Raw genomic sequence first — 115,343 nt, 5'->3', positions numbered from 1 at the left:
CATGGCCTGCTGGGCCTCGGTGAGTTGGTCGGCGAGGACGGTCAGGCGGGCCTCCACGGTGCGCAGTTGCTCGGCGCACGTGGCTCGTTCGCCGTCGACCCGGTCCAGTTCGAGGGACCATCGGGAGCTGTCGGCCTCCCCGGAGCCCGCCCCCTCCCCGACGTCCCGCAGCAGATCCGCCACGAGGCGTCCGAGGACGTCCCGGCGCGCCTGCAGCCGGTCCCGCCGGTGCCCCAGGTCGAGCTGTTCCGCTTCGAACGCGACGATTCGCCGGCGCAGCTCGGAGTCGTCGGCATGCGGCAGAGGACCGCGCGGCGTCCAGCTACGGGTGATCCGTACGTCGAGCACGGCCGCCGGGTGATCGGCGGTCAGCTCGGCATGCAGGGTGCGGTCGACGGCGAGAGCGCTGACGGGTCCGAGGCGCAGACGCCGGACCCCCGCCTCCAGATCGAGTACGAGGGCACGCTCGACGTGGGCGCGGTCCTCCAGACAGGTGACGGCGGTGACCGGAAGGGCGATCGGCTCCGGGGCTGTTGTCATGGTGTGTGTCAGCTCCTGCGGTTGCCACCGACGAGGGCCTTGCCGGCCGGGATTCGGATTTCGTAGCCGCCGTCGAGCACGGCGGTGCCGCCCGCGGGCAGCTCGACCCGCCAGACACGGGTGCCCGGTGCCCGGAGACCGGCATCGGCGCCTTCGTCCTCGGGTGCGGTCCAGTCGGCCCGCTCCTCGATCCGGACATCCGGGTCGGAGGTGACGGGCACCCGCTCGCGGACCTCGACGGTCACGGGAAGCGCGAGGCGGTTGGCGAGCTCCACGTGGACGCGGTGGTCGAGGACGGTGGTGTTGTTGCGCAAGCCGGCCGTGGACTCGAGCAGATTCGTCCGGCGGGTGACCTGGAGGCCCTCGGCCCGTCCGAGCCCGAGCCGCCGGACACCGCCGGGGGCGAGCGTGGGCAACGCCGCGGTCAGCAGGAAGTCGTCGTCGACCGTGACGTCCACCGGGCCGGCGAGCAGGGCCTGGTCGGTTTCGTTGGATATCACCAACGTCGCGTACACGGTCTGTTCCACGGACGGGATGCAGAGGTACTCGGTGTTCGTGCCGACCGGGATCTCCCCGATGGTGACGGTGTGCCAGGTGCCGTCGGACGGGATGTCGGCGCGGGCCGCGGTGTCGAAGCGGTGGTCGAAGGAACCGGCCGACTCACGGGGCCGCACCGCGTGCCCCGGCAGCGGAAGCGCCGCCACCGCTTCGGCGCGCCGGCGGAACTCGGCCGCCACCGCGTCGACGGGGGAGCCGGGGAACAGGCGCCCTCTGCGCGCCGAGCGCTCCTCGGGGCCGCAGAGCACGAGGGCGGCGTAATCGAGCTCCGCGCCGCTGGGCTGCGGCGGACCGGTCACCGCAGCCGCGGGCGGCGGCGGGGGCGAGCCAGGCGCGGCCGGGGCGGGAGCCGCCAGGGGAGCGCCCCCGTACGCGGGCCCGCCGCCCGTACGAGACCTCCGGGCCTGCGCGGGCGCGGGCATGCCGACGGCGAACTGTTCGGGGGAGGCACTGCCCGGCATCGGTGGGGGAGGGGGAGGCCCGCCGTACGCCGCCGGAGGTGCGGGCGGCGGTGGCGGAACGGCCCCGGCGGCCACGGGCACGGCGGCCGGGGCAGGACGAGGGCCGGCCGCGTCGTACCCGGTGAAAAGGTCGGTGAGCCCCGCCGGGGGCTCCCGCCAGCCGGTCGGCGCCGAAGGGGGCTGCCGGCGCCCGATCCTGACCGAGCGGAGCTTCGGCAGCCCGGTGCCGCGTCGCAGGTCCGCCGTGGCCAGCGCGAGGGACACCCCGGACCAGTCCTCCCCGGTGCGCTGGGCCACCGAGGCCCGCAGCACCAGACGGCCGCTGCTGTCGCCCTGACGGTGGGTGAGACGGTACGTCGGCACCCAGACGGCGCCAGGAACCCCGTACTCCAGTTCAATGAGGACCTCGGCCGCAGCGTCACCGGTGCCCGAGGCATCGACGATCAGCAGGGCCGACACCGTCGTGTCCACGTGCGCCGACGGTACGTCGGTGGACGCGCGGGCGAGCCTGTCCACGGCGATGTCGAGCTCGTGCTCTGCACGGAGCAGTGCTTCCTCCAGCTCGACGAGGCGCGTGTGCAGTCCCGTCAGCCGGTCATCCACGAAGTCGGCCAGCTGGAGCCAGGAGCCGACCGGGGTGCTACGGTGCCCGTCCTCGCGCCTGCGGGGCGGGGGCACCGGGCGCAGCCCACCGATCTCACCGATCAGGGTCAGCTGGTGGTCGCGGCGAACCTGCGCCGCCCCGTACTCGTCCCGCAGCCGCTCGACCTCGTGCCGCAACTCGCCGGGCGTGGAAACGGCCCGCGGTTCGGCCTCGACCTCCACCCGGGCCTCCCTGACTCGCACCCCGGGGGTGCCCAGAACCCGGGCCCGCAGCGAGCCCGGGTCAATGGCCCGGGGCAGCCCCGTCACGCGCACCCTGCCGTCCGGTGGCACGCTGCCCCGAGCCAGACGGCGGCAGACCGCGCCCCGCTCGTACACGACCACAGAATCGAGGGTCGATCCCCACCTCTGTGCTGCCTCGACCGTCATGTCTTCCGCCCCCCTGTCCAACGCCGAGGGAAGCCTACGCCAGGACGTTCGGCGCGCGTCAGGGCCAACGGCGTACGCCTGGCGGGGAACGGTGCCGTTCACCAGCACTTGCCGTAGAGCGCGGTCCAGCACCTAGCTTGGCCGCCATGACCACACCTCAGCACAAGATCGGATCGGGCCTCGGCGCCCGGAGCACCGCGGACGACGTCCTGCGCGGCATCGATCTGTCCGGCAGCACCGCCATCGTCACCGGCGGCTACTCGGGACTCGGCCTGGAGACGACTCGCGCCCTGGCGCGTGCCGGAGCGCACGTCGTGGTCCCCGCCCGCCGACGGGAGGCCGCCCAGGAGGCGGTGCAGGGCATCGACGGTGTCGAGACCGAGGACCTCGACCTCGCGGACCTCGACAGCGTCCGGGGTTTCGCCGACCGCTTCCTCGCCTCCGGCCGCGAGGTCGACCTCGTGATCAACAACGCTGGAATCATGGCCTGCCCCGAGACACGGGTCGGGCCGGGCTGGGAGGCCCAGTTCGCCACGAACCACCTGGGTCACTACGCGCTGGTCAACCACCTCTGGCCGGCGATCGCGCAGGGTGGCGGGCGCGTGGTCGCCGTGTCCTCCGGCGCCCACGGCATCACCGGAGTGCGCTGGGACGACGTTCAGTTCGAGAGCGCGTACGACCGGTGGGAGGCGTACGGCCAGGCGAAGGCGGCGAACGTGCTGTTCGCCGTGCAACTCGACGCGCTCGGCCGCGACGCCGGAGTCAGAGCGTTCGCGGTGCATCCGGGCAGCATCCTCACCCCGCTGCAGCGCCACCTGGCGAAGGCGGAGATGGTCGACGCGGGCTGGATCGACGAGAGCGGCAACCCGGCCGATCCCACCTTCAAGACGCCTGAGCAGGGCGCGGCGACGCAGGTATGGGCGGTGACCTCTCCCCAACTGGCCGGTATGGGAGGTGTGTACTGCGAGGACTGCGACGTCGCCGAGCCGGCCGTCGACGGTTCGGAAGGAGGCGTGCACGCACACGCGACCGACCCCGAGCAGGCCGCGCGGCTGTGGGCGCTGTCCGCCGGACTCACAGGCGTCGACGCTTTCGCGGCGACGGCCTGAGGGCTGCTGCCGGAAACGGTCGAGGGTGGCGGCATCCGCCGAGGGATGCGCCACCCTCCGGGGCCACAGCGCGGTCCTGCGAGGGGCAGCGGTTGGTGGAGCGATGGCTGCCGCGGAGGGAACGGAGGGACCACGGACGCCGGCCGCAGTACTGAGACGGGCTCGCGGCGGAGTCCGGATCGTCGGCCGGAGCGCCCTCATCCGCCTCGTCAAGGCGTGCGTGGCATGGGCGCACGCCTGGGCCGACCTGAGCGGACGTCCGCCAGGGACCCGGGGCAGAGACGATCGCGCCGGAGCGGACGGCCCGCCCCGGGCGTCGATGCCAAGCAGGAGGTACTGCCTGTGCGGGCGGTCGCGCTGCCCTCAGGTGCCTACGGCCGGGTGAACGTCAGGTGCGTGACGCCGCTGGGGGTTGTCACGGACTCGGTCCGGAAGCGCCCGTCGAGTCCTTCGAGTCCGTCCCACAGGCGCTCACCGCGGCCCAGGATGATCGGGACGACGGCGACGTGGAGATGATCGACCAGGTCTTCTGCGAGGAACTCGCGGACCGTGGTCGGCCCGCCGCCGATCCTCACGTCCAGGCCGCCCGCGGCTTCTCGCGCCTGACGGAGCGCCTCCTGCGGTGTGGCGTCGATGAAATGGAAGGTGGTACCGCCCTCCATCTCCACCGCGGGGCGGGGGTGGTGGGTCAGGACGAACACCGGCGTGTGGAAAGGCGGGTTGGGCCCCCACCAGCCCTTCCAGTCTTCGTTCTCCCACGGCCCGCGCTGAGGGGCGAACTTGTTGCGGCCCATGATTTCCGCTCCGATGCCGGCGTTCCAGGTGCCGGCGACGGCGTCATCGGCCCCGGTGCTTCCGTCCGCCTTGCCCAGCATCTGCTGGAAGGTCCTGGTCGGGAAGAACCACTCATGGAGCCGTGTGCCGGCGTGACCGAACGGGGCATCGAGGCTCTGCCCTTCACCGGTGGCGAATCCATCGATGGAGACGGAGAAGTTGTGGACTCTCACGCGGGACATGGCACGGACTCCTGCCCTCGAAGCGATGTGTTGCGAATTGCATTCACTGAGCGTGGGCGAGCCTAGACTCGCTGATAGCGGTATGCAATCACTGGAGGTCGGCACACGAGACCGACCGCGGTCCCGATCACCGAGCAGGGTGAGGACGGCGGGGACGATCGCCATCCGCGACCTCCGGATCGTGGGCCGACGGGGTCCAGGTCAACCCCTGGTCGAGCAGATTGACGAAGTAGTCGGTGGTCAGGCTTCCGGGATTGTCGGTGGGGACGCCCATGGCCGATTCCGGTAAGTGGCCCCGAGTGCGCGCAGCCCTCCTACCAAGGCGTCGACACAGGCGACTCCGCCCTCGATGGTCTCGGTCAGGCCATCTGCCAGAAGGCGTCCTTGGTCACGGTCCAGGAGGTCCGCGGTCGAACCGGCGCCCTCGGGCTCATCGCGCCGGTGCACTCGGAGTCATTCGCAGACGTACACGCGCCGTCCGGGGAACTCCGCACGCCCTACCGCCCCGCGCGGGCAGCGGAAATGATGAGAACACCGCACATGAACCAGGTGATCCGCGGTTTCCCGTGCCCCGGCCGGGCGGACTCGCGGCGGAAGGAGTTCACGGTGTTGCTTCTCATCTCCCCGGACGGCGTCGAGGAAGCGCGCGCTTGCGCGAAGGCGGCGGAACACCTCGACATCGTCGACGTCAAGAAGCCTGACGAAGGCTCTCTCGGCGCCAACTTTCCCTGGGTCATCCGGGAGATCCGCGACGCGGTTCCGGCGGACAAACCGGTGTCCGCCACAGTCGGCGACGTGCCGTACAAGCCGGGCACCGTGGCACAGGCCGCGCTCGGCGCGGCCGTCTCCGGTGCCACGTACATCAAGGTGGGGCTGTACGGATGTACCACTCCTGAGCAAGGCGTCGAGGTCATGCGGGCGGTTGTCCGGGCGGTGAAGGACCACCGACCGGACGCGCTGGTCGTCGCCTCGGGCTATGCCGACGCCCACCGCGTGGGCTGCGTCAATCCGCTCGCCCTGCCCGACATCGCAGCCCGCGCCGGTGCCGACGCGGCCATGCTGGACACCGCGATCAAGGACGGGACGCGGCTGTTCGACCACGTTCCGCCGGACGTCTGCGGCGAGTTCGTCCGTCGCGCCCACGCAGCCGGTCTGCTCGCCGCCCTCGCAGGCAGCGTCAAGCAGGCCGACCTCGGTCCGCTGACCCGTATCGGCACGGACATCGTGGGCGTGCGCGGAGCGGTCTGCTCGGGCGGTGACCGCAATGCCGGAAGGATCCAGCCGCACTTGGTCGCGGCATTCCGGGCGGAAATGGACCGGCAGGCCCGGGAGCACGCCGCCGACGTCCCGGCCCTGAACTGAACGCCGGGATGCCGACACCCGAAGTGGACCGCGCCCTCGAACACCGCGCCTCACGCCTCGCCGTCATCGACCCGGCCACCGGGGAGACCTTCGACGAGACACCTGACCAGCGGCCGGACGAGCTGGACGACGCGATCGACCGGGCCCGGCGCGCCTGGACCGGATGGCGCGCCGATCCGGCCGCCCGCGCCACCGGACTGAACGCCGCCGCCGACGCCGTGGAGACCGCCCGGGACGACCTCGCTCCGCTGCTTACCCGGGAACAGGGCAAACCCCTCGCCGAGTCGTACGCCGAGGTCGCCCGTACGGCGGCCCGGCTGCGGTACTTCGCCGATCTGGCCCCCCGTACCCGCCGGATCGACGACGGCCGGCCCGTGCACAGCGAGATCCGCTGGCGCCCTCTCGGCCCTGTTGCCGCGATCGTGCCGTGGAACTTTCCCCTTCAGCTCGCGTCGGCCAAGTTCGCTCCCGCACTCGCGGCCGGCAACACCGTGGTTCTCAAACCGTCCCCCTACACGCCCCTCGCCACCCGACTGCTCGGTGCCGTCCTCGCCACGGCTCTCCCTGAGGACGTCCTGACCGTCGTCACCGGGCGGGAACCCCTCGGTGCCCACCTCGCCTCCCATCCGGCTTTCCGCCACGTCACCTTCACCGGCTCGGTGCCGACCGGACGGGCCGTCGCCGGTGCCGCGGCGGCCTCCCTCGCCCGTGTCACCCTCGAACTGGGCGGCAACGATGCGGCCGTCCTCCTGGACGACGTCGACGTGGACCGGATCGCGGATCGGCTGTTCTGGGCCGCCTTCCGCAACTGCGGGCAGGTCTGCATGGCGGTCAAACGCGTCTATGCGCCGGCCCGCCTCCACGCCGAGGTCGTCGAGGCCCTCGCGCACCGCGCGAAGACCGTCGTCGTCGGACCCGGCCTGGACCCGGACACCCGGCTCGGGCCGGTCAACAACGCCCCCCAGCTGGCCCGGGTCGAGCGGGTCACACAACAGGCCCTGGCCGCCGGCGCCCGGGCGGCGACCGGCGGTCACCGGCTCGACGGGCCGGGCTACTTCTTCGCACCCACGATCCTCACGGACGTCCCGCGCGACACCCCGGTGGTGACCGAGGAGCAGTTCGGACCGGTTCTGCCGGTACTGCCGTACCGAGACCTCGACCAGGCCGTCGAGGAGGCCAACAGCACCGGCTTCGGGCTGGGCGGCTCCGTCTGGGGCACCGATCTCGACCGGGCGGCGGCGACAGCCGACCGGCTCGAATGCGGCACCGCCTGGATCAACCACCACGCCGAACTCTCCCTCGCCCAGCCCTTCGCAGGCGTCAAGGACAGCGGGGTCGGTGTCGCCGGCGGACCGTGGGGTCTCTACGGCAACCTCCGTCCGTTCGTCGTGCACCGGCCGCGGGAGGAAGAGCGATGAGGTTCCGAGCCGCCGTGCTGCGCTCCTACGGGTCCCCGTTCGCGGTCGAGGAGGTCGTCCTGAGGACAGGCCCGGCCGCAGGTGAGATCCTCGTGAAGATCGCGGGGTGCGGAGTGTGCCGGACCGATCTCGCGGTCCGGCGATCAGCCGGCCGCACCCCTCTGCCGGCCGTCCTCGGCCACGAGGGGACCGGAGTCGTGGTGGCGTCGGGCGACAGCCCCGACAGTGCGATCGGCGTCGGCGACCACGTCGTGCTGAGCTTCGATTCCTGCGGAGGCTGCCGGAACTGCCGTGGCGCGGCCCCCGCCTACTGCGACTCCTTCGCCTCACTCAACCTCTTCGGGGGACGCGAGGCGGACGCTTCTCGGCTCACCGACGCCACCGGGGGAGCGGTGGCCTCCAGGTGGTTCGGCCAGTCCTCCTTCGCCGAGTACGCCCTCGTCCCGGCGCGCAACGCCGTCCGGGTCGACCCCGCCCTGCCGCTCGAACTGCTCGGTCCGCTCGGCTGCGGCGCCCTCACCGGCGCCGGAGCCGTACTGAACACCTTCCGTGCCGGTCCCGGTGACACCCTCGTCGTACTCGGCGCGGGAGCGGTGGGCCTGACCGCGGTCATGGCAGCCACCTCCGCCGGAGTACGGACCGTGGCCGTCGACCGGCATCAGGGGCGCCTGGACCTGGCCGAGCGGTACGGTGCGGTCCCGCTGTCCGCCGCGACGGCCGGACTGGCCGAACGCATCCGCCGGCACACCGACGGCGGCGCACAGTACGCCCTGGACACCACGGCCTCCGCCCCGCTCATCAACGACGCGCTCCGCGCGCTGCGCCCCACCGGCATCCTCGGGCTCGTGGCACGTCTGCACTCGGCCCTGCCGCTCGAACCGGGCACGCTCGACAGAGGCCGCAGCATCCGGCACATCTGCGAGGGGGATGCCGTACCCGAACTGCTCATACCCCGGCTGATCGGTCTGTGGCAGGCCGGCCGCTTCCCCTTCGACCAACTGATCCGCACCTACCCGCTGGCCGACATCAACGAGGCCGAACGCGACTGTGACGCCGGACGCGTGATCAAGCCCGTCCTGCTGCCGGAAAGAAGAGAACGATGAGTGAATCGTCCACCACCGAAGCCCCCCGCCACCCCAGCAGCGAACCCTCCCAGTTCTTCGCTCCCACCGAAGAGGACAGGACCGCCACAGAGACGCGGCCGAGCGGCGCGGAAGGCGTGGACGCAGGCGTGGGACTGACCGCCCTCCTGGTCGCCGCCGCACGGGCGATCGAGACCCGCCGCCCCGACAGCCTGGCCCAGGACGTGTACGCGGAACACTTCGTACGCGCGGCCCCCGCCTGCGCGGACTGGCCGGTGAGCATCCAGCAGGTACCGGACGGGGACGACAACCAGTTGTGGGGGAGGTTCGCCCGCTACTTCGGCCTGCGGACCGCAGTCCTCGACGATTTCCTCCAGCGATCGGTCGGTACGGGCGTCCGGCAAGTGGTCCTGCTGGGAGCGGGACTGGACACCCGGGCCTTCCGGCTGGACCTGCCGTCCGACTGCGCCGTCTTCGAGATCGACCAGGCGGGCGTGCTGGCCTTCAAGCAGCAGGTGCTCAATGACCTCTCGGCCGCCCCGAGGGCGAAGCGGGTCCAGGTACCGGTCGACCTCCGCGACGACTGGGTCACCGCGCTGACCTCCGCAGGCTTCGATCCGGCCGCACCGAGCTTCTGGCTGGCCGAAGGACTGCTCTTCTACCTGCCGGGACCCGCCGAGACGTATCTCATCGACACGGTTGACCGGCTCACCACCGGGGGCAGCGCCCTGGCCTTCGAGGCCAAGCTGGAGAAGGATCTGCTGGCATACCGCGACAGCCCGATCTACGTGGCGACGCGGGAACAGATCGGCATCGATCTGCTCGATCTCTTCGACAGAGGGCCGCGCCCCGACTCCGCGGGTGACCTGACGGCGAAGGGCTGGTCCACCTCGATGCACACGCCCTTCGAATTCACCACTCTGCGGGGACGTGGCCCCCTTCCCGAGCCGAACGACGCGCTGGAGGGGAACCGGTGGGTGTTCGCGCACAAGCCCCGCCCCTGACGTCCACCCGCGACGACGTCCGCACAGGCCCGGCGCCGCGGTGACCTCACCCGGGCCGACGCCCGCGCGCACGTGGGGGAGCCGGGTGTCGGTGTCGGCTTGCGGCGTTCAGTGACGGCTCGCGCCGCCACTGAACGCCGCATGTCCGGGCTGTGCCGGACGGCCAACCAGCCGGTCAGCCGGAATTTCGCCCATGACCGGGGCCCAGCAGTCCTCGATGCCCATGGCCCACGCGGTCACGGCGACGTTCCGATCCCCGTGAGCATCAGACAGGAGACCGGTCCCGCGCCCCCGGCCGAGATGCTGAAGTCCAGCAGGAAGAAGTACCACCTCGCCCTGGCGCTGCTGCCGGACGACATCGTCCGTTCTGACGGACCGGCAGGGGGACGGCGATGAGCCGCCGAGGCTTTCTGCCAGGGATCTGTGCGTCAACCATGGGAACGTCCCAACCGCGCCGCCAGGTCCGCATCGAGTTCGAGCTCGACGACGCCACCGCCGTCCAGCGGCTGTCCGGTCACGGCCGGCGCCGGGACCCGCTCGGTTTCGGGATGACCGAGATCGCGGTGCTCGTCACGCCGGTGGTCCGGCCGACCCTCGACCAAGCCGCCGGACACGCCACGGACCACCTCTGCTCACGAGCTGTCCGCTCAGGGGCAGTAGAACTGGACGGTGGTCAGTTTGTCGTTGGCGTACTGGCCGGCCCAGTCGCCCCTGGCGCCGTACTGGTGGGTCGGTGTGAAGTCCAGGTCCGAGTAGTGGGCCGGGTCGTCGACGAACTTCACCTGGCAGGTGGAGTTGTTCAGCCAGGAGGAAACCTGGTTGTTGGCCAGGTCCCCGTTCAGGAAGTGGACGCTGTAGAGGTTGACGTTGCCGGAGGCCGGAGTGATGACCGCCTTGGAGCCCGTACCCCCGCCGTGCTGGTAGAGACAGAGCGCCCAGCCCGGGCAGTCGGCGTACGGCGGGTTGGCCGCGGAGGCCGGGGCCGCAGCTGACAGGAGCGCGGCACCGACAGCGACGCCTGTCGCGAGAGCCGCCTTCAACGACTTCATTCCCACTGAACCCATCCCCATGGAACACCGCCTTCCGAGCCGCCGGCGCGGCCCGCTCACGACCACGCGGAACGACGCTCCGCGATCTTCACGAGAGATCCTAACCGTGTGTTCCGTATGCGCCCGACGCACCGTCAGTAATGCGCCAGTCTTGGGGTGTTGGGCTCACGCCCCAAGATCACCTTTGTAGTCTCTCGCTGTTGCCCACCGCATCCCATGGGCAGAAAGCCGCATCCTGCGGCTTCGGAGACGCCGCACCCAGCGGACCCAGAGAAGAGACCCCCGTGTCCCTGCAATCCCTTCACACACCGGACCGCGCCACCCGGCGCAGACCCGGTCCCAGACCCCGGCGCACGCTCGTGCAGCTGCTCTGCACCGCGTTGCTCGCCTCCCTTGTCACGCTGGTCGCACCCACCTCGGCGCAGGCAGCCGAAGACGTCACCGAGGCGTCCATCACGTTCAACACCCAGGGCGGCACGCGCTGGGACGTCGTCAGGTCGTCCCTGCTCAAGGCCGCCGACGTGATCGCTCTCCAGGAGACCGTGAAGCCACCGAGCGACTTCACGGGTGAGCAGGTGCTGCTCGACAACAGCACCGACACCACGCAGACCCCGACCGGACTGCCCAGCCTCAAGTACCGCGTCAGTGCGGCTCGCTGGGGCAAGCCCGGAACGCGTTCCGCCCCCGGCGTCCTGATCTACCTGAAGATCCTGGACAAGACGGCCTGGGGCCAGACCGACGGAACCGAAGACGACCCCGACACCGGTACCGAGGGCAACACCCAGAAGTCCATGGCGATCTGGCTGAAGGACGCCCCCGACGACCTCGGTACCCTCGCCCCGCGCATCCGCGTGCTGCCTGCCGCGGATCCCGGCAACAAGTGGATCAGGACCCGCCCCGCTTTCGGCGTACAGCTGGGCGCCACCTGGTACTTCAACATCCACGCCGCCTCGATCCGGTCCGGCGAGACCCCCAATCCGCACGCCGTCGCCCTGGTCAACACCATCTCCCAGACCATGGCCGGGCAGCGCTGGCGGGCCCTGGGCGACTTCAACAGTTCCGCAGCACCCACCCGCGGCCGGTTTCCGAACACCTACTACGCCACCCAGAACGGCCGCCCCGACGGCACTCCCGCCACCACCCAGCTCTCCGGCTTCGCACTGGACTACATGATCGCCAGTGACCGGTTGGAGAACCTCTCCGTGTCCCTCAACGGCCGCAACGGCACCTCCGACCACTGGCCGGTGAGGTTCGCCCCCGCCGGCGGGCCCACGTGCGGCGACAGCTGGGGCAGCGTCACCGTCTACAACCTGGCGGCCCGTGCCCTCCGCGCGGCGGGCGACGACACCTGCGGCCCGTCTCCAGCCGTGGTCTCCATGGGCGACAGCTACATCTCCGGCGAGGGCGGACGCTGGGCGGGAAACGCGGCCGCCTCGGCGGCAGGCTCGGCCTGGGGCACCGACCGGGCAGCGGTGAACTGCAATGCCGACGAGAGCGCGTGTGACCACGACGTGTCCCGGATCTACGGCGACACCGGGTACGACCGCGGCACCGACGCCTGCGACAGGTCCGACTCCGCCGAGATCCGGGGCCTCGAACTGGAGGGTGTACCGCTGGAGCGGCGCTTCAACATCTCCTGCTCGGGCGCCACCACCGACAACGTCACCACGACCGGGTTCAAGGGGCAGCGGCCCCAGGTCGACGACCTCCGCGACATCGCGCAGAACAACGAAGTGCGCATGGTGGTGCTGTCCGTCGGCGGCAACGACCTGAAGTTCTCCGACATCCTCCAGGACTGCGTCAAGGCCTACTTCTACCCGTCGTTGTTCAACAAGGGCTGCCGGGGCGCCAAGGAGAAGGAGTTCGCCGAGAGCCTCGACCCGGTACGGGCCAAGGTCGTACAGGCCGTCGAGGCGATCCGAACGGTCCTCCGCGAGGCGGGGCAGGACGACGGCACGTACCAGATCGTGCTCCAGTCCTACGCCAACCCGCTGCCCCTGGGCCGCAACTACCGCGACGCGGAGAACGCTCCCGTGCCGCCCGCCAACTACGGCCGCTACATCAACGGCGGCTGCCCCTTCCTGGACGCCGACAGCGACTGGGCGCACACCTCCGTGGTGCCCCGGATCAGCGCCATGCTGCGCGGTGCGGCCAACGAGGCGGCAGTCTCCTTCCTCGACCTGCAGAGTGCGTTCGCCGGGCATGAACTGTGCAGCACGACAACGCGGCAGGCCGACTCGAGTCACCGCCTGTCGGCCCCGCTGGGTGCCGAGCATGCCGAGTGGGTGCGCTGGGTCCCGTACCTGTTCGACGGGTTGAAGGACCTGCCGTGGCACTCCCAGGGCAACCAGCAGGAGGCGATCCACCCGAACCGCTACGGACAGCAGGCGCTCGCCGCCTGCCTGACGAAGATCGCCGCTCAGCTCGGCGACCAGCCGGTGGCCTCCTCCTGTGTCGGCCGGCCGTCCGCTCCGCCCGGCGCCGTGGAGGGTTCGGTGGGCGAGCCGGGCCAGGATCTCGGGCGTGGCAATCGCCGCGGGCCCGTGGCCGGGCTGCCCGACTGGAGCCGGGCCGGGTACCGCGGAGGTGAACTGCTGCCGTCCGCCGCCGCCCGCAACCCCGACGCGGCCTGCCACTTCGGCCCCTCCGCACTGGAGTCGCAGTTCCAGGTGAAGGCCGACGACGGGCAGGACGACACGGCGGGCCTCCAGAAGGCCATCGACCGGATCCGCGACGACTGCTCCGCGCATGCGAGTCCCGGCCGTCTGTCGGTGATCGAGCTGCCCAAGGGCGTGCTCAACGTCAGCAAGCAGCTCTCCGTGGACGCTTCCTACCTGCTCGTACGAGGCCAGGGCTCGGACCCGGCGAACGGGTCACGGATCGTCTTCCGTCCCGACGAGAACACGCGGTACGACGTCCTCACCGCCAAGGGCGAGCGCTGGGACCAGACCGGCACGGTGCACAAGTGCGAGTTCACCACCGGCAACAATGTCGGCACCGGCGGCTGGATCTGGCCTGGCCGCGGCCTCTTCCGGGTCCAGACCAGGGAGGCCGCCGAGAAGTACGCCAGTATCTGCGGCTTCCCGTCCAAGATCCCGGAGAACCGGCGTGACCTCTTCGAGGGGTCGATCAACCAGCACTGGGAGTCTGGGGTCGCCGTGGGCGGGTCCTCCGGCGACGCCAACTACTCCGCGCGCCAGGGTGACCGGGTCGTCCAGCTGAACGCCAAGGCGGCGATGGACGGCTTCAAACCGGGCGGTGACCTCTGGGTGGGCGCCGCCAACAGCCTGAAGTTCTACCAGTCCCAGGAGATCGCGGGCGTCACCGCGGACGACGGCCGTCTGGAGAACCTGCACATGCGCCAGCAGGTGTTCACCATCACCGCCGTGGACACCGCGAAGCGCACCGTCACCCTCGACAAGCCGCTGGAGTTCGACCTCCCGGTGGACTCGACCTCCGACGGCTCGCCGCCACTGGGGGTGAGCGGCAAGGCGTACGTCAGCAAGGTCACCGCGCTGAAGATGATCACCGATGTGGGCTTCGAGGACTTCTCCTTCACCGAGGACCTGAACGGCCTTCCGAAGCTTCTCGGCGGCACGTACCAGCTCGACCCCGCCCAGGCGGTGCACAACTACGGCAACATGGCCCCCGAGTACGCCATGCACGGCATCGTCTTCAAGTGGGCCCGCGACTCCTGGGTGCGGGGGGTGCGCGCCGACATGGTCGGCTCGCACCCCGTCGTCACCGAAGTGGCCCGGAACATCCAGATCGAGCGGAACGTCTTCGACGGCTCCTGGAACAAGGGCAAGGGCGGCAACGGCTACCTGCGGGGATCACGGGTCTGGGACTCCCTGTACGCCTCCAACACCAGCCGCAATCTGCGGCATTTCACCTTCCAGTGGTCGGCTTCGGGCAACGTCGCGATCGGCAACGACTTCGACTCCGACCTCAATCTGCACGGCGGCTGGGAACGCCGGAACCTGTTCGAGAACAACACTGTGCGCGTGCCGTACAACCACTCCTCGGGCGAGTGCGACACCAACTGCGGCGGCGAGGGCGGCGCCGGCGACGACGGCACCTGGTGGCCGATCTACTGGGCCGCCGGCAGCAAGGGCATCGGCTGGTCGGGTTCCACCGGCCCGCAGAACGTCTTCTTCCACAACACCCTGGCCAAACAACGCGTCCCCGGAGGCCCGTACGAGCCCTACCACCCCTACGGCGACACCTCCAGGCTGTACCAGTTCGGCTCCGCCGCAGGTGACGCGAGCACATTCCAGCATCTGAGGAGTGGTGGTCCGATCCTGGACTGGGCCACGAACGAGGGTCTGGACTACTCCCACGGAGACGGAGTCAACGCCTCCCGGACGGACTCCAGCCCTTCGCTGTTCCTGCGCGACTACAGCTCCTGACCCGTGGCGCCCCGGACCTCCGCCCCGATCCTGCATCCGTACGGTGGGCAGGGGCTGGTCCGGGGCGTCTCCCGGGTCTGGAACCCGGCTGGTAGTTGATCTTGTGGTGGGTCGTGGAGGGCCGTCAGGTGCGGTGTGGTCGCGGATCGGCGCAACACCGTCGCCGTGGCCCTCACCAATGCACCGGCCAGCCTGCCCTGCCCCTCCCGCGCCGCCGGACGCGCCCCGCAAGTCAAGCGGGGCCATGGCCGAGTCCTCCGGCAGCAGCTCACCGCGACATCCGGGTCCTCGTGCGCGTACTTCAGGGTGCACGCCGACGGGCGGATCTTTCCAGGGTGAGGATGGAAGCCGTCCGTGAAAGGGGTGCCAGTGTCCCGGAAGGCCCATCGGCTGCCCGACCGCACAGGTTCCGGACGCCCTGGGTGAGAGCCTGCCCTCGACGCTCCGGCTCAGCGGCGACGAATCCTGTCTCACCGCCGTGTCGGTCCGTGCGGAGTCCGTGCCTGCTGAGAACTGGCCGGGATGTCGTACCGGATCGCCGGGTTCACCTGGCAGCTTCCGGAGGCCGGCGTCGGGCGCCCGACGCGCACGATGCCGCTCCTCCATGGTGATGCCGATCAGCCCCACCCGCATCCTCTGGCCCCGCACCTGGAACCCTCCCTGCCACACTTTGCAGCGGGTCCGACGGAGCTATTGAATGGGGAGAATCAGGCGGCACACACACGACTCGCATCGCCCGTCGAGGGAGGCCGTGATGGCCACGCACGCTCCGCAGACATTCGATCCCACGCGCGTACCCCACCTCTCCGGCCAGTTCGCTCCGGTCACGGCGGAAGTGGACGAGACCGGGCTCGAGGTGAGGGGGGAGCTGCCGGCGGAGCTGGACGGGCTGTTCCTGCGCAATGGGCCCAACCCCCGTTTCAGTCCGATCGGTTCGTACCTCTATCCGATCGACGGCGACGGCATGCTGCACGGGGTGTGGATGTCCGGCGGGCAGGCCCGCTACCGCAACCGCTTCGTGCGTACCCCCGCGGTGGTCGCGGAGGAGCGGGCCGGGCGCGCCCTGTGGGGCGGACTGGAATCGATGATCACCCCGCAGGTCCCGGACGTGGAACCGGCGCTGGCCGGCACCTTCCGGGATCTGCCGGACATCAACGTGGTGCGTCACGCGGGGCGCCTGCTCGCGCTCGCCGAGTCGGGGTGCCCGTTCCTGATGACTCCTGAGCTGGAGACTGCGGGCAAGGAGACGTTCGGCGGCGCACTGCCCGCGGGGATCACCGCCCACCCGAAGATCGATCCGCTCACTGGTGAGATGGCGGTCTTCTGCTACGCCCTGGAGCAGCCCTTCCTCACCTGGTCCCTCATCGGGCCCGCAGGCGACGTGGTGCGCGGGCCCACCGCTGTCGAGGGACTCGACGCTCCGATGATGATCCACGACATGGCTCTGACCTCGCGTTTCCTGGTGTTGGTGCTCGCGCCCGTCTTCTTCGATCTCGACGCGGCGATGAGTGGTGGGTCCCTGATCGACTGGCGTCCGGAACGGGGCACGCGCGTGGCACTGATCCCTCGCGACGGAGGCCGGGTGCGCTGGGCATCCGACGATGCCTTCTGGCTGTGGCACACGGTCAACGCGTACGACACCGAGCCCGACGACGGCGATGTCGTGCTCGAGTACGTGCAGTGGTCACACCTCTCCATGGGCTCGGCGGACAAGTCGTCCGGAACCAACCCCGGAGGGCTGGTCCGCGCGGTCGTGGACCCGGCCGCCGGCACCATGCGCCGCACCTTGCTGGACGACGCACGCATGGAACTGCCGCGCACCGACGACCGGTTGATCGGCCAGCGGCATCAGCAGTTGGCGGTGGCCTCGCAGGCCGGGGAGGTGGACCTGCTGCCGGGTGAGTACAACGCCCTGCGCTGGTACGACGGGAGGGACGCCGACGGCGTCAGCGTGATGTGGGATGCGGGGGACCTGTCGGTCGGCGAGCCTGTGTTCGCCCCGTCACCCGGCTCCCCGGGCGGCGAGAGCGGCTACTGGATGACGTACGCTACCGACCGCACCGACGCGAGCAGCTGGCTGCTGGTGATCCCGTCCGAGGATCCTGGCTCCGGCCCGGTCGCACGGGTGCGGATTCCGGTGCGGGTCCCGCTGGGGCTGCACGGGAACTGGCTGCCCACCGAGGAGTGAATCGGTCCGAGCTGGGTGTGGCCCATCCGGGTGGGCCGATGCCTTACCCAGCTCGACTGGGTCGCGTCGGTGGACACCAGGCGTTCGAACTGTGCGCTGAGCAGGGACCACTGCCACCGGTGGCACGACTGTGATCCGCGATCCGCTGCCATGCGCGACGCACGGAGGTGCAAGCCGGCTTCGTTGACTTCCCCTGTCAGCGGCACCACCACAACGCGCAGGTCCACGATCCGTGCCTTGAACTGAAGGTGCCGCAACAACCGCGACGGCTCCCCGAGTGCTGCCGGATTCCCTGCTCGCCGGCGGCGGCTTCACGGCATCACCCCTGTGTCAGTTCGAGGTCCCGCACTTTTCCACGGTCGTCATGGTCACAGCGGGGCCGGTCAGGGGCCCCGGTGCGAGCCTCTCGATCGGGTCAGCATTCTGCAATGTGACGCGCACCAGGGCGCCGTCCGGATACCTGCGCCAAGTCCGCCCCGCAGCGTCGGTGATCGTGATGTCCGAGATGTACGCGGCCGACAGTTTTCCGTCGGGTGCCTGAACGAATTCCTCATCAATTCTGGAGACATCTCTGGGTAACTCGAGTCGCGTACAGGGAGGAAGCGTGCCCATGCGAATTCCTGCGTAGTCATCCTTGTTCAGTCCCAGCCACGCCGTTGCCGGGTCAAGTGACCGGTTGACGACCACGATCTTGTCTCCCTCGATGCACACCACGATCTTGGAGACCTGACTCCGTGCCTCTTCCTGCTGCTCGGCGGCCGATTGGTTCAGTTGGTCGTCGGCCACCTGAGCAGATTTCCAGGAACTCCAAGCCGTCAGCCACAGTCCCAGGGCAGCGATCACGGCAGCCGCTACGGCGGTGTGCTTTGCCCAGTCGGCAGCCCGGTACCAGCCGAGCACTCGACGGAAGAAACTGGTCGAGGCAACAGGCGCTGCTGCACGACGCCGTGAGAGTGAGGACTGTTGAGGTACTGGCGGTCTGGGCCCACCGGTACGTACTCGAAGCCGCGGTCGGCGGTGTGCCACAGGTCTCCTCCTGCGCGTCACAGGTAGCAGGGGCCGAGAGGGACGGACGCAAGAGCCTTCCGACTGAATCCTGAACTACCCATTTCCATGCTTGACCGTGCATGAAGGTCTGGTCGACTCATGGAACTCCGTACGTGACACGGTCGGGCTCCCCTTTGACTGCTCACCGACGGTGTGATCTCGGGTGGGCACCAGGGTGCCGCCGATGATCAGCACCGGCTTGTACGCGAACCGCGCACGGGACTGGAGGGCGAGCATCGGTCCGAGGTTGTCGATGATCCGGCCCGCGGCCGACTTGAAGGAATCAGCCCGGAGTACGGGGCTACCCAGGAAGATTCCGACGCCGTGATCACGCCAGCCAATCCAAGATCTTCCCACGGGTGTGATCAGCGGTTCGGCCCACCTCTCAGCTACCGCTCAGCGGTGATTTCCACGCGGGGTCATGTCGGGATCTCCTCGAAAGGTGCGCCAGCAGATGCTCTGCCGCGAGGGAGGCGCCGTGTTGCGGCGCGCCGATTGCAGTCAGGGCGGCGATCAGCCGCGCCGATGCTGCGTCCGGCACATCCGGGTCGGTGAGGAGGGGAAGCAGCACCAGGAAGCGGAGGGCCGTGTCCTGGACGCCTTCGTCCGCAAGGGACGGGCAGTCAGCGATCCGGATCAGTTCGCACCATGTAAGTCCAGTGCCCGAGAAATCTCCGTCCCGGCTGGCGACCTGCTCGGGGAAACGTGCGCTTGGATGAGTGATGAGGTAGTCGGTGCCGTAATCGCCATCCAGATTGCGGTAGATCATCACGACTCCGGGGCCGTCTCCTGCCGGCATCCTGAACACTGGCCAGTGCTCAGGATCGAAGAGGACCTCGGACAGGGCATCGACATCGGCGCCGTCCTCACCGAACCACTCCGGAACCGGGCGCTCGACACACCCCCCGTCGCTGCACATCGCCAGGAGATGGTTCGACCAGAAGCCGGGCTGGGCCAGCAGTGACTCGCCCGGCACCAACGGGCCGATGTCGTATTCCTTGATCAGCATCTCTCGATCCTGTCACCAGCCACTGACACGGTCCGATACGGGCTCGGAGATCCGGTCGGCAGAGCGCGGCGCAACCGCGCTGGGCGCCATGCCGATCACAGGGAGGGGCGCACAGGTGCAGCAGCCCTCCTTGTTCACGGGCCTGGCCGTTCCGTTCCCCCGGCGAGGGTGAGGCCCGCTTCGTCCGTCAGTTGCCGGACGACCGGGTTCAGGGCGAGCGCTGGATGTCTGGCGACGAGACCGCCCAGCTCCCGCTGGATGAAGTCGCGTCCGGCGTCGGTGAATTCGGCGGTGGGACATGTGATCTCGGCCTGGGTGTAGGTGGGTGAGAGCACGAGGTCGTCCCCACGGTGCTTGAGCCGAATGCGCTCATCGTTCTCCGTGAAGCCGACCTGGACGCGTTCCGTGCCCGTCCGGGCGAACTCCATGACGTAAAGAACGGTGTAGAAGGCGTCGAAGAGCGGGGTCCAGCCCCACGGCGGGCTGATGTCCGTCGTCCCGTGCTCGATCCGCCAGGCACCGAGGAAGCAGTACCACCGCAGGTCGCGAGAGGACACGCTCGTCAGGTCCAGCCGGGGCTCATGCCCTTGGGGCCCGTACCAGGCATCTTTCTCGAACGTCATCCGCACAGCCGGTCTCCTTGCCTCGCCGACGGGAAGGCGCGCAACGGCAGGCCTCGCATACCTACCCGTCCCGCGTTCATGTGTCCAGCTCTGCCCTGCGCCGTCCGTCGGCCCCGGTCAGCGGCGGTGACGTACTGCAGGCGGCCGGCGGCACCGGTGAAGTGATGGCGGCCTCACCACTGGCCGTCTCGCCGTCGGGGCGCCGGGGCCGGTCTATGGGCGCAGGTCGAGCCGCAGGAGAACGCGGGGGTGCCCGGCCAGAACCGAGGTGGTGTCGGCTGCGTGGACGAACCCGGCGCGCTCGAAGTTCTTGCGGATTCCGGCGTAGGCCATCGTCGCGTCGACCTTGGCACCACCGTTGTCGAGCGGGTACGCCTCGATCGCCGGTGCGCCGTGGTCGCGGGCGAACTCGACCGCTCCGGCGATCAGGGCGTGCGAGACTCCCTTCTTGCGATGACCGGGACGTACGCGGATGCACCACAGCGACCAGACCGGCAGGTCGTCGACGTGCGGGATCCTGCGGCTGCGTGCGAAGGAGGTGTCCGAGCGCGGCGCGACGGCGGCCCAGCCGACGGGCTCTTCGCCGTCGTAGGCGAGCACCCCCGGCGGGGGCTCAGCACGGCACAGCTCGGCGACGTACTCCCCGCGAGCGGGTCCGTGGAGCTCGTTGTTGAGCTTGGACGGAATCCGGTAACTCAGGCACCAGCAGACATTGGCCCCTGGGGATTTCGGACCGACCAGGGTACGGACATCCTCGAAGACCGTGGCCGGCCGAACCGCGATGGTCATGCCACCAAGATGCCACAACGCGTGTTCGACCCCGACTTCAAACGCGCCGGCGGAAGCACGGCCTCCGGGCACTCCGGCACAGCGGTTGACGCCAAGCCGATGATCTCGGGCGGCCGGCTAGTCGGCCAGGTCCGCCGCCAGTTCGTCGCGCCAGTGCACGGACAGGCGCAGGCTCAGGATCGTCTCCGCCGCCGCGGGCAGGGGGAGCAGCAGGAACCGGCGCAGGGCCCCGGCCGCCGCGTCCCGTCCGTGCCACGCCGCGAGGTCGGCTGTGGTGACGGGCGCCGGGTCCGGCTGGTGGCGGGCCGCGTCGAGCAGCCCACGGACGGCCCGGGCCTCCGCCCGGATGGTCCGCATCCGCAGGTCGAGGGCCCCGTCGGCCGTCAGGTCCACCGGCTCGCCCCGCCCGGCCTGCTCCAGCGCCGGGGCGATCTCCGGGTAGCCGTCGATGGCGGTCTCCGACGCCAGCCGGGCGAGCTGCGACGCCATCGCGGAGCGCAACCGCTCCGGCTGGGTCCGCTCCACGATGGCACCGAGGTCGAAGTCGCGTACGACGGTGACCGGGTGCCGCGCCTCCGGCACCTCGTCGAGGACCGGCAGCAGCAGCGCGCTGGCCAGTGGTGCCGCTGCGTCGTCCGTCGGGTTCCAGCTGATGCCGTACTCCGCCGTCAGGCCTGCCAGCAGCCGCGCGTAGGCGGCCGTCGAGCCGGGCCAGGGATCGACGCCGATCCGCTGCCACTGCTGTCCGTCGCGTCCGAGTGCGGGCTGCCCGTCGGGGCCGGTCACGTAGTCCTCGCGCGGCGATTCGACGCGGTGGCCTGCCTCCGGCCGCTCCGTGCCGTCCTCCACGACGGTCACGCGCACCTCGTATCCCTGCTTCGCCAGCCGCACCACCCGGGTTCCGCGGGACAGCCGTCCCAGCACCTCGGGACGGCCGAACTGGGCGTCACCGCCCTCCTGAGTGGCGTACGACCACCCATCGCCGCAGGACCCGGCCCGGACCATCGGGCGGTGTGCGGCCCAGGGCGCGCCGGCGGACAACCGCGCCTGTTCCCGGCTGCGCGGCCCGACGGTCGCGGGCACGGAGCCCAGCCGGTCCAGCAGTTCCCCGGGGTCGATGCCCGCCACGAACACGACGTCCGGCTGCACGGGCGGTGCGGTTTCGGGTCCGAAGAGCCCGCTGCCCCCGAAGGCGATGACGGCGTACGCCCCGTCAGTCTGCGGGACGGGCGGGGCCGGCTCGGCCGCGGGGACCTGCGGCTCCGGGGCCCCGGCAGCGACATCCAGGGCGGAGACCGGATCGGCGACGACCGTCCTGCCGTCGTCCCAGATCAATCGGCCCTCGTGGGCCAGGGGTATCCGCCCGTCGAAGGACAGTCCGTTCTCCAGGGCCGTGGCGAAGTCGGAGAGGAGGTGCCGCAGTCCCGACCAAGAGGTGAAGGCCGAGCCCGTCTCGTCGAAGTACCGGCCGACCCGACCGTGGTGCGGGCCGGGGCGAGTGACCAGGAAGAGACCGTCGGAGGCCTGCCAGCCGATGCCCAGTGTGACCAGTAGCCGTTCGTGCGGCCAGTACGCGTACTCGTCGCGCTCCTCCTCGTTGAGTTCGGCCTCCTCCTCGGCAAGGTCCTTCCCGACGTCGCGCAGGAACTCGGTGCTCCGGACGATCTCCCCGACTCCGGACAGCGGTCCGTAGTAGTCGAGCCGGAGCGTTCCGTCCTGGAGCTCCACACCGTCGTGCCGCAGCAGCGACCCCCTCAGGTCGGGCGGGAAGGCCAACCCCAACCGGAGTTCGGCCGCCGCGATGTCCGGCAGGACGGCCGGCGGTCGCAGCAGTCCGAAGGTGACGGGAGCATGCCTCGCGAGCCAGCTCTCGATGCGGTCCCAGGACTCCTCGACGGTGAACGTGATCATGCCCCGAACCCTAGGCGCGGGCACTGACACCCGGCCGGCCGGGGCTGTCCGCAGTCCCCTCCCGCCCCGATCCCGTGATCACCGCCTCGGCGTCAACCGCCGGCGGGAGAGGGATCGATGCGGCTCCCGTTCCACGGCCGTGCTGAAGCGGCTCACTCCCGCTCCGCTCGGAGCGTCAGGTCGTCAGAGCCGACTGCATTCGTCGGAGCCCATGGCGGTGACCGGCTTGTAGTACCACGTGAGCGCGTTGCGCGTCTGCGGGCCGTAGCCGCCGTCCACCGAGATGCCCTCCCTCGCCTGGGCTCGCTTGAGCGCGTCACGTGTCCGCGGCCCGAAGTCCCCGTCCACATCCAACGATTCGCGATAGCACTTGTTGAGGGTCAGTTGCAGTGCCCTGACACCAGCTCCGGAGGATCCCTGCTGCATCGAGCAGTTGAGACTCAGGTAGGTGCCGTCGCTCCAGGCGGGGATGCGTGCCTCCCCGCGCCATTCGATGAAGCTCTTGGCGCTCGTGTACGTCGCGTTGCAGCCGCTCGCGGCCGCAGCCGGCCCGGCGGTGCCGACCACGGCGGCGCCGGACAGCAGGGCCACCCCTACGGCGAGAGCCGTCGCTCTGGTGCGGAGTGTGCGGTTGATGTCCATGAAGTCTCGTCCTGTCGTGTCATGCCGCGTGAAGCGGCGGCAGTTGATGGTCGGCACGGTGGCGGAACCGAAGCGGCGCGCCCTGGCGCGATATGCCGGAACGATCACTGCTGAGACGTAGCCGGCGGCAGATCAGCCAGGCTGCCTCTCTCCCCCCGGGCAGAGGGGACGACGAGAGGCCGCGGAGCGCACACTTCGTCGGTGTCTTTGGATCGCCCCAGGCGCAGTCGCAGCCGGGTGAAGCCAACTGTGGCCCGTCGGGCCATCGCCCGGCCACTTCCTTGCGGCTGAACGCAAAAGCTCAGTTCGAGGGGGAGAACAAGCTGCGCCGCCTCCCTGCCACCGTCCCGCCAAGCCAGCGGTCACGCGGAGCTGTGCTTCTACCTGGTCCGTGAGGTCTGTGCGGCTACGGCACGGCTTCCTGGGGCAGAGGCGCTTGAGCGATGCCGCGCCTTGGCCCTGGCCTGCATGGAGTGCCTCAGCCCTGTGTTGAATCGGGGAGGGGGATACACCAGGATTGGTGGGGCGTCGGGTGGGCCCGGCACGTTGTACAAGGTCCAGGTGGGAGTGCGAGGATGAGTTTTCGGTTGGCGGCGTATGCCGTGTGCATCGAGGACGGTCGGGTGCTGCTGGCCCGTCACATGCCACCGTCCGGCGAAAGCGTCTGGACTCTTCCGGGCGGCCGGGTCGAGCACGGCGAAGATCCGTTTGATGCGGTGATCCGGGAAGTCGCCGAGGAGACAGGCTGCACCGCGGTGGTGGATCGCCTGCTGGGCGTGGACTCACGGGTCATCCCTGTGGCCGAAGCGCGTGCGGGAGTCGAACATCAGAATGTCGGCATCTTCTACCGTGTCCACATCACGGGTGGACAGCTGCGGCCGGAGCCGAACGGTGAAGTCGCCGAGTCGGTCTGGACGGACCTGTCCGACGTCTCCGGCCTGCGCCGGTCATCGTTGGTCGACATCGGCCTCTCGCTGGCCCAGGCCCTGCCGGCAACAGGCCACGTGGCCCCAGTACCGGTCGACGGTCTGATCCAGCACTAGCAGTGCGTGCGGGGATGGTCCAACGAGCCGCAGGCGTCGGAGCGGCGCTGGGGGACCACCCCGTCCACGGGCGGGGACGGCTCCCGGCCCGTGGACAACGACCACACCGCAAGCCGTGTCAGGTCTCCGCTACGTCGACTACTTCGGAGCCTTCGCGACGCAGTCGCTGAGTCCCCCAGGCGCCGAGCGGCCCGAGTGCCTGGTTGAGCGTGCGCCCGTGCTCAGTGAGGGAGTACTCCACCCGTGGGGGGACCTCGGCATAGACCTCCCGGTGCACGAGTCCGTCCGCCTCCATCTCACGCAGGTGCTGCGTGAGCATCTTCTCGCTCACTCCCGGCAGACCGCGACGGAGCGCAGCGAAGCGGCGTACGCCATGGGCAGCAAGCTCCCAGAGGATCAGGCCCTTCCACTTGCCGCTCACCACGTCGAGCGCGGCGTCGATGCCGCAGATGTACGGCCCGCGTCTCGGCGCCTTGGCCATGGTTGATCCCCTTACGAGAAGGTAAGTACCGCAGTAATTAGTGGGTACTTCCGAGAGTAGGGCCGCTCTCCGAGCATGGAGGGGTGAACGAACAAGAGAACCCCACCACCAGGCAGAAAAGCGCTGTCACCGTGATCGGGCTCGGCCCGATGGGCCAGGCGATGACACGCACCCTCCTCACCGCCGGCCATCCGGTCACCGTCTGGAACCGCACCGCGAGCCGGGCCGCCGGCGTCGTCGCCGACGGAGCCGCACTGGCCGCGACGCCCAGGGAGGCGGTGGAAGCAGGTGACCTCGTGATCCTCAGCCTCACGGACTACCAGGCGATGTACGACATCCTTGACGGCGCTACCGACTCGCTCGCAGGCCGGACGCTGGTCAACCTGAGCTCTGACACTCCCGACCGCTCGCGCGAGGCAGCGACCTGGACGGCGGGCCACGGCGCGGCCTTCCTCACCGGAGGTGTCATGGTCCCGGCGCCGATGGTCGGCACAGAGGCAGCCCATGTTTACTACAGCGGCCCCGACGAGACGATGGAGAGCCACCTCGAGACGTTGACACTGCTCGGCACACCAAGGCATCTGGGCCAGGACCCGGGCCTCGCCCAGATGATGTATCAAGCCCAACTCGCACTGTTCCTCACCACCTTGTCCGGACTGATGCACGCCACCGCGATGCTGGGCGCCGCAGGAATGAAGGCCCAGGAGGCACTGCCGGAGCTGCTCTCATCCGCCGACTCGATCGGCGACATCATGAGGGCGGGTGAGGAGAACCCGGGCGCCGCGCTTGATGCGGGAGAACATCCCGGCGACCTCAGCACGGTCACCATGATGGGTGCGACGTCCGACCACATCGTCGAGACCAGCGCATCTCTCAGCCTCGACCTCGCGCTCCCACTGGCCGTGCAGGCCCACTACCGGCGCGCGATCAAGGACGGCCACGGCAGCGACAACTGGACTCGCATCATCGACAGCATCCGAGAACCGCGCTGACCAGACACGGGCCAGAAGCACGCGCCCAGGCGTGGCCGGTGACGGGTACCTACCCTGCGTCGACGGAAGGGGCGGAAGGGGTGTAAGCGAAAGAGCCATGAACTGCCCACCGTTCGATTCCGGGCCGTCCCCGCTGGAGCAGCCGAGCCCCGGCACCACGTGGAGAGACACTCCCGCTGACCACGTGGTTCGTGCTTGACGAGGTGATCCACGATTCTCTCAGCGGCCGCCGCACGGGTCGTCGGCGGCGGACACCGGCTCGGTGTCCGCCGCCAGGCAGGAGGAGTACACCCGCGGCGGGGCGGGCGGCGGCCCCGGTTCCGAACTGCCGCCCCCGGCCAGGACCGCCCAGGCGACGACGAGGGCAAGCCCGGCCGTGGCGGCGGCCCAGATGCGGCGGCTCACTGATCGCCGTGGAAGTGGTGACGGAGTTCGTCACTGCAGTCGTTCCTGTCACCGACTTGGACGCGCGAGAAGGTCAACACGGTGTCGTTGCCTTCATCCTTGGCCTTGGCCAACTCCGTCTCGATGTCCGCGATGCGCTCGGCGCACTCGGCGCTGACGGGCTCTTCGGGGTTCGGATCCGGTGATGAGGAGGCGTTCAGGCCTGCGGTGGCCGCGAGGCCCGCCCCGCACAGCAGCGCCGACGTAGCCACCCACGCCCGGTGGCTCATCCGTATCGTCTCAGGCATTCGGGCATCCTACGAGTGCCCTTGCGGGTCGGCGGAATCAGCGGCTGTTGTCGGCCACGGTGGTCCAGCCCGGATCGATGTGCCTCAGCCATGCATCTTGATCGTCGGCCAGCGGTTGTTTCAGGGGAGCGGGACGAACCGGCAGCTGAAGATGAGGCCGGCGTCGTCTCCGTCGCCCTTGACATGGTGGTTCCAGACATCCGGGGTCTCTGCTGATGTCCGGAGGAAGAAGAAGCTGGTTTGTCGTGGCTGACCGGTGTCGGGATGGGGCTTGTTCTCAACGGCGATCGGCCGGACGATTGTGGCTGTCGGCAGACCGGTCTCCTCGGCGACTTCCCGAAGGACTGCTTCCTCCATGCCTTCGCCTGATCTGACGCCTCCTGCGGGCACTTGGGTGCCGCCTCAGGCACACCGACGTGGTCGAACACCAGGATTTCAGGGTGGGATCGGTCTCGGATCACGTAAGCGGCGACACGGATTCCGGGACGGGTCATCCCGGCATTGTCAAACACCTGCGCCTTCTCCAGCACGTGGTCTCTCTCCACGGCACATACACGCTCGTTTCTTGCCCAACCGTAGCCTTCGTGGCTGGTGAGATGGGTGCGCTGATCTCTGCCACGTTTCAGTCGGTGATCTCTACCGCTTCCGGCTTTGAGAAGGTCATGACTTCCCACCCCATGGGCCAGCCGTGCGTACTGCGCTGGGCGGTCTCCGCTTCAAGACGCCGTGGCACACGCCGCAGCCACCATTGTCCTTCTTGGTCATCCCGACCCGGCCAGCCCACGGTGCTGGCGTGGAACCTGCGGTCGATCTCATCAAGTTGAGGCTGACGGATGGCACGGACTGGTGGAGGCAGGAGGCGCCAGATCTGCGCCAATGCGGTGCGACAGCCTAGATCGTTTGAGAGTTCTGGAGCCGACCATCCGTAGCCGTCCTCCACCTCGTGCACCAACTCCTTCCACTGTTCAAGAAGCGCGTTGAGTGTCCAAGGCCGGCCAGATCCCCTGGCCCCAGCCACGGTGCGGACAGCCGCATGCACCGCCCCGTATTCCTCAGCCGTCAGAAACACTTCATCAGCCGACTCTGGTGCAATGGGATCCGTTCCTTGACCGTGAAGAATTGTCAAATTCTGTGGACCGACCGAACAGTCCAATGACCGGTCGATCAAGCGAGCGGCTTGCGGTAACGAACATACTCGTTCTGTCTCCGGAACCCCACGCTCTCGTAAAGATCGTAGGACCGGTGCGGATTTGCCGTGCCCGTGAACAGCCTGGCCGTCGTTGCACCCTGCTCGCGAAGGCTTCGCAGCCCTTCCAGCAGCAGGATCCGGCCGATCCCGAGCCGTCGCTGGTCCGTTCGGACGCTCAGCTCTTCCACCACGCCCACGGTGTGGTCGTGGCTGCGGATGGAGCAGAGGGCCACGCCGAGCATGTCCTGCCCGTTCCACGCAGCCCTCCAGCATGCCGGGTCGGCGGCGTCGACAAAGTCTTGGAAGGACCATTTCTGAGTGAAACCGGTGTCCGCATACGAATCGACGACCGTCCTCCAGGCCGCACGGTAGTGGCTGGTCCCGATCGGCCCCGTCCGTATCCCGGCCGGGAGTTCGCTGCCCGGCTCGGGCACCTGCCGCAGATCGCTCAGCTCCAGCTCGACCAGACTGAAGACGCGTCGGTAGCCGGCTGCGAGCAGAAGCGCCGTGGCGTCCTGCTCGGAGACCATGGCGTTCGCACCGATCACCGCCGTCCGCGCCGTGCCATGGTCTTCGACGAGCTGGCGGATCCGCTCTTCGGCCCAGCTCAGCATGGCTGACCCGATGCCCTGGTCGCGATGCTCGGGCAAGAGGTAACCGCGGTGCAGGTAAAGCCACGTATCGTCCCGCTCCTGCCACCACTGGATCGTCGAGTAGCCGACGACGCTCCCGTCGCGTACCACCAGGACCTGGCTCTTGGACGGCTCGTCCAGCTTGACAGAGGCCTCGGCGATCTCGGCCGCTGTCGGGAGCCCTTCCACAACCGAACGGGCGTCGACCCGGTCCCGTTCGACACATCCCAGCCGCACCGCGGCCATGGGGCCGTGGTCCTCGTCGCCCCGATACGGCCGGAACCCGAAGCCGGCTGGGAGGTCCTGTCCTGGCATGTCATCCGACATGATCGGATGATCTCGAACTTTGAGGCAGGTCCGCCACCCTGTTCATGATTCATGCTGCGGTCGTATGCGGCCGATCCACGAGGTAGCCGCGTTCGAAGTGGGCTCCGGCTCGGACGAGAGCGACGAGGTGGGGCGCATTCATGGCTCGCCAGCGGGTCTGGGCGGACTCGACGAGCTTGAACACCATCGCAAGTGCGGCCGCTCGGGAGCCGGCCCCTTCGGTGACCTTGGTCCGCAGCCGGACGGTTGCGAAGGCTGACTCGATCGGGTTGGTTGTCCGCAGGTGGATCCAGTGCTCGGCGGGGAAGTCATCCTTGGTGCCGTCCGCGCGCACGCCCATCACGACCTGATCTTCGGGGACTTGCGGCACCACGGCGGCAGGATCCCCGAGCTGAACCGCTTGCGCTTGCCGGTTGCCTCATCGACGCGCTCGTCGTTGACCCGCGGCGCCTTCACCTCGACCGTCCCGGCCGCGGTGGTCACCTTCCTCGGCTGGTGATAGCCGTTGCGGACCACCAGACGGCGCCCGCTCTCGTCACGCTGGTCCGCCAACTCGGCTATGTAGGAATTGACTTCGGCCTCCAGCGTGGCGGCCCGCATCCGCCGTGCCCCCTCCCGGACGACGTCGTCGATCAGGGAGCTGGTCTCGGTCGACCCATCGGCGTTCACTACGCTGAGCACGGGCGTGCCTTCTTGGCCGACGGTGCAACGGCGGCCTACTCGATGACCAGAAGTCGATCACTCGGGAAGGTACGCCCTTCGCGTCCACCCCGAGGCCGATCCACAGGTCATGAGCATTGCTCCTTGACCGTCTCACGCCCCTCCTCCAGGGAGCGATGCCCCATACGCAGCAAACACGACGCTGCCACGGCCGCACGTACATACCTGAGCGGGGTTCTCATGGAACTGCCGGAACCCCGTAGTTGGCCAGTCCGACCAGGTGTGGGCCCAGTGTGAGGCGTGCGAAGCGGCGTGGACGCCGGGCTCGCGGCGACAGCCGTCGTGCCTCGGCATGCCCAGCGTGGTGAGCGCGGCCAGTGAGCGGCGAGGATGCCCATCCGGCCGGCGACGCACCGCTCCCGGCGGCGCGCGCCGGTACTCACCGTTCGTCAGGCCGGGTCCGTCACCTGGGGCCGTGTGCTGCGGACCACCAGACCGCCGATGACTGCGAAGCCCAGCAGGACGGCGCCGAAGACCGTGGCGCCGCGGGTCAGACCGACTGCGTCGCTGAGATAGCCGGCGGAGACGGGCAGGATGCCGGCCGGGATGTAACCACCCACATTGAGTGCGGCATTGGATTCGGCGAGGCGCTGTGGCGGGACGGACGAGTTGAGCAGCGACAGGCCGCCGAGTTGGCCCATGCCCTGGCCCGCCCCGGCGAGCAGCGCCGAGATGACAAGAACCGCCACCGTCGAGGTCTGCACGGCCACGATCAGCGTGATCATGCTCAGGGCGGTGCTGATCGCGCCCGCGGTGAGGATGGTGCGGCGGCGCAGCCGCTGAACGGCGAACTGCACCCCGGTGGCTGCAAGGAACATCACGAACGCCATGGCACCGGCGACGATCCGGCTGGTGGTGCCGAGGAGCCCGGACAGCAGCGAGGGACCCAGGGAGAGGACGAAGGACGTGGCGGTGATCCCGGGAGCGAACACCGCTGTACCCAGGAGGAGCTGACGGCCGTTGCCACGCGGCACACCGGGCACCCGCACCCACGTGCCTTTGGCACGCACCTCGGGGCTGCGCACCGGCATGCGCAGCACGGCGAGCACCGCGGTGGTCAGAAACACCGCTTCGACGGCGAAGACGGTTACGGTCGGACCGGGGGCCGTCTCGGAGAGCACACCGGCGAGCAACGGCCCGAGCCCGGCACCGAAGACCATTGCGCAGGAGGCGAGCAGGGCGGCAACCCGCTTGCGCTCGGGGCCGGCGACGTCGCTCACCGCGGCCATGCCGGCGGAGACGACGGCGCCGACCGCGATTCCGGTGAACAGCCGCGCCACGATGAGCGCGAGGACGCTGGTGGCGGTGGCGAAAACCAGGCAGGCAGCCAGAGCGAGCCCCAGCGCCGGTAGCAGTACGGGCTTGCGGCCCACCCGGTCGGAGACCACGCCGGAGACGAGGAGCGAGCCGATGAGGCCGACGATGTAGAAGGCGAACACCACGGTCAGGGTGCCCTTGGAGAAGCCGATGTCGCGCTGCCACAGCACGTACAGAGGTGTCGCTGCATTCGACAGGACGAAAACCGCGGCGACCGGCCACGCGGCCAGCCACACCCACCACAGGGGTGCCGAGGGCAGGCCGCTGCCTTGCCCGGTGTCGGTTCGCTGCCTCCCGTCCAGGGACTTGACGCATGCGGTCCGGATCTCAGACATGGCGGGTCCTCCGATCACTGCCTACTGGCCTCTTGCCAGTACGAGGAAAGTCGAACTTAGCATGCAGTACGATTCAACTCGTATATAGGAACCGCGTGATGAGGAGATGACCATGCCTGCGCGCACGGCCGCCGCACCCTCCTTCAAGGTGCTCCCCGAACCGCCTGACCTGCCCGAACCGCTCGCAGAACCGGCGGTTGCAGACCTGCGCCTGGAGGTCGTCCTCGGGGCGTTGAGTGACCCTCTGCGGCTGACCATCGTTCAGAAACTCCTTCTGGAATCGGAGAGCTTCGATCACACCTGCGGCTGGTTCGGCTTCGACCGCCCGAAGTCATCCCTCACGCACCACTTCAAAGCGCTGCGCGAAGCGGGGGTCACGCGCCAGCGCCAGTACGGCCTGGAGCGTCGCAGTCACGTAAGGGTCGACGACCTCAACGCACGCTTTCCGGGCCTCCTCGACCTGGTGGCGGCCTGGGTCCAGCGGGACTGACAGAGCTTGCCGGGCTATGTCGTCGCCGCGGCGTACGCGGACGCCGTGGACGTCCGGATCCGGAGGTTGCTACTGCGCCGGAGCTTTCTGTGCGTCGTGGGCGGACGCGGGTCCAGTCCCGAGATGACCTGGCCGGCCACTTGATCCGGCGTGGGACCCGGTCGACATCCTGATGTTCGTCAACCAGCTCGCCATGTTCTGGACCGGCCAGGCCGACATGCTGCTCGCCGGAGAGAAGGAGCGCGCAGCGTTCCTTCTCCGCCCGTCGTGCGGCCATCGTGGCCGACGGTCCGCCGCCTGTTCCCCGCTTCCGCCGCTTGGCAAGATCTGCCGGACGGGGCCTACTTCAGTCCGCCACCGTCGTCGTTCTGCCGTCGATCGTTGACGGCGCTGCGCCTCACGCCGTACCCACTGCGGCGTCGGAGTCCTCGGGGGAGCGGATTTACGAGGGCAAGCGCCGTTGCGCCTGCTCCTCGGCCGCGTCAAGGGCGGGTTCGAGTGTCGCGAGCGCGGAGCGGAGCAGGTCCGGCAGTGAGCCGGACGGTACGAGGAGTCCACCGCTTGCGAGGGGTGCGGCCGGAGGTTGAAGCCACTGCTGGAGCGCGACCCGGACTGCGGCGGCCACGCTCGCCGCGAGCACGCGGGGGGCGGATGTGCCGATGTGGCCGAGGCGTTGGTCGATCGCGGTGGCGAGGGGGTGTTCGATCGACGCGACGGTGTCGAGGAACGTGTCACGCAGTGTGGGGCTGGTGGTGATCAGCAGTAGCTCATCCTGGTCGCGGGGTTCGGTGTACTGCTCCAGGATCGCTTCTGCCAAGGCGTCGGCGAGGCGGACGTGGGCGGGCCGGGCGGCCACGGCCGCAGCGACCCGGTGTTCCCGTTCGGCGGTGACGGCGGCGACGATCGCCTGTTCTCGGCTGGAGAAGTAGTTGTTGTAGGTCCTCGGCGAGACCCCGGCTGCCCGGGCGATGTCGTCGACGCGGACATTGTCGGGTCCGTGCTGGAGGGCCAGTCGAAGTGCCGCCTCACGCAGTGCCACTCGGGTGGCCTGCTTCTTCTCCTCGCGTAGCCCGGTCCGCTTTGTCGTCACCCTCGGAGTATCCCTGCCTGAGTGCGTGCACGCAAACTTGCGTGCACGCAATATTTACTTCTACTCTCAGGCTCCCCTGCAGAAAGGTCAGACGCATGCGAGCCAAGGGCATCTGCTACGACACCGGCTTCCTCCGCAACGGCAGCAGCTCCCGGGAGCACTTCGCCCCCGACCTGGTCAAGAGGGAGCTGACGATCATCCGCGACGATCTCCACTGCACGGCCGTCCACATCACCGGCGGCGACCCGGGCCGCCTGGAGCTCGCCGCACGTTACGCCGCCGAGCTCGGGCTGGAGATCTGGTTCTCGCCCTACCCGCTGGAACTGACGACCGACGACATCCTCATCCTGATCGCCGACTGTGCGGAGCGGGCCGAGCGGCTCAGGACACAGGGAGCCGAGGTCGTGTTCGTCACAGGTGTGGAGCTGAGCGTGATGAACCATGGATTCCTCGAGGGCGACAGCACCGAGGAACGAATCGGCTGGCTACTGAGCGACCCTGCCCGTCGGCCCGAGAGGATCGCCACGGTCGGCACCCGTCTCAACGCCTTCCTCCGCGAAGCCGTGGCGATGGTCCGCGAGCGCTTCCACGGCAAGGTCACCTACGCCGCCATCCAGTTCGAAGCCGTCGACTGGGACTTGTTCGACTTCACGACCTTCGAACTCATCCGATCCGCGGCAGTGGCCGACCGATTCCGAGACGCTGTGCGCAGCCTCGTCGCGCAGCCCAAGCCGGTCGCTGTCACCGGCTTCGGCACCGCCACCTGGCGCGGCGCGGGTGACGTCGCACCCCGCAGCATGGAAATCCTCGAAACCGACGAAGCCACCGGCGCTCCGCTCCGGCTGACCGGAGATTACGAGCGCGACGAGGCGGGCCAAGCGGCCTACCTGAGCGACCTGCTGGAGATCTTCGACAGCGAGGGCGTCGACAGTGCCTTCGTGTTCCTCTTCGCGTTGTACAACCTGCCCCACCGCCCCGACGGCGATCCTCGCGACGACCTCGACCTCGCCAGTCTCGGCATCGTCAAGATCCTCGAAGACCGTCACGGCGACACGTATCCCGACCTGCCCTGGGAGCCGAAGGCCGCCTTCGCCGCGATCGCCGACCACTACCGCGACTGAGTCCGCTCGGCATCGGGACGTGGGGGACCTTGAAGTCCTGGAGGTCCTTCATCGTCTCTCCGCGCTCGGCAGGTCGACCGTGTCTGCAGGGATCCGGGGACGGGCGTGCAACTGCAGTCGGCCCCAGGCCGGATCGTATGACTGCGGGCGTACATCACATGCCTCACAGTGCACTCATCCGGCCCTTCGGGGCGTCCTTGAAGCGGTTCGGCCTTCCATCGCTGATCATGGCCGTGAGCCCGTTCGCGGGCTGCGCAGGCACCGACTGAAAGAGGGAGGCTTCGATGGTCGACGCACCGGTACTGGTACTGGCGGCAACAGGCGGTCAGGGCAGGGCTGTGACGGATGCGCTGCTGGGCCGCGGGGCCCGGATCCGGGTGATGGTCCGTGATCCGGACCGTCGAGCGGCACGCGAACTCGCCGGACACGGTGTCGAAGTGGTGGCAGGTTCGCTGAGCGACGAGGGCTCCCTCGTCACGGCCATGCGCGGAGTGGCCAGTGTCTTCGCGTTCACCACCCCCTTCGAGGCGGGGCTGGATGCGGAGGTGGGTCAGGGGCGCGCGATCCTGTCCGCCGCGACGCGGACGCGCATCGCGCATCTCGTGTTCAGCTCCGTGGCAGGAGCCGATCAGGACAGCGGGGTACCGCATTTCGAGAGCAAGGCGCGCATCGAGGCCGACCTGGCCTCCGGCGACGTGCCTTACACGATCCTGGGACCGACCTACTTCTACGACAACGCGCTGGGAGGCCAGGAGCGCATCCTGCACGGGTCTCTCGACCTGCCGCTGCCCCCGGACCGGCCGCTGCAGCAGCTCGCCCGCACTGACCTCGGTGCGTTTGCGGCCCAAGTGATGCTCAACCCCGCTCCCTACGTGGGGCAGCGCATCGAGCTTGCCGGCGATGCTCCCACCCCCGAGCACATGGCGGCGTCGCTGAGCAAGGCGCTGGGGCGGGAAGTCCGCCACGTACGGACACCGCTGGCGACGGTCGGCAATCCTGACATGCACGCGATGTGGACGTTCCTCAACGGCCCCGGATACCGCGTCGACATCCCCGCACTGCACGATGCCCATCCAGAGATTCCCTGGACGAGCTTCGCGGACTGGGCCGACCACACCTGGGCCGGCGGGCGCTGATTCTCCATGCGGAGCCGACCGCGGGCAGACGGTACGCGCAGCCGGCACACGGTCTCGGCCGGGGTGGTGAACCAGCGCGTGCAAGAAGCCGATGTTGGCATCGGCCAACGTGGTGGATGCACTCGGTATCTGTCTGTCAGTGAGGGGACCTGCTGGACCCGCTGAATACTTCGACCGAGTGCATCACCAGGGGAGCAGAGCCGCACGCAAGGCATCTGCCGTGTGACGGGCTTCGATGGCAGTTCACAGTGACGCGGATCCGGCCGGTCCCACGTTGTGAGCCACCTCGATGATGCCGTCGTGCGGTCGGAGGGCGCCATCGAGGTTGTGTCGCCTGTGGAGGGGCCGCGGCGCAGGCGGCGCCGAGGAGGCCGAAGCGACCACGAAGACCATCACGGCCGGGCTGACGGTCGCTGCCATCATCAGGGGGGGGAGCAGGATGCCGCGTAGGGCAAGGCAGGCGGCAAGCAGCCGGCGGGCGTCCGTGCGGCCGGTGAGCCGGCCGGAGGCAAGGGTACCGGCGACGAACGACGTCGCCCTGCATCACCGGGATCTCCAGAAACACGCTCTGATCAAAGCCGAGTCACATAGCACCTGACACGCATCAAAAGAGCTGCACACTCCCTTTCACGTATGCGCCGGGCAAATTCTGTTCGGCAGCCAGGGGGGAAGTCCCTGGAGCTCATCTTCGGTGAGGTCGCGGCCGAAGATGTCGCACAGTTGGTCCTTCCACAGCTCGGGATCGAGGTGAAGGATATTCACGGAAGTGCGGTTGGTGAGCCGCAGCAGAGTCTTCCCGTCCTGCGAGGCGGAGAGGAATTCCTGGTCCTCCGCGAAGTCGTAGGAATCTCCGCCGCCAGGATCGGCCACGTTCTCGAACCGCACGGAGTCTTCGTTGGCCAGGAGAAACTCCGGGCCGCCTTGCAGGAATCCCGCTTGGTACCGCTCGTACGCCTGGAGGGGGCCGAAGGGACCGACTACCCGCTCCATGCGTCGACCAGGTCTCACGGACCACACTTCGACCATGTCGCCCGTGGTCTGCACGGCTGCGTACCGTCCGCTGCCGTCGAGTACGGCATGTTCGACGACCGGATCGAAACGGAGCCTGAGCGGCTTGTCCTCCTTGCCCGTTCGCAGGTTCACGGCATGGATGACGGGGCTTCCCTTGATCATGATCTGCGTGTAGCCCTGCTTGGGATACGGGTCCAGGAAGAACTGCGGCGGGTCCTCCTCGGTGAGTCCCAGGTCGCGTACGTCGATCGTCTTCGACAGACGTCGGCCGGTCCGGGTGTTCCAGTGCTCGATGAGGCTGCCGGAGACCGTGAGCAACTCGTCATCGTCGACGAAGTACAGTTCCACCCGGTCCGTTGCCGTCCCGGATGTGTCGACCGGAGGTCTGGCGGTCGTGATGTCCGTGACCTGCCGCAGAGACGGGACCTCCCAGACGCGGACCTCGTTACGGCCGACCAGGTCGGCAGCGAGTGTCCGGGCCGCGTTGACCTTGATGCGCGGAGGTTCTCGGCCCATGTCCATCGACTGGTCCCTCGGGGGCCTTTTCACCTTCCTGAGGGTGTGTGTGTTTCCGCGTTCGTCCATATTGACAAGGGCCACCCCCTCGCCGTTGGCGCCTTCGCGCAGCAGCAGCGTGTTCTTGCCGAGCAGCACTGGCGGACTGTCGGCATCGACGGAGCCGACACTCAGCGGGCGACCGGTCACGGCGGTCTCGTCCCAGGTGATCAGGGCGAGATCCTCAGATTTTCCGACCAGAGTCAAGTCGTCGAGATCGTCGAGGATCTCGCTGGGTCCTGCCGCCAATTCAACTTCTCCGCCCGGCCGAGCACCAACGAGTGCCCACTCGGCGCCGGTCCTGTTCACCGCGAACAGTTCTCCCGTCGCATCCATGGCGATGCTGCTGCACCGGGTATCGGTCGAGTCGGGTTCATACGTGGTGAGCACCCGCCCGTCCTCGACGCGGACCGCGCGGTAGACGGCGCCACGCTGGCCTCGCCCCTTCTGGCAGAAGGCCAACACGCCGCCGTTCCCCGACAGGGCGAGTTTGGGCCTGGCCGACGTGCTGACGCCACTCGCCAGCGCCCGTGTCTTTCCGCTACCGATGTCGACGGCCATCACCGCAGAGTCTGCGTTCGTCTCATCGCTGTATTGCGGCTGGGCCACGAGCGTATTCTCGTCCGGGCCGAACCATACCGTTTCCAGCGCGGGCACGGCCGAGGGAATTCCCCGCCCCTTTTCCTCGGCCAGGTCCCAGATCCGGGCTTTCCCGCCCACCACCATGACGACCTCTCCTGCGTTCGGGGAGAAGTCGGCCAGGCCGAGGTTCTGACCGTAGGACCTCACCTCGATGCCGAAGTCGCTGTCGCGGATCGTATGCGCAGGCCCCAGCACCTTCTCGGCGCCTCGATACACGTCATGCCAGACGAGGGCGCCACCCTTTTCCGCCGAGAAGTAGGCAATCCTGCGACCGTCCCTGCTGACCAGCGGGTAAAGGACGTCGCGGGCGAGACGCAGATACTCGCGATGAACCCTTCCCTCGGAATCGCGGACGAACAGTACCGCCCCTCCCTGCCCACTGAGCGACCCTCCGATCTTGGTTGTCACGAGAGTCACCGCCCCATCCGGACTCATCGCCACGTCTTGCACCGGTGACTCGGTGCCGGTCAGCACCCAGGAGTCGTCCTTGAACTGGTCGTACCTGCGCAGCAGGGAGTTGCGGGCTTCCCGGGTCGGTGCGACGTCATGAGCTGCGATGGCGACCAGCGCGGCCAGCCCCGGGTCCCGCCGGTTCAGCTCCTCCGAGAGGGAGGCCAGCGACCGCGACCGCCCTTCCGCCTCCCGCTCCGCGCTGACCTGCGACTGGTAGACGAGGAAGGTGCCCAGGCCGACGACCAGCGCAAGCACCAGTGCGGCAGCGGTCCATGCTGCGCGTACGCGATTTCGCCGCGTACGGTGATGCCGCCCGGCGAGGTCGAGAAAGCCGCGCTCTGCCGCCGTCAGGTCCGATTCATGTGCACGCAACCGCCGCTGGAGCGCATGAAGCTGAATCGGCGCGGGCAGCAGGTCCGGTGGCCGGTTCGCCTTCTGCCAACGGTCGAGGTCGTGTCCGAGTTCCGCCCTGCCGGCCAGGAACTCTCCGTCGGTCTTCACCTGATGCGCGAGCGTCGGCCAGGCGCTGATCAGCGCCTCGTGGGCAAGTTCGGCACTCTGCGGTTCTCCCTCCTCCCCGTGCAATACGAGGAGTCTTCGCGCGGCAAGGGACTCCGCGATCCTCCACCGCTCTTCCCCGGCTTCCTCCCGGGTGAGCATGCGGCGCAGGGGAGCCTCGCTGCCCGGGAGTACCCGGACCAGGCCGGTGAGCAGCCGTAATGCCTCCTTCTCGTTCCCCTCCTTGCCTTCGTCCGCAGTCTCCTCGGCCTTGTCCCTGCCGGTGCCCTTGTGCCGCTTCTCGACGCACTCCTTCCACGCCAGCTCGGCGTGGAGTTTCAGGGCACCTGATACGCCGTCGTTCTCTTCGTAGGTCGCGGTCCGCAGCCGTCCAGCAGCCTGGTGCTCCCAGAGCTGGGCCAGGACGAATCCCAGCAGGGGCAGGACTCCAGGTTCGTCGCCCGCATCGTCGACGATGCGTCGCTCCAGACCCGGCTCGTACTCCACAGCCGAGATGCGCCGGACCGGCTCACTGATCACTTGCGCGAGCTGGTCTCGGGACATGGGGGTGAGTGGGACCGTCGCACCCCTCTTCAGCGCGGAGCCGAGGCGAGCGTGGTTCAGTGCCGCCTCGATGAAATCAGCCCGCAGTGTGACCAGTACCTTGAACACATCCTGCTGCCGCTCCGGGAAAAGCAGACCGGCGACTTCCTCGGCCACTTCATCGGAACCGTCCAGGAGGGCTTCCGCCTGGTCGAGTACGACGAGGAGCCGGCCGGCCGACGAACCGAGGGCACGGTGGAGAGTGTCTGCCAGCCCCAGATCGGCAAGCCACGAATCCACTTGATCGGCGCTTTCCGCGCGCGGGGTCTCATCCTGCCTCGACCTCACGATCTCGAACAGTTCTGTGGCGAGCGCGGCCCGCAGGGAAGAGAAATGAGCGGCGTTCACCCGCGCGATCAGGTAGCCCTCCTGCCGCATCCTCGGCACCACACCCGCCAATGCGAGCGACGACTTGCCGCAGCCCGATGGCCCGTACACCGTGGTGATGGGCTGATCGCCCCGCAGTGCGGTGACGACTCGCTCGATGTCGTCGTCCCGCCCGAAGAAGACCTCTGTGTCGTCCTCCTGGAAGGTGGACAGACCGCGGAAGGGCGTGGCCGGACGGACGAACGGGGCGAGTTCAGGCGCTTCCTTCAGCAGGGTTCGGATGCGCAGGACGAACGCCTGCTGGGCCTCGCGCACCGGCTGCGCCGCTACCATCATTCCGACAGCGGCGCCCAGATCGTTGTCCCAGACGGGGCTGCCGCTGAAGCCTCCCTTGACGTGAACAGCCTCGCTGTTGGCCCGCGAGAGCTGGATCCAGCCCTGGCGGGTGGGCCCACGGAACCTGCCGCTCTGCCAGATTCCATCCGGGTTGTCGTCGGTGAAGCCCACCGCACGCGCATCGTGGTCCCATACGCCACGATGGGAGTCGACCACGGGAAGCGGACGGGCTCCGGGGATCCGGTGCGGCAGTCGCAGTACGGCGATGTCCCCGGTCTGATCGGGTCTGATCGGGATCCAGCGCTGCACCGCGGCAGCATGGTCACCCTCGTCGACACCGTCGGCGTTCCCGGCCAGCGGCACGTCGACCGTGACCTCGGTCCCGACCTCAACCGTTTCTTCCCGGTGCCTGTCCAGAGCGTCCGACACCACGTGGGCGCAGGTCAGCACCAGATCCGGAGCGATGAGGAAGCCGGCGCCGCCTATCGCGCCGTCCGGCCCTTTGACCCGGACGACCGCCGAGACCAGCGCCTGCTCCGCTGCCTCGGTGTTCCGCTCCTGAAACTCCGTCACTGCGACCTCCGTGCCCCCGTGGCGCCCTGACCGGATCAACTGACCTGGGCAGTATTCCGGTCGGAGTCATCCGGGTCACTCCGGTTCCAGGTCAGGCTCACAGAGAAATTGGCCGCTGTCGCTGTGCTCGCAATCACCACGTCGGCCTCGGCCGACAGTGACACCCCGAACTCCAGCGTGATTTCGTCAGGCGCGTTCGCGAGACCGCTGAACCGCCCGACGAAGCTCTCCGCCACGGGGCGTACCGTGTCCAGCATCTGCCCGAACGAACGTTCGGCTCGCGCGATGGAGCGACCTCCCCTGCCCACGCGGACGAGCGTTTCGTCCACCTCCCGGATCTGGACACGGATGGACTCGTCGCTGCCGTCACCCAGGGGAACTTCAACAGTGTGAACCGGGCGGTCGCCCATGACTCTCCTCCATTTTGCTCAGGAGCGAAGATCGTAGCGACTCGCCCCGCCAACCACACTTCAACCACAACGACTTGGGTGGATCGAGCCGCACCCGTCTGCCCGCCGGGAGGTGCAGACCGTCGTACGCAGGCACGGGCGAACGTCCTGTTCGACAGGACTGGCGACGACCCGGAGTCCGGGCACCCTTCCTCCTCGACGAGGCCCGAGCGGCCGGTGTGCCGACTTCCGCCGGTCCGAGCGGTTGAGACCCCACGGCGCAGCGCGGACATCGTCCACGTCCACGAGTGAGGGCTGGTCGAGCTCCTGGCCGACGGACCGGCGGTCGAGATCCTTGCCGCGTCAGGCCTGCCGAACGCCGGTGAAGGTGGCCTCGCGCGTGGCGCCGGCCGCCCCGGAGACGTCGACGGTCAGGACCAGCGTAGATGAGGACCGGCTGACGGTGACCGAGGAGTGCGCCTCCAGCAGGGTTCCGCTGAGGCCGAGTTCGACGGTGACGGTGGTGGCGGTGTGGGTGGGGTCGGAAACGCCGACGACGAGCCGGCGGCCTTGCCGGCGCGTGATGACGGAGCAGGGCGCGGAGACGGTGATCCCGCCGGCGGCTCCTGGAGCGAAGAAGTTCGCCGCCGTCACCCCGGAGGCCTGGTCCTGGACTGCCTGCACAGAGGCGGTGTTGGCCAGGACGGCGACGGTGGGCCGGGCGGCGCGCGCCTTCGTTCTGCCCTTGGAGAAGCCGGGAAGCAGGACGTAGGAGTAGGAGGCGGACAACGGGGCGGTGCCGTGGGGCAGTTGCAGGCAGAGGTACCGCCGGGTCAGTACGTCGGCGCTGCCGGACAGGGTGTTGATGTCCTTCCAGCTGCCAGTGCGGTCCGTGCGCGCGGCCTGAAGAGTCGCCCCGTCAGGGAAGAGGTAGCCGCCGACGTCCTCGAGGTGAGCCCAGCCGGAGACGGTGAGGGTGTCCGTCCAGCCGGCCTTCCCCGACTGGACGGTGCCGTCGACCGTGAGGACGTTGGTGCCTGCCACGTGCAGGTTGCGGTTCTCCACGATCGTCACCACCTCGGCGCCGCTGCCCCCGGTGATGCCCGCGCCCAGGCAGACGACGGAGTCGTCGAGGCAGAACCACGACTTCCTGGCGGTCAGTGTGGAGCCGTACTGCTCGAAGTCCATCCCCAGGCAGCCGTACAGGTCCGACAGGCTCGCCCCGCCCGCCCAGGTGGCCACGGGACGGGTGCCGGTCCCGGCCGCGTCTGCGAGGGGGAGGGTATCGACGGTGGTGCCGGGCATACGGTACGGGTCGACGGTGGGCCAGAAGCCGTCGGTGTACTGCCCGAGGTCGTTGGCGAGGTAGACGTATCCCATGCCGTCGCCGGTGTGCCAGCCGTGCAGGTTCTCACCGTTGGTTCCCTCGTAGCGGGCGACGCGTGCCGAGGACATTGCGAGGGCGAACGCCCAGCCTTCGCGGCGGTGCACTGCCCGGTCCATGGAGGCGAACTGGACATGGCCGTCGGGCTCTTCGGCGGCTGGGACCGAGGTGTCGTCCAGGACCTGCCGCGCCAGGGCGATGCCGCCGATCGTCGCGGTCCGGGCGAAGGGCGCGTACTCCTCGCCCCGGATGATCCAGCCCTTGGCGAGGCTCTTGAAGCGGGCTGCCTGAGCTGCGGTGGCGGGGCCCTGCGTGGTGCGCAGCACGGCTTGGGCAATCAGGTTGCCGTCGTAGAAGTCGGTCTCCGCGGAGCGGGCGACGGCTCGCCCCCGGACCACGTCCATGCACAGGCCGTTCCATACCCAGGGGGCGAAGGCGCTGTCGACCGAGCCGATGATGTTGGCGGCCTCGGGGTCGGTGATCTCCCAGTCGGTTCCGTCCAGCAGCTGGAACTGGGCGGCGAGGCCACGCAGCAGGACCATGCCGTAGGTTCCGGTGTACGGGATGTACGTGTGCTGGATGAACGAGCCGTCGGCGTACAGGCCGTCGCCGGAGGTCACGTAGGGGAAGACGTCCGAGAGGGCGGCAGCCGCCGTGGCGACGCGCTCGCTGCTCCTGCCGAGGACACCACGCAGTGCGACGACCTGGCACAGGTCGACGCGGTTCGCGCCCGTCGATGGCTGGCGGGCGGCGCCGTAGCGGTTGAGCGTGGGGTCGGGGACGAATGTGTCGACCGCGGCGAGGTAGCTGGAGAGCTGGGTCTGCGAGAGCAGCGGATACACCAGGACGGCCGCGTTGAGCAGCGCCTGCGGGGAGCCGATTTCCCACTCCCACCAGTTGCCCGTCTCGGCGGTGCCGGAGTTGTACACCTGGGAGTGCAGGAAGTCCAGGCCGCTGATGATGGCGGACCCGAGCTCGGCGTTGCCGTACAGCGTCCGGCCGCTGCCGTCGCTCGCCGTGGTGGCGGGGGTGGCGTACGCCGTGGCCAGGGTGGCCAACTGCTTGTAGCTGGCGGTCATGTTGGCCGGTGCGGACAGTGCGAGGCCCGTCCACAGGGAGTTCGCCGAGGAGTCCACGGACATCGAGTTCCACAGGCGGGTGGCGTTGGCGGACAGGACGGCCAGGGCACCGGCGAAGGCGTCGTCGGTGGGGTCGATCTCACCTCCGGTGAGGATCTCGGCCCACACATGGCGCAGTGTGTCGTACCTGTCGTCCTCGGCGGCGGCGTCAGTGGCGCCGGGGAGCAGCTGGAGCGCACCGGTGATCCCGGTGAGCGCCAGCGCTGTCGAGGCCAGGAAGCCACGGCGTCCTATGGGCAGAGGGCTCTTGTGCACAGGTTCTCCTTGTCGAGGATGGGGAGATTCCAGGTGGCTGGTACCGGCTTGGGGGACCTGCGGAGGAACGGGTGCAGGTCCCGTCGTGACACTCGTGCCGTCGTCCGGCGGTGGCAGGGCGACGGCGAGGGCGCTCCCACGCGAAGAGCTCGCCCGGGGCGCTCCTGGCGGGTCCCGGGCGCCTGCCGGCCGGGGACCGGGGGAGTCCGGGTGAGGAGGTCAGACGGACGCTTCCGAGGGGACCTGACGGAGCAGCCGCAGCAGGCGGAGGGTCTCCTGTGTCATCACCTCGCGTCCCGCTGTGAGACGGTGGCGAGGATCGACGGACGTCGCGTGCGTTCCCCACGCGGAGCGGACGGCTCCGGTGAAGGCTGCTCGCTCCGGTTGGGCTCGACCACAGCGGGGGAGGCGTCCAGCGACGCGAGCAGCGCGTTCCCCGTGGCGCACACGACGGCGGACACGTTCTGCCTCCGGGCCGGAGTGACGAGCCTCGGCCCAGGTGTCCTCGGGCAGGCCGGGAGGCAGGCTGCCCGAGAGGACGACCGCACGGGAGCGTCCGAGCACCCTCCGTACACGGCTTTGAGATCGGCCCGCTCCCGCGCTGTCACCGGCGGACCGGCTTCGAGGCAGACACTGGCGTGGTCGGCCTCTTCCTCCACCACGGCGTGCGGACCGCGCTCCCGGTGTGTGGACCGGCGGATGCTGTGCACGACGGCGCCGTCGGGGCTGACCAGCGCGGCCCTGATGTCGGTGCCGCCGAGGTCGATCCCCACCACGGAGCCGCCCGGCGAACTGCTGCTTCTCATCTGGTTCAGGGTCTCCGGTCAGGCCAGTACGACGGAGCGGGTCAGGTTCCGCGGCCGGTCCGGGTCCAGACCGGCCGCCTCGGCCACGGCCACGGCCAGGCGCTGCGCGCGGACGAGATCGGCGAGCGGATCACGGTCGGAGTGGACCAGCGTGGCGCCGGTGCGTGCGATGTCCTCGGACAGGCCCTGCGGCACCGGGCCGAACACCCATACCACCCGCCCCGGTGCGGCGATGCTGATCGGTCCGTGCCGGTACTCCATCGCCGGGTAGCTCTCCGTCCAGATGCCTGCGGCTTCGCGCATCTTCAGGGCGGCTTCCTCGGCCAGGCCGCAGGTCCAGCCGCTGCCGAGAAAGGTGAACTGAGAGGCGGTGACGATCTGGGGGTCGAGGGGCGCCAGGAGCGCCTGCTTCGCGTCCTCGGCCGCACCGGAGAGGTCCTGCCCGAGGTGGGCCCGTAGGAGTGCCAGCGCAGTGGTGGCGAAGCGGGTCTGGACCACGGAGCGTTCGTCGGCGAAGGGGAGGGCGATGATGTGGTCGGCCGCCTGTCCCACCGGGGTGGTGTCGTCCGCCGTGATCGCGGTCGTCGTCGTGCCGCCGCGCACCTGGCTGAGCAGGCTGAGCACCTCCGTGGTGGTGCCCGAGCGGGTCAGCGCGACGACACGGTCGTAGCGGCGGCCGGACGGGAACTGTGAGGCGGCGAAGGCATCGGTACGGCCTCGCCCGGCCGACTCACGCAGTGCCGCGTAGGACTGCGCCATGAACCACGAGGTCCCGCAGCCGACTACCGCGACATCCTCGCCGGGCTGCGGCAGGGCCGCGTCGTGTTCCCCGGCGGCCTCGACGGCGCGGAGCCAGCACGACGGCTGAGTGTCGATCTCTTCCTGGGTGAAGGACACGGTGTGCCTTTCTGATCGCTGTTCAGGGGGATGGTGCGGGGCAGAAGAGGAGCGGTCCGCTCCAGCACGCCGGCTGTGTGCCGGAGTGCCTCCGGGAGCGCCGGCGCATCAGAGAACCAGCGCTTCTCCCACCCCAGGCAGCCAGCCGCGATATCCGACGGCGAGCGGCCCGGACTGACGCGCTCCCGGGAACAGGCGTACGCCCAGGGCGCCGATGTCGGTGGCGAGTCGCACCAAGGCGTCCAGTTGCTCCTTCCACTCCTCGTCGTCGGTGCTGGCGTCGGCGGCCCGCAGGTAGGAGACACCCACAGGCCGCGCAAGCCGGCCCGGCCCAACCGTGCGACCAGGCCGGGGCGTTCGGCAGCGGTGGAGTCGGGGGTGAGGAGCCCTCGGGCGGCGCGCAGCGCAGCGCCACTCCCGTGCATCCGCTCGCCCGGGCCGGCTCGGCCACCTCGGAGGCCTCGGCCCCGGGGCAGCCGAGCGTGCTGAACGCCGTCTCCCAGCGGGGGCCGCCGGGCAGGTCAGGCAACGGGAACTCCTGCCCGGTCCGCGAGAAGGACCCGTCCGCCTCCGGTGCCGCAGGACCGGTAGACGCTTTCGACGACCTCGATGACCTGTCGCCCGTAGGCGCCCTGGACCGCCGGCGATGCCTGCCCGCGCACAGCGTCGGCGAAGGCCGCCAACTGGTCGCGGAAGGCGTTCGGGATGTCGTCGGCCGTCTCCTCGGCCAGAACGACCGGTCCCGATCCGTCGTCCGGGTACAGCGCGGCCCCGGTGCCGCGGCGGACACGGATGGTTCCGCGTTCGCCGATCAGGGTGAGCTCGTCGCGGGCGGGCAGCAGGGTGCTGGTGACCGTGAGGTGTCCCGCGATCCCGTCCTCCAGTTCCAGCCGGGCCAGCACATCGGTCTCCAGCCCGGTGGCGCCCCGGTACATGGCACGGGCCTCGACCGCGACGACGCGGCGGCCGGTGAGCCACAGCAGGCGGTCCACGCAGTGGGTGCCGATGTTGATGAACACGCCGCCGCCGGAGAGGGCCGGGTCGAAGAACCAGGCGGGCCGGGTACCGAACCGGTAGTCGGTGCTGCGCCAGTCGTTGACGGCGAGCGGTGCTCCGACGGCGCCGGCGTCGACAGCTGCCTTGGCGGCGACCATGGGTGGCAGGAAGTGCTGGATGTGGCCCACGAAGAGGACGACGCCGGCGTCCGCGCACGCGCCTTCCATCGCGGCGCACTCCGGGCTGCTCGTGGCCATCGGCTTCTCCACCAAGATGTGGAGACCTGCGGCGGCGCAGTCCATGACGATGCCGGTGTGCCGGGTGTGCGGGGTGTTGACGATGACGGCGTCGACCGTGCCGGAGGCGATCAGCTCGCGGTGGTCGGTGAAGACGGCCGCCTGGAGGGGACCGGCGACGCGTTCGGCGGTGTCCGCCACGATGTCGCAGACAGCGGTGACGCGTACGCCGGGCACGGCAGTGGCGGCCTCTGCGTGCAGTACGCCGACCGCGCCTGCGCCGATCAGGCCGAGCCGTATGTCGGTCACGAAGAGTTCTCCTCAGATGTCTCGCCTGCCGGAGAGTGGGCTCCGCAGGACTGGCGGACGGTGATGGCGGGACGCAGCAGGATCTTCCGGCGAGGCCCGGTGGGATCGTCGATCCGGCGCAGCAGGGTCCGGGCGGCGGTCCGGCCGAGCTGGTGCTTGGGTGGTGCGACTGCGGTGAGCGGGATGTCGGCGAGTTCGGCGATCTCGTCGTCGTACGCGACCAGGGCCAGGTCCCCGGGCACGCTCAGTCCGGCCCGGCGGGCGGCGCCGGCCACGAGTGCGGCCTGCCGGTCGCCGAAGCACACGGCGGCGGTGGCGCCGGCCGCGCGCAGCGCGGTCACGCACCGATCGGCTGCGGCCGGGCTCCACTCCTGCCGGGTCACGCTGAATCCGGTGGTGGAAAGGCCGAGTTCTTCCGCAGCCTGGGCGAAACCATCGGCCACCGGCCCCGCGGTGGGACTGGGTGAGCGCAGTACGAGGCCGATGGTGCGGTGGCCGAGGCGGTGCAGGTGGCGAGCTGCGTCGTACGCGCCCGCCTCATGGTGCGTGCACACGTACTCGTTGGTGTCGCCCAACGAGACATGGCGCCGCTCGACGAGCACCACCGGCACCGGGAGTTCGGAGAGCTGGGCCAGGTACCGCAACGCGGGCTCGGGACCTTCGAGAGTCGGGACGATGAGCAGTCCGTCGATGCCTGCCTCCAGCATGTCCTGCAGGTCCTTCGTCTCGCGCTCCTGGTCGTACCCCGAACAGGCGAGCAGCAGTCGGGCTCCGGCGGCGGAGAGCGTCTCCTCGATGCCCTGGACCACGTGCGGGTAATAGAACGTGTTGTCGGGAACGATGACCCCGACCAGGGACCGGCCCGGCCACGGTGAGTCCGGTGGCGCCACGAACGTTCCCGAGCCCTGTCGGCGCAGGACGAGCCCTTCGTCGACCAGCTCGTCGACAGCGCGCCGTACGGTACTGACCGAGGTGCCGCTGCCGCTGGCGAGTTCCTTCTCCGTGGGCAGCTTGCTGCCCGCGGCCCAGACACCCTGGAGAATCTGCCGCCTCAGGTCGGCTGCGAGCTGCCTGAACTTCAGTTCGCGTGCGCTGGACAGCTGACGGTCTTCCATGGTCGTTCTTCTCCCCTGCAGCCCGGACTGGCTTACTTGACCGATCCGACGGTCATACCTTCGATGATCCGGCGGCCCAGCCATATGTAGCAGGCGAGTACGGGCAGTACGACGATGGCGACGCCCGCGAAGAGGCCGCCCCAGTCCGCGCCGTTGTACTGCATCTGCTGCAACAGGCCGAGCAGGGCGAGCGAGAGCGTCTGGCGTTCGGTGCTCTGAATGAAAACCAGGGCGAAGACGGTCTCCCCCCAGTGCTGGATGATGTTGAGAATCAGTACGGTCACCAGTCCACCGCGAGCGAGCGGCAGCATGACCTGCCGGAAGGTGCGCAGTGGTGAGGCTCCGTCCAGGGCGGCGGCCTCCTCCAGTTCCACCGGAAGGGTGGCGAAGAAGCCGGTGAGGAAGAAGACCGCGAACGGCAGCGACGTCGCCACGTAGACGATGACCAGCCCGAACAAGCTGTCCACCAGCAGCAGCTGGTTCATGACGACGAACAGCGGCAGCATCACCACTTGAGCCGGGATGCCCAGCCCGAGGGCGAAGAACAGCGTGAAGCCGCCGTTGAAGCGCGTGGTGATACGGCTGAGCACGTAGGCGGCGGGTGCGGCCAGCAGCACGGTGATCACCGCGGTGCCACCGACGACGATCACGGTGTTGAGAGCCGCTTGCTCGAACAGCGCACCGCTCCAGGCGCGGGCGTAGTTCCCCCACCGCAGGCTCTCCGGCACCTGCCACGGACTGCTGAAGATCTCGTCGGCGCTCTTGACCGATGACAGGAGCAGCCAGACGCCGGTGAACACGTTGAAGATGACGAACAGCCAGACCACGGGCACACCCGCGGCCTTGGTGACCGTGAGCCGGCGGAGCCGACGGGTGAGAGGGCCGGGTGACCGGCCGGGATTGGCGACAGCCATGGTGGAAGGAGACCTCCGGGAGCGGGCGGGGAGCCGGGAATCAGTACTGAACCGTGTCGCGGCGCATGATCCGGCGGATGAGGACGACGAGGAGACAGACCAGGGCCAGCATCACCACGGCGCTGGCGGACGCCGCGCCGTAGCGTGGGATGCCGCCGGAGGCGAACGCCTCTCCGTAGGTGTAGACGGCCGTGTTCCACACCCCGGTGTCCGGCATCTGCCCGGCCGCGCCGGCGAAGGCGTAGATGAACTCGAAGATCTTCACGGCCGAGATGGTCCACAGCACCGCGCAGACACCGACGACCTCCCACATCAAGGGCAGCGTCACATTGCGGAACTTCTGCAGGGCGTTGGCTCCGGCGAGTTCGCAGTCCTCGTAGAGCTCGGGAGGGATCTGGTCGACGGCAGCCATGAGGATGGTGGTGTAGAAGCCGGTGGAGGTCCACACCAGGCCGATCATGATGACCTTGAAGAGGTTGTCCTGGCTGAGCCAGTTGGCGGGCTCCATTCCGAGCGCCCGGGCCAGGGCGTCCACGAGTCCGTCGTGCTGGAAGAGGAAGCCCCACAGGATGGACAGGACGACGCTGGGCACGATGTTGGGGAAGAACAGGATCGACCGGGCGGCCTTGCGGCCCGCCATCTCGCGCAGCACCATCGTCAGCCCGAAGGAGACGAGGAAGGTCAGCGCACCGACACCGAGAATGATCCAGAGAGTGTTGGCGAAGGCGTGCTGGAAGGTCGGGTCCTGGAGCAGCCGGCGGTAGTTGTCCAGCCCGACGAAGCTCATGGGACCGGCCCCCGCCCACTCGTTCAGGCTCAGCCAGAGCGTGAACAGGGACGGGCCGGCGAAGAAGACGACGTACACCAGGACCGCGGGCAGCAGAAGCGGCCAGAAGAGCTTGCGCCGTCGGGCGGCGAGCGGGCTGGTCTGTGCGCCCGCGTGTTCCGTGCTCGGCCTCCTCCGGGTGCGGGACTGCTCGGCGGTGTCGGGGCGGACCAGGCCGGTGGCGGTCACGGAGCCGTCTTCCAGTAGGCGGCGGAGTCGTCGGCAAGCTGGTCGGCGAAGGACTTCGCGTCGAGGTGACCGGTGATGAACTTGGTGTTCAGCGGCTGGAAGACCTTGGTGTACCAGTCGGCGGCGGTCTCCTTCACGCCGTCCAGGGTCTTGACCACGCTGCCTGAGACCAGGGCCTTCTGCGCGTCGGCGAGTTCCGCGGGCGCGGGGACATCGGCCCGGGGGGTGATGTTCTTCGCCTGCGAGGCGATCTTCCCGAGGTGCTTCTTCGCCATGAAGTAGGCGATGAACTGCTGCGCGGCTTCGCTGTTCCTTGCCTTCTTCGGTATGGAGAACCCGATGAGGGAGATGTCCTGGGAGGTGTCGCCTCCCTCGGTGAAGGCCGGGAAGGGCATGGAACGGTAGGTGAAGCCGGTCGGCGCGAACGGGCCGGTCTCGCTGGGCGCGAAGCTGCCGAGCAGCAGGAAGTCGGACTTGCCCTTGGCCCACTTCTGCTGCAGGGCGGGCCACTTGGAGCCGTCGTAGCCGGAGGCGAAGTCGCCGGCGGTGACCAGCTTCTCGACATGGCTGAGCGCGTCGACGAACCCGTCCGCCTTCAGCAGGGCTCCGGTCTTGTCCTGAGCCGCCTTGCCGAAGGCGCCGGGTCCCAGTCCGCGCAGTACGGCGTGGTATGTCCACAGGGCCGTGTAGTCGGCGATGTCGGCGTCCAGGGCGATCGGCCCGTCACCACGGTCCTTCCTGCGCGAGGCGAGCAGGTCGGTGAACTCGTCCCAGGTGGCCGGTGGCTTGTCGGCCAGCTCGGGCAGTGTCTTGCCGTCGTACCAGATCTGCGAGGTGATCACCTCGTACGGCATCTGCCACAGTGCGCCGTCCGTTGATGTCAAGTCGCGGTACTTGGCGGGGACGACGGAACCGACCGTGTTGCCACTCTCCCCGGGGACCGCGGCGTCCAGGAGCGGCGTGAGGTCGAGGGCCTGGCCGACGGCGTGGAGCTGGGCGTAGGCGAAGCGGTCCGCGGAGTCGACGAGGTCGGCGGGGACGTTCGCGGTGTTCAGGGTGGGGGCCAGCTGCTGGACGACCTGGCGCCCCTTCCACTGCACACTGACCTCGATGCCGGTGTCCGCGGTGAACTCCTTGATCGCGGCCTGGAGCACTCTCGCCTGCGGCTCGTTCTGCTTCCACATCGACCAGTAGGTGAAGGAGTCGCTGCCGCCCCCGCCGGATGTGGAACCGGCTCCGCAGGCGGTGGCCGTCAGGCCGGCCGTCGCAACCAGGGCTGTGGCCAGAATCGTACGGCGGGAGAGTGGACGGCTGAATCCACCAGCCTCTGACGGCTGCTGGGCACGGGACATGGCGCACTCCTCGAAGGTCACTGCTGGGCACCGGAAGGGGGTGGCCAAATGATTTCTAGACATTCATTGGCCAGTCAACGGCTGCTAAAGGCAATGAATGTCGTATGAATTGGCGCGTGTCTCGGCTGTTTCGGAGATGTTGCCGCCCGTTCACTGTGGATGTCATAGGGGATTCATGTGTTAAAGGCTGTTGACCTGCCGAGACGCCGAGGCACATGATGGCCGACATCCACCGCCGGGACCTGTGCCCGCCCCCTTGCTCACCTGCATGCGTGTCCGCCGCACAGGTCCGGGAGACCCATGGCCAGTCGTGACCCCGCCCGTCCCAATGTGTTGCTGATCCTGTCCGACGACCAAGGCCCCTGGGCCATGGGCTGTGCGGGCAATACCGAGATCCACACGCCACGGCTGGACTCTCTCGCGGCACGTGGCGTGCGCTTCAGCCGTTTCTTCTGTACCTCGCCCGTGTGCTCGCCGGCCCGTGCTTCCCTGTTCACCGGCAGGCTGCCCTCCCAGCACGGCGTGCACGACTGGCTGTCGTACCACCACGCGGGCCGCACGGGTGTCGACTTCCTCGCCGGTCAGACCCTGTTCACCGATCTGCTTGCCGAAGCCGGCTACCGGCTCGGCCTCAGTGGGAAGTGGCACCTGGGCGCGAACGACGTGCCTCGCAAGGGCTTCGTGCACTGGTACGCCCACGAGAGCGGCGGTGGCCCCTACCACGGCGCGCCGATGTACCGCGACGCCACACGTACCGAGGAACCCCGCTACCTCACCGACGCACTCGCCGAGGACGCCGAGCGGTTCCTCGTCGGGGAGTCCGAGCGTCCCGAGCCGTTCCACCTCTCCCTGCACTTCACCGCACCGCACAAGCCGTGGAAGGACCAGCATCCCCGCGCGTACGTGGAGATGTACGAGGACTGCGCCTTCGAAACGTGCCCGCAAAGCCCGCCGCACCCCTGGCAGCCACTGGACGAGCACGGTGCCCCGGTGGGCGGGGAACCCGACACGCGCCAGGCCCTCATCGGCTACTTCGCGGCGACCACCGCCATGGACGCCGCCATCGGCCGGGTCTTGGACCGGCTCGACACCCTCGGTCTCACCGCATCCACCCTGGTCGTCTTCACCAGCGACAACGGATTCAACGCCGGTCATCACGGCATCTGGGGCAAGGGCAACGGCACCTTTCCGCAGAACATGTACGACAGCTCGGTCATGGTGCCCTACCTCATGGCACAGCCCGGTCGCATCCCCGCCGGAGCGCACAGCGACGCACTCCTGTCCCAGTACGACGTGCTTCCCACGCTCGTGGAGTACCTCGGTCTCGACCACACCCACGACCCGGGCCTGCCCGGGCGGTCCTTCACCGACCTGCTCGACGGCACCGGCTCTGCCGACACCTCGGGCAGGGACCGTGTGGTCGTCTACGACGAGTACGGCCCGGTCCGGATGATCCGCACCCGGGACTGGAAGTACGTGCACAGATACCCGCACGGACCCCACGAGCTCTACGACCTGACGACCGATCCGGGAGAGGAACACAATCTGTCCGGCAACCCGCACCAAGCTGCCGTCCGGGCGGAACTGGCCGGTCGTCTGGACGAGTGGTTCGCGACCTACGTCGACCCGGCGATGGACGGAGCGCGCCTTCCGGTCTCGGGCTCCGGCCAGCGAACGCCGGTGACCCCTGGATCACTCACCACCGCGTTCGAACTTCCACCGGGCACGTGACCGCCGGACGACCGGCTGCAGGAAGCCCGATGGCCTGCCCGCTGTCGTGCAGGGAGTTGCGCCGCTTCTTGAACGAAGTTTCGACTGAGTGTGTGAACACGGGGGCGCCGGGCACAAGGGCTATCGAACTGAAGTCCTGACATTCGGAGCTGGTCGGGATCTTCCGGTCAAGTGGCACTTAGGTCGTTGTGAGGCTATGCGCACACACGTCTGAGTCGGAATTGACGAAAGGGTATTGAGATGATCGTTCTTGGACTGATTCTGCTGATCATCGGCCTGCTTGTCGGCATGGGCCTGTTGACGACGATCGGTGGCATTCTCATTCTGGTGGGCGCCATCCTGTGGATCCTGGGTGCGACCGGTCGCGCGGTGGGTGGACGCAAGCACTTCTTCTGAAGGCAGGACGCGGGCACCCTTCAGTAACAGGCATGGAGGCCCACACCATCGGCCCGCCGATCGGCAAGGCGGGCCAGTGGGCCACCGGCTTCTTCCGAACGCGGCGGCCGCAAACTCATGGAGCGCGCGGGGATCGACCGCCTCGGCGCCCTCCTCACCGCCATCGACGTGGTGCGCCGGGGCGGCACCCTCTCCATCTCCGGCGTGTACGGCGGCGCCGTCGACCAAGTCGCGTTTGCCGCCGTCGTCTTTGTCGAGGTCGAGCGGTGTGGCCTCCAAGGCGAGCACCTCGCGCTTGGGCTGCTTCCATGTCCCGCACCTTGAAGTCGAGGTGCTCCTGCTGCGAGGTCAGGTCGTCACGCGGCTCACGGCGGGGAAGCACGAACCACCAGACGAACGACCACAGCGTCAGCAGTCCTCGTCCGCCGGCCAGGCGTGGTGTCCCTCCCTCGTACCGGAAGCTTTGTGCGCGGGCCGTCCGGTCCGCGCACAAAGCTTCCGCCATGCCTCGGTGGTTCAGCGGTCGACGGCCTTCAGGAGCTGCTCCTTGTTCATCTTGGAGCGGCCCTCGATGTTCTTCTTCCTGGCCTCTTGGTACAGCTGGTCCTTGGTGCGGCCCTGCGCGCCTTTGTGCGAGCGCTGACCGCCACGCTCGGAGGCGGACTTGGGGTCGCGCGTGGACGTTCTGCTCGCCGTCCTCGACTCGCCGGAGCGGGCACGCTCCTTGTTCACGGTGCGAGCGGCGATCTCCTTGGCACGCTTCTCGGACGTGCCACGCTTCTCCGCACTCTCCTTCACGTGCTCGTACTGACGCTCACGCTTGGGGCTCGATCCTGCCGGCATGAGGTTGTCCTCCTCGCTGTCGTCCTCGGCCCTCGGGCCCGGTCCGGGGCCACCAACCGGGTTGCCGGGAGGCCACGCCCGAAACATGGCACCGCCCCGGCGGGTACGCCCACCGGGGCGTGCGCTCGGGTGACGGCAGGACAAGGACTGCCCCGCCCCGGCGCCGAGAAATAGCGAAGTGTCCGGCCGGCGTGCCGCGCAGCCGCCGGTGCGGACCGATGAGGACATCAGGTTGACGGTGGCCAGAGCCAGAGCCGGAGCCAGAGCCGGAGCCGGAGCCGGAGCCGGAGCCGGAGCCGGAGCCGGAGCCAGACGGAGCCGGAGCCGGAGCCTGGGGGCGTGGCGACGGGGCAGCGGCCGTACGCCGGGTCGAGGCCGAGGCCGGTCATCAGGTCGGCGAAGAGCTGCGCGTGGACGTCCTCCGCCCGGCAAGGAGGTCGAGTGCGGGATCAACCGCCCCAACAGACAGCGCGCGGTCGCCTCCCGGTACGACGAGCTCGCCGTTCGCGTCCCACGCTGACCGGACACGAGCTCGTCGGGGGCCCGGCGGGGGCCGGAGTCAGTCTGTGGTCTTCGTGAAGTCCAGGACGGCATGGCGGACGGCGTGGGAGGCGGTGGAGACCGTGGCGCCGAGCATGCTGATGCAGCCGAAGAGGAGAAAGGTGGGGCCGGCGCCCCACTCTTCCACGAGGAGGCCGAAGATCGGGAACATCACGGGGGTGATTCCGACCGCGCTGAGCGCCTGGACGGAGGCTACCCGGCCCTGGAAGGCGAGGGCGGTGTTGGCCTGCATCAGGGCCAGGGCCAGACCGCCGCAGAGACCGGAGACCAGGCCGGAGACGAGTGCCACGGCGACCGCGAGGGCGAGGTTCGGCATGACGCCGATCAGACCGATGCCGGCGGAGGCGACGAGCAGGGTGACGTTGTGCCAGTGGCCGGCCCGGGGGAAGCGGCCGCGTACGACGAGCAGGAGGGAGGTCGTGCAGACGCCTGCGCTGAGGGCGGCGTTCACCCAGGCACCGCCGGAGGGGCCCCAGTTTCGTTCCTCGGCGAGCATGATCACGCCGATCGCCATCGGCGGGATGCAGCCGATCATGGACAGCAGTCCGGAGAGGACGAGCGGGCCGACCACGGGCTCGTGGCGCAGGTAGACGAGACCGTCGACCAGGTCGCGGCGGGCGGTGGAGTCCGCGGCGGGCTGTTCCTCGGGCGGGAGCGGGGCGAGCCGCACCGCGACCAGGAGGAACAGGGAGAGGGTGAAGAGGACACCGGTCACGGCGAACGCGGCGGCGGGGCCCCCGAGCCCCATCGAGAACCCAGCGAGTGGCGGGCCGGCGATGTGGCCGGACCGCTGAACCAGATTGCGCAGGCTCTGCAGCCGCATCAGCTGGTCGCGGCCGGTGAGCCGGGGCGGCATGGCTCCGACCGCCGGCATGAACAGTGCGTCCACGATGCCGAAGACGAGCGCCAGCGTGACGAGCAACCAGAGGCCGGGGGTGCTGAACGCGAGCGCTGTGGCGGCCGAGAGGATCACCACAGCGCGGACCGCATCGGAGGAGATGACCACCCTGCGCGGGCCGAACCGGTCGGCGATCACTCCGCCGCCGAGCATCAGGATCGCCCGGGGTATCGCGCCGACCGCCATCACCAGGCCGACTTGGGCCGGTCCGGCCACCTTCTGCGCGGCCCAACCGAGCGCCACGAAGTAGGCGGCGTCGCCGACCACGGAGAAGGTGTAGGCGATCAGCCAGCGCAGGACGTTGCCGTCCCGGTGCGCCGGAGCGGAGGGGGTGATGGCCGCGGCAGGGGCGGCTGGGGCCGTGTCGTGGAGGGGTTCATCTGCTCGGGAGGTCACGAACGCGCATGATCTCTCACAACGTCGAGCCCGTACAACGGAATTGTCGGACGGATGCCGTGATCCTCCGCCGGGGCGGGCGGCTGACGTGCCTCCTCCAACGACTTGAGGCCGCGCCTTCCACCGTCTCAGCGCCTGGTGGACCGACACCCCGCGGTCCCGCACCCGCACATCCCGCCTGGCAGCCCTCCGGCCCGCCGAGCAGGACTCGACGGGCCGGATTCGCCGTCAGTGTCTTCGAGCTGGCGGGGAGCGGTGCGCTTGACAGGGGAGCCGCAGGGGCGCTGACGTCCGATGTTGCGTGAGGCAGGTGGAGTTATGCGTTCAGGGCGTCTTCGAGGGTGGGGTAGATGCGCAGGACGCTGTCCGCGCCGATCAGGCCGAAGAGCCGGGTGACGACAGGGGAGGGGGCGGCGATGCGCAGGTCGGTGCGGTGATGGGTGGTCATGACCAGCCTGATGAACATGGAGTCGCCGAAGGTGATGCCGCTGGCGTCCAGCACGATGCTGTCGTGCTGGGTGAGTGCCCTCTCGATCTCCGCCTCCAACGGCACGAGGGAGACCATGTCGAATTCTCCGGTGGGGGTGATCACGGCCGTGCGCGCGGGGTCAGGTCTGTGGGAGGCATCAGTTGTCATCCGGCAATTGTTCCTCACCGGGCAGCACGGCATTCCGGTGGGTCACGGGTCAGTTCCCAGTCGACCTGCCCCACCGGGAGGCGGTGGCCTGAGGTTGGCTCGGGTTGCCAGGGGTGCCGGTGCCGGGCTCGCCTCATTCAGCCTGAGGCACGGGGTGGGCGCCTTGACCTCAAGCGAAGTTGAGGTTCTAGCGTTTCGTGAACGCGATCACCGGCTGATGACAGGAAGAGATGGCGATGATCCTTGTGACCGGCGCGACCGGGAACATCGGAAGTGCTCTGCTGGGGGAGTTGCGCCTGGCGGGTGCCGCACCTGTGCGAGGGCTGACCCGTGATGCGGGACAGGCCTCGTTCGCTGAAGGGGTCGAATGGGCTGAAGGCGATCTCGCGCGGGCGGATTCCCTGAAGGCCGCGCTGGAGGGAGCGCGCTCCCTGTTCCTGTTGTCGGGCATGGGTGCGGAAGCGGAGGTCCTGGCATCTGCCCGGCAGGCGGGCGTGGAGCACGTGGTGCTCGTGTCGTCGATCACGGTGCAGACTCATCCGCACCTTCCCGCGGCCGGCGCCAACCTGGCTGTTGAGCGTTTGCTCAGGGACAGCGGCATGGCCTGGACCATACTGCGGCCGACGCAGTTCGCCTCGAACGCCCTGTGGTGGGTGCAGTCGGTCAGGGATCAGGGCGTGGTCCGAGCGCCGTATGCGGATATCGGCCTCCCGACCATCCACCCCGCAGACATCGCGGCGGTGGCCCGTGCAGCGCTCACCGAGCCGGGCCACCAGGGGCAGACGTATGCATTGACCGGGCCCGAGTGCGTCACGGCCCGACGGCAGGCCGCGGCCATCGCTGCCGCACTGGGGCGTGAGGTGGCCTTCATCGAGATCGGCCGGGAGGCGGCCCACCGGCAGATGGCTTCCTTCATGGGCGACGAGACAGCGGATGCCGTCCTCGACTTGATGGGCGGGGACATCAATGACGAACTGCTGAGAGTGCGAGACACCGTCGCGCAGGTCACCGGGTTCGCGGCCAGATCGTTCCAGCAATGGGCGTCGGAGAATGGTGCCGCCTTCCGCTGAGACCGCATCTTCGCTTCTGACCTCCAACGATGTCCTGAACGTGATCGCTCGTACGAGGATTCCGGGGACGCGAACACGGCCTTCGTCTGATCCTGTGCTCCGGCCAAGAGGTACTTGACCAGTACGAAGGCCGTGGGGGGGCTGGGTCTGTCAGGAATGGGTCTGTCCGCTACACCCCGATGTCCGGCTGGAGGCGTCCAGCACACCGCGCTGGGGAGTTCGGTGAGCGGTCCGTCATACAGGCCCCTCTCACCGGGTCACAGCTGAAGGGTGCACTCCAGGATCCGGCCGTCGACGGTCCCGACGAGCAGGTGCCCGTGGGGCGTGACAGCCAGGGACAGTGCGGTGGTCGGTGCTCCTTCGACCTGCAGCTCGGTATCCCATCGCACCGCGCCGCTCTCGGCGTCCAGTGCCGTCAGGGACCCGGAGTTGCAGGCCACGTAGACGGTGTCCCCGTCGGTTTCGAGGGCGGTGACGGGATGATCAGCACGGTGCTGCCACTGCACCGAGCCGTTCAGGGAACGGCGCACGACGTAGGCGCCACCGGGTTGGAGCTCCTGACCGCGGTGGACGGAGCCGGCATGGACCGGGGACCGCCCGATCTCGACCGCAGGCCCGCCGAAATGATGCTCCGCCGGCACCCAGGAGTGCGCGAAGAGCTGCCGCAACGTCCCGTCGGCGCTCACGGCGGTGACCCACTTTTCCGTGTGCGGCTCTGCCGGGTCCGTGCCGATCAGGACGTACGGGCGACTCGCGTGACGGACGGGGAACGAGTGATTGATCAGGTCGAAAGCGCCGGCCTCCGGACCGTTCACCGGACCGTCGAGCCCGAACATCAGCAGCCGTTGGGGACGCTTGCGGTGACCGTTCGCCAGCCTGAGGATCGTTCCCCGGCCGCCTGCGACGAGTACCGCAGGCCCATCCGGGCTGAGGGTCTCCAGCACCTGCCCCGTGTCGACAGCGATTCGGACCACCCGAGATGGGGACGGCTCCCAGCTTCTCCCCTTGCGGCGACCATGGCGTTCGGCGTTCGGCGTTCGTCCAGACCGATGTGCCGTCGGAAGCCAGAACCAGCTGTCGGCCGCCTTCCTCGTCCTCGACCGCCCACTCCAGGTCTCCCGACGGATGCCAGGACTCCGCCAGCACTCCGTCCAGAGCGGCAAGCACACGGCCGTCCTCCATCGCTTCGACAGCCCACACCCGTCGGCGTACGGACCACTGCCGACCGGCCGAAGCCGCGAGGTCCGAGAGGATCCGGCGGGCCTCAGCGCTGTGATCCGGATGGACGACCGCTTCCGCGGGAGCAGCCAGCTCCTGGGCGCCGATCGACCCCTGCGCGACGGCACCCCAGTCCGCACGATCGACAACGACCGCGTGCCCCTGCTCGTGTGCCTGAGGGTTCTCCCAGTCATCGCACGGGGCAAGCAGCAGACGAAGCGCCGTCTCGCTGCGCCATTCCACGCCGAGGACCTCTCGCGGGTACTCCAGAGCGGACACGACATCGCCGGAGTCCAGGTGGATCAGCAGCAGTTCGCCTTCGAAGGAGTAGCCGCCGTCGTAGCGTCCCGTACCAACGGCCAACAGGGGCAGCACGGGGTGAAAGGCGAGAGACCGAACGGGAAACCAGGACCGCACCAGGTGCCGGCAGCGCAGCCCGTCCCGCTCATGGACCCCGATCCGGTGCCCCGTCCATCCGAAGTCCGCGGTCCCGCTGCCGCTCCACTGGACATGTCCCAGGTCTCCACCCACAGCGACCATCCGCGAGCCCTCGTCGACGACGGCCAGTGCAGGTTCTCCGATCCCGGCGAACGGGCCGTCACCGAATACGCGTCGGACTGTCGGTGCAAGGCGCATACAGGTCCCTCCCGGGGCGGTGCATGAACGGCCGCGGTCCGGGCGTGGGGGCGGCGGCCGTTCATGATCCCGTCGGGTGGGCGGTGTGCACCAACGGATTTCATCCGGGCGAGGCGTCGGCCGTTGGGTTCAGGTGGTGCGGCACAGGGCGTGGTCGATGAGGTCGCGCAATGCGGCTTCCTGATGCGCCGCGGTCTGCGCGTCCGCGGAGCGGCTGTGCGCGGAGACGGTGATGGTGCGCTGTCCGTCGAGGGTTGTCGCTGCTCGGACGACGTATCCGAAGCCGCTTCCTCCATGCCCGAGGTAGCCGCCACTGCAGGACAGGGGTGTGAAGAACAGGCCCAGTCCGTCCCGGGTGCCTTCCGGGTGACCGCTGTCCTGCGGCACCGGCACAGTGTCCTGCATGGCGGCGAGTTCGGCGGGCTTCAGCAACTGCCCACTTGTCAGCGCGCTGAAGAAGCGGTTGAGGTCTCGGGCCGTGCCGGTCATGGATCCGTCGGCCCCGCTGTCGAAGGGACGGTAGGGGATGGTGGTGTCGACCATCGGCCCGTTCGCGACGAATTGCTGGTAGTTGGCCGCATGCGGATACGGAAGGAAGGGCCACGTGCCGGGGGTGTCGGTGTGCTGCAGGCCTAGCGGGCGCAGGATGCGGTCGTGGACCTGTTGTTCCCAGGTGCGGCCTGTGATCTTCTCAATGATCATTCCGGCCAGCACATAATTCGTGTTGGAGTACGCCCAGCGGGTGCCTGCCGGGAAGGCAGGTTCATGGCGCATGGCCAGTCCCACCAGCTCTTCGGGTTTATAGGCACGCCACCGGTTGGCGAAATAGGTCCGGGTACTGGGGTCGGGGAAGACGTCATAGATGTAATCGGACAGGCCACTGGTGTGCCGCAGCAGGTCGCGGAGGGTGACGGCCCGACCGTCGTTTCCAGCGCCTGACACGACCCCGGGCAGCAGCTCCTCCACCGTCTGGTCGAGGGAGACCCGTTTTTCGCCCACCAGTTGCAGCATGACGGTGGCGACGAACGTCTTGGTGGTACTGCCCAGACGCAGGTAGCTGTCCTTCGGAACCGGGCGGCGAGTGACCAGATCCCCCACCCCGGAACGGGCAGTGACTGTCAGGCGCGGGGTCTCCAGGCGAACCGCTACTCCTGTGACTCCGGTGTCCCGCAGCGCGTCGGCGTCACGTTGCACAGACCAAGCCGTGCCGGAGGAAGGGCGTGGCGCGGCCGAAGCCGCAAAGGACGGCAGTGATGACACAGCCAGCGCCAACACCGCAGCTGATAACCACGAACGACGAGAGATCATGGCCCGAGCCTAGAAACAGCAGGGGCCACCAGCCATCCGGTGTGCGCCCCATCCGAACGGGTGCCAGCCGGATGGACATCACGCCCGGCACCCCGCAAAGCCCCTCGCCCTTTGCTGGTCATGCTCCCGAAGGGCGACTGGACGTTCCGGCACAGCCCTTCGTCCGGCTGCGTTGGTCCGGAGTTCCGGCCAGATCGCGGGTGACCTCCCATCGCGGTGCCGGGATCGGACCGGGGGACTCTTTGTGCATGGCCCCAGACGCGGGCGCCGCAGCGGTCGATGTCGGCGTACTCGCCTATGCGCAGAGGTACACAGTGGCAAAGCCGCTTCCTCTGCCCGCGCTCCTGGATCACGGGGAACGGTGTCACTGGGCCAGGATCGGCTGGGTGAGGTTCACCGGGTTGCCGTCGGGGTCCTGGATATGGGCGACGCGCTGTCCCCACGGCATGTCGTCGGGGCCGCCGCGGACCGAGCCGCCCAGAGCCGCCACGCGGCCGAGCGTCTCGTCGACGTCGTCGACACCGATGCTGAGCAGGATCCGCGGTGCCGCCCCGGCCTCCAGGTCCGTCCTGGTCACCAGCCCGAGGTCGGTGTCCCCGATGCGCAGGCCGCGGTAGATGGCCGGCCCGTCCTCCGGTACCCGGAAGACCTCCTCGGCGCCGAACAGCTTCGTGTAGAAGCCGAGCAGGACGTCCTGGTCGGCAGTCAGGATCACTGGCTGGATGGTGGACATGGCACTCCTCTCGTGAACGGTCGTGTCGACGGGTAGACCGTGCGCAGAAGCTGAACTCATCGGCATGGCCGCCCTGCCGGACGATCTCACCCCAGACGGCAGCCCAAGACCGGAGTGACCACCCCGAGGACCAGTCACACCACATTCGTGACCTGCGGTGTTCAAGTTGGCGGAGGCCAGGTGACTTGCGCGGGGCGGTGCTACCCCAACGGCTGGCTGCACGCGGATCGGCGATGGCGGGCATGCTGTCGATCGCCTCGTCTGCACGACCGTGCCTGATGAGGAGCGCGGCCGCCTCCCGTACGTCCGCGTCGGCGTCGGCCCGAAGCAGGCCGAGAGCCTCTTCGATGCGTCCCGGCTGCTCCAGGACCCATGCGTGAACGCACCACTCCATCCGAGCCGGTGTCGTTGGAAACTTGCCTGCGTCAGCCCCGCTCCGACCGCCGTCGGGGGCCTTGCGCGCGTAGGGATGGGACGGACGCGGTCACGGGGCCTCGAAACCGGTGACGGACAGCACCCTGTCCACTCGCGCGGCGGCCAGGTCGTCGTGGCGGATCACGAAACTGGTGCGGTACTCCTCATAGGACCGCGCTTCACCGGCGAGCGCGATCCATTCGCTCGTCAACCGGTGCCTCTCCTCCTCCAGGCGGGAGGACCACTTCGCGATCGGGATGGCCGGGATCTCGCCTGCCTTTTCACGTCCCGCGAGGGTCTGTTCCGCGATGCCGGCGATCACCTCGTGATCCGCGTACCCGCCGATGACGATGCCGCTGCCGGACGGCCAGAGGTCGTGGGCAAGCGCCCGGAGTTCGTCCAGGTGCGGCAGGTCATGCTCCATGTACCGGACCAACTGCTGCTGGAAGGACGACATGTCCTCCCACTCAAGGTCTTCCCAGAACTCGTGCCAGGCCTCGTCCTCGTCGCGCTCCTGGAGCCACAGGGGCAGCTCGGCTCCGATTTCGGCGCCGACCGCGACAGGTTCGCGGACACACCGGGAGCTGGGGGCTTCCACGACCGCGGTGTCGGTGCCTTCGGGTACGTATACGACGCGGGCGTATTTCCCGGAGCTGTCCTGGTGATCCCTCTCCTGGTCCACGAAGAAGAGCAGCGTCCCGTCCCCCGGCAGATCGAAGCCGTCGACGCGCGGCAGCGCCCCGCAGTCGACAGAAAGGAGCAACGGCAGCGGAATGTCCCCGGCGGACGGCCACTTCATGCCCACCGGAAGCCGGGGCAGCCCGCCGAGCTGCCCGACCACACGGCCGCCGCCACCCGCGGACAACCCGATCGACAGACGAAGGTGCCGGTCGAAGCGGCTGATCTCGTCGTCCGGAATGCCCAGCTCAAGGGCTGCTCGGCGAAATTCTCCCTCGTGATCCATGCCAAGAAGATAGGCCCCTTCGCCGACCGGCGTGGGTCGACCCCCTGTATCCCGTGACGCCTCCTTGCCCCAGCGCCGCCTCGGCCGTCGCCGCCCACCGGAACACCATCCGGAGCCGGCGTGCGGTGTCGCCGGTGGGGCTCCTCGTGACGGGCAGAAGCCTCGCTGAGCGTGGCAGCAGGGACGAGCGGATTCACGCGTGCTTACGTGACTCCGGGGCGCTCGAAGCAGGGCGCTGCCTCGACGCCTCCGTGCTCTCCCCGTCCGTGCCGTCCGCCGTCGCCCGCTGGGATCGCCCTTCGTACCGGGCGGCCAGGGCACGTACTGTCTCGGCGATACGGTCGCAGAGCTCGGCCGGGGCCAGGACCTCGATGTCGGTGCCGAGCCGCAGGAACGCTCCGTGGGCGTGGTCGACGGACTCGATGGGCACCCTGGCCTCTGTCCAGCCGTCGCCGGAGGACGGGACGCCGAGGCGCCGGGCGCCCTCCGGGGTGAGTCGCACCAGAGCCTCGTCCGTGTGGAGCCGGGCCCGGTAGCCGGTCAGGTAACTGTTCCAGTGCCGGGTCAGGTCGAAGTCGTCCGGGACGGTGAACTCGTCGGCCAGCGACTCCAGCCCCAGGATCTGGTCGACGCGGTACGTGCGGATCCCGGACTCGCCGGCGGCGACCAGGTACCAGCGGCCCGCCTTGAGCACGAGCCCGTACGGTTCCACCCGCCGTTCGATCTCCTCCGGCGCGCGCCAGCGCCGGTACCGCAGCACCACAGCCCGCCGGTCCCACACCGCGGAGGCGACGGCGGCCAGATATGGCGTGCGGTCGGCGTCGTTGTACCAGCCCGGGGCGTCGAGCAGGAAGCGTTCCCGGATCCGCCCGGCGTGGTCGCGGACCTCCGCCGGGAGCGCGGCCCGCAGTTTGAGCAGGGCGGTGGCGAGCGCCTCGCCGAGGCCGAGCTCTGCGGCGGCGCCGGGGAGTGCGGCGAGGAACGCGGCCTGCGCCTCGTCCGCGGTCAGACCGGTGAGCCGGGTCCGGTAGCCGTCCACCAGGCGGTAGCCGCCCGCGTGTCCGGCGTCCCCGTAGAGCGGGATTCCGGCGGATCCCAGTGCCTCGACATCCCGGTAGACGGTCCGTACGGAGACCTCCAGCTCCTGTGCGAGCTGCTGGGCCGTCATGCGGCCCCGGTTCTGGAGCAGCAGAAGCAGGGTGACCAGACGGCTCGCGCGCATGGCGGCCAGTATCCACTGACAGAGGATGTCAGTGGAGCGGTTCTAGCCTGCGGCGCATGGACGACTTCGACTTCCTGCACGGCGCCTGGGACGTGGCCAACCGCCGTCTCACCACACCGCTCGGGCCGGGTCCCGGAACCTGGGAGGAGTTCCCCGGGCACGCGACGGTCCGGCCGCTCATCGGGGGTGCCGGCAACATCGACGAGATCACCTTCCCCACCCTTGCCCGCCATGGCGTGACCCTGCGGCTGTTCGACCGCGAGACCGAGCGATGGGCCATCCACTGGTCCGACAGCCGGACTGGACGGCTGGATCCGCCGGTGACCGGCGGGTTCACGGGTGACCGGGGAGACTTCCACGGTGAGGACATTTACGATGGCCGGCCGATCCGCGTGCACTTCACCTGGTACCGCCTCGGCCCGGACACGGCCCGCTGGGAGCAGGAATTCTCCGCCGACGACGGCGGCTCCTGGGAACTCAACTGGATCATGGACCTCACGCGTACGGGAGACCACGCCGGATGAGCATCGTCGAACTCCGCCAGTACACCCTGCGTCCCGGGGCCCGGGATACCTTGATCGCGCTCTTCGAGAGGGAGTTCGTGACCGGACAGCAGGCCGCCGGCATCACCGTCGGGGGCCGTTTCCGTGATCTGGACGACCCGGACCGCTTCGTCTGGCTGCGCGCCTTCCCCGGCATGGCGCAGCGCCGCCGCGCGCTGGAGACCTTCTACTCCGGCCCCGTCTGGGCGGCGCATCGCGACGCGGCCAACGCCACCATGCTCGACAGCGACGACGTCCTGCTGCTGCGCGGCCCGGGCTTCCTGCCGCCACCTGGATCCGGTGACGTGCTCGCGTCCGTGTGCCACCCCGCCGACCCGGTGGCCTTCGACGCGTACGCGGAACGGCACCTGGGGACGGCCCATGCCCTGCACCGCACCGAGCACGCCGAGAACGATTTCCCCCGCCTGCCCGTCCGTACGGGGGAGGACGTCCGGGTCTGGTTCGGACCGGCAGCCGAGCAGCCCCCGTGGCCGGTCCGGCTGCTGCGGCTGGGGCCCGTGGAGCCGTGACGGGCTTGTGGGCCCTCGGGTTCAGCCCGGCCTAGTGTGGGGCAACACAGCCGACTTCGTAGTCGACAACAAAGTCTTCATCGCGACAGTCGTCACAGAGGTCGTGGTGACTGGAGCCTGCTACGCCGCAGCGGGAGGTGGGCGGCGGGAGCGACAGGAGGCGCCAGTCTCGCGCCGGGCAGTCGCCGAGCACCGGCTCGGGCCGCCGTGGACGCTGTGCCCCTCGACCACGGACCCCGCCACCGCAGGTGAGTGGCTATACGAGTGGACCGACGTCCCCGGCATCGAAGGCGTGGTGTCAAGAGCCTGACCGGCCGCTACCGGCCAGGTGTGCGCGGCTGGACCAAGGTCCGCCGCAGGAACACCACCGAAGCACTCATCGGCGTCATCACCGGATCCCTGCACCGCCCCCAGGTCCTGCTTCTGGGCCGCTACGACACCACCGGCCGCCTGCGCCTTGTAGGCGAGACTGCCCCGCTGAAACCCGGCCCGGCCCGGGTTGTCAGGACCTGTGGATGGGCGACTCCAGGGGGTGGAAACATCAGCAGGGAGACTGGGCTTGAGTCTCCCGTAGGGGGAGGCATGAAGGTGCAGGCATGGACGGCGACACGCTCTTCACGATCGGGGCCCTGGCCCGGAGGACCGGGCTGACGGTCAAGGCCATTCGGTTCTACTCCGACACGGGAATCGTGCCGCCGACGGACCGCAGCCCGGCTGGCTACCGTCTCTACGACATCGGCGCACTGGCGCGTCTGGATCTGGTACGCACCCTGCGTGACCTGGGGCTCGACCTTGCTGTCATCCGGCAGGTGCTGGAGCGGGAGGTTTCGGTGCCCGAGGTCGCGGCCGCGCACGCCGATGTCCTGGAGGTGCAGATCCGTACTCTGCGACTGCGGCGCGCGGTGCTGCGAGCGGTGGCCAAGAACGGCTCCACTCCCGAGGAAATGGACCTCATGCACAAGCTTGCCAAGCTCTCCGACGACGAACGCCGACGCCTCATCACCGACTTCATCGACGACACCTTTGGCGGGTTCGACGCCAACGCCGACTTCGTCGACATGATGCGCTCGGCCATGCCCGAACTGCCGGACGACCCCGAACCACATCAGGTCGACGCCTGGGTGGAACTCGCCGAACTCACCCAGGACCCCGACTTCCGCGCCGCCATCCGCCGCATGGCGCAGTACCAGGCAGCCGAGCGGGCCCAAGGCGACGTCACCGGCTTGCACCACGACCTCACCGAGACCGTCCGCGACAGCGTCGGCCGCGCACTCGATGCAGGCATCGCTCCGGCCTCGGCCGAGGCCGCACCCATCATCGATGCCCTCACCGCCCGTTACGCGCAAACCTTCAGCCGCGCCGACGACGCCGACTTGCGCCACTGGCTGCTGACACGCCTGGACATTGCCGGCGACCCCCGCGCGGAACGCTACTGGCACCTGCTGGCCGTCATCAACGGATGGCCCGTTCCGCCTAGCCTGGCGCCGGTGTTCACGTGGTTCACAGAAGCCCTGCGCGCTCACACCTCGCAGCAGTCCTGCGCGCAGTAGTTCCACGTCTGACGGTCGCTCCGATCCTCGCGGCTTCGATCACGCCGCGAGGGTCTCGGAGCGTTCGACAAGGTGACCGCCCTCGAAGCGGGCTTCGGCGCGGACAAGGGCGACGAGACGGGGAGCGTTCACCGCCCGTCGGCGGGCCTGTGCGGACTCGATGAGCTTGAAGACCATGGCCAGGGCGGCGGCCCGCGCTGCCGGCGCCTCGCGTGACCTCTGTTCGCAGACGTACGGTGGCGAAGGTCGGGGGACTTCGGCAGCGCATTCGCGACATTGACAACCTTGTGAACCCAGCACCTCTGGTGGCGGGCCTCGGGGAAGACTTCGGCCAGGGCCTTCCAAGAGCCGAGTGCACCGTCGCCGACAGCGGGGACGGGAGCGCGCATGCCCCGGCGGGCGCAGTCACGCAGCAGGTCGGCCCAGGAGTCGGCGGATTCGCGGTAGCCGTCGTTCATGGCGATCAGCACTTTGGCGCCGTCCGTGCGCATGCCCATCAGCACCAGCACGCACGACTTCGTCTCGCGCAGTCGTATGTGCAGGTGGATGCCGTCGGCCCAGACGTAGAGGTAGTCGCTGGTGGGCAGGTCTCACTCGCCGAACGCGGCGTGATCTTGCTGCCACTGCTGGGTGAGACGGGTGATTGTCGCCGGTGAGAGGCCGTCGCTCGAGCCGAGGAACTGCTCCAGGGCGGGCACGAAGTCGCCGGAGGACAGCCGTGCAGATTGAGCAGGGGCAGCATCTCGCTGATCTTCGGGGACTTGCGGCGCCAGGGCGGCAGGATCGCCGAGGAGAGCCGCTTGCGCTCGCCGTTGGCCTTGTCGACGCGCTTGTCGTTGACCCGCGGGGCCTTCACCTCGATCGTCCCGGCCGCGGTGGTGACCTTCCTGAGCTGGGTGGTAGCCGTTGCGGACCACCAGACGGCGCCCATGCTCATCGACTTGGCCGAGGTTGACCATTGATCGGCCCGGTCCACGACCTCGAGCACCGTCTGCTCTGGTCACGGCGGCATCAAGATCGCTCCCTCGACTGCAACTGCCGACGACAAGCGGCTTCCCAGCAATGAAGATCACGCTCTTTGGTCGGAAGTGCTCAGGGGGCCTAATGGGGGCAGTGGGGATCCGCGCTTATCACGCTGTGATAGCTCGCGCGAGCGTCTGGGGCGGCTGAGGCTGCGAGGAGGAACTGCAAAATCTGTGAATCGGCTGGATGCCCTTGCCTGGTCAACCAAGCAAACGGCTCGCGGTATCGGGCGTACTCGCATATCCTCCGGGCCCCACACTCTCGCAAGAATCCATCTGACTGGTACGGATTGGCTGCGCCCGTGTAGAGCCGTGTGTGGGTGCCCAGTTCTCCGGCAGGCTTTGCAGCCCGGCCAGCAGAGCGAGAGGGGTGAGCTTGCGTGGCTGAGTATCTAGGCGTGCTCTCGAGTCTTGCTGCCGGGGGAGTGGACTACCCAGTCGCAAGCTGACGTCCCGTTAGGCATCCGAGCAACCGTTGGCTCTAGGTTCTGCCCGGCGGCGGATCTTGTGACTGCCGGATTGTCGGCTGGTTGTGTCTCGCACGGGGCGGGTGATCTGACGGGTGCCGAGTGGGTCCGGCTGGAGACGCACTTGCCAGCGCCGGGGCTGCGTGGGGGACGGTGGAACGATCACCGCAGAGGGATCAACGGGCATCCTGGCCTTGAAGAAGGACGTCCGCAGGTCGCCAGAGAGCCTCGACATCGTGGACGTCAGTTAGAGAGCGCTCCTGCTTGTCGCGTGGGCTGGCCAGGAGTGGGCGAAGCCGGCGAGCGTGTGGCAGTCGTGCTCCCGGAGGCCGATCCGCAGGTTTACGTGGTGGAGGAGCCCGCGTCCATGGTGGTGGGCGGTCACGTAGGCCTGATCCAGCTCACTCTGCTCGTCGTCCACCCATGTGAAAGGACGGCCGCCTGCGCGGCGCGGGGCCAGGCGGAGCCTTGGTCGTTCGTCAGTGACCGTCTTCGCCGGGGCTGCACGGCGTGCAGGCGGACGAGTTGGCTGCCCACAGCAGCCGGTCGACGTCCCAGCCGGCCGCAACGTGGATGTCGGCCGTGCGGGCGACGGAGCCGTCGCCTTTCATTTTCACCTCGGGCACGTGATGCAGGTACGTACCGCCCGTCAACAGGGGGCACATCCTCACAGCCGGGCTTGGTCGAGCACCTGGTGCATCGTCACGACGAGAAGCGTCCGATTCGCGGCTGCCCCGGAGACGACGGCTGGCTCGTCGGCCTCGAGGAGAGCGATCAACCGATCGGTTGGAATTGACGGGTTGGTCGCTGCTCGACGTCGCACGTAGTCGGCGCCGTCGGCCAGCAATGCCTCGATCGTGTCGATCGGAAGCCCAGGATGTGCTGCGGCAACGACCCGGTCATACGGGTCGTCGGAGCGGGCCAGGGCGGTGGCGGCATCGGCGGGGAAGTTCTTGTGGGCGAGCATGTCCCAGCGGCTGTAGCTCTTCCAGTCGGCAGCAATGTGTGCCAGCAGCCAGCTGGGTGCGTTCGGCTGGCGTTCGCACACGAACAGCCGCACGGCGAAGCTCTCGTCGGCGGCGAGGATCCCGACGGCCTCGTCAGACAGATCGGTGCGCATGGCCAGCGTCTTGCGGAAGACTTGGTGGCGGCTTCGCGCGAAGGCGAGCTGATCGGGTTCGGACAGCTCTTCGGCCAGCAGCCAATCGACGGCGTTGCCGCTGCTGCGGTCGTCGTACTCGACCGATACCGATTCACGCAGCACCGGGTCGAGGCCGCGGCGTGCGACGACTGCCGCGCGGACCTGGTTGTCGGGATCGTGTGCCAGAGCAGCGACATGCTCGGGGTCCAGTGTCGGATTGGCCGCAGCTGCGGCGCGCAGCTGCGGGCCCGTCAGGAAGCGGTCGGTCAGGTCGGCGTCCAGGTCGGCGGTTGCGGCGATCTGTCGTAGGAGCCCCGCGCTGTTCGCCGGGTCTGTGGAGGAGTCGATGTCGGCGAGCAGGCCACGGGCGGCCTCGGTGGGGAGCGGACCGTCAAGACGGAGCAAGAGCAGCTCTCGGCCGAAGGCTCCCGTGACCCGTGAAAGGAGTTCGCTGATCCGGGCGGTCGGCGCAGGCCTCCACTCGGCGGCGGCGATGGCGGCCGTTCGCGCATCGTCGTCGTCGAGCATCCTGGCCCGAATGTCGTCGGGCAGGTGGCGGTTGAATGCCAGGGCACGGCGAACCTTCGGCTGCGGGTCTCGGGCCAGTATTTCGTAGACGTCGTGTGACAACGGCCCCGGGAAGTGAGGTGCGTGCACGCCGACGGTGGTGAAGTACTCGGCACCTTCCGCCAGCCGGCCACGCACCTGCGCGTCGACGTCTCGGGCGAGGACGATCTGGACCTCGTCCGGGAGATTCGGATTCGCAGCCAGCTCCGACCGCAGGTTCGCATCCTTGTCGTCGGCAAGGATCACTGCGGCTTGCGCGGGCAGGTCACGGCGCCGTGCGAGCTCGGTTCGATCGATGTTTGCCGCCGCGAGGCGAACAAGAGCCTCTGGTGGTGCGGAGGGGTTGCCTGCCAGGCCACGTAGCAACATGGCCAGGTTCCGCTGCATGATGACAGGACGTTCGAAGGGTGCGGGCACCAACCTATGGTGCCAGGAAGCTTGTCGGTTGATCCTGGCCTCGGCCGGCGGCAACCGTGTCCCGGTCATCGCCGAGTTGGCGCGGGCGGACGAAGACACCGTGCGGTACGTGATCCGTTGGTTCAACAATCGGGCTGGGTTGCCTGGACCCTCGCTGGGCGGCAGGCCTGGACCGAAATTGATGGACGTGTGTAAGTTCTCGTCGCCGAGCTCGTTCCCGAGGACGGTGGGTGCTCGTACAGGCGATCTGGCTCATGGCCGCTGCTTCAGTCAGGGCGTGTTCTGGAGCTGACTTGGTCGTTGATGAGGCATGAAGATCAAGTGGCTGATCCTGTTGGAGGGACCAACGGGGTCGGAAGAGAGTCGGCTCCGATCGGCCCGCCGCGACCGTCGATTCCAGTTGCCCCATAGTCACGGCCGTTCGCCCGTGCGTCTTGTGGGGAGGTCCAGCCGGTGACTTCGGGTGTGCTTGACGTTCGAGAAATCGATCTGAGTGCTGTGCGGGAGCAGGTCGATGCGGTGCTGGAGGAGTTCCTGGAGGACAAGGCGCGTGCGGCTTCCGACAGGAGTCATCCCCCAGACGTCGCGGACACCCTGCGGAAGTTCCTTGCTGCGGGCGGGAAACGCATCCGGGCCCTGCTGTGCGTGGTGGGCTGGCATGCCGCAGGCGGGAGCGAGGAGGACAGGGCTGCAGTCCTGAGAGTGGCGGCATCGCTGGAGCTGTTCGTGGCGTTCGCGCTCATCCACGACGACATCATGGACGATTCGGCCACCCGTCGCGGTCGTCCTGCCGTGCACCGCGCCCTGCGTACGCGCCTCGGTCCGTCCTCGCGGGCGGAGCGGCTCGGTGCCGGCGGTGCCCTCCTAGTCGGAAATCTTGCCCTGATCTGGGCACAGGAGCTGCTGCACACCGCCGGCTTGCCTCTCCAGCGGCGCCGGCTGGTGCACGCCCTGTACGACGCAATGCTGGAGGAGGTGATGTACGGCCAGTACTTGGACGTGATGGGCGCCGGCCCCGATGACGACGTCGACGCGGCGCTGCGGATCGTCCGCTACAAGACCGCCACCGCAACGGTCGAGCGCCCGCTGCAGCTGGGAGCCGCCGTCGCCGGCGCCGACGACACCACCCTGGACCTATGCACTGCGCTGGGATTGCCCCTGGGGGAGGCGTTCCAGATCAGGGACGATCTGCTGGACGTCTTCGGCAGCACGGACGGTGCTTGCGCGCCCGGTCTGGGGGACCTGCGGGAGGGCAAGCACACCGTTCTCCTGGCTCTGGGCCTGCGCGCGGCCACTCCGGCGCAGCGGCGTCACTTGCGCCGGCTGGTCGGCCGGGCCGATCTCGATGAACAGGGGGCGGCCGAAGTGCGTGCCATCCTGGAGGAGACCGGCACGCGGCGGCGCACCGAGCACATGATCACATCCCGGTTCGAGCAGGTCCTGCGGGTGCTGGATGCGGCAGCGCTGCCGTCGGCTGCGTCCCGGGCGCTGCGCGGACTGGCCGTCACCGCCACCCAGTACACCTCCTGACCTCCATGACAGTGTCCGGCACACCCTGCCGGACAGAGCACTATCCGGTTCCGGGTGCCGCGGTCTCGCGTGTGCCCGGCATCAGGGACGGAAGTCTCCCCATGACCGACACCGCACTCCCCACCGAACAGGTCGCAGAGCGTTTCGCCGCCGGCGCAGTCCGATTCAACGCACGGTTCGAGCAGTACTTCTGCACCCTGGCGGACACCTTCGACGCGCCGTCATCCAGCCGGTTCGTACCCGAGTGCCTCGACCTCTTGCGGGACCTGTCGATGCGGGGCGGCAAGCGGCTGCGGGTGGCATTGCTCTACGAGGCGGCCCGCCTGGTGACACCCGATCCGGTGCGCGGCCTGGAGGAGGCCGCATTGAGCGTCGAGCTGCTGCAGACGCACGCCCTGGTCCACGACGACATCATCGACGACGGCCCCGTCCGCCGGGGTGGGCCGTCCACCCACTACGCCTACCGCGAGAAGTTCCCCCAGCACCCACAGAGTGCCCTCGGACTCGCCATCCTCGCCGGTGACCTCGCGCTGGCTCTGTCCCTGCGGGTCCTCCTCGACTCCCCGGCATCGCTCGCGGTGCGCCACGCGATGGTCGGGGTGCAGAGCGCAGCGGCCTCCTCCATGATCGTGGGCCAGATCACCGACATCGAGCGGGACTTCACTGATCTCCCGTCCGCGGAATTGCTGCACGCCGTCTCCGATTACAAGAGCGCCCGCTACTCGATTCTCGCCCCCCTGCAACTGGGTCTGCTTGCCGCGGGTGAGGACCCGGCCCGCTTCGATGCGGAACTGCGTCGCTACGCGCGGCTCGTCGGGATCTACGAGCAGATGCGGGACGACTACCTCGACCTGTTCAGCAACACGCAGACCATGGGCAAGTCCACCGGCAGTGACCTGCGCAGCGGCAAGCGCAGCTACACCGTTGCTGCTCTGTTGGCGGTCGTGAGCGGCACCGAGCAGGCGGTGGTGGAAGCCGCGCTCGGCGACTCCTCCTGCACGCCGGAGACGGTGGCCGCTGTCCGGGAGATCGCCATCAGCCACGGGGTCGAGCAGAAGCTTCTGGCGGACATGCGTCGTTGTGCGGAACTGGCTTCGGCCGAAGCTGCTGGCTGGCGCACGCGCTGGCGTGAGGAGGCCGTCACCCTCTTCGAACACCTGCCGCTGTGGAGCATCGAACGGGCTCTGTGATCAATCCTCGGGCCGCCCCGGGACGAGATCACTCCACAGGCCGCCCCGGGGCGGTTGCCGTTCCTGCTGCAGTAGCGGCTCCGGAGTTGGTCGTTGGCCGGCCACTGGTTGTCGACAGGTCTTCCAGGGCCTGCCGCCACAGTCCGGGCAGGGTGTCGGCTTCGGGGAGGGCTTCATCGGTGCGGAAGCACAGACTCGCCTCACCCGCGTAGATCAGCATGACGACCGCCAGGGGCGCCCCGGGCGGGCAACACATGACGGGATCGACCCGGTTCACCGCCGCCTCGCCGTAGCAGAGGCGCTTGCGCATCACCAGGAAGGAAGCGACGAGGGTGAGCCGGCCCGGGGCGGTGCTCGCGGCCACGAGACGCCTGAGAAGCCCGGCAGGCAGGCGGGTTAGGACCGCACGGAGTACGGCTCGGTGTCCGGGTAGCTTGAGAGCAGCGGTGACCGCGCTGGTGTCGGTGAGCCGCTGGGCGAGGGGCGGGAGACAGCCCGGAAGATCGACCCGCGCCAGGAAGAGGCGATTGCCAGGGACCGCGCACTCGTCGGCCGTGCGAAGGCTGACGGGAACCATGACTGGAATGGGGGCCCGGGCGGCACGCGGCCAGGCGGTGCTCGCCCACCCGGCGATTGCGTGGCCCAGGGCGGTGAGGTAGACGTCGTTGATGCCGACGCCGCCGGCACGGGCCGCGGCCTTGAGCAACGCCACGGGCACCCGGGCCCACGTGGTGCGACGGCGGCTGGAAAGCGGCTGCACGGGCGAGGTCCACACGTGGTGCTTGCGGGCATGCCGCAGCAGGATGGCAGCGCTGCGCCGTACCTGCCGCAGCCGAGGCCGCGGCTCGGCGGAAGGCGTCCGCGGTGCCGGCGCGGGCCCGACAGCCGCATCCGGACCGAAGAGGGCCTCCAGGACCGCGACGATGGTGCCGCCGTCCTGGACGGCGTGATGGGTCAGGTACAGCAGCGCACATCCGTCGGGGACGTGTCCGTGCAGCAGGACCAGGCGCCAGGCCGGGACGCCCTCGGGCCAAGGGACGCGCATCAGATGCTGCACCGCAGCTTCGAGAGATTCCGGCCCCCTGCCCACGTGACGTGCGGCGACGTGCTGCGCTGGGTCAGTAACGGCAGGTACCCACCGAGCCTGCCGACCGTCACCGTGCAGGACGTGCGTCAGGCACGGAAGGCTAGGCAGACGCACGGCCACGTATTCCTGGAGGCCAAGCAGCTCGGGAACGGCGCCCGACAGATGCAGCACCGCACCGATGGTCAAGGCGGCGTCCGGGTGGTCGGCGCGCTGCTCCAGGTCGCGCAGGAAGAGATCGGCGGCGTTGGGAGGGAGGAACGTTCGCATCTGTGTCATCTCCGTCATCGAAGGAGAGCGAAGGCCACGCCGCTGACGACCGCGCCCACGCAGGCTCCGACGGCCACCTGCGCGACGGTGTGGCACCGCAACCGCACCCGTGACCAGCCGATCAACGCCACCAGCGGGGCGGACAGTGCCCACCACGGCCCGTAGAGCGAGGCGAGAACCGCCAGGGCACCGGCCGCGACCGCGGAATGCACCGACACCTTCCACAAGAAGGTGATCACCATCAGTACCAGCAACACGGCCAGCATCGCCGCCACCAGTGCACGGACGGCAGGTGTGGCTTCCAGCCCGTACAGCAGCCCTGTACCGGTGATGACCGAGACCAGGACGACGGGACCGGCTACCAAACGCTCCCGCCGCTGCCGTACGTGCCGGTCGCTCCAGTAGCTGCGGCGTTCACCCAGGCGAAGGGCCACCGAGGGCAGCGCGCTGGTGAACAGGGCCGCGAACAGGCCCCACCCGACTCCCGTGGCGCCGTCGGCGTGCCATCCGAGCAGCGGCGCCAGGGCCAGCATCCAGTTCCTCGGGTCGAAGCCGTCACTGATGAGCCACGCACACCTCGCGTCGCTGCGGGCCGCAATACCGGGGCAGTGGACACGAGACACCGGGCCCGCTTCCCTTTCGGTCACCACCGCGGTCTGCTGCCCGGTCATCACCGCGGTCTGCTGCTCGGACACTCATGCCCCCTGCCTCGCGACACCTGTCGAGCGGATACGCCCACCGGCACAACGACACCGAACGGCCCTGGGCACGGCACCGAAGCGGCCTACACCACACCTGGCACGGATGCTCGTGCCGACCGGGTGGCGCGGGTGCGCAGAGCGAAGGCGGTCATACCGACCGCCGCCATGCCCAGCGCCCACCCGAAGCCCAGAAGCAGGCAGCTCCAGGGCATCGCGTGCAGGCCGGCGGCCGTCACAGCGGTCTGCACCGCGCCGTGGGCCGGCAGGTATCGCACCAGGGCATGGTCGGATTCCGGGTTGATCAGCGGGTTCTGCAGCAGCAGATCGATCGAGCTGACCATGATGGCCAGGAACATGCCCGCCAGTTCACTGCGGACCACGGCCGCGAGCACGATGCCGATGCTGCCGTAGATCAGCGCCCCGGTGAACATCCCGGCGGCGAACAGCACCGGCTGCACCGGCCGCCAGAACAGATGCGTCCACGCCGTGACGTAGACGGCGACTGCGGCCGCCACCAGGACGAGCGAGACGCACTTCGCCAGGGCCAGAGAGGAGCGCGGAAACCCGGCCTGCACCAGACGCCGGTCGAAAACGGCGGAGCGAGCGGTGGCGACGAACATCATGAACGCGACGACCAGGGTGAGAGCCTGCAGCGCGCCGACGACCTGGGTCAGCACGTTGCCGTCCATGACCACGAAACGCCCGACCGGCCGGACGTAGAAACGCAGCGGTGTCCGCGCCACCACTTCGTAGGCCAACGAGGTCCACAGCGGAACGAACAGAAGCATGATGAGCAGCGCCAGCCGGTTACGGGCCTGCTCGATCAACGCGAACCGCAGCGACGTGCCGAAGCAGATCCGCCGCTTCACGAGGCCACCCCGATCGTGTCGGTCCGCTCGGTCTCCCGCAACACCCCGCCGTCCAGGCGGTACAAGCTGTCGAGACGGGAGGTGTCGTACGCGAGGTGGGAGACCACCAGTACCGCGCATCCCCGGTCTCGCACAGCTGCAGCCAGATCCCAGAACCGCAGATACGTCTCCCAGTCGAAGCCCTGGTACGGCTCGTCCAGGAGCAGCAACTGCGGATCATGCATCAGGGCGAGAACCAGGTTGAGCTTCTGGCGGGTACCGCCGCTGAGCGTCTCCACCCGCTCGTGCCGGTAGCCACTGAAGTTCAGCTCCTCCAGCAGCTCGTAGGCCCGGGTCAGATGGCTGATGCCGTAGGCGGCCTGGAAGAACTGCAGGTGCTGCTCGACGGTGAACGCCTGGTGGAGCACGGTCTCCTGCGGACAGCATCCCAGTCGGCCCGCACGCTCCACCGTGCCGCTGTCCGCGGGGAGGTCCCCGGCCAGGATCCGCAGCAGAGTGCTCTTGCCGGCCCCGTTCTCGCCGACGATGCCCACCAGCTGACCCGGACGGAGATCCAGCGACACCCCGCGCAGAACCGGCCGCCGCCGGTATCCCTTGCGTACGTCCCGCACGTCCAGCACCGGACCAACCGCGCTCACCGCTTCACCCTTCATACCCACCGCCTTCTTCAGCGTCGACCTGCCGCGAGCCGCGCCCGACAGGATGCGGTCACGACCTCATCACCGGCACCGCCCCAGCAACGGCCGGACACAGCGATGCGAAGGGCCCCGACTCAGTCGTGCAACGACGATGAGCGTCACAGGACACGACCGGTAACGCTCCCAAGGTCGGTCCTGGCCCGAGGTCCGGACCGAAGCGATCGCTCCACGTCGTCACAACCGGGCCCGGATCGCCGTACGGTCCGGTCGGCGGGCCACCACGAGGACAGCAAAGGCCGGATAGTCGCCCACCCCGCGTCCGTCATGTCCGACGGATACCGGGCGCATCCGGTCCGGATGGTCGGCCGCGTTGCCGTACACGTGCGCGAGGCAATCGCACGACACGGCAGGCGGGTTGAAGTGAAGGGGCTCGGGCGCGTACAACAACGACAACAGGGCCTCCGGAACCGCTCGGGTGGGATCGCGTCCCCGAGCTACCAGGAGGCCCTGCGTTCATGCACGGACGGCCAGAAGATCACCCGACCAGGAACTCTGTTCGACTTGCACGTTTCAAGATCGGTTGAGATACGGCTTCCTGGACGCCTCAAAGCTAGTCAGAAGTCGCGCTCGTCTTGCAAGCGGACACCTCAAACCGGGACGGAACGCCTCACGGAGGGACTGCACCGGGGCCGTGCCCAGCCACCGGCACCCGGCCCGCCTCAACCGGCGAGGAGTTCGGCGACCTGCCGGCGGATATAGGGCAGGTCGTTGTGGAGCATGCCGGGGCATTCGGTGCTCGCCCAGTCCCGATGCCCGCCAAGGCCCGGAACGGTCCGCACCACGTCGCTGACGGGGTTGCGGTAGACCACGTCGGCCAGCGGGTCCACCCCGTGCCGCCGTGCGAGTTCAGCCAGGAGGCGGGCCAGTGAGACGCGCGCTTCCGGGGTCGCGGACTGTGCGGTGGTGAAGGTGCCCAGCAGGGCGATGCCGACGTTTCCGGAGTTGTATCCCCCGATGTGGGCGGCGGTGACCAGGCGTCCCGCCGCGTCGTGCGCGGGTGTCCCGTCGGTGCCCGACCAGCGCCCCTCGTACACCAGGCCGCTCGCGTCGATCAGGTAGTGGTAGCCGAGGTCGCCGTACTCAGCGGCGTCGGTGCGGTAGATCGCGCGCACCCGTGCGGCCGGGGCCAGGCTGTCGCCGCCGTCCGCGGTGTGGTGCACCGTCAGGGTCTGGACCGGATAGTAGGCGGGGGGCCAGCGCTCGGTGCCGGCGGCGGTGTGGCGCAAGGCTTCGTCAGCTCCCCACTGGGCGCGGGTCAGCAGCGGATAGGCGGCGGCCGAGGTGGCCGCCGCGGCCGGGAGCGCTGCCGTACCCAGTACGGCCGCGGCACCCAGCACGCCGAGGAAACTCCGGCGCGGCAGCGGGGAGAGGGATGCGGGGTGTCTGGTGCCCGGTAGGTCGTGCCGGTCGGGGAAGTCCATGGGGTGTGTCTCCCTGTGCGTTCTCATAGGGGAAGGACGGCCATGTCGCCGTACGGGCCGCTGCCCCGCCTCCCCGAGGGGAAAACGGGCAGCGGTGCGCGTGTGCGGTCGGAGGCGAGGGCGGGTCAGCAGCGGTGGGTACCGGCGAAGTTCCAGAACGCAGACTTGGTGGCGGGTCCGGCCATCCCGTCGACGGTGAGGCTGGCGCCGTGGAGGTTGAGGTACCTCTGCAGCCCCTTGATCGTGTTGGGGCCGGCGATTCCGTCGATGGAGTCGCTGTAGTAGTTCAGGTATTTGAACAGGTTCTGCGCTGCTTTCCAGCTGCTCTCGCCCAGCTTGCCGTCGATGGTGCCCGGGCCGGGGAAACGATAGTCGATCGCCCGGTCGCGCAGCAGGCACTGCCAGCTCTTGGCGTGGGCGGTGTCCAGTCCCAGGTTGTTCTCGGCGAGCACGCCGATGGCCTCCGTGCTCGCCGCCGACGCCGTTGCGGACATCGTGGACGAGGCGGGGGCCGCGAAGCTGGTGCCCGCGCCGGTCAGGGAGCCGACGGTAAGCGCGGCGACGGTCGCGGTGGTGACACACGCCCGCTTCATGATCTTCGATCGCATCCGGAAATTCCTCTTCGTCTCGTGGACTGCCCAGTGCTGCATCGGGATTCGAGACGACCTTGCCAGCCGCCTGTGATCCTTCACATACTTTTGCGCGCACGCGCAAAAGACGAGGCAGGCGAGGGGAATCCGATGCTCCGTATCCATTTCACGGATGCCGATTCAAAGAGAGTTTTGTCCCGGCGGGAGAGTTTGATATGACTCGCGCTGTGAGGCGGGTTGGGACACACGCGGAGGCGTGTGAGGATCCGTCCGTGGAGTGCGATGTGTGTGGACGTGCGATGTGGCAATGGCCGACACTGCCGACAGCCTGGGAAGAGGAGATCTGGTCCTGTTCCTGGTGCTACGCCTCCACCCATGTGGGTGGCGAGTGGTTCGTGGTCGCGCGGCCGCCGTACTTGCCCGTGGACATGCGTTGGGAGCGGGCCGTCGCGGACGGCCTCACCGTCGACGTCTCCCATGCTTTCGGCATCTTCGACAGGACGCTGTGCGGAATCCAGGTGGCCGGCATGTCACCGTCGGATTACTGGTGGCTGCCGGAGCGGGAGAACGCCTGTGGCGCCTGCCGGGATATGGCGGGTGTCATCGATGGCCGCTGGCCGCAGGCGTTGAGGGGCGAGGACGCGCGGGTCAGCGTGGCTCGGCGGCTATGAGTCCTTCCAGTTCGGAGTGGACTCTCGTGTGAGCCTGCGGCTCATCAGGTCGATCATCGCGAGGCGGATCATCGCTTCGCAGCGGTGCGGGTGGGTTTCGTAGTCGCGGGCGAGGCGGCGGTGATTCATGAGCCAGCCGAATGTCGGCTCGACGACCCAGCGCCGGGGGATGGTCTTGAAGCCCTTCTGGCCAGGGTCGCGGCGGGTGACTTCGACGTCGATGCCGAGGGTGGCGCCGTGGTCGAAGCCTTGGTTCGATAACCGCTGTCGGCCCATGCCTTGGTGATTCTGGGGTGGGCCTTGGCGATGCGCGAGAGCAGGTGGATCCCGTCGGCGTTGTCGGGGACGCCGGCCGCGGTGACCCAGACCGCGAGGAGGAGGCCGAGGGTGTCGACGCCGATGTGGCACTTGCGGCCCGCGATCTTCTTGCCCGCGTCGAAGCCCTGGCCGGTGGCCGGAACGTTGGCGGACGTCTTGATGCTCTGGGTGTCCAGGACGCATGCGCTCGGTTCGGCGTCCCGGCCTGCGGCCTCTCGGACAAGTCGGCGCAGCAGGCCGTTGAGCTGGTCAAACACGCCGTCCTTCTGCCAGGCGGCGCAGTATCCGTGACCGGTTTCCCACGGCGCGAAGTCGTGGGGAAGAGAGCGCCAGGGGATCCCGGTCCGGTCCACGTACAACACCGCGCCCATGATCCGGCGCAGGTCGTGCTCAGGCGGTCGCCCGAAGGAGACCCCGCAGGCGGCACGGTCCGGGCGTCGGCCGTGGGGGTCGCAGCAGCCGCAGCAAGGTGCTGGCGGCGCGGGGCAGGGGATGGCAGCCTGTTCCGTACCCTGGGGGTTATGCGTATGCGCCCCACTCTGAGCTGGACTCCTATCGGGGACCCGTCCCCGGGCGCCACGACCCTGGAGCCGGTCGTGGACGCGCTGGACACCGGTGGTGTGCTGGTGCTCAGCGGGGCCGGCCTCTCCACGGAGTCGGGTATCCCCGACTACCGAGGGGAGGGCGGGAGCCTGAGCCGGCACACGCCGATGACCTACCAGGACTTCACCGGCAGTGCCCAGGCCCGTCGCCGGTACTGGGCGCGCAGCCATCTCGGCTGGCGTACCTTCGGTCGTGCCCGTCCCAACGCCGGGCACCGAGCCGTCGCCGCGTTCGGGCGGCACGGCCTGCTCACCGGTGTGATCACCCAGAACGTCGACGGCTTGCACCAGGCCGCGGGCAGTGATGGCGTCGTGGACATCCACGGGAGCCTGGACCGGGTTGTTTGCCTATCCTGCGGGCACGTCAGCCCGCGACGCGAACTGGCCGGGCGCCTGGAGGTGGCCAACGCGGGCTTCGGACCGGTGGACGCCGCGATCAACCCGGACGGTGACGCCGACCTCACCGACGAGCAGGTGGGCGAGTTCCAGGTGCTGCCCTGCACGGTCTGCGGCGGCGTCCTCAAACCGGACGTGGTGTTCTTCGGTGAAGCCGTACCCCCGTCACGGGTCCAGCACTGCCGGGCTCTGGTCCGCGAGGCGACGGCCCTGCTGGTCCTGGGCTCCTCGCTGACGGTCATGTCCGGGCTCCGCTTCGTCCGCCAGGCCGACCAGGCCGGAACGCCCGTGCTGATCATTAACCGGGATCCGACCAGGGGTGACCGGCACGCTGCCATCCGGATCTCTCTCCCGCTGGGAGCGGCACTCACTGCTGTCGCCGACCGTCTGGGTATCACGACCGACGACGAGGCGGCGGGGTCGATGTGACGGCGGGCACCACCGTGAGGTGACATGTCTCGAGGTGACCTCGGCCCCGTGATCTGCACAAGCCAGGTACGGAAACCGTCGGCGACGACGCGCGGTCGCCTCCAGCGGCGCCTGTGCCGGACAGCACCGACACCTACGATAAAGCTCCGGGTGGTCGTCGCGGTCCTCGGCGGGCTGGCACACAGGGCCTGCGTCGCCGACCGACGATCGTGCGCGGCAGCGATCTCGAAGAAGGCCTGAGCCAAGGCCTGCCAGCGGTGTGGAGCCGGCATGTCGGCGCCCCGGTACTCGCCGGCAATGTCACCCGGCGGGTCGACTTCGCGTTGTTGATGGTCGAGGCGCTGACCGACGACCGGCTGGTCCAGGAGGTCCTGGCGATCGTGGGCGGCCGGACGCCGACCGCGCTCGCGACCCCGGCATGACATACCCCCCAGGACACCAGGACCCTCAGCACGCCGTCGCGGCTGGCGACCGCACAGCCACCCATCCGGCCGGCTGAAGCCACGCGGCGCACTCCCCTCGTGAAAACTTCCCGGACCGGCGGGACCTGAAGCGCCGCTGCGGGGAGGCACTGGTCATCAGTCCCACGCTCCGCGTTGACGCCCCGATTTCGCCAGCACCGCGCCCGAACTCGCCCAGTGCTGCTGCACACCGCCAGCCGCCGGGACGGAGCCCCTGGGAGGGCTCACGGGTGACGACCTGCTGCCCGGCTGGGACAAGGACGGGGCGCTGGGTGCCACCCGCTCCTCCGACCGTCTCGTCAGCGCGATGCTTTGGCGGGGCGGCGGAGGCACCCTGGCACGCGGTACGGCATGGCGTCGTAGGTAGTGCCTGGCGCCTGCTGGTGGTCGGCGCAGGCAGGGTCTCAACGAATCACGACGTTGGCACGGTCGGCATGCGCGCGTCATGGAAAGTTCTCCTGCGCGAAGACCGGTCGGTGAGGGTGGCGGTGGCCGTACCCGAACGAAGGGCGTGGCCGTCGTCCGACGACGGAGAGGATTTCCCCTATGAGATCGCGCCTGCACAGAGCGGTCACGGCCGCCGTACTGGCTGCCGCTGGCTGCGCCGGACTCCTGACGGCCTCGCCCGCCTCGGCTGCCGGGAACGGGCCCGGCCACAGGCCCCGGCACTTCGACCTTCAGGCTCACCGGGGCGGGCTCGGGCTGACGGTGGAGAGCACGCTCGCCTCCTTCTCACGCGGACTGGAGGTCGGGGTGAGCACCCTGGAACTCGATGTGCAGATCACCGAGGACAAGCGGGCGGTGGTAACTCACGACCGCCGCATCTCGGCGGCGAAGTGCCGGGACACCGGGCCGGTGGCGGCGGGGGACCCGGAGTACCCCTACGTGGGTAAATACATCGTGAACCTGTCGCTGGCCCAAGTACGGACCCTGGACTGCGGTACGCAGACACTGCCGCAGTTCCCGGGGCAGCGGCCGAGTCCGGGGGCCCAAATGCCTCTGCTCACGGAGGTCTTCGACCTGGTCGAGGAGCGCAAGGCGCACCGGGTCGGGCTGAACGTGGAGACGAAAGTCGAGGCGGGGGCACCGCACGAGACGGCGCCGCGCGAGGACTTTGTCCAGGTGGTAGCGCGGGAAGTGCGCGCCTCAGGGCTGGCCCGGCGGGTCACGGTGCAGAGCTTCGACTGGGGGGCGCTGATGCGGATGCGCCAGGTCGCGCCCGAACTGCGCCTCGTCGCGCTCACCAACGGCAACCAGTTCCTGCAGCCCGGGCAACCCGGTGGCTCGCCCTGGCTGGGCGGTTTGGACATCGATGACTTCGGCGGCGACCCGGTGGCGGCCGTCGCCTCCTTCGGCGCGGACGCCTTCTCCCCCGTGCACGGCTCACCTCAGGATGGCAAGGTCACCGATTCCGGATATGCCCCCTACACCACGCGGGAGTTGGTGCGTCGAGCGCACGAAGCCGGGATCAAGGTGATCCCGTGGACCGTCGACGACGAGGCGACCATGCGCAAGCTGATGGACGACGGAGTGGACGGAATGATCACCGACTACCCGGACCGTCTGCGTGCGGTGATGGCCGAGCGTCACCTGAAGCTGCCCAAACGGTATGCCGCGCCACCGCTCGTGCCGCAGAACTAAACGCGCCCGCCGAAGTCGTCGGGCTGGGCGTCTTCTGCGGCCGTGTTGGTCCAAGAGGTCCTCCCACAGCTCCGGGGTATGGCCCCGCATGCGGGAAGTCCCGCCTTCTTCGGCGTAGCGCTTGCGGTGCGAAACCGGGCCGTGGAGGTCAGGGAGTGTCGCCCTCCCATACCCACGGGCTGGTCCACGCTTTCGTCCGACCCCCCTCCCCGGCGTGGGTCAGGCTGCTGTGCAGCCCTTCGATCTCGCCGAGCCAGCCTTCCCCTTTTGGCTTCCATGATGCGTGTGAGGAGGTTGTCACGGATTTCGACAAACCGGGGACGTTCTGTCATGTGGACGATCAGGGCTTTGGACACAAGCTTCTCTGAACTAGATCAACGAGAGGCCGAGGCCGTGTCAGTGGCTCCTGTTAGGGTCCGCGCCGTGACCTCAACCGATCATTTGCTCGCATTGATCCGGGACACCCCCGGCATCGCTGACCTGCTGCATTCGTCTTTCGAGTTCGGGATCTTCCGCAAAGATCACGGTGAGGCGGTCCGAGCGGCCTCGGGTGCCGCTCTGGACGCCATCGCCGGTGACTGGACCGGCGGAACCTTCTTTCTGTGCCATGACGAGGACGGGCGGCGGCCCGTGGTGTTCGCAAGTTCCGAGGGACAGGGCGGTGTGATCGCTGGCGACTTGAAGGCAGGGTTGGAGATCATTACCGGCCTGGCTTACTGGCAGGACTGTCTGAACTTCTCCGGTGGCGGGAGTTTGGAGGCAATGGAGGACACCGCTGTGAGCAACTGTTCTTACGAGCATGTGGCCCATGCCGACGTGCTCTGCGGCGGCCAGGGAGCGGTTTCCGTAAGGTCAGCGGCTTCATCGAGGTACGGCCATGGCGCTGTTCCTACGTGCGATCGCTCTACTGCCGAGCAGTCCGTACGAAGGCAGCCCGTACGGCGCTCACCGAGCGTCGGGCTCGATAGTGACCACGGCAGGACGTGTCCACTCTTGGCGACGTGCCCGCAGCTCCATCCCAGGGGGCAACCTGCGCCGGACGTCGCAGCTGGGCCGCCCTGCGCAGCCGGCGGAGATGGCCCCCGCGTATGTGTTCCTGGCTTCTGAGCACGCGAGTTTCATCACCGCGGAGATCATGAACGCCACCGGAGGCACTCCGCTTCCCTGATCCGGCTTGGGAAGCAGGGGAGGGGACAACGAGAGCACTGGGGTGAAGGAGGAGGCGGTGTGAGTTCAGACGTCGGGCTACGGATCGGGCGACGCACGGTCACCGTCAAGCGGGCCGACAAGGTGCTGTTCCCGAGGGACGGCATCACGAAGGCCGATCTCGCCGAGCACTATCGGCGTGTGGCGCCGCGGATGCTGCCCGAGCTGCGCGGCAGACCCCTGATGCTCGAGCGGATGCCGGACGGCACCGACGGAGACCGCTCCTATCAGAAGGCGGCCTCCGACTACTTCCCCGAGTGGATCCATCGTGCCACGGTGGCCAAGGAAGATGGCGACGTCACGCATGTGGTCTGCGATGACACGGCAACTTTGGTCTATCTCGCCGGCCAGGCGTGCGTCACCCCGCACCGCTGGCTGAGCCGCGCCGACGAACCGCGCCTCCCCGACCGCCTGGTCTTCGACCTGGACCCGCCCGCTGACGACTTCGAACCGGTACGCCGAGCGGCTCAGCGCCTGCACGAACTGCTCGAGGAGCTGGAGCTCCCCTCGGGCCTGATGACCACAGGCTCACGAGGGCTCCATGTCGTCGTGCCGCTGAACCGGCGGGACGATGCCGACGAGGTGCTGGCGCTCGCCCGCGCAATGGCCCGGACACTGGCCTCGCGGTACGAGCAGGAGCTGACGACCGAGCCCCGTAAGAACGCCCGCAAGGGGCGCCTGTATCTGGATGTCGCGCGCAACGGCTACGCCCAGACCGTCGTCGCGCCGTTCGCCGTCCGGTCCAGGCCGGGCGCGCCCGTGGCCGTGCCGCTGGACTGGGACGAACTGGACGACCCCGAAGTGACCGCACGCCGGTGGACGGTGACTGACCTCGGCGATCGCCTGGAGAAGAAGCCGTGGGAGGGGCTCGCGCGCCACGGCCGCGGCGTGACTGCGGTGAACCGGCGCCTGCGAAAACTTGCACGGAGCGAGGGTGGTGCGAAGTGACGGGCAGGGGGGCGGCTCGGGGGAGTGCCTTCGCGGCCGTTCCACGCGCCCAGGGCCACGACAGGTCCACGACTGGGTTCTGTCCCCTGTGATTGGCGTCGGGCCCAGATGAGGATTGCGGCGAAGGTGTGGGGTGCCGCCCGCCGGTGTGCGTTGCCCGAGCGGAGAATCCAGTTGCCTGGGCTGTCAGTCCGTCCGCAGACTCACGATCATGATGTCTCACGCACGCGGCCTGGTCCTCGACCGCTTCCGCTGGATGGGCGGCCACGCCGACGTCTGGCAGATCTTTCGTGACCCCGAAGCGTTCGCTGCGGTGGCCCGCGGACTGGCCGGGCCGTTCCGGGAAGACGGCGTCACCGCAGTCTGCGGTATCGAGTCACGTGGATTCCTGCTCGGCGCTGCAGCCGCCGTCGAGCTCGGCGTCGGCTTCGTCGCGGACGCAAGGGCGAGGGGAATCTTTCCTGGGAAGAAGATTACCCGGCGCAGCGACCCCGACTACCGGGGTACTCGCCAGGAGCTGCGTCTGCAGCGGACGGCGGTGGGCCCTGAGGACCGAGTGCTGCTGGTCGACGACTGGATCGAGACGGGCAGTCAGGCGTGGGCAGTGCGGTCGATTGCGGGCAGTGGGCCGGCTGTTCCGTCGTCGTTGACCAGACGGCCTCGGACCGGGGGACGGACCTGGGCGTTCGCAGCATTGTCACCGCCGCCGAACTTCCCTCCTGGGACGGGTATTCCTGACGCGTGTCCGTCCGGCTGGTCAGTCAGTTCACTGGACGTGCCTGCCCGATTAGTGATCCCTGGTGCACTGTGGGACCGGATCGCGGCATTGATGCCGGCCGATCCGATCCGGTTCGCGGGCGGCGATGGGCCGACCACTGCCGCAGACTTGAGGCCACCGCGTGGAAGTACCGCACCAGTTCGCCGTGTCCCAGAGCGTGGTCACCACCCCGCGCCAGGTTGCTCACTCCGGCAGCGGCGGGCCACTGCCGCCGCTGCCGGGATCGGGGCTCCGGTCTACGCGGGCACGGACTCGGGGTGCAGGACCACCTTTGTCCATCCCGGGCCGCGCTTGTCGAAGTTCTCATACGCGCTGGGCGCCTCGTCGAGCGGGAGCTCGTGCGAGACCAGGAAGGACGGTTCAGCCTCGCCGCCGGCGATCAGATCGCGCAGTGCGCGGTTGTACCGCTTGACCGGTGCCTGTCCGGTGCCCATGCTCTGGCCCTTGAACCACATGAGCCCGTAGTCCAGAGGAATCTTGCCCTGGGCCTCCAGATCGTTCTGGGCTTCCTTCCCGCCGGGGTCCTCGGGCAGGAACACGCCGACGACGCCGAGCCGACCGGTGAAGCGCACTGCGTCGATCAGTTGGTTGAGCGTGAGGGACGCGTCCTCCTGGCCCTGCGGGTCGTGGGCCTGGTAGCCGACACACTCGCAGCCGTTGTCCGCACCGAGTCCGAGGGTGGCTTCCTTGACCACCTCGGCCGGGTCCTCCTTGCTCGTGTCGATCGCGATCGCGCCCACGTGCTCCGCCAGCGCCAGCCGGTCCGGGTGGTGGTCGGCGACCCACACCCGCCCGGCACCCTTGAGCACGGCGGAGTACGCGGCCATCAGGCCGACCGGGCCGGCCCCGAAGACCACGGTCTGGTCGCCCGGCTTCACACCGGCCATCTCCGTGGCGTGGTAGCCCGTCGGGAAGATGTCCGCGAGCATCACGTAGTCCTTCTGCCGCTCGAGGGCGTCCTCGCCGAGCCGCAGCGCGTTGAAGTCGCCGTACGGGACGCGCAGGTACTCCGCCTGTCCACCTGCGTAGGGTCCCATCTCGGCGAACCCGTACGCCGCTCCCGCCATGGCGGGCTCGGGCTGCATGGTGAGGCAGTAGTTCGTCAGCCCCTGCTCGCACTGCTTGCAGAAGCCGCATGCGATGTTGAAGGGCAGGACGACGTACTCTCCCACCTTCACCTTGCTGACCCCGGAGCCGACCTCGACCACCTCGCCCATGTTCTCGTGCCCGAGGCTGCGCCCCTGCTCGAAGGACGTACGGCCCTCGTACATGTGCAGGTCCGAGCCACAGATGTTCGTGGAGGTGATCCGGACGATGATGTCGTTGGGCTGTTCGATCCTGGCGTCGGGGACCTCGCTGACGCTGACGTCGTGCGGGCCGTTGTACACCACTGCCTTCATGTCGAGCCACGCTTCCCGACCACTCGGCCACGGCCCCGAGTCACCGTCCCCAGCGGCAGGGCGCGGGTGATCCGCTCACTTCTCCAGGGCACCCGTCGCGGCCGCTCGTACCGGCGCCGGTCCGTGCCGGGCTCATTCGACCAGTGTGGCACCGGCCGGACGGCGTGGCGAACGCGCGACGAGCCACCGGGCCGGGCGCCCTACGGAGATGGTGAATCCCGGGTGGTCCGTCCTGCCGTCGCGCGGCCCGGTGACGGCGCGCATGTCGCGCGGGTCCCGGCGCAATCAGGTACTCAGGAAGGGTGAACAAGGACGCGTCCGACCCCTTTGCGCATGTCCGGGGCGCCAGTGAGAACAACCTGCGGAACATCGATGTCGACGTTCCGCGGGACGCCATGGTCGCCTTCACCGGCGTCTCCGGTTCGGGCAAGTCCTCGCTCGCGTTCGGCACGCTCTACGCGGAGGCCCAGCGGCGCTACTTCGAGTCCGTAGCACCGTACGCCCGAAGGCTGTTGCAACAAGTCGGCGCACCGCACGTGGAGGAAATCACGGGACTGCCGCCGGCCGTGGCCCTGCAGCAGCGACGCGGGGCGCCCAGTTCGCGCTCGACGGTCGGCACCATCACCACGCTGTCCAATCTGCTGCGCATGCTGTACTCCCGCGCCGGCACCTATCCGCCCCGGGCCGCACGGCTGGAAGCCGAGTCGTTCTCACCCAACACCGCGGCCGGCGCCTGCCCGGAGTGCCACGGACTGGGCGTCGTCCACGACGTCGCCGAGGAACTCCTCGTCCCGGACCCCTCGCTTAGCATCCGCGAGGGGGCGATCGCAGCCTGGCCGGGTGCCTGGCAGGGCGCCAACCTGCGCAGCGTCGTGAGCGGTCTGGGGATCGACATCGACCGACCATGGCGCAGGCTCAGGAAGAAGGACCGGGACTGGCTGCTGTACACGGACGAGCAGCCCTCCGTGTACATCGAGCCGGAGGAGGACCGCGTCGACTACGGCTACCAGGGCAAGTTCTGGAGCGCCCGTAAGCACGTCATGCATGTCCTCGCCGACTCCAAGAGCGAGAAGATGCGCGAACGGGCGCTCCGGTTCGTCAGGAGTGTGCCCTGCCCGGAGTGTCACGGCAGCGGACTGCGGCCCGAGGCGCTCGCCGTGACCTTCGCCGGACATTCCATCGCCGAAATCAACGCGATGCCGTTCGCCGAAGTCGCGGCGCTGCTGCGGCCCGTCGCAAGGCGGTCGAAGGCCGACGCCACCACATCGACCGCCCGGTCCGGGGAGACGACCGAGGTCGCGGTCCGGATCTGCGGCGATCTGGTCGCGCGGGTCGACGTACTGCTCGACCTGGGCCTGGGATATCTCAGCCTCAGGCGTCGCTCGACGACCCTGTCGCCCGGCGAAGCGCAGCGCCTGCGGATCGCCACCCAGCTGCGCTCCGGGCTGTTCGGCGTCGTCTACGTCCTCGACGAACCCTCCGCGGGCCTGCACCCGGCAGATGCGGAACCGCTGCTGAACGTGCTGGACCGCCTCAAGACGGCCGGCAACTCGCTGTTCGTCGTGGAGCACGACATGGACGTCGTACGGCGGGCGGACTGGGTGGTCGACATCGGCCCCGGCGCGGGCGAGGGCGGCGGGCGCGTGCTGTACAGCGGCCCGGTCGCCGGTCTTGAGCGGGTGAGGGAGTCGGTCACGGGCCAGTACCTGTTCGGGCGCGCCAAGCTGCTCGATCACCGCCCGCGTACACCGCACGGCTGGCTTCACCTGAGCGGCGTCTCCCGTCACAATCTGCACGACGTGTCCATCGACGTACCGCTCTGCGTACTGACGGCGGTGACAGGCGTGTCAGGTTCCGGAAAGTCGACGCTGGTGACGCAGGTGCTCGCCGAGGTCGTCCGCGGCCACCTCGGACTCGTACCCGAGGAGTCCGACGAGGCGCAGCTGGAGGTCGACGTCCAGGACGCGTCAGGGGTCGAGTCGTTCGACCGGCTGGTCCGCGTCGACCAACGGCCCATCGGCCGGACTCCCCGGTCCAACCTGGCCACGTACACGGGGATGTTCGCCGCGGTGCGCAAGCTGTACGCGGAGACGGACGAGGCCAGGGCGCGCGGCTACTCTGCCGGGCGGTTCTCCTTCAACGTGCCCGAAGGGCGGTGCGAGACCTGCCAGGGCGAAGGGTTCGTCGCGGTGGAACTGCTCTTCCTGCCTGGCACCTATGCGCCGTGCCCTACCTGCCAGGGCGCCCGGTACAACGCCGAAACGCTGGAGATCACCTATCGCGGCAAGAACATCGCGGAAGTGCTGGGGCTGTCCGTCGACGCCGCCGCCACGTTCCTGTCCGCCGTCCCGGCCGCCTCCCGCAGTCTGGAGACCTTGCGCGAGGTGGGACTGGGATACCTGCGGCTGGGGCAGCCCGCGACGGAGCTCAGCGGTGGTGAGGCGCAACGCATCAAACTGGCCACCGAACTGCAGCGGGCCCGCCGCGGCCACGCGCTCTACCTGCTCGACGAGCCGACGGCGGGGCTGCACCCCTCGGACATCGCACTGCTGCTGCGACAACTGCACCGGCTTGTCGACGCCGGCAACACGGTTGTCCTCGTCGAACACGACCTGGACACGATCGTCACCGCCGACTGGGTCATCGACCTCGGTCCGGGCGGCGGCGACGCCGGCGGGCGAGTCGTCGCGGCGGGCCCGCCGGCCAAGGTGGCGAGGGCCCGCCGCAGCGCCACCGCGCCCTACCTCGCGGCCCGGCTCGCGGGCTCGGCGCGAGGGGGCTGAGCACCGGTCACAGGGAGCAGGACCCGTACGGGGAGAGCGAGAAGGGGCCGGAGCCGCGGAGCAGGGCCGGTCGGTGACGGTAGCCGCCCCGTGACGTGTGGCTTCCCCGGATGCCCCTCGGGTTTGTCACAAACCCTTCGCCACATCCGCTGGCCCACGGGCGCGTGCGAAGCGCACCGTACAGCCTGGGCCGGGGCGTCGGGCCAGTATCGGCGGTGAACAGGCACCCGGGTGGAGGCCGCGGCGGCCCATGCCCGCCGTGAGAGCTACGGCGGCGAACCGTCCAGGGGTTGGTTAGCGTTGCAGAGGGTACGCGGCATGCACTCACCCAGGTGGCGCGGAGAGGCGGAGCGTAATGAGCGTGATCGAAGGCTCGGTCGACGTGAACGTGCCGGTCAGGGCGGCATACAACCAGTGGACCCAGTTCGAGAGTTTCCCCCAGTTCATGGACGGCGTGGAGCGGGTCGACAAACCCCAGGCCACCCTCTCGCACTGGGTGACCCGCTTCGGTGGTGTGACCCGGGAGTTCGACGCGAAGGTTGTCGAGCAGCATCCCGACGAGCAGGTGAGCTGGTGCAGCCTGGAGGAGCCCCACCACATGGGGTCCGTGCTGTTCGAGCCCTTGGGCGACACTGCGTGCCGGGTGACGTATCACGTCGAGTTCACTCCGCAGGGCCTGGCCGAGCGGGCCGGTGATGCGTTCGGCGTGGTCCGTCGCCGGGTCCACAGCAGTCTGCGGGACTTCAAGGAGTACATCGAAGGCCAGGGCAGGGAGACCGGTGAGTGGCGCGGAACCATCAGCGGTGGCCATGTGCAGCCGCATGCCGAGCCGGAGTCCCGGCCGGTGCCGCACTGGCCCACAGGTTGAACGCAGCCCACCCCTGGTCGTGAGATATGCCAACGCCAAGGCAGCCGCCTGGTGGGTGGGGGGATATCGGCCGTCGGTCACCCGTTCGGGCGCTCTGCTCGCACGAAACGGCGGTACTGAGCGAAAGGTTGACACGTGCGAGAGTCATCGACCGGGGACCCTGGTGGAGAACAGGCGAAAATCACGCCGCCGAAGACATGGGCAGCCGGGGTACCGGCGGTCGCCCACGCGGTTCAGTACTCCCTGGCCGAGACGTCGCCGCAGCGTACGGCGCTGAACCTGCTCGACCTGAACCAGGTCAAGGGGTTCGACTGCCCGGGCTGCGCCTGGCCGGACCCCGACCCGGGCAACCGGCACCTCAATGAGTACTGCGAAAACGGTGCGAAGCACACCAACGACGAGGCCACCACTCGGCGCATCACCCCCGAGTTCTTCGCACGCCACTCTGTCACCGACCTGGCGCGGGCCTCGGACCGTTGGCTGAACCAACAGGGCCGGCTGACCCGCCCGATGGTCAAGCGGCCGGGCTCCGACCACTACGAGCCGATCAACTGGGACGAGGCCCTCGGGCTGCTGGCCGAGGAACTGCGGAGCCTCGACACTCCCGACGAGGCGGTCTTCTACACCTCGGGGCGGGCCGGCAATGAGCCCGCGTTCGTCCTCCAGCTCTTCGCCCGTGCCCTGGGCACCAACAACCTGCCTGACTGCTCCAACATGTGCCACGAGTCCAGCGGAACCGCTCTCCACGAGACGCTGGGCATCGGCAAGGGCGACGTAAGTCTGGCGGACATCCATCACGCCGACCTCATCCTCACTCTGGGCCAGAACCCTGGCAGCAACCACCCCCGCATGCTCTCGGCGCTGGAGGAGACCAAGCGCAGGGGCGGCGAGATCGTCGCCGTCAACCCCCTGCCTGAGGCGGGCCTGATGCGCTTCAAGAATCCGCAGAAGGCGAGCGGGGTGATCGGCCGAGGCACCAACATCGCCGACCAGTTCCTCCAGATCCGTCTGGGCGGCGACCTCGCTCTCTTTCAGGCCCTGAACCTCCTGCTGCTCGAAGCCGAGGAGGCCGAGCCAGGGACCGTACTGAACCGCTCGTTCATCGACGCCCACACCCAAGGCTTCGACGAGCTCGCCGACCACCTGCGCCGCACCGTCTCCTGGCCCGATGTCCTGGCCGCCACGGGACTGAGCCGGTCACAGATCGAAGAACTGCGGGACCGGGTCCTGGCCAGCGAACGGATCGTCGTCTGTTGGGCGATGGGCCTCACCCAACAGAAACACGCGGTGCCCACCATCCGCGAGGTGGTGAACTTCCTCCTCCTGCGCGGCAACATCGGCAGGCCCGGCACGGGCGTCTGCCCGGTGCGTGGACACAGCAACGTCCAGGGCGACCGGACCATGGGCATCTGGGAACAGATGCCGCAAGACTTCCTCGACGCGCTGGGACGCGAGTTCTCCTTCACTCCTCCGGCCGCACACGGCCTGGACACGGTGAATTCGATCCGTGCCATGTCCGAGGGCCGGATCAAGGTCTTTCTGGGGCTCGCGGGCAATTTCGTACGAGCCACTCCCGACAGCGACTTCACCGCGGACGCGATGCGCCGTTGCCGTCTCACCGCGCACATTTCCACAAAGCTCAACCGGTCCCACGCGGTGTGTGGCGACACCGCACTGATCCTTCCCACGCTGGGCCGCAGCGAGCGGGACCACCAGAGCGGCGGCGAGCAGTTCATCACCGTCGAGGACTCCATGAGCCAGGTGCATGCCTCGGCAGGGCGCCGGGAACCGGCCTCGAAGCACCTGCTCAGCGAAGTGGCGATCCTGAGCAGACTCGCCCGCCGCACACTCGGGGACCGAGTGCCCGTTCCGTGGGCGGACTTCGAGGCGGACTACGGGCACATCAGGGAGCGCATCGCCCGGATCGTTCCGGGCTTTCACAACTTCAACGCCCGGGCGTCGAGGCCGGGCGGCTTCGGCCTGCCGAACCCGGTGAACGACGGCGTCTTTCCCACGCCCAGCGGCAAGGCGCTGTTCACCTGCAACGACTTCGAGATGCTGCGTGCCCCGGCGGGGCACCTGCTGCTCCAGACGCTGCGCTCGCACGACCAGTGGAACACCGTGCCCTACACGACGAACGATCGCTACCGGGGCATTCACGGCTCGCGCCGCATTGTCATGGTCAACCCGGTCGACCTGCGTGCCCTCGGCCTGGACGACGGCGCGCAGGTCGACGTGGTCGGTGTCTGGCGGGACGGTACCGAGCGCCGGGCGGAGAACTTCCGGTTGGTTTCATACTCCACACCACCGGGCTGCGCCGCCGCGTACTACCCCGAGGCCAACGTCCTCGTACCGCTGGACAGTGTGGCCGATCAGAGCAACACCCCTACGTCCAAAGGGATCCTGGTCCGCTTGGAGCCGCGTAACAATGCCGCGCATGGCAGCACGGAGCCGCTCGGCGCACCGCAGGATGGCGCACGGTAATCCCGGGCGGGCCGTCAGCAGTTTTGGGCCTGGTGGAAGACTGCAGCCGTGCGGGTAGCGGCTCGTCGCCCGCTTGCGCGCTCGTCTCCGTGCTTCGTGAGAAGCGGAGCCGTCTGGACGCAGAGGGCGGGTAGCGTCTGCCGCGCGAAGGCCGCAGTTCGGTTCTGCATCGTGCCGGATGGCCCAGCGGATGTGTCGACGGATGAGCTCAGGGGTACCCGTGGGCAGTCAATGTCCGCCTTGCCCGCGTGTCGATCCCTCTTCGCGTGGCGTTGGCCCGTCAACGGATCGGAACTCAGTGAACGAGAAGAAGGATCCTCTGTCGACCGCCCGTCAAGTCCGGGACCGGTTCTCACCCATTCTCTGACAGCGCGCGAACCGCTGCACCGACCAGGGTGAGCTGACTCTGGCCCGTGGGTCGCAGCGTCGAGAGAACGCTCATGGCCCCTGCCGCGAGTCATTTGGGACGCCCGTGCAGTCTCCGGGCCGGCCTCGCCCTATCCGCCTCCACGTACTGGAAGCCACATCATGGATCATACGAAAGCACCCGTTCTGGACGCACTGCGCGCCTACCAGGCACAAGAACAACTGCCGTTCACACCGCCCGGTCACAAGCAGGGGCGTGGAGCTGACCCTCGGGTTCGAGCTGCCCTGGGAGACGCGCTCTTCGACGCAGACATGCTCGCGGTGTCGGGCCTGGACGACCGTACACAGTCACAGAAGGTTCTGGAGCGGGCGGAAGAGCTGATGGCCGACGCCGTCGGGGCCGAGCACACGTTCTTCTCCACCTGCGGTAGCTCGCTGTCCGTCAAGGCTGCCATGCTGTCCGTCGCCGGCCCGCACGAGAAGCTCTTGGTCGCACGCGACGCGCACAAATCCGTCATCTCCGGCTTGATCCTCGCCGGTATCCGCCCGGTGTGGGTCGACCCCCAGTGGGACCCTGATCTGCACCTCGCCCACCCGCCAGCCCCTGAGGCTTTCCGGTCGGCCCTCGAGCAGCATCCGGATGCCCGGGGGGCATTGGTCACCAGCCCCACCCCTTACGGAACCTGCGCAGACATCAAAGCCATCGCGACCCTGTGCCACGAACGCGGGCTACCAGTGATCGTGGATGAAGCGTGGGGTGCCCACCTGCCCTTTCACCCCGAGCTGCCCACCTGGGCCATGGACGCGGGCGCGGACGTCTGCATCACATCAGTCCACAAAATGGGATCCGGGCTCGAACAGGGATCCGTCTTCCACCTGCAGGGCGCCCTGGTCACTGCCGCGACCCTCGCCTCCCGCGCCGACCTGCTGGATACGACCAGCCCCTCGGTCCTCATCTACGCGGCCCTGGACGGCTGGCGCCGCCAGATGGTGGAAGGCGGCCACGAGCTTCTGGACGGAACGCTCCGCAGGGTTCGCCGTGTGCGCGCGGCCATCGAAGAGATCGACGGCCTGCACGTCAACGATCGCCAGGACTTCTGCGGACCCAAGCGCGCCTTCGACCTGGACCCCCTGCAAGTCTTCATCGACCTGAGCGGAGTCAGGTTCAGCGGATACGACGCCGCTGACTGGCTGCGCCGAAACCATCGAATCAACCTGCACACGTCGGACCACCGGCGCATCAACGCCACGCTCACGCACGCCGACGACGACACGACCACGACGCGGCTCCTGAACGGCCTGCGCGACCTGGTGGCCAGCGCCGACGAGCTGCCACCAGCCCCGAACATCCATATCCCGGACCCCGGCGACCTCCGTCTCCGTCAGGCGACACTTCCGCGGGATGCCTTCTTCGGCGACGTCGAGCAGGTTCATCGAAGATCGCCGCTCCTGCCATGCTCTCCCACTTTCCTGGCCGTCAGACCTTGTCTCCAAGGCCCGCCTTGCCGGTGCCGAACCCCTCGTCCAACGGATCTCGGTGGTGGACATCGCCGCCGCGTGCCTGTGCGCACCTGAGCTGGTTCCTCGCAAGCCGGCCCTCCTGCGAACGTCAGCGCCCCAGGGCCTTACGGAGCTGCTCCTTGTTCATGGAGGAACGTCCGTCGATGTTCTTCTTCCTCGCTTCCGCGTAGAGCTGGTCCCGCGTCGGGCCCTGTGCACCCTTGTGGGAGCGTTCGCCACCACGTTCGTAGCCGGACTTCTTGTCCTGGGTCGACGTCCTGCTCGCCGTTCTCGACTCGCCGGACCGGGCGCGTTCCTTGTTGACGGTCCTGGCCGCGATCTCCTTCGCACGGCCCTCCGAGGCGCCCTGCTTCTTCTGGCCCTCCTTGATGTGCTCGTACTGCCGCTCGCGCTTCTTGCTGGATCCAGCGGGCATGACGTACTCCTCGATCCCTCTGGTGGGCGTCGGGCCCGAGATTGCCCAGGATGCGGGAACGCCCACCGCCTTTCCCGTACACATCCCACTAAACGACGCACAACGCACAGTCGCCCCCGGAGCGGATCATGTGCACCAAGACGTGGTGCTGGTCTGGTGGGCGACTGAGCGTTGGATGACGCCGCTGCCCGGCCGAGCCACGCTTGCCGAGGTAGTCAGGGTGGAGTTCCGATATCCGTGCGGGTTCCACCCGGTGGCGAGGTGAGGCAGGGAGTCCGGCCCGTCTTCATGGACCGGTGAAGGAACGTTCGGGCAGCCGGGCGTTCTGGTGGTCGGTTTCCCCCACTGCAGAGCGCCGGGCCCTGCCCAGGTGAGGTTCGCGGCTGCAGACAAGCAGGCCGCACTCGGCCATGAGCGGAAGCCGCATTTGGAAGAAGTCCGTGACGACCCGGGGTGGGTTGGTCCAGGCGGTGTGGACCCGGCCGGGGTTGGCGCTGCCGGAGGGGCCGGTGGTGGAGATGCAGATCTGCGGGCCGGACAGGTGGTGTGTGCAGGCGGACGCTGCGGCGTGGGCGGGCACGTCCAGGGAGACGGCCAGGGCGAGGGCGGTGACGCCCACGGCCAGGAGGTGAAGGGGTTGGTACATGCTCCGCTCGACGAGCCGGCCCCGGCGGGGTGCCGGTGGGGCCGTGCAACGTCGAACGCCCCGCGACGGTTCATGCGGGGTCTTCGGAAGGTGTGGTGTCCCACGGGGGGTAGAACTGCCATACCGCCGTGGTGAAGAGCGGCGGGGGAGCCGGTCGCGGGCTGGTCGGCCCTGTGCGCGGGTAGTGGTGCGCGCGCCCTGCCACTCCACCGCTCTGGTTGGTCGAGCGGCTGCTCGGCGTCCGGGAGTCCGGCCCGCTGCCCGGGGGCGTGCGGCTCCTGGGCGGGGTGGTCGCGTGCACCTGGGCTGGCTGCTGCCGGAGGGCTCGGGCCGCTGCTGTTGTCTGGAAGAATTGCTTGTGTGACCCATGGAAATCCTGCGGCTACGCCGCCAGCGCAGATCGATCCCCTCGTTGTCGTCTCGGCGGCGGTTGTCGAGAAGGGGCAGCTTCTTGTGGTGAGCAAGAAGGCGGCTCCTGGGATCTTCTATCTTCCGGGCGGGAAGCCCGACGCGGGCGAGGAGGTCCTGGAGACGCTGGCACGGGAGTTCGAGGAGGAGCTCGGCGTCCGGCCCCTGGAGCCGAAGTTCCTGGCCGATGTCGAGGCGGTAGCCGCACTGGAGGGCGTCCCGATGAGGATGACCGTCTTCGAGGCGCGCCTGAGCGGGCATCCGACTCCTGCCGCTGAGTTGGCACACATGCGGTGGGTGTCCGGTCACGAGGCGGGTCTCGATCTCGCGCCCGCGCTACGAGACCACGTGCTCCCGCTCCTTCGGCGCAGGGGCGTGCTGGCGGCGTAGGGCGGCAAGCGGCAGATGTGCGCGGCATGACACGTGCGGCAGCGCAGAGCGCAAGGCCTTGCGACGTCGAACGCCCCGCGAGGGTGCGCGCGAGGCGTTCGGGGAGGCACGTCGTCCCGAGGGGGTAGAACCTGGCAGTCGACCCCGAGGGACGGGTGTGCCACACCATCAGGCCGTCAGGTTCTCAGGTTCTTGGCCGCGATCATCGGCCAGGAGCCAAAGGGGTCAGCTGTCGTGGAGTGCCTTGCGCAGGGCGTCGATGGCGAGGTGGCGGGCGACGTTCGCGGCGCGGGTGTCGCGCAGGCTGTCCAGGAGCAGGAAGTCGTGGACCATGCCGGCAACGCGGACGGACGTGACGTCGACACCGGCTTCGCGGAGCTTGTTGGCGTACATCTCGCCTTCGTCGCGCAGGACGTCGGCCTCGTCGGTGATGACCAGCGTGGTCGGCAGCCCCTTGAGCTGGTCGAGCGTCGACTGGAGCGGGGAGGCGTAGTGGTGCTTCCGCTCCTGCGGGTCGGGGGTGTAGGCGTCCCAGAACCACTTCATGCCGTCGCGGGTGAGGTAGTAGCCCTCGGCGAACTGGAGGTAGGACGGAGTGTCGAAGTCGGCGTTCGTCACCGGGTACAGCAGCACCTGGGCCTTGAGGTCGATGCCGTTGTCGCGCTCCTTGTTCATCAGCGTGAACACGGCCGACATGCATCCGCCGACGGATTCACCGGTCACCGCCACGCGGGAGGTGTCCATGCCGTGGTCGGCGCCGTTCTTGAGGGCCCACTGGCCCACGGCGTAGTTCTGTTCGATCTGCGTCGGGTACTTCGCCTCCGGTGCCCGGTCGTACACCGGGAACACTCCGACCGCGTTCGCTCCGACCACCAGCTCGCGGAAGAGACGGTCGTGGGTTTTGTCGTCGCCGAAGACCCAGCCGGCCCCGTGGATGTAGATGACCACGGGCAGGGTCCCTGTGGCGCCCTTGGGGCGGATGACCCGGGTACGTACCGTGCCCCACTCGCCGGCGTCGACGTCGACCCACTTCTCGTCGACCTCGGGCCGTTCCACACCCTCGCCGCTCTGCAGGCCGGCAAGGATGTCGCGGCCCTGCTCCGGCGGGACCTCGTAGATCCGCGGGTGCGGGTCGGTTGCTTCGGCCAGCTCGCGGGCGGCGGGCTCGAGGAAGGGGGTGACGGGCGGGGGAAGCTGCGTCATACAGACTCCAATGTGTGGGCGCCTCACCAGGCGCGGACCCCGAGCTCCGCATCCCATGCTCACCGGGACAGAGGGAGACGCAAGTCGATCAAGGCGACGGCATGGATCACAGTCCCCAGGAACCTGCCCGCCTCACCTGGCGGGCTGAGCCTCACCCCCGGACAGGTGGTGTGTGCAGTGCGGCGTGGGCGGGGCGTCCAGGGAGACGGCGACAGCCGGTCACGGGCTGGCTCGGGCTTCTATGCCGCCGCATACCTGTGTGCGCGCCCGCCCCGCCACTCAGCACCAAATCGGGCCGCCTCAGTCCTGCGTTCGGTGCGCTCTCTCCCGCCCTGTCCGCTCGGGCCGAGCGCGGCTACGCCCGCTTCCTCGCCACCACCCCGGCCGCCCCGCCGGGCACGGAAACGGCGCCTGCCCCGGAGGAGTCTCCGGGGCAGGCGCCGGGTGACTGATCAGGCCGCCCAGTCCAGCCCGAGCGCGGCGAGGACGGCGAGTTTGTCAGCGGCCAGCTTGGCCCTGCGGGTCTTGCTGTTCGTCAGAAACACACCCAGCTTCACCCCGTGTTCCTGGCCGTTGATGACCACGGTTTCGATGTGGGCTCGGGGGACGGTCAGGGTTCCGGTACGCGCCTTGTACTGCTCCAGTGCGAGGACTCCTCGCTCGAACGCCCCGGCCGTGGACGCCGTCTTCTTCTTGGCCGGTGTTGCGGGCAGGGGTGTCAGCCCGAGCCCTTCCAGTCGCTGCCGCTGCTCGGGCAGCAGTGCCTGCCACACCGCGTGTTCGCGCTGCCGGTTGATCCAGGCGCCGACATCGCACCCGTGGACGGTCACCCCCGGCAGCACGTCGGTGAGCCCGCCCTCTTCGGCCAGGAGGGTGCGTGCGGTGGCGTAGTGCCGCTGCCACTCCACCGACCAGTCAGGGGCCCACTCGGGGTCGATGCTCTCCAGCGCGGCCCGCCGTTCCGCCGCCCGCTCCTGGTCCTTGCCGAGTCCGCCGGCCTTGCGGAGATTGGCGAGCCACTGACCGACCGCCACCCCCTCCACTGTGGCGTCCTTCGGGGCGGCGAGGGTGCCGTGCACCGCGTGGTAGGCGCGGGCCGCGGTGAGGTTCTTCCAGAATCCGGCGTCCGCGACTGACCACACCATCCCGAGTTCGTTCAGCAGATCAGCCCGCCATGCCTTGAGTGTGCCGAGGCGGAACGCGCGGCGCTGCTCGCTGACCCATGCGCCCAGCGCATAGGGGATGCGGTCCTCGCCGAGCTCCACCGACGCGTCCAGTGGCACCTGTGCGTCGTCGTGCGCGGTCACCCAGTGGCGCAGGGCGTTGTATCCGGTGAGCCAGATCTCCGAATCGGGGTGCAGGACCCGCGTGCGCAGGAACAGCGCGATCGTTCCGGGGTCGCGGGGGAGGGAGAACCGCAGCAACGGCACCCCGGCACCCGGGTGTTCCTCCTCGTCCGCGCTGTCCTGCTGGCTGTCGACCGTGCCGTCCTCTGCGGCTGACCCTGTCTCCTCGTCCGTGCCCGTTGTCTCCTCGGTGCCGCCCTCGGCCTCGTCCTCCTGGTCTTGGTGCTCGTCGCCGTCGTCGCTGTCCTCGCGGACCGGGTCGAGGGCGACGACGGAGGTGGCCGTGCCCCGGGCGGTGGTGGTGGCCAGGGCTAGACGCTGGATGACCCGGGCGTCATGTGCGCGCAGGCCCTGGAGCACGGCAACCAGGCTGCGGTAGCTGGGGGAGGCCATCATGTCGGAGGGGTCCTCTCCGGGTTCCAGGAAGACGGGCACGATGATGCGGGACACCTTGCCTTCGCCGGGGTCCTGGCGCAGGCCCCGCCCGATGATCTGGACGATTTCCACGGGTGAGCTGCGTGTGTCCGCGAAGACGACGGCCCCGACACCGCGCTTGCCCCGGATATCAACCCCCTCACCGAGGACGCGGCAGCTGGAGAGGATACCGAGGTCGGTGACCCATCCGTCCGCGTCGATGCCGTCCGCGAAGCGGTCCAGCACGGCCCGGCGGTGTGCGGCGGGGTGCTCTCCGGACAGCCACTCGGCACCGACCCGTCCCGGGTAGGTGACCGGGTCGGTGGAGTGGAGCTCGGCCGCCGTCTCCGGCAGGGCGCGGGCGAACGCCATGGCGTCCAGGGTCCGGGAGTGGAACGTCATGAACGACCGCGCCCCCGTCTCGTCGGCGTGCTTGAGCAGCGCCTCCTGGAGCGCGGCGAGCCGCCGGCCCCGCCGCTCCTCCAGCGGGGCGTCCGGTCCGGGGGCCTGCGGGTCGCGGATCTCCAGGACGTCGATCTCGAACCGCGCGAGGACGCCGCGCTCGACGCTCTCCATCAGCCCGAACTCGAACAGGACCGGGCCGTAGAGGGATGCGTCGTCCATGGACGCGACCAGGCGCCCGCCGGTCTCGTCCGCGCCGGCACTCCCGGGCGCTGCCTCCCACAGGCGGGGGGTGGCCGTCATGTACAGCCGCCGCTCCGCCGGAATCCGGCCCTGGTCGTGGACGGACGCCCACGCCTTACCAAGATCGCCCGAAGTTCTGTGGGCCTCATCGACCACCAGGAGGTCGAAGGGGGGCAGGGTCTGGCCGTACGAGCCGCGCAGCGCCTGCTCCAGGACGCCCGGCGCCGCGCCGTTCTCCTCGTCGTCCTGGTCGTCGGCGAGTCCTTGCGGGGACAGGCTCGCGTACGTCGCGAACACCAGCATCGGGCCGGACCGCGTCCCGGCCCACAGGGCGAGTTGGGTGGGGTTGGTCGTGCACCGCACGGTCAGCGCTTCCAGCAGCGGATCGTTGCCGAGGCTGCACACCGCGACGGCCGGGGCGGTATGCCCGACGGCCCGCCAGGCTTCCACTGTCTGGGTGAGGAGATCGAGGGTGGGGACCAGGACGCCGACCAGGCCCCGGGGGACCATCCGCAGCGCGGCCACGGCGGCAGTGATCGTCTTGCCGGAGCCGGTGGACATGTGGACCTGAGCGCGCAGGCCCTGTGCGGGCACCGTGCCGTCCACGGGGAGGGGCATGCCCTCGATGATCGAGTCCACGGCCTCGACCTGGTGCGGTCGAAGCGCGATAACACCCTGCATGCCCACTCCCTCACGGCTCGTTGTGCTGACGACCGTAGCGCACTCCGCCAACACATGTTCAATGAACGTCCAAACTGCCGTCTGAATAGGTCCAAATGTTGTAGGGTCGCGGTATGAGTCAAGAGACCAGCGTGGAAGCGCTCCTGGAAGAGGCGCGGCTGAACGCCTCGATTCCGCCCCCGGCCGAGCGCCAGCGCCTGCGGGAGGCGGCGAGCCTGTCCCGCGCCCAGGTCGCCGCAGCGGTCGGTGTCGGGCGGACCACGGTCGCGAACTGGGAGACCGGCCATTCCGACCCCACCCCGCCCGGACGCCTGCCCTACCTGCGCCTGCTGAAGGGCCTCGCCGAGATCTACCCGGCCCCCGCCACCGAGCCCGCGCCGGAACCCACCGCGGATCCGGCCCCCGCCCCCGTTCCGCCCGCGTTCGTCGCGGCCCCCGAGACGCTGCGCGGCCCGGACGGACGCGCGATCGAGGGCGACCCGGGCCCCTGCATCCGATGCGGCGTCACGACCACCTACCAGTCCACCGACCATCGACCCCTGCACTCCGGTGCCATGTGCCAGCCCGCCGGCCCCGGCGCCACCCCGGCCGCGCCCAGCGCCCAGGCGCCCGCACCGGCCGCAGCCCCGGCGGCACCCGTGCCCGCCTCGCCGACCCCGGCACCCACCTACAACCGCCCCGAGCGCCGCGCCCGCTCGGCGGCCCGCGCGCAGGCTGACACCACCCTGCTCATCAGCCGCGCGGTCCAGGAGGAGGCCGAGCGAGCCGGCGGGGACGAGGAAGCCGCACTCAAAGCCCTGATCAAGCGAGCCATCCCCGACGTCATGGCGCTGTTCAACGAGACCCGGGCCACGGCCCGCTACGACTACACGGCCTACCCGGCGCTCCCGGACATCCTGAAGAAGCCGTCCAAGAAGGACCCTGACCTGATCTGGGAGGCCCGCCCCAAGTTCCACCACCCCGGCTACTCCCTGCGCGCCCCAGGCGACGTCAAGGTCACCGCGCTGGACGTGAACGCGGCCTACTTGAGCGCCCTGAAGTGCTGGCTGCCGATCGGGAAGCTGGAGCACAGCACCGGCACCGATGGCGTCGACCCGAAGCGCTCCGGAGTCCACCTGATCACCCCCGCCCCCTGGGAGCACCCGCACCTGCCCGACCCGATCGGCGACCGCGACGAACCCGGCGCCCTCTGGGTCACCAACTCAACGCTGCGCCTGCTCCAGCGCCTCTCAGGCCCCAGGTACGGCCTCACCGACGCTCCGGTCATCCATGAGTCGTGGACGTCCGGCGCGACGGAGAACTTCCTGGACGCGCTGCGCAAGCTGCTGTCAGCCGCCCGCGATGAGGCGATCGAGAACCGGGACACGCTGACGCTGGAGTACGTCAAGGCGATGTACAGCAAGCTCATCAGCACCATGGGGGAGTCGATCCACAACAGGGAGATGGTCCGCCCGGACTGGATGCACATCATCCACTCGCAGGCGTACGCGAATCTGTGGGGCAAGGCGTTCAAGGCCTCCACGGCCGGGCTCGACGTCGTGGCGATGATGGGCACCGACGAGCTCCACGTCACCGGTGACTGGAGGCAGGTGTTCCCGGAGGGCCGGGGTGTGTCGCAGATGAAGGTCAAGCACGGCGAGGGCAAGGCCACCGGTGAGTACACCGTGGGCACGGTGGCCCGCTGATGGCCGGCCGCTGGATGGACCTCGGTGCGCTCAACGCCCGGGGCCTGCCCGGAGCGGACGCACTGGGTGTCGCGATCGAGCGCATGGTGACCGGCATCGCCTCGCCCGTCGACAGCGACCGCGGCCTCGCCGCACGCCTGAACTACCTGACCAAGACGGATGCCGGGTACGAGGCCATGGACCGCGCGGGCATCCATGTCTCACCGCGCACCCTCATGGCCTGGCTCGCCGAGGAGCGCACCCCGAACAAGGCGAACAGGTCGAGGTTGGATGCCGCGTACTGGGATCTGCGGCGCCGCAACGTCGCGGCCGATCTGAAGAAGCGGCTCAACAACCAGGGCCGCGGTACCCGTGTCGAGATCAACCCCGTCGACCAGACACGTGTGGAGGGCAGGTATCAGCGGGACCTGTCCAGCCGCAGCATCACCGTGCGCGGCGTCTGGGACCGCGCCGTCGATGCATGGATGAACGACGACTTCGACGAACTCGATGCCGTCTGGGACGACATCATCGAGGACCTCGGATCCGAGTACGACGCGTACAGCAACGTCTCCTCGGTCGGCTGGGCAGCCTGAGGCCGGCACGAGCGCCCCGCCCCCGGCATTGGAGCTGCCGGGGGCGGGGCGCTCGCATGCTGGCTGGAGCCTGGCATGGGGGGTTGCTGAGGTTCGCGGAATGGCCGCTGTGGCTTTGTTTACGAGAACGGGGTTCTGGCACACATTCCGTGAGGACGATCAGTGAGGTTTCGCCACGGTGACGTGCCGTCATCTGGGACCGTGGTGCGGTGTGATGACTTCATAGCCGTGCTGTTTCCGCACTTCAGTGCGGTTCTGGTGGAGCGGGTGTTCACGGAGTGCGGCGTGATGCGCATCGTGGCGAGGACCCTCGATGGCACTGCTTCGTGCCCGGACTGTGAGTGTCCGTCGGCTCGTGTGCACAGCTGCTACGAGCGTCGCCTCGCCGATACTCCGGTCGGTGATCAGCCGGTGCGCATCAGGCTGACGGTGCGGCGGTTGTACTGCGACAACACCCGGTGCGGACGCCGTACGTTCGTCGAACAGGTCGCAGGGCTGACGTTCCGGTACGGGAGACGCACGCCTGCTGCACGCCGGGTCCTGGAGGCCGTGGCCGTCGCGCTCGCCGGCCGGGCCGGGGCCCGGCTGGCCGTATCACTGCACGATGCGGTCAGCCGGACTACGCTGCTGCGGCTGCTGATGGCGCTTCCAGATCCCTTCTGGGAAGTGCCCAAGGTGCTCGGAGTCGATGACTTCGCCACCCGGCGCGGGCAGCACTACGGGACCGTGCTCATCGACTGCGAGAGCCGCAAACCGCTCGCCCTGCTGCCGGGACGGGACGCGGAGACGCTGGCCACATGGCTGCGTGAGCATCCCGGGATCGAGGTGATCTGCCGGGATCGCGCTGGCTCCTACGCCGAAGGCGCCCGCATCGGGGCACCACAGGCGGTCCAGGTCGCCGACCGCTTCCACCTGTGGCAGAACCTCGGCACCGCAGTGGAACAATGTGTGCGCCGGCACACCGGATGCCTGCCGTCACCCATCTCCGGCCCGGGAGACCCTCCGGAAATTGAACCGCCGCTGGCAACGGAGATGTCGCCGATCGAAGCCCGCATCCGTGAACGTCACGCCATCGTCCACGCCCTCCTCCACCAAGGCCATGGCATCCGGGAGATCGCCCGCGAGTTGCACATAGGCGGGAACACGGTCCGCCGATGCGCCCGCGCGGCAACCCCCGAGGAGTTACTCGGCGGTCGGCGGCAATCACGGCCCAGCCAGCTCGACCTCTACAAGTCCCACCTGGACAATCGCTGGGCAGAAGGCATCACCAACGCGGTCCAGCTCCACTCCGAGCTCCAGGGCCTCGGCTACCGCGGCAGCTACCAGATCATTAGCCACTATCTGCGGCCACGACGCCGACGCCGGATCCGCGTCGTCGGGCCCGCGCCACCAGGACTCCGACAAGTCACCGGGTGGATCATGCGTCACCCCGACCGACTCTCGGAAAGCGAGGGAAAACAGCTGGCCGAAACCCTTACCCGTTGCCCGGAGCTCGCGGCGGCTCACCGTCTCGTCCGCAGCTTCGCTGCCATCCTCACAACGCGCACCGGCCAGCACCTGAAGGACTGGGTCGTCAGCACGCGAGCCGAGGAACTTCCCGGCCTCCACTCTTTCGCCACCGGCCTGGAGAAGGACTGGGACGCCGTCGTCCGGGGCCTGACGAGCCACTGGAACTCGGGTCCCGTCGAAGGCCGGGTCAACCACATCAAGATGGTCAAGCGCCAGATGTTCGGCCGCGCCAAACTCCCCCTGCTCCGCAAACGGGTACTTCTCACCGCCGCCCGATGATGGCCTGCTCAGGTAGGACGAAGCCGTAGGAGTACGTACTCCGACGGTCGGCAGAGGGTTCGAACAACCACGTTGGTGACGACGAAATACCCCGGACTCACCCAACCATCCTCTTTGCTCACAAACCTTGGACCGTCCTCGCGGTAGTAGCGACGTAACACTCGGCGCAGCAGCGGAGTCCCAGCCACCAACAGAACCGGAGCTGCGACGACTGCACCGACCGTCACGCCAAGCCGGACCGCATAGATCCTGGCCACGCTCTCTATCCGCATCTCTCCAGTCTGCCGATCAGAAGAAGATCGTCCACCGCTCTCACGGAATGTGTGCCAGAACCGAGAACGGACAGCAGGTGTTCACCACTTCGGGAGGCACCGCATGCGGCACTGTTCGATTGCCTCCGCCCACGTACAAGCCCGTGGGATGCATGCTGGTCAAACTGCCGATCAATCTCCCCGGGTGCAATCTCTCGCGCGATCCGGACAGTTGCGGCACGTGACTCGAAGCGCGATCAGCCGGATGAATGATCGGGGTCTGCCCTGCTCTGGCCGTTCTGGACCGACAGGGTTCGTGTTCATGTAGGAAACGCTTCGCTCTCGTCAGGTCGGCGGGCGTGCGGCCGCACATCAGAACGTTGTAACTGTCCGCATTCATTCTTGTTCACAGAGTGACGCATGTGATGTCGTTGTCCTGCCGGGAACGGAGCAATGCCACAAGGCCCGGGCCCGGCCTGCAATCCGTAAGGAGGGGCTCCGCCCCCACGCGGTCTCACGAAGGAAATGTCATGAGTACCACCGAGGAGCAGGCCGCCGAGGCCTTCCAGTCGGGTTCCCCGATCGTCCTGGCGCCCGGCCCGCGCACGACCGACCGCATCCCGCCCCCGCCCACCGACGTCTGGGACCTCCCCCACGGCACCGCATGGGTCTACCACGGAGAAGGTAACAGCGGGCTCACCCGCCCGGTCATCCTGGCGGACGGGTTCAGCACCGGCCCCAGCGACCTCAGCCTCACCTGGGAGCAGCTGGAATACGGCCCGTTTCCGCTGCTGAGCGAGCTTCGTCGCCGGGGCCGCGATGTCGTTCTCGTCGGCTACCACGAGCGCAGCGCGTCGATCCTGGAGAACGCCGAGGCGGTGATGGCGGCCGTCACCGAGGCGATCGACCGTCGTATCGGCGACCATCCGCTGGCCGTCGGCGGCTTCAGCATGGGCGGCCTGGTCACTCGTTATGCCCTGGCCAAGATGGAGACGGAAGGCATCGAGCACGAGGCCCAGCTCTACTACTCCTGGGACAGCCCGCACACCGGCGCGTGGATCCCCGTCGCCCTCCAGGCGTTCGCGCACTACACCAAGAAGCTCGACCCCCGCTTCTCGGACCAGATCAACAGCCCGGCCGCCCAGGAACTGCTCTGGCAGCACATCGCGGACTGGCAGGACAAGCCCGCCACCAGCGAGCGGCGCCTGGCGTTCCTGCGCGCGCTGGAGGAGGTCGGCAACTGGCCCCGGGACAGGGCCACCCGCCTGATCGCCCTCGCCAACGGTCCCGGCGACGGCGCCGGCAACGGTGTGGCCCCCGGCGCCGAGGCCCTCACCGGCAAGGGTCTGGCCGTCACCGGCACCGAGCTGCACACCCAGTCCCAGGGCGGCGACCAGCTGGTGGCCAAGCTCCGCGTGGTCACCCTCCCCACCCGCGAGATCCGCACCAGCGCTCTGCCCGACATCGACGGCGCGCCCGGCGGCACCCTCCACGGCTTCGGCATCCTCGCCGACACGCTGAACGACCTCCCGCCCGCGCTGGGCTTCGGTGTCGTCAACCCGATCCGCGAGCACTGCTTCGTCCCGGCCGTCAGCGCCATCTCCCTGCGGGAGCCGGCCACCCACGACGACCTCTACAACCCGATCAGCGAGGACGACCTGGAGGAGACGCCCTTCCACGCCGTCAAGCTCGCCTCGCAGAGCGACACGCACACCCTGATCACCGAGGAACTCTCCACCTGGTTCCTGGACCAGCTGCCGTAACAGCCGGCAAGCATCGACTCAGCCGCCCACCGGCGCCTTGGCACCGGTGGGCGTTCGATTTCAGCAGGTACTCAGCTGCCTCCCGAAGTGGTGAACATCTGCTGTCCCATTTTCATGAACAGAGCCAGCCGCTGAGCGGCCCGTGTGAGCCTTCATCAGCGAGTACACGTGCCTGGCCGAGACGACCTGGCCAGGTAGGTGATCAGGTAATTTGTCAATTCACCAGATTGGGTGCCATTCGCCCAAATGGAGCATGAGGGCATCCAGTCTGGACATGCCCATGAAGGGAAATTCCCGAGGAAAGGAGCACGAAAATGGCTATCACCGCCTACGAGAATCTCCAGATCGTCCGTGGGACCGTTGCGGCCGACGGAACCCGGACCGCCGGCCACGGCTTCAAGGTCACGAAGGTCAGCACCGGCACGCATCCTCACCTTCAACAACGACTTCGCGGAGGTGCCGTCGGTCGTTGCCACGCTTGACGGTAACGCGTGGTCCCTGCTGGACAACGCCCACGCCGGCGGTGCCACGACTGAGAGGGTGACGGTCCGCACGGGCAACTCGAACGGTGTCGTCGCCGACCGTCCCTTCCACTTCATCGCCATGGGCTGACCCGGCGAGGAGCTCTCCCCGGCCGTTGACGGCGGCCAGCGTGAGCGCGCCGCCCCCCGGCATTGGAGCTGCCGGGGGACGGCGCGTTTCGCATCGTAGCCACCGAGCGCCGGAATCCTCGTGCATTCAGGGGGCGGTCCGGTGTGGCAGTCGCCTTCCAAAATCGAACAGACGTAGCATTGTGGCGGGTCTGCCTTCGACTTCCCCCAGGACCTCCTCGACGCCCAAGCCGCCCTCAATGAGGTGCAGGCCGAGCGCGACGAGTTCGCCCAGCTGCTGCCGTGGTCGGCCGAGCCGCTGCCCGGCTGGACGGCGGACAAGAAGCTCCACAGCGACTACCGCCCCGAGAAGCCGGACAGCCCCGGCTACACACCGGAGGAAGCCGAGCGCCTCGCCGGATACCGGGCCCGGATTCTGGAGCTGACCACTCAGGTACTGACACACCCGTACTGGGCGACGCTGGAGGGCCCGGACCGCGTGGCAGCCCGTACCGCCCTCAAGCACGTCCACGATCCCGCCGGACCCGACGCGTAGCCATGACCGACGACATCCCGACCTCCCACGCCATCAGCGACCTGGAGAAAAACCGGGCCCTCCTCGAATGGCTGCGATGGCAGCTCGGGCAGACCGAGCGCCGCGTCCGGGAACTGGAGATCCAGGAAGCCCAGGAACAGGCACGCCGCGAGCGGGCACGGGCCGAGATGGCATGGAAGATCCAGCCCCAGCGCTCCTCCTCGGTGGCGCTGCTCCACCGTGGAGGCTGCGCCACCTACCCGGACCCGGTCGGGCTGATCTCCCGCGAGGACGCGATGGTCGCACTGGCCGAGCCGGGCACCGAGCCGTGTCAGTTCTGCCGACCGGACACCGGACTTCGAGGTTGAACTGACACCGCCGGCCGCGCCGCACTCGGCCTGCCGCTGTCTGCGCCGCCGTGTACTCATGCGCGCGCTGCCCTACCACTCCACCCACTCCGGCAGCTGCCCCCTGTCCGGCAGCCCGGCACGTCGCAGGAACCCGACGACGTCCTGGACGTCGAAGACGAGTCCGGCGAACGCCTGCTGGTGGGGCCTTCGGGGGCGTCGCGCAGTCGCAGTACGTCAGACACGAGTGACATGCCAGTGGGGCACTTGGCTGCGAGGTCTGTATCCCAAAGCCGTTCCTGGAGATGGAACTCGCAACGGTTGGCGAGTCGTCTTCGTCGAGTAGGGCATGGCTGCGCCCCGTGATGAGCTGTGGCTGGGCTGACGTTGTGAGTGCGTGATCACCGGTTGTGGGAGTGGGTATGGACGAGTTACGGGTTGCGGACCCGCAGGTGGTTGGCCCGTACCGGTTGCTGAAGCGGCTGGGTGGGGGCGGAATGGGGCAGGTCTTCCTGGGGCGTTCGCCCGGGGGCCGGCTGGTGGCGGTGAAGGTGGTGCGCCCTGAGCTTGCCGGTGATGCGGACTTCCGTCGCAGGTTCGTCCGGGAGGTGGAGGCGGCGCGGCAGGTCGGGGGCTTCTACACGGCTCATGTGGTGGATGCGGATCCGGCGGCCGACCCACCGTGGCTGGCTTCCGCTTACATTCCTGGTCCTTCGCTGCAGCAGGCGGTCAGCCTGCACGGGCCACTGCCGGAACGTGCGCTGGGTAGGCTTGCCGCCGGTCTCGCGGAAGGGCTGACGGCGGTGCACCGGTGGGGAATGGTGCATCGCGACCTCAAGCCTGGGAACGTGCTGCTGGCAGGGGACGGCCCGCGCCTGATCGATTTCGGCATCGCCCGCGCAGCCGAGGACACCCAGCTCACCGGAACCGGGATGGCCATCGGTACACCCGGGTTCATGGCCCCGGAACACATCATCGGCAATCAGGCGGGGCCGGAGTCGGACGTGTTCGCGCTCGGCGCTGTGCTCACCTTTGCAGCCACCGGCCGGCTCCCGTTCGGGGTGGGCGCTGCCCACGCGGTGAACTACCGCGTCGTTCATGAGCCCCCGGATCTGTCAGGGCTGCCCCCGTCCCTCGGGCCGTTGGTCGCGGACTGCCTGGCCAAGGAGACCGGACGGAGGCCGACCCTGGCACAGCTGCTCGACCAGGTCATCGTCCCGGACACCACCGGGGCGTCGTGGCTGCCGTCCGGTATGACCTCGATGATCAGCGAGCGGGACGTTCCCGCTCCGGCCTCTGTCGGGACGTTCTTCGGCGGAACTGACCCGTATCCCGCCGGAGCCGGAGGGCGTAGTACGAGGCGGGGACGACGACGGGCACGCGAGGAGCAGGAGCGGGTAGCCGAACGGGAGCGGCTCAGGCAACGAGGGCAGCGGTGGCTGATCAACGCGGAGGAGGTGTGTTCCCATATCACCGGCGTGCAGCAACGTACGCAGGCACTCGCGCACCTCGCGGCGAACGTTCAGCCCGGCAATCCGGCACGCGGCGCCTTCCTCGTCGTGGAGGCGCACCGATACGCGGCCACTGCTACGGACGTCTTGGCCCATATTCAGGCGCTCGCCACCATCGTCACGGCCTTGGCCCCGACCGACCAGGCCCGTGCGCGGACCGCGGCCGAGCGGGCCGAGGGTCTGGCCCTGGCGATCCGGGGGCGGCGCCAGCGCAAGGTCCGTGAGGACGCCTTGCTCGCCGCCGCCGAGGCTCTTGCCCCCGTCGAACCTGAACGAGCGGAACGGATGGCCAGGAGTGTTGAGGGAGACGATGACGTTCTGCTGAGCGTTGCTGAGGGGATGGCGGCAGCGGACCCCGACCGCGCCGAACGGATCGCCCGGGAGCTCGCCGACCGGCAATACCACGAGGGGCTGATCGGTTGGACCCTTCATGGCATTGCGGAGGCGCAGGCTGTCAAGGACCCCGACCGCGCCGAACGGCTCGCCCACGAACTCACCGGCAAGATGGAGCAGACCACCATCGACCGGCTGTTCAGGGACATCGCTGCAGGTCTGGCCCGCAGTGACCCGCGCCGTGCCGAGCGGACCGTCCTGTTCATCCATGCAGCGTGGGTCCGAAGCATGGCGCTGTCCGCAATAGTCTCCGCCCTGATTCCCGTGGATCCGGAGCAGGCACTGCGTATAGCCAACGGCACGGACGACACCGCTTCCTCAGGGCTGGCGCAGGCCGAGTTGTTCAGACAACTGGTGCGGACTGATCCTGAGCGGGCCGAGCGGGTGGCCCGCAGCACGATCGGGGAGGAACCACGCGCGGAGTCCCTGTTCGAGTTGTTTCAACAGCTGCGCGAGGAACGGCCTCAGCAGGCATGGCGTGTCGCCCGGTCCATCCCGGCGGATCAGCCACGGCTGCGAGCCGCCGTGCTGAACGTCCTCGCCGAGGACCTGAGCGAAAAGGACCCTGCGCGAGCCGAACAACTCGTTCAGGAGGCCGAGCACATCGCGTCGCAGATCTCCGATCTGGAAGAACGCGAGTCCACCCTGGCTCACATCGCCAAGACGCTCGCCTGCACCGACCCCGCCCGGGCGCGCGCAGTGGCTACCAGCCTCACTGAAACAGCCGCGCGCGCCGATGTCCTTCGGTTCCTGGCCCTCCTGCTGAAGGAAACCAGCCCTGTTCAGGCAGAAGACCTCTTCGAGGAGTTCGTACGCACCGCGCGCGAGATCACCGATCCCGATGAGCGGCAGCTCGCGCTGGTGGAAGGAGTCCGGACATCGGCGGAAAGCGAACCGCGGTGGGCGATCAAGCTTGCCCTGGAAACCGCGGCGCAAGAAGACGAAGACAGCGGCTGGTTGCTGGAGAACCTGACACAAGCTCTGGTCGACTTCGTACCCGAGACAGCCGAACACATCGCCACCCAGGCCGTTCACACCGCCCGGGGCGTGCAGGACAAAGACACCCCGCGCGACACCTACGCACGCCTACCCCTGACAAGGCTGGCGCTGATCAATCCCAGGACGGCAGCCCGCCTCACCATGAATCACCAGCCGGCCGAGGAGCGGGACGAACTCCTGCTGGACCTCGTCTACGCGATGGTGAAGGAAGCATGCACCACCGATCACCCAGCATGACCAAGGCAGCCGACACCACCGGCCGCGCCGGCCCTCGCCCTACGCAGCCGCGTACGCGTGCGCGCCCGCCCCGCCACTCCACCCACTCCGGCAGGTGGGAGCCCGGCACGCCGCAGGAACTCGATGACGTCCTGGTCCTCGTAGGCGAGCCCGACGATCTGCCCACGGATGGTGACCCGCCGCCCGCCCGTGGGGGAGGGGTGGTGAATGACGATCGGAGTGCTCATTTCTCCAGGGTGCGGCTCCACGCCGGTCCCAGCATGCCGGGCAGGCGCCTGGAGTCGCGCCGTGGGGCGGGGCGTCGCACACCAGGTACATGAGCGAGGAACAGACGCCCTGGCATCCGGCCGAGTTCGTACCGGAGAGCGGGATCTACGCGTGCGACTGCGGCGAGGGCCACCACTGGAGCACCGTGACTGCTGAACGCAACTGATCTGACGCAGTCCTCCGGCGGCCAGCCGGTCATCACCTGACTGAACACGCCCCGGGTTCGTCGTCGTCTTCGTCAGACCGTGGCCGGCCACGTCCAACGGGAAGCGTTGTTGGGTTGGTGCGGGGGTGGGTTGGTACCTGGGTGGGGGAGGGTGGCCGGCAGGTGTGCGTTGGAGGGTGGTGTGTTGGTGGAGTGGGACTGGTGGACGGTGGAGTTCGGGGACGTGCACGCGGGTGCCGCGGGGGTGTTGATCGGCGGGAGGGAGCCGGGGCCGGTGTATTTCGATGTGGGAAGCGGTTCGCACGTGCCGTCGACGACGCACTGGACGGTCTACGACGGTCGTTTGCGCCGCCCGCGCGCTGAGGCCTTGCGCGGGGTGTGCGCGTGCGGCTGGCGCGGGGCCGCGGAGTATCCGCTGGACTGGGCGGCGATCGGCGATCAGACCCTGCACGAGGCGGACATCGACCTGGCCGGTCCGCTCGCGGACTGGACCGCGCACCTGTCCGTCGTCCGCGACAAGACGGTGCCGCTGCCGGAGCCCTTGGCCACGTTGTTGGTCGAGATTGCCGACCAGCTGAACACCACCGCCGTGGACACGCCGCTCGCCGCACTGCGCGCCGCCGGTGTGCTGGAGCGCATTACCACCAGGGCTGCCGGGGCGGCCGCGGGCATGCTGGACGTCGACGTGTCCGCCGAGGCGGTGGCCACTGCCCTTGGCACCAGCCGGTCCAAGGCTCTGATCCTGCTGATGACCGGGCGGGACCGGTAGCGGATACGGCCCGCAACGGATGGCCGGCGTCCGGGGAATCCGGCAGCCTGCCGCGCCGGCATCAGGGTCCCGCCGCCGACTGACCGGCCTCGAATCCCTCAGTCCGCGCGGTGTGCGGCGGGCCGAGAGGCGCCGGACGAGCAGTGCTTCCTCGAACTGTCCGCTCGGCGCACGGCTTGGCCCTACGATGAAGGTCTGCGCCGATGCTGGGAGTTCAGGTGGACATGGCTGAGCACACCCCGGATTACCCGCCCAGGACCCCGCCCCCACCCAAGCGCCCGCTCTCCCCACCACGCCCGGAGACCGGCCTGCAAGGGGCCAGGGCCCGGATGCAGGTCCGCAACCGGCGCAGCGCCAACTGGTCGCTGGAGGCCGCCCCGTGGTCCGCGAGGAAGGCGACCGGGCACGTCCTGGACCGGCTCCATGAATGGGGCTACCGGGAAGCCGACCAGGCCGCCGCCGACCTGACCGATCTCCTGGTGCGCACCGCCGTCGCGGACGGCGGCCGCCGCGTCTCCGTCCACCTCGCCGACCAGGACCGCCAAGCGCTCATCGTCGCTCTGTCCCACCAGCCCGGCCCCGCCGCCACCGACGCGGTCCTTCCTGAGCTCACCGCCCTTGGGGCGGTGGCGTGCGGCACCGACACCGCTGACGATGGACGTCGGCTCTGGGCGATCCTCCCTCTGTAGAACCCACAGGAAGCACCCAGCGCCGCTCGCGCGGCGTTTCAGCAACATCAGCTTGCCTGGCCCGTCCGGACCCTTCGGGATGATCGGGTCCTCACCGCCCCCGTCCTCGCTGCCGCCCGCGCGGCCGTCGACTGGGCCTGGCGGTCTTCCCGCTTCCGATCGGCGGGCGGGTTCCCGAGCCCGGGTGGTAGCGCCAGGCCACTGTGGTGCCCGAGCGGCTGCCGGAGCTGCTTGCCGGGCGGAGCGTCGGCGTCGGCTGCCGGTCGAAAGCCGGAGGCCGCCCGCCACGGCTACCGAGCCGTTTGCGATTCGCGGCCTGCGGAGCGGCCTGGGAACCCGGATGTTAGCCATGACGTGCTCAAACGCGGGTGCGTAACCGGCCTGACCCGGGGTGGGTAGGCCGGTGGGCCGTCCTGCAGTGAATGTCTCGCAGGCGGCGTGCTGCGGCGGGACTGCTCTCGGGAGCCTTGCCAGTGGCCGCCGCATCCTCGGCCGCTTCAGGTTGTGCATGTCTGAGAGTCGGGCCGAAGCCCATCATCGAAAACCCCAGTTTCGAAAACTTGATTTTCGATTGGTTGGGTGGCTACAGTTCTGGTGTCAGCTACGGGCCGATCAGGAGCAGTCATGACCGAGGCACCACCCGCGTCACGCCGCCGCAAGCTCACCGCGGAGCGGGAACGTGAGCTGCTGCGTGTGACGGCGGAACTGGTCGGCGAGGTCGGCTACGAGCAGGTGACCATGGCCGCGGTCGCGCAGCGGGCGAAGTGCAGCACGGCGACGCTCTACCGGCAGTGGGAGAGCAAGCCCCGGCTGGTGATCTCGGCCTGGGGTGCCCTCACCAGTGAAGCTGGTAACGACCTGTCGCGCATCGACACCGGCAGCCTGCGCGGCGACCTGATGGCCGTCGTGCGCCATCTGGTGGCTGATGACCCGGTGAAGGACACCTTCACCTCGGTGCCCGCCGCAATCGTCCAGGACGAGGACCTGATGGAGATCGTGCGCGAGATCCTGATTCATCCAATCCTGCGCGACCTGGCCCACCTCTTCGAGCGGGCGGTGACCAGGGGGGAGATCGACGCCAGCAACCCTGTCATCGCTCTGGCGGACCAGATCGTGATGGGTCCGCTGCTCGCGCAGACCATTCTGCGCGGGACCCCGGCGACCCAAGAGTTGATGGAGAACGTCGTCGACCTGGTTCTTCTGCCCGCCCTCACCGCGCAACCGCGCGCCCTGTGACCTGATCCAGTCCTGACCGGTACTCCGGCCGTGCCAGCAAGGCACCGCCGGCGGCCCGCCACACCCTGACAGCGGCCACGCGGTCGCTCGTCTGCTTCCGCATGCCCTCTCAAGGCTTCTGCGTCTACATCGCCGCAGGCGTCAGGGCACCGCGCGCCCAAAATCACCTCAGATTCGGAGCTCTTCTCGTGGCTACTTTCCTGCACAAGATCGGCGGTGGCGCGTTCAGGCGGCGCTGGCTGGTCGTCCTTCTCTGGGCATTGATCCTGGGCGCCGTCGGCGCCGGT

Annotated in this window: 94 protein-coding genes and 11 pseudogenes (1 of these 105 running past the window's edge); 47 read left to right on the top strand and 58 right to left on the bottom strand. The window is 68.9% G+C overall.

Annotated elements, in window-relative coordinates:
• Nucleotides 1–540 carry the 5' end (the start) of a mucoidy inhibitor MuiA family protein gene (locus AMK10_RS31335; RefSeq protein WP_073752197.1) on the bottom strand. Its footprint begins 1,020 nt before the window's first position, so 540 of the gene's 1,560 nt are visible here — the first part of the coding sequence; its start codon is at nt 538–540; the stop codon falls past the left edge of the window.
• An 8-nt stretch (nt 541–548) separates the two neighbouring features.
• Entirely contained in the window at nt 549–2,591 is a 2,043-nt protein-coding gene (locus AMK10_RS31330) for a DUF4139 domain-containing protein (RefSeq protein WP_073752195.1), read from the bottom strand.
• A 146-nt stretch (nt 2,592–2,737) separates the two neighbouring features.
• On the opposite strand from AMK10_RS31330, the gene AMK10_RS31325 reads away from it, so the two are divergent.
• Nucleotides 2,738–3,700, top strand: a complete 963-nt coding sequence (locus AMK10_RS31325) for an SDR family NAD(P)-dependent oxidoreductase (protein ID WP_073752193.1) — start codon at nt 2,738–2,740, stop codon at nt 3,698–3,700.
• A gap of 371 nt (nt 3,701–4,071) precedes the next feature.
• On the opposite strand, the gene AMK10_RS31320 is transcribed toward AMK10_RS31325, so the two are convergent.
• Nucleotides 4,072–4,716 carry a dihydrofolate reductase family protein gene (locus AMK10_RS31320; RefSeq protein ID WP_073752191.1) on the bottom strand — a complete coding sequence of 215 codons (645 nt, stop codon included), beginning with the start codon at nt 4,714–4,716 and terminating at the stop codon, nt 4,072–4,074.
• 606 nt (nt 4,717–5,322) lie between these two features.
• On the opposite strand from AMK10_RS31320, the gene AMK10_RS31315 reads away from it, so the two are divergent.
• From AMK10_RS31315 to AMK10_RS37530, 5 genes are all read left to right on the top strand, one after another.
• Nucleotides 5,323–6,078 carry a (5-formylfuran-3-yl)methyl phosphate synthase gene (locus AMK10_RS31315; RefSeq protein WP_073752880.1) on the top strand — a complete coding sequence of 252 codons (756 nt, stop codon included), beginning with the start codon at nt 5,323–5,325 and terminating at the stop codon, nt 6,076–6,078.
• An 8-nt stretch (nt 6,079–6,086) separates the two neighbouring features.
• Nucleotides 6,087–7,496 carry an aldehyde dehydrogenase family protein gene (locus AMK10_RS31310; RefSeq protein ID WP_073752188.1) on the top strand — a complete coding sequence of 470 codons (1,410 nt, stop codon included), beginning with the start codon at nt 6,087–6,089 and terminating at the stop codon, nt 7,494–7,496.
• Nucleotides 7,493–8,599, top strand: a complete 1,107-nt coding sequence (locus tag AMK10_RS31305) for an NAD(P)-dependent alcohol dehydrogenase (RefSeq protein ID WP_073752186.1) — start codon at nt 7,493–7,495, stop codon at nt 8,597–8,599. The genes AMK10_RS31310 and AMK10_RS31305 overlap by 4 nt, the downstream gene beginning before the upstream one ends.
• A complete protein-coding gene (locus AMK10_RS31300; RefSeq protein WP_079180943.1) occupies nt 8,596–9,582 on the top strand; it encodes a class I SAM-dependent methyltransferase in 987 nt (328 codons plus the stop codon). Before AMK10_RS31305 ends, AMK10_RS31300 begins: the two co-directional genes overlap by 4 nt.
• A gap of 258 nt (nt 9,583–9,840) precedes the next feature.
• Nucleotides 9,841–9,978: a hypothetical protein gene (locus AMK10_RS37530; RefSeq protein ID WP_158070913.1), complete on the top strand. Its 138-nt coding sequence runs from the start codon at nt 9,841–9,843 to the stop codon at nt 9,976–9,978.
• A 32-nt stretch (nt 9,979–10,010) separates the two neighbouring features.
• Here the strand turns inward: AMK10_RS37530 and AMK10_RS31295 are convergent, their stop codons facing one another.
• Both AMK10_RS31295 and AMK10_RS31290 read right to left on the bottom strand, forming a co-directional pair.
• On the bottom strand, nt 10,011–10,196 hold the full coding sequence (locus tag AMK10_RS31295) for a hypothetical protein (RefSeq protein WP_073752184.1): 186 nt from the start codon (nt 10,194–10,196) through the stop codon (nt 10,011–10,013).
• Between the two features lie 33 nt (nt 10,197–10,229).
• Complete coding sequence (locus AMK10_RS31290; RefSeq protein WP_073752182.1) at nt 10,230–10,631, bottom strand: peptidase inhibitor family I36 protein; 402 nt, start codon at nt 10,629–10,631, stop codon at nt 10,230–10,232.
• 284 nt (nt 10,632–10,915) lie between these two features.
• Here AMK10_RS31290 and AMK10_RS31285 point away from each other — a divergent pair, with 284 nt between their 5' ends.
• Both AMK10_RS31285 and AMK10_RS31280 read left to right on the top strand, forming a co-directional pair.
• On the top strand, nt 10,916–15,040 hold the full coding sequence (locus tag AMK10_RS31285; protein WP_143194998.1) for a GDSL-type esterase/lipase family protein: 4,125 nt from the start codon (nt 10,916–10,918) through the stop codon (nt 15,038–15,040).
• 754 nt (nt 15,041–15,794) lie between these two features.
• A complete protein-coding gene (locus tag AMK10_RS31280; protein WP_073752178.1) occupies nt 15,795–17,228 on the top strand; it encodes a carotenoid oxygenase family protein in 1,434 nt (477 codons plus the stop codon).
• A gap of 330 nt (nt 17,229–17,558) precedes the next feature.
• On the opposite strand, the gene AMK10_RS31275 is transcribed toward AMK10_RS31280, so the two are convergent.
• The 7 genes and pseudogenes from AMK10_RS31275 to AMK10_RS31245 all read right to left on the bottom strand — a co-directional run bounded on the left by AMK10_RS31275 (nt 17,559) and on the right by AMK10_RS31245 (nt 23,249).
• Nucleotides 17,559–18,128 carry a hypothetical protein gene (locus AMK10_RS31275; protein WP_143194997.1) on the bottom strand — a complete coding sequence of 190 codons (570 nt, stop codon included), beginning with the start codon at nt 18,126–18,128 and terminating at the stop codon, nt 17,559–17,561.
• Nucleotides 18,129–18,407: 279 nt separating this feature from the next.
• Nucleotides 18,408–18,551, bottom strand: a pseudogene (locus AMK10_RS37840) (IS5/IS1182 family transposase); the annotation flags it as partial.
• A 109-nt stretch (nt 18,552–18,660) separates the two neighbouring features.
• On the bottom strand, nt 18,661–19,284 hold the full coding sequence (locus tag AMK10_RS31265; protein ID WP_073752174.1) for a hypothetical protein: 624 nt from the start codon (nt 19,282–19,284) through the stop codon (nt 18,661–18,663).
• A 134-nt stretch (nt 19,285–19,418) separates the two neighbouring features.
• Complete coding sequence (locus tag AMK10_RS36790) at nt 19,419–19,907, bottom strand: hypothetical protein (RefSeq protein ID WP_143194996.1); 489 nt, start codon at nt 19,905–19,907, stop codon at nt 19,419–19,421.
• A gap of 213 nt (nt 19,908–20,120) precedes the next feature.
• Nucleotides 20,121–20,696, bottom strand: a complete 576-nt coding sequence (locus AMK10_RS31255; RefSeq protein WP_073752171.1) for a GNAT family N-acetyltransferase — start codon at nt 20,694–20,696, stop codon at nt 20,121–20,123.
• A 117-nt stretch (nt 20,697–20,813) separates the two neighbouring features.
• Nucleotides 20,814–22,607 carry an SMI1/KNR4 family protein gene (locus AMK10_RS31250; protein WP_073752169.1) on the bottom strand — a complete coding sequence of 598 codons (1,794 nt, stop codon included), beginning with the start codon at nt 22,605–22,607 and terminating at the stop codon, nt 20,814–20,816.
• Nucleotides 22,608–22,790: 183 nt separating this feature from the next.
• Nucleotides 22,791–23,249 (bottom strand): peptidoglycan-binding domain-containing protein, encoded by a 459-nt coding sequence (locus AMK10_RS31245; protein WP_079180940.1) that lies wholly within the window; start codon nt 23,247–23,249, stop codon nt 22,791–22,793.
• A gap of 575 nt (nt 23,250–23,824) precedes the next feature.
• Here AMK10_RS31245 and AMK10_RS31240 point away from each other — a divergent pair.
• On the top strand, nt 23,825–24,292 hold the full coding sequence (locus tag AMK10_RS31240) for an NUDIX hydrolase (protein ID WP_073752167.1): 468 nt from the start codon (nt 23,825–23,827) through the stop codon (nt 24,290–24,292).
• A 118-nt stretch (nt 24,293–24,410) separates the two neighbouring features.
• On the opposite strand, the gene AMK10_RS31235 is transcribed toward AMK10_RS31240, so the two are convergent.
• Entirely contained in the window at nt 24,411–24,773 is a 363-nt protein-coding gene (locus AMK10_RS31235; RefSeq protein ID WP_073752165.1) for a winged helix-turn-helix transcriptional regulator, read from the bottom strand.
• Between the two features lie 83 nt (nt 24,774–24,856).
• Between AMK10_RS31235 and AMK10_RS31230 the strand changes: the two genes are divergently transcribed.
• On the top strand, nt 24,857–25,765 hold the full coding sequence (locus tag AMK10_RS31230; RefSeq protein WP_073752163.1) for an NAD(P)-dependent oxidoreductase: 909 nt from the start codon (nt 24,857–24,859) through the stop codon (nt 25,763–25,765).
• Between the two features lie 219 nt (nt 25,766–25,984).
• On the opposite strand, the gene AMK10_RS31225 is transcribed toward AMK10_RS31230, so the two are convergent.
• The 6 genes and pseudogenes from AMK10_RS31225 to AMK10_RS31200 form a co-directional block, all read right to left on the bottom strand.
• Nucleotides 25,985–26,170: a hypothetical protein gene (locus AMK10_RS31225; RefSeq protein WP_073752161.1), complete on the bottom strand. Its 186-nt coding sequence runs from the start codon at nt 26,168–26,170 to the stop codon at nt 25,985–25,987.
• Nucleotides 26,167–26,457 (bottom strand): hypothetical protein, encoded by a 291-nt coding sequence (locus AMK10_RS31220; RefSeq protein WP_073752159.1) that lies wholly within the window; start codon nt 26,455–26,457, stop codon nt 26,167–26,169. Before AMK10_RS31220 ends, AMK10_RS31225 begins: the two co-directional genes overlap by 4 nt.
• Before the next feature lie 37 nt (nt 26,458–26,494).
• Nucleotides 26,495–26,951 (bottom strand): annotated as a pseudogene (locus AMK10_RS31215) (NUDIX hydrolase).
• Between the two features lie 670 nt (nt 26,952–27,621).
• Entirely contained in the window at nt 27,622–28,605 is a 984-nt protein-coding gene (locus tag AMK10_RS31210) for a GNAT family N-acetyltransferase (RefSeq protein ID WP_073752157.1), read from the bottom strand.
• Between the two features lie 49 nt (nt 28,606–28,654).
• Nucleotides 28,655–29,286: pseudogene (locus AMK10_RS31205) on the bottom strand (transposase).
• A gap of 428 nt (nt 29,287–29,714) precedes the next feature.
• Nucleotides 29,715–30,977, bottom strand: a complete 1,263-nt coding sequence (locus AMK10_RS31200) for an MFS transporter (RefSeq protein ID WP_073752155.1) — start codon at nt 30,975–30,977, stop codon at nt 29,715–29,717.
• A gap of 112 nt (nt 30,978–31,089) precedes the next feature.
• On the opposite strand from AMK10_RS31200, the gene AMK10_RS31195 reads away from it, so the two are divergent.
• Nucleotides 31,090–31,467, top strand: a complete 378-nt coding sequence (locus AMK10_RS31195; RefSeq protein WP_073752153.1) for an ArsR/SmtB family transcription factor — start codon at nt 31,090–31,092, stop codon at nt 31,465–31,467.
• 442 nt (nt 31,468–31,909) lie between these two features.
• Here AMK10_RS31195 and AMK10_RS31190 read toward each other — a convergent pair whose 3' ends face one another.
• Nucleotides 31,910–32,557, bottom strand: a complete 648-nt coding sequence (locus AMK10_RS31190; protein WP_073752151.1) for a TetR/AcrR family transcriptional regulator — start codon at nt 32,555–32,557, stop codon at nt 31,910–31,912.
• Nucleotides 32,558–32,652: 95 nt separating this feature from the next.
• Between AMK10_RS31190 and AMK10_RS31185 the strand changes: the two genes are divergently transcribed.
• Both AMK10_RS31185 and AMK10_RS31180 read left to right on the top strand, forming a co-directional pair.
• Nucleotides 32,653–33,678: a hypothetical protein gene (locus AMK10_RS31185; RefSeq protein WP_073752149.1), complete on the top strand. Its 1,026-nt coding sequence runs from the start codon at nt 32,653–32,655 to the stop codon at nt 33,676–33,678.
• A gap of 284 nt (nt 33,679–33,962) precedes the next feature.
• A complete protein-coding gene (locus AMK10_RS31180) occupies nt 33,963–34,814 on the top strand; it encodes an NmrA/HSCARG family protein (RefSeq protein WP_073752147.1) in 852 nt (283 codons plus the stop codon).
• A gap of 627 nt (nt 34,815–35,441) precedes the next feature.
• On the opposite strand, the gene AMK10_RS31175 is transcribed toward AMK10_RS31180, so the two are convergent.
• From AMK10_RS31175 to AMK10_RS31125, 11 genes are all read right to left on the bottom strand, one after another.
• Nucleotides 35,442–39,812, bottom strand: a complete 4,371-nt coding sequence (locus tag AMK10_RS31175) for a serine protease (protein ID WP_073752145.1) — start codon at nt 39,810–39,812, stop codon at nt 35,442–35,444.
• 35 nt (nt 39,813–39,847) lie between these two features.
• Entirely contained in the window at nt 39,848–40,222 is a 375-nt protein-coding gene (locus AMK10_RS31170; protein ID WP_073752143.1) for a CU044_2847 family protein, read from the bottom strand.
• A 342-nt stretch (nt 40,223–40,564) separates the two neighbouring features.
• On the bottom strand, nt 40,565–42,979 hold the full coding sequence (locus AMK10_RS31165) for a polysaccharide lyase 8 family protein (RefSeq protein ID WP_079180939.1): 2,415 nt from the start codon (nt 42,977–42,979) through the stop codon (nt 40,565–40,567).
• A 284-nt stretch (nt 42,980–43,263) separates the two neighbouring features.
• Nucleotides 43,264–43,785, bottom strand: coding sequence for an ROK family protein (locus tag AMK10_RS31160; RefSeq protein WP_073752141.1), 522 nt, complete (start codon nt 43,783–43,785; stop codon nt 43,264–43,266).
• Between the two features lie 18 nt (nt 43,786–43,803).
• Complete coding sequence (locus AMK10_RS31155; RefSeq protein WP_073752139.1) at nt 43,804–44,682, bottom strand: SIS domain-containing protein; 879 nt, start codon at nt 44,680–44,682, stop codon at nt 43,804–43,806.
• Nucleotides 44,683–44,790: 108 nt separating this feature from the next.
• Complete coding sequence (locus AMK10_RS31150; protein ID WP_073752137.1) at nt 44,791–44,991, bottom strand: hypothetical protein; 201 nt, start codon at nt 44,989–44,991, stop codon at nt 44,791–44,793.
• A 212-nt stretch (nt 44,992–45,203) separates the two neighbouring features.
• Nucleotides 45,204–46,223, bottom strand: coding sequence for a Gfo/Idh/MocA family protein (locus AMK10_RS31145; protein WP_079180938.1), 1,020 nt, complete (start codon nt 46,221–46,223; stop codon nt 45,204–45,206).
• On the bottom strand, nt 46,220–47,338 hold the full coding sequence (locus AMK10_RS31140; protein WP_073752134.1) for a LacI family DNA-binding transcriptional regulator: 1,119 nt from the start codon (nt 47,336–47,338) through the stop codon (nt 46,220–46,222). The genes AMK10_RS31145 and AMK10_RS31140 overlap by 4 nt, the downstream gene beginning before the upstream one ends.
• Before the next feature lie 32 nt (nt 47,339–47,370).
• Nucleotides 47,371–48,252, bottom strand: a complete 882-nt coding sequence (locus AMK10_RS31135; RefSeq protein WP_079180937.1) for a carbohydrate ABC transporter permease — start codon at nt 48,250–48,252, stop codon at nt 47,371–47,373.
• Nucleotides 48,253–48,292: 40 nt separating this feature from the next.
• Complete coding sequence (locus AMK10_RS31130; protein WP_073752132.1) at nt 48,293–49,267, bottom strand: carbohydrate ABC transporter permease; 975 nt, start codon at nt 49,265–49,267, stop codon at nt 48,293–48,295.
• Nucleotides 49,264–50,619 carry an ABC transporter substrate-binding protein gene (locus AMK10_RS31125; RefSeq protein WP_073752130.1) on the bottom strand — a complete coding sequence of 452 codons (1,356 nt, stop codon included), beginning with the start codon at nt 50,617–50,619 and terminating at the stop codon, nt 49,264–49,266. The genes AMK10_RS31130 and AMK10_RS31125 overlap by 4 nt, the downstream gene beginning before the upstream one ends.
• 300 nt (nt 50,620–50,919) lie before the next feature.
• Between AMK10_RS31125 and AMK10_RS31120 the strand changes: the two genes are divergently transcribed.
• The 3 genes from AMK10_RS31120 to AMK10_RS38795 all read left to right on the top strand — a co-directional run bounded on the left by AMK10_RS31120 (nt 50,920) and on the right by AMK10_RS38795 (nt 53,070).
• A complete protein-coding gene (locus AMK10_RS31120; RefSeq protein WP_073752128.1) occupies nt 50,920–52,350 on the top strand; it encodes a sulfatase-like hydrolase/transferase in 1,431 nt (476 codons plus the stop codon).
• Between the two features lie 240 nt (nt 52,351–52,590).
• The gene (locus AMK10_RS37185; RefSeq protein WP_003968543.1) at nt 52,591–52,746 is read left to right on the top strand and encodes a hypothetical protein; all 156 of its coding nucleotides are present in this window, start codon (nt 52,591–52,593) and stop codon (nt 52,744–52,746) included.
• 117 nt (nt 52,747–52,863) lie between these two features.
• Nucleotides 52,864–53,070, top strand: a complete 207-nt coding sequence (locus AMK10_RS38795) for a hypothetical protein (RefSeq protein WP_073752126.1) — start codon at nt 52,864–52,866, stop codon at nt 53,068–53,070.
• Between the two features lie 192 nt (nt 53,071–53,262).
• Here the strand turns inward: AMK10_RS38795 and AMK10_RS31110 are convergent, their stop codons facing one another.
• The 4 genes and pseudogenes from AMK10_RS31110 to AMK10_RS31100 form a co-directional block, all read right to left on the bottom strand.
• On the bottom strand, nt 53,263–53,589 hold the full coding sequence (locus tag AMK10_RS31110) for a plasmid stabilization protein (protein ID WP_073752125.1): 327 nt from the start codon (nt 53,587–53,589) through the stop codon (nt 53,263–53,265).
• A 172-nt stretch (nt 53,590–53,761) separates the two neighbouring features.
• A pseudogene (locus AMK10_RS38790) lies at nt 53,762–54,017 on the bottom strand (hypothetical protein); the annotation flags it as partial.
• Between the two features lie 131 nt (nt 54,018–54,148).
• Nucleotides 54,149–55,444 carry an MFS transporter gene (locus tag AMK10_RS31105; RefSeq protein ID WP_241839735.1) on the bottom strand — a complete coding sequence of 432 codons (1,296 nt, stop codon included), beginning with the start codon at nt 55,442–55,444 and terminating at the stop codon, nt 54,149–54,151.
• A 316-nt stretch (nt 55,445–55,760) separates the two neighbouring features.
• Complete coding sequence (locus tag AMK10_RS31100; protein ID WP_198959832.1) at nt 55,761–56,081, bottom strand: STAS domain-containing protein; 321 nt, start codon at nt 56,079–56,081, stop codon at nt 55,761–55,763.
• Between the two features lie 236 nt (nt 56,082–56,317).
• On the opposite strand from AMK10_RS31100, the gene AMK10_RS31095 reads away from it, so the two are divergent.
• Nucleotides 56,318–57,151 carry an SDR family oxidoreductase gene (locus tag AMK10_RS31095; protein WP_073752864.1) on the top strand — a complete coding sequence of 278 codons (834 nt, stop codon included), beginning with the start codon at nt 56,318–56,320 and terminating at the stop codon, nt 57,149–57,151.
• Between the two features lie 257 nt (nt 57,152–57,408).
• Here the strand turns inward: AMK10_RS31095 and AMK10_RS38320 are convergent, their stop codons facing one another.
• The 5 genes from AMK10_RS38320 to AMK10_RS31070 all read right to left on the bottom strand — a co-directional run bounded on the left by AMK10_RS38320 (nt 57,409) and on the right by AMK10_RS31070 (nt 63,646).
• Nucleotides 57,409–58,125, bottom strand: a complete 717-nt coding sequence (locus AMK10_RS38320; protein ID WP_241839734.1) for an outer membrane protein assembly factor BamB family protein — start codon at nt 58,123–58,125, stop codon at nt 57,409–57,411.
• Nucleotides 58,126–59,134: 1,009 nt separating this feature from the next.
• Nucleotides 59,135–60,313 (bottom strand): serine hydrolase domain-containing protein, encoded by a 1,179-nt coding sequence (locus AMK10_RS31085; protein ID WP_198959831.1) that lies wholly within the window; start codon nt 60,311–60,313, stop codon nt 59,135–59,137.
• Nucleotides 60,314–60,677: 364 nt separating this feature from the next.
• The gene (locus tag AMK10_RS31080; protein ID WP_073752122.1) at nt 60,678–61,046 is read right to left on the bottom strand and encodes a VOC family protein; all 369 of its coding nucleotides are present in this window, start codon (nt 61,044–61,046) and stop codon (nt 60,678–60,680) included.
• A 484-nt stretch (nt 61,047–61,530) separates the two neighbouring features.
• Nucleotides 61,531–62,424, bottom strand: coding sequence for a DUF1963 domain-containing protein (locus tag AMK10_RS31075; RefSeq protein WP_073752121.1), 894 nt, complete (start codon nt 62,422–62,424; stop codon nt 61,531–61,533).
• Nucleotides 62,425–62,617: 193 nt separating this feature from the next.
• Nucleotides 62,618–63,646 carry a helix-turn-helix transcriptional regulator gene (locus AMK10_RS31070; protein ID WP_073752120.1) on the bottom strand — a complete coding sequence of 343 codons (1,029 nt, stop codon included), beginning with the start codon at nt 63,644–63,646 and terminating at the stop codon, nt 62,618–62,620.
• Nucleotides 63,647–63,702: 56 nt separating this feature from the next.
• On the opposite strand from AMK10_RS31070, the gene AMK10_RS31065 reads away from it, so the two are divergent.
• From AMK10_RS31065 to AMK10_RS31055, 3 genes are all read left to right on the top strand, one after another.
• Complete coding sequence (locus AMK10_RS31065; RefSeq protein WP_073752119.1) at nt 63,703–64,170, top strand: hypothetical protein; 468 nt, start codon at nt 63,703–63,705, stop codon at nt 64,168–64,170.
• Nucleotides 64,167–64,718 (top strand): NIPSNAP family protein, encoded by a 552-nt coding sequence (locus AMK10_RS31060; protein WP_073752118.1) that lies wholly within the window; start codon nt 64,167–64,169, stop codon nt 64,716–64,718. The genes AMK10_RS31065 and AMK10_RS31060 overlap by 4 nt, the downstream gene beginning before the upstream one ends.
• Nucleotides 64,719–65,314: 596 nt before the next feature.
• Nucleotides 65,315–66,268, top strand: a complete 954-nt coding sequence (locus tag AMK10_RS31055; protein WP_073752117.1) for a MerR family transcriptional regulator — start codon at nt 65,315–65,317, stop codon at nt 66,266–66,268.
• A gap of 39 nt (nt 66,269–66,307) precedes the next feature.
• Here AMK10_RS31055 and AMK10_RS31050 read toward each other — a convergent pair.
• Nucleotides 66,308–67,212 (bottom strand): annotated as a pseudogene (locus AMK10_RS31050) (IS256 family transposase); the annotation flags it as partial.
• A 597-nt stretch (nt 67,213–67,809) separates the two neighbouring features.
• Between AMK10_RS31050 and AMK10_RS38785 the strand changes: the two are divergent.
• A pseudogene (locus AMK10_RS38785) lies at nt 67,810–67,941 on the top strand (transposase); the annotation flags it as partial.
• A gap of 63 nt (nt 67,942–68,004) precedes the next feature.
• Here AMK10_RS38785 and AMK10_RS38315 read toward each other — a convergent pair.
• The 3 genes and pseudogenes from AMK10_RS38315 to AMK10_RS31040 all read right to left on the bottom strand — a co-directional run.
• Nucleotides 68,005–68,202 (bottom strand): annotated as a pseudogene (locus AMK10_RS38315) (hypothetical protein); the annotation flags it as partial.
• A 34-nt stretch (nt 68,203–68,236) separates the two neighbouring features.
• A complete protein-coding gene (locus AMK10_RS37830; protein ID WP_198959830.1) occupies nt 68,237–68,410 on the bottom strand; it encodes a hypothetical protein in 174 nt (57 codons plus the stop codon).
• A 14-nt stretch (nt 68,411–68,424) separates the two neighbouring features.
• Entirely contained in the window at nt 68,425–69,882 is a 1,458-nt protein-coding gene (locus AMK10_RS31040) for a hypothetical protein (protein WP_241839732.1), read from the bottom strand.
• A 28-nt stretch (nt 69,883–69,910) separates the two neighbouring features.
• On the opposite strand from AMK10_RS31040, the pseudogene AMK10_RS38310 reads away from it, so the two are divergent.
• From AMK10_RS38310 to AMK10_RS31025, 3 genes and pseudogenes are all read left to right on the top strand, one after another.
• Nucleotides 69,911–70,058: pseudogene (locus AMK10_RS38310) on the top strand (helix-turn-helix domain-containing protein); the annotation flags it as partial.
• Nucleotides 70,059–70,335: 277 nt separating this feature from the next.
• Complete coding sequence (locus tag AMK10_RS31030) at nt 70,336–71,412, top strand: polyprenyl synthetase family protein (protein WP_073752115.1); 1,077 nt, start codon at nt 70,336–70,338, stop codon at nt 71,410–71,412.
• A gap of 101 nt (nt 71,413–71,513) precedes the next feature.
• Nucleotides 71,514–72,602: a polyprenyl synthetase family protein gene (locus tag AMK10_RS31025; RefSeq protein WP_073752114.1), complete on the top strand. Its 1,089-nt coding sequence runs from the start codon at nt 71,514–71,516 to the stop codon at nt 72,600–72,602.
• A 28-nt stretch (nt 72,603–72,630) separates the two neighbouring features.
• On the opposite strand, the gene AMK10_RS31020 is transcribed toward AMK10_RS31025, so the two are convergent.
• The 6 genes from AMK10_RS31020 to AMK10_RS30990 all read right to left on the bottom strand — a co-directional run bounded on the left by AMK10_RS31020 (nt 72,631) and on the right by AMK10_RS30990 (nt 78,253).
• Entirely contained in the window at nt 72,631–73,965 is a 1,335-nt protein-coding gene (locus AMK10_RS31020) for a wax ester/triacylglycerol synthase domain-containing protein (RefSeq protein WP_158070912.1), read from the bottom strand.
• Between the two features lie 5 nt (nt 73,966–73,970).
• Nucleotides 73,971–74,651, bottom strand: a complete 681-nt coding sequence (locus AMK10_RS31015; RefSeq protein ID WP_241839731.1) for a hypothetical protein — start codon at nt 74,649–74,651, stop codon at nt 73,971–73,973.
• Nucleotides 74,652–74,740: 89 nt separating this feature from the next.
• Nucleotides 74,741–75,526, bottom strand: a complete 786-nt coding sequence (locus AMK10_RS31010; RefSeq protein ID WP_079180934.1) for a hypothetical protein — start codon at nt 75,524–75,526, stop codon at nt 74,741–74,743.
• Entirely contained in the window at nt 75,523–76,143 is a 621-nt protein-coding gene (locus AMK10_RS31005) for an ABC transporter ATP-binding protein (RefSeq protein ID WP_073752858.1), read from the bottom strand. Before AMK10_RS31005 ends, AMK10_RS31010 begins: the two co-directional genes overlap by 4 nt.
• A 740-nt stretch (nt 76,144–76,883) precedes the next feature.
• Nucleotides 76,884–77,645 carry a peptidoglycan recognition protein family protein gene (locus AMK10_RS30995; protein WP_073752112.1) on the bottom strand — a complete coding sequence of 254 codons (762 nt, stop codon included), beginning with the start codon at nt 77,643–77,645 and terminating at the stop codon, nt 76,884–76,886.
• 125 nt (nt 77,646–77,770) lie between these two features.
• Nucleotides 77,771–78,253 carry a peptidoglycan-binding domain-containing protein gene (locus AMK10_RS30990; RefSeq protein ID WP_073752111.1) on the bottom strand — a complete coding sequence of 161 codons (483 nt, stop codon included), beginning with the start codon at nt 78,251–78,253 and terminating at the stop codon, nt 77,771–77,773.
• A 254-nt stretch (nt 78,254–78,507) separates the two neighbouring features.
• Between AMK10_RS30990 and AMK10_RS30985 the strand changes: the two genes are divergently transcribed.
• A complete protein-coding gene (locus AMK10_RS30985) occupies nt 78,508–78,906 on the top strand; it encodes a hypothetical protein (protein ID WP_073752110.1) in 399 nt (132 codons plus the stop codon).
• Here AMK10_RS30985 and AMK10_RS30980 read toward each other — a convergent pair.
• A pseudogene (locus AMK10_RS30980) lies at nt 78,901–79,634 on the bottom strand (IS5 family transposase); the annotation flags it as partial. The gene AMK10_RS30985 and the pseudogene AMK10_RS30980 overlap by 6 nt on opposite strands.
• A gap of 111 nt (nt 79,635–79,745) precedes the next feature.
• Here AMK10_RS30980 and AMK10_RS30975 point away from each other — a divergent pair.
• From AMK10_RS30975 to AMK10_RS30965, 3 genes are all read left to right on the top strand, one after another.
• A complete protein-coding gene (locus tag AMK10_RS30975) occupies nt 79,746–80,651 on the top strand; it encodes an NAD-dependent protein deacetylase (RefSeq protein WP_073752109.1) in 906 nt (301 codons plus the stop codon).
• Between the two features lie 209 nt (nt 80,652–80,860).
• Nucleotides 80,861–81,073 (top strand): hypothetical protein, encoded by a 213-nt coding sequence (locus AMK10_RS30970; protein WP_241839729.1) that lies wholly within the window; start codon nt 80,861–80,863, stop codon nt 81,071–81,073.
• A 585-nt stretch (nt 81,074–81,658) separates the two neighbouring features.
• Nucleotides 81,659–82,753, top strand: a complete 1,095-nt coding sequence (locus tag AMK10_RS30965; RefSeq protein WP_073752108.1) for a glycerophosphodiester phosphodiesterase family protein — start codon at nt 81,659–81,661, stop codon at nt 82,751–82,753.
• A 429-nt stretch (nt 82,754–83,182) separates the two neighbouring features.
• On the opposite strand, the gene AMK10_RS37370 is transcribed toward AMK10_RS30965, so the two are convergent.
• Nucleotides 83,183–83,362, bottom strand: a complete 180-nt coding sequence (locus tag AMK10_RS37370; protein ID WP_143194995.1) for a hypothetical protein — start codon at nt 83,360–83,362, stop codon at nt 83,183–83,185.
• Between the two features lie 427 nt (nt 83,363–83,789).
• Between AMK10_RS37370 and AMK10_RS37165 the strand changes: the two are divergent.
• The 3 genes and pseudogenes from AMK10_RS37165 to AMK10_RS38780 form a co-directional block, all read left to right on the top strand.
• Nucleotides 83,790–83,921: pseudogene (locus AMK10_RS37165) on the top strand (SDR family oxidoreductase); the annotation flags it as partial.
• A 59-nt stretch (nt 83,922–83,980) separates the two neighbouring features.
• Nucleotides 83,981–84,907, top strand: a complete 927-nt coding sequence (gene ligD / locus AMK10_RS30955; protein WP_073752107.1) for a non-homologous end-joining DNA ligase — start codon at nt 83,981–83,983, stop codon at nt 84,905–84,907.
• A gap of 829 nt (nt 84,908–85,736) precedes the next feature.
• Nucleotides 85,737–85,900 (top strand): annotated as a pseudogene (locus tag AMK10_RS38780) (IS5/IS1182 family transposase); the annotation flags it as partial.
• Nucleotides 85,901–85,921: 21 nt separating this feature from the next.
• Here AMK10_RS38780 and AMK10_RS30940 read toward each other — a convergent pair.
• On the bottom strand, nt 85,922–87,085 hold the full coding sequence (locus AMK10_RS30940) for a glutathione-independent formaldehyde dehydrogenase (RefSeq protein ID WP_073752106.1): 1,164 nt from the start codon (nt 87,083–87,085) through the stop codon (nt 85,922–85,924).
• A gap of 302 nt (nt 87,086–87,387) precedes the next feature.
• On the opposite strand from AMK10_RS30940, the gene uvrA reads away from it, so the two are divergent.
• From uvrA to AMK10_RS30920, 4 genes are all read left to right on the top strand, one after another.
• Nucleotides 87,388–89,868 (top strand): excinuclease ABC subunit UvrA, encoded by a 2,481-nt coding sequence (gene uvrA, locus AMK10_RS30935; protein ID WP_073752105.1) that lies wholly within the window; start codon nt 87,388–87,390, stop codon nt 89,866–89,868.
• A gap of 355 nt (nt 89,869–90,223) precedes the next feature.
• Entirely contained in the window at nt 90,224–90,736 is a 513-nt protein-coding gene (locus AMK10_RS30930) for an SRPBCC family protein (protein ID WP_073752104.1), read from the top strand.
• Between the two features lie 135 nt (nt 90,737–90,871).
• Nucleotides 90,872–93,220 carry an FdhF/YdeP family oxidoreductase gene (locus tag AMK10_RS30925; protein ID WP_073752103.1) on the top strand — a complete coding sequence of 783 codons (2,349 nt, stop codon included), beginning with the start codon at nt 90,872–90,874 and terminating at the stop codon, nt 93,218–93,220.
• 528 nt (nt 93,221–93,748) lie between these two features.
• Nucleotides 93,749–95,161 carry an aminotransferase class I/II-fold pyridoxal phosphate-dependent enzyme gene (locus tag AMK10_RS30920; protein WP_079180930.1) on the top strand — a complete coding sequence of 471 codons (1,413 nt, stop codon included), beginning with the start codon at nt 93,749–93,751 and terminating at the stop codon, nt 95,159–95,161.
• 34 nt (nt 95,162–95,195) lie between these two features.
• Here the strand turns inward: AMK10_RS30920 and AMK10_RS30915 are convergent, their stop codons facing one another.
• Nucleotides 95,196–95,522, bottom strand: a complete 327-nt coding sequence (locus AMK10_RS30915; protein WP_073752102.1) for a plasmid stabilization protein — start codon at nt 95,520–95,522, stop codon at nt 95,196–95,198.
• A 286-nt stretch (nt 95,523–95,808) separates the two neighbouring features.
• On the bottom strand, nt 95,809–96,168 hold the full coding sequence (locus AMK10_RS37820) for a hypothetical protein (RefSeq protein WP_198959829.1): 360 nt from the start codon (nt 96,166–96,168) through the stop codon (nt 95,809–95,811).
• Nucleotides 96,169–96,528: 360 nt separating this feature from the next.
• Between AMK10_RS37820 and AMK10_RS30905 the strand changes: the two genes are divergently transcribed.
• A complete protein-coding gene (locus AMK10_RS30905; RefSeq protein WP_079180929.1) occupies nt 96,529–96,966 on the top strand; it encodes an NUDIX hydrolase in 438 nt (145 codons plus the stop codon).
• Between the two features lie 225 nt (nt 96,967–97,191).
• On the opposite strand, the gene AMK10_RS30900 is transcribed toward AMK10_RS30905, so the two are convergent.
• Nucleotides 97,192–98,169, bottom strand: coding sequence for an alpha/beta hydrolase (locus tag AMK10_RS30900; RefSeq protein ID WP_073752101.1), 978 nt, complete (start codon nt 98,167–98,169; stop codon nt 97,192–97,194).
• A 452-nt stretch (nt 98,170–98,621) separates the two neighbouring features.
• Complete coding sequence (locus AMK10_RS30895) at nt 98,622–101,255, bottom strand: DEAD/DEAH box helicase (RefSeq protein WP_073752100.1); 2,634 nt, start codon at nt 101,253–101,255, stop codon at nt 98,622–98,624.
• A 113-nt stretch (nt 101,256–101,368) separates the two neighbouring features.
• On the opposite strand from AMK10_RS30895, the gene AMK10_RS30890 reads away from it, so the two are divergent.
• The 8 genes from AMK10_RS30890 (at nt 101,369) to AMK10_RS30855 (ending at nt 111,929) form a co-directional block, all read left to right on the top strand.
• Complete coding sequence (locus AMK10_RS30890) at nt 101,369–102,940, top strand: helix-turn-helix domain-containing protein (protein WP_073752099.1); 1,572 nt, start codon at nt 101,369–101,371, stop codon at nt 102,938–102,940.
• Nucleotides 102,940–103,515 carry a transcriptional regulator gene (locus AMK10_RS30885; protein ID WP_073752098.1) on the top strand — a complete coding sequence of 192 codons (576 nt, stop codon included), beginning with the start codon at nt 102,940–102,942 and terminating at the stop codon, nt 103,513–103,515. The genes AMK10_RS30890 and AMK10_RS30885 overlap by 1 nt, the downstream gene beginning before the upstream one ends.
• A gap of 288 nt (nt 103,516–103,803) precedes the next feature.
• On the top strand, nt 103,804–105,303 hold the full coding sequence (locus tag AMK10_RS30880) for an ISL3 family transposase (RefSeq protein WP_443333126.1): 1,500 nt from the start codon (nt 103,804–103,806) through the stop codon (nt 105,301–105,303).
• 781 nt (nt 105,304–106,084) lie between these two features.
• Nucleotides 106,085–107,317, top strand: a complete 1,233-nt coding sequence (locus tag AMK10_RS30870; protein ID WP_073752094.1) for an esterase/lipase family protein — start codon at nt 106,085–106,087, stop codon at nt 107,315–107,317.
• A gap of 314 nt (nt 107,318–107,631) precedes the next feature.
• Nucleotides 107,632–107,799 carry a hypothetical protein gene (locus AMK10_RS37525; protein ID WP_158070911.1) on the top strand — a complete coding sequence of 56 codons (168 nt, stop codon included), beginning with the start codon at nt 107,632–107,634 and terminating at the stop codon, nt 107,797–107,799.
• A 373-nt stretch (nt 107,800–108,172) separates the two neighbouring features.
• Nucleotides 108,173–108,463 (top strand): hypothetical protein, encoded by a 291-nt coding sequence (locus AMK10_RS30865; protein ID WP_073752092.1) that lies wholly within the window; start codon nt 108,173–108,175, stop codon nt 108,461–108,463.
• 2 nt (nt 108,464–108,465) lie between these two features.
• The gene (locus tag AMK10_RS30860; protein ID WP_073752090.1) at nt 108,466–108,810 is read left to right on the top strand and encodes a DUF6233 domain-containing protein; all 345 of its coding nucleotides are present in this window, start codon (nt 108,466–108,468) and stop codon (nt 108,808–108,810) included.
• 401 nt (nt 108,811–109,211) lie between these two features.
• Nucleotides 109,212–111,929 (top strand): serine/threonine-protein kinase, encoded by a 2,718-nt coding sequence (locus tag AMK10_RS30855; RefSeq protein WP_073752087.1) that lies wholly within the window; start codon nt 109,212–109,214, stop codon nt 111,927–111,929.
• On the opposite strand, the gene AMK10_RS37150 is transcribed toward AMK10_RS30855, so the two are convergent.
• Entirely contained in the window at nt 111,917–112,156 is a 240-nt protein-coding gene (locus AMK10_RS37150) for a hypothetical protein (protein WP_073752085.1), read from the bottom strand. The genes AMK10_RS30855 and AMK10_RS37150 overlap by 13 nt on opposite strands.
• A 393-nt stretch (nt 112,157–112,549) precedes the next feature.
• On the opposite strand from AMK10_RS37150, the gene AMK10_RS30845 reads away from it, so the two are divergent.
• From AMK10_RS30845 to AMK10_RS30835, 3 genes are all read left to right on the top strand, one after another.
• Entirely contained in the window at nt 112,550–113,131 is a 582-nt protein-coding gene (locus tag AMK10_RS30845; protein ID WP_143194994.1) for a hypothetical protein, read from the top strand.
• A 224-nt stretch (nt 113,132–113,355) separates the two neighbouring features.
• On the top strand, nt 113,356–113,820 hold the full coding sequence (locus tag AMK10_RS38305; protein ID WP_079180967.1) for a hypothetical protein: 465 nt from the start codon (nt 113,356–113,358) through the stop codon (nt 113,818–113,820).
• A 624-nt stretch (nt 113,821–114,444) separates the two neighbouring features.
• Entirely contained in the window at nt 114,445–115,056 is a 612-nt protein-coding gene (locus tag AMK10_RS30835; protein ID WP_073752083.1) for a TetR/AcrR family transcriptional regulator, read from the top strand.
• The last annotated feature ends 287 nt before the right edge of the window (nt 115,057–115,343 follow it).

The sequence above is a fragment of the Streptomyces sp. CB02058 genome (genome assembly GCF_001905505.1).
In the GTDB taxonomy this organism is placed as follows: domain Bacteria; phylum Actinomycetota; class Actinomycetes; order Streptomycetales; family Streptomycetaceae; genus Streptomyces.
The sequence above is the reverse complement of the archived record's forward strand: the minus strand, read 5'-3'. Positions and strand labels throughout refer to the sequence as shown.

Excerpts from the sequence above, each read along its gene's own strand:
- AMK10_RS31330 (WP_073752195.1), bottom strand. The coding sequence starts at position 2,591 with ATGACGGTCGAGGCAGCACAGAGGTGGGGATCGACCCTCGATTCTGTG.
- AMK10_RS31325 (WP_073752193.1), top strand. The coding sequence starts at position 2,738 with ATGACCACACCTCAGCACAAGATCGGATCGGGCCTCGGCGCCCGGAGC.
- AMK10_RS31320 (WP_073752191.1), bottom strand. The coding sequence starts at position 4,716 with ATGTCCCGCGTGAGAGTCCACAACTTCTCCGTCTCCATCGATGGATTC.
- AMK10_RS31310 (WP_073752188.1), top strand. The coding sequence starts at position 6,087 with ATGCCGACACCCGAAGTGGACCGCGCCCTCGAACACCGCGCCTCACGC.
- AMK10_RS31305 (WP_073752186.1), top strand. The coding sequence starts at position 7,493 with ATGAGGTTCCGAGCCGCCGTGCTGCGCTCCTACGGGTCCCCGTTCGCG.
- AMK10_RS31300 (WP_079180943.1), top strand. The coding sequence starts at position 8,596 with ATGAGTGAATCGTCCACCACCGAAGCCCCCCGCCACCCCAGCAGCGAA.
- AMK10_RS31290 (WP_073752182.1), bottom strand. The coding sequence starts at position 10,631 with ATGAAGTCGTTGAAGGCGGCTCTCGCGACAGGCGTCGCTGTCGGTGCC.
- AMK10_RS31280 (WP_073752178.1), top strand. The coding sequence starts at position 15,795 with ATGGCCACGCACGCTCCGCAGACATTCGATCCCACGCGCGTACCCCAC.
- AMK10_RS31265 (WP_073752174.1), bottom strand. The coding sequence starts at position 19,284 with ATGCTGATCAAGGAATACGACATCGGCCCGTTGGTGCCGGGCGAGTCA.
- AMK10_RS36790 (WP_143194996.1), bottom strand. The coding sequence starts at position 19,907 with ATGACGTTCGAGAAAGATGCCTGGTACGGGCCCCAAGGGCATGAGCCC.
- AMK10_RS31255 (WP_073752171.1), bottom strand. The coding sequence starts at position 20,696 with ATGACCATCGCGGTTCGGCCGGCCACGGTCTTCGAGGATGTCCGTACC.
- AMK10_RS31250 (WP_073752169.1), bottom strand. The coding sequence starts at position 22,607 with ATGATCACGTTCACCGTCGAGGAGTCCTGGGACCGCATCGAGAGCTGG.
- AMK10_RS31245 (WP_079180940.1), bottom strand. The coding sequence starts at position 23,249 with ATGGACATCAACCGCACACTCCGCACCAGAGCGACGGCTCTCGCCGTA.
- AMK10_RS31240 (WP_073752167.1), top strand. The coding sequence starts at position 23,825 with ATGAGTTTTCGGTTGGCGGCGTATGCCGTGTGCATCGAGGACGGTCGG.
- AMK10_RS31235 (WP_073752165.1), bottom strand. The coding sequence starts at position 24,773 with ATGGCCAAGGCGCCGAGACGCGGGCCGTACATCTGCGGCATCGACGCC.
- AMK10_RS31220 (WP_073752159.1), bottom strand. The coding sequence starts at position 26,457 with ATGCCTGAGACGATACGGATGAGCCACCGGGCGTGGGTGGCTACGTCG.
- AMK10_RS31210 (WP_073752157.1), bottom strand. The coding sequence starts at position 28,605 with ATGTCGGATGACATGCCAGGACAGGACCTCCCAGCCGGCTTCGGGTTC.
- AMK10_RS31200 (WP_073752155.1), bottom strand. The coding sequence starts at position 30,977 with ATGTCTGAGATCCGGACCGCATGCGTCAAGTCCCTGGACGGGAGGCAG.
- AMK10_RS31195 (WP_073752153.1), top strand. The coding sequence starts at position 31,090 with ATGCCTGCGCGCACGGCCGCCGCACCCTCCTTCAAGGTGCTCCCCGAA.
- AMK10_RS31185 (WP_073752149.1), top strand. The coding sequence starts at position 32,653 with ATGCGAGCCAAGGGCATCTGCTACGACACCGGCTTCCTCCGCAACGGC.
- AMK10_RS31180 (WP_073752147.1), top strand. The coding sequence starts at position 33,963 with ATGGTCGACGCACCGGTACTGGTACTGGCGGCAACAGGCGGTCAGGGC.
- AMK10_RS31170 (WP_073752143.1), bottom strand. The coding sequence starts at position 40,222 with ATGGGCGACCGCCCGGTTCACACTGTTGAAGTTCCCCTGGGTGACGGC.
- AMK10_RS31160 (WP_073752141.1), bottom strand. The coding sequence starts at position 43,785 with ATGAGAAGCAGCAGTTCGCCGGGCGGCTCCGTGGTGGGGATCGACCTC.
- AMK10_RS31140 (WP_073752134.1), bottom strand. The coding sequence starts at position 47,338 with ATGGAAGACCGTCAGCTGTCCAGCGCACGCGAACTGAAGTTCAGGCAG.
- AMK10_RS31135 (WP_079180937.1), bottom strand. The coding sequence starts at position 48,252 with ATGGCTGTCGCCAATCCCGGCCGGTCACCCGGCCCTCTCACCCGTCGG.
- AMK10_RS31125 (WP_073752130.1), bottom strand. The coding sequence starts at position 50,619 with ATGTCCCGTGCCCAGCAGCCGTCAGAGGCTGGTGGATTCAGCCGTCCA.
- AMK10_RS31120 (WP_073752128.1), top strand. The coding sequence starts at position 50,920 with ATGGCCAGTCGTGACCCCGCCCGTCCCAATGTGTTGCTGATCCTGTCC.
- AMK10_RS37185 (WP_003968543.1), top strand. The coding sequence starts at position 52,591 with ATGATCGTTCTTGGACTGATTCTGCTGATCATCGGCCTGCTTGTCGGC.
- AMK10_RS38795 (WP_073752126.1), top strand. The coding sequence starts at position 52,864 with ATGGAGCGCGCGGGGATCGACCGCCTCGGCGCCCTCCTCACCGCCATC.
- AMK10_RS31110 (WP_073752125.1), bottom strand. The coding sequence starts at position 53,589 with ATGCCGGCAGGATCGAGCCCCAAGCGTGAGCGTCAGTACGAGCACGTG.
- AMK10_RS31100 (WP_198959832.1), bottom strand. The coding sequence starts at position 56,081 with ATGACAACTGATGCCTCCCACAGACCTGACCCCGCGCGCACGGCCGTG.
- AMK10_RS31095 (WP_073752864.1), top strand. The coding sequence starts at position 56,318 with ATGATCCTTGTGACCGGCGCGACCGGGAACATCGGAAGTGCTCTGCTG.
- AMK10_RS31085 (WP_198959831.1), bottom strand. The coding sequence starts at position 60,313 with ATGATCTCTCGTCGTTCGTGGTTATCAGCTGCGGTGTTGGCGCTGGCT.
- AMK10_RS31080 (WP_073752122.1), bottom strand. The coding sequence starts at position 61,046 with ATGTCCACCATCCAGCCAGTGATCCTGACTGCCGACCAGGACGTCCTG.
- AMK10_RS31075 (WP_073752121.1), bottom strand. The coding sequence starts at position 62,424 with ATGGATCACGAGGGAGAATTTCGCCGAGCAGCCCTTGAGCTGGGCATT.
- AMK10_RS31070 (WP_073752120.1), bottom strand. The coding sequence starts at position 63,646 with ATGCGCGCGAGCCGTCTGGTCACCCTGCTTCTGCTGCTCCAGAACCGG.
- AMK10_RS31065 (WP_073752119.1), top strand. The coding sequence starts at position 63,703 with ATGGACGACTTCGACTTCCTGCACGGCGCCTGGGACGTGGCCAACCGC.
- AMK10_RS31060 (WP_073752118.1), top strand. The coding sequence starts at position 64,167 with ATGAGCATCGTCGAACTCCGCCAGTACACCCTGCGTCCCGGGGCCCGG.
- AMK10_RS31055 (WP_073752117.1), top strand. The coding sequence starts at position 65,315 with ATGGACGGCGACACGCTCTTCACGATCGGGGCCCTGGCCCGGAGGACC.
- AMK10_RS31025 (WP_073752114.1), top strand. The coding sequence starts at position 71,514 with ATGACCGACACCGCACTCCCCACCGAACAGGTCGCAGAGCGTTTCGCC.
- AMK10_RS31020 (WP_158070912.1), bottom strand. The coding sequence starts at position 73,965 with ATGACACAGATGCGAACGTTCCTCCCTCCCAACGCCGCCGATCTCTTC.
- AMK10_RS30995 (WP_073752112.1), bottom strand. The coding sequence starts at position 77,645 with ATGGACTTCCCCGACCGGCACGACCTACCGGGCACCAGACACCCCGCA.
- AMK10_RS30990 (WP_073752111.1), bottom strand. The coding sequence starts at position 78,253 with ATGCGATCGAAGATCATGAAGCGGGCGTGTGTCACCACCGCGACCGTC.
- AMK10_RS30975 (WP_073752109.1), top strand. The coding sequence starts at position 79,746 with ATGCGTATGCGCCCCACTCTGAGCTGGACTCCTATCGGGGACCCGTCC.
- AMK10_RS30965 (WP_073752108.1), top strand. The coding sequence starts at position 81,659 with ATGAGATCGCGCCTGCACAGAGCGGTCACGGCCGCCGTACTGGCTGCC.
- AMK10_RS37370 (WP_143194995.1), bottom strand. The coding sequence starts at position 83,362 with ATGGCACAGAAAGAAGGTTCCGCCGGTCCAGTCACCGGCGATGGCGTC.
- AMK10_RS30940 (WP_073752106.1), bottom strand. The coding sequence starts at position 87,085 with ATGAAGGCAGTGGTGTACAACGGCCCGCACGACGTCAGCGTCAGCGAG.
- AMK10_RS30930 (WP_073752104.1), top strand. The coding sequence starts at position 90,224 with ATGAGCGTGATCGAAGGCTCGGTCGACGTGAACGTGCCGGTCAGGGCG.
- AMK10_RS30920 (WP_079180930.1), top strand. The coding sequence starts at position 93,749 with ATGGATCATACGAAAGCACCCGTTCTGGACGCACTGCGCGCCTACCAG.
- AMK10_RS30915 (WP_073752102.1), bottom strand. The coding sequence starts at position 95,522 with ATGCCCGCTGGATCCAGCAAGAAGCGCGAGCGGCAGTACGAGCACATC.
- AMK10_RS37820 (WP_198959829.1), bottom strand. The coding sequence starts at position 96,168 with ATGTACCAACCCCTTCACCTCCTGGCCGTGGGCGTCACCGCCCTCGCC.
- AMK10_RS30900 (WP_073752101.1), bottom strand. The coding sequence starts at position 98,169 with ATGACGCAGCTTCCCCCGCCCGTCACCCCCTTCCTCGAGCCCGCCGCC.
- AMK10_RS30895 (WP_073752100.1), bottom strand. The coding sequence starts at position 101,255 with ATGCAGGGTGTTATCGCGCTTCGACCGCACCAGGTCGAGGCCGTGGAC.
- AMK10_RS30890 (WP_073752099.1), top strand. The coding sequence starts at position 101,369 with ATGAGTCAAGAGACCAGCGTGGAAGCGCTCCTGGAAGAGGCGCGGCTG.
- AMK10_RS30885 (WP_073752098.1), top strand. The coding sequence starts at position 102,940 with ATGGCCGGCCGCTGGATGGACCTCGGTGCGCTCAACGCCCGGGGCCTG.
- AMK10_RS30880 (WP_443333126.1), top strand. The coding sequence starts at position 103,804 with ATGCGCATCGTGGCGAGGACCCTCGATGGCACTGCTTCGTGCCCGGAC.
- AMK10_RS30870 (WP_073752094.1), top strand. The coding sequence starts at position 106,085 with ATGAGTACCACCGAGGAGCAGGCCGCCGAGGCCTTCCAGTCGGGTTCC.
- AMK10_RS37525 (WP_158070911.1), top strand. The coding sequence starts at position 107,632 with ATGGCTATCACCGCCTACGAGAATCTCCAGATCGTCCGTGGGACCGTT.
- AMK10_RS30860 (WP_073752090.1), top strand. The coding sequence starts at position 108,466 with ATGACCGACGACATCCCGACCTCCCACGCCATCAGCGACCTGGAGAAA.
- AMK10_RS30855 (WP_073752087.1), top strand. The coding sequence starts at position 109,212 with ATGGACGAGTTACGGGTTGCGGACCCGCAGGTGGTTGGCCCGTACCGG.
- AMK10_RS37150 (WP_073752085.1), bottom strand. The coding sequence starts at position 112,156 with ATGAGCACTCCGATCGTCATTCACCACCCCTCCCCCACGGGCGGGCGG.
- AMK10_RS38305 (WP_079180967.1), top strand. The coding sequence starts at position 113,356 with ATGGCTGAGCACACCCCGGATTACCCGCCCAGGACCCCGCCCCCACCC.
- AMK10_RS30835 (WP_073752083.1), top strand. The coding sequence starts at position 114,445 with ATGACCGAGGCACCACCCGCGTCACGCCGCCGCAAGCTCACCGCGGAG.